The sequence below is a fragment of the Hymenobacter mellowenesis genome, assembly GCF_030581005.1.
GTDB lineage: Bacteria > Bacteroidota > Bacteroidia > Cytophagales > Hymenobacteraceae > Hymenobacter > Hymenobacter mellowenesis.
This window is the reverse complement of record NZ_JAUQSX010000010.1, coordinates 1-115343: the sequence shown is the minus strand read 5'-3', so window position 1 is coordinate 115343 and position 115343 is coordinate 1. Positions and strand designations below refer to the sequence as shown.

Below are 115343 nucleotides of genomic sequence, written 5' to 3'. Positions count from 1 at the left end.
GAAAACGTGTTTAAAAAGGGCCAGCAGATTGTGGTTCAGATTATTAAGGAGCCCATCTCGACGAAGGGCCCGCGCGTGAGCACCGACATTTCGATGGCCGGGCGCTACCTCGTGCTGATGCCGTTTTCGAACACCATCAGCGTGAGCAAAAAGATAGTGAGCAAAGCGGAGCGCGACCGGCTCAAGCGGCTCATTGCCAGCATTAAGCCCGAAAACTTCGGCGTCATCATCCGCACCGTGGCCGAAGGCCGCGAGGTGGCTGAGCTGGACAAGGACATGCAGGACATGGTGGCGAAGTGGGAGCAGCTCTACAGCACGCTGCGCACCGCCAAGCCCGACGACAAGGTGCTGGGCGAACTCGGCCGCACTTCCTCCATGCTCCGCGACATGCTGAACGAGTCCTTCGACAGCATCATGGTCGACGCGCCGACGATGTACGAGGAGATGCGCGACTACATCCAGAAAATCGCGCCCGACAAGCTCGGTTTGCTGAAGCTGCACAACTCGAAAATCAAGATTTTCGAGCAAACCGGTATTGAGAAGCAGCTGAAAACGCTGTTTGGCAAGACGGTGACCGTTCCCGGCGGCGGCTACCTCGTCATTGAGCACACCGAAGCCCTGCACGTCATCGACGTGAACTCGGGCAGCAAGAGCAACCAGGAAAACGACCAGGAAGCGACGGCGCTCATGATTAACATGCTGGCGGCCAAAGAAGTGGCTCGGCAGCTGCGCCTGCGCGACATGGGCGGCATCATCGTGGTCGACTTTATTGACATGCGCTCGGCCGAAAGCCGCAAGAAGGTGGAAGACGCCGTGCGCGACGTGATGAAGCACGACAAGGCCAAGTTCACGGTGCTGCCCATTACCAAGTTTGGTCTGCTGCAGATTACGCGGCAGCGGGTGCGACCGGCCGAGAACATCGTGACCGGCGAGGTGTGCCCCACCTGCGGCGGCACCGGCAAGATTTCGGCCTCCATTCAGGTGACGGACGACATCGACAACAGCATCGACGACCTGCTGGTAAACCAGAACCAGTCGGGCATCACGCTGTCGGTGCACCCGTTCCTGTACGCTTATTACACTAAAGGGCTGATTTCGCGCCAGATGAAGTGGTACCTCAAGTACTACAAGTGGGTGAAGGTGGTGAACGACAGCAGCCTGGGCCTCACCGACTACCGCATCGAAGACGAGCGGGGCGAGGAAATCCAACTGCGTTCGTCGGCCGCCGCCATGAGCCGCTTGCAGGACCGTGAAGTGGAAATCGTGGATTAGCGTTTAGCTGATTTACAATAGCTTGACACAACAAAAAGCCCCAGCCTCGTGAGAAGCTGGGGCTTTTCGTTGCGTCAGGGAATTCTTAAAACTTGATGCCTAAATCGAGGCCGAACGAGCTGTTTTTGATGGTGACATCGGTGAAGTTGCGCTTGCTTTCGAAATAATGGTCGATATCAACCAGGCCGCGGTGGTAGCCGAGGCCGGCAAAAAGCTTGGTGCTGCTGCCCAGCGCGTATTCGGCGCCGGCTCCTAACAGGGCGTCGGCGTCGAAGAAGTAGACGTAGTCGCCGGCTTTGTTTTCGGTGCCGGTGGCGGGGTCGGTGTAGAACTTGCTGCTGTTGATGCGGGTGCCGATAGGCACGTTCAGCGAGCCGCCTACCTGAAAATACAGGCGCGTGGCCGGCGCGATTTCATTCGTGAATAGCTTGACGGAAAGCGGCAGCTGCAGGTACTGCGTGCTCATTTTATAAGACGTCTGGAACGCGTTGCCCACCCCGTTGCCATTGTTGTAAAAATCGGTGTAGCGCACGGTGCCACCTTTGCCGGCCAGTTCCAGGCCGGTGCTGAAGGCATAATTCTCACCGAAGAAGTAGTCGACCACCAAACCGCCGCTGAAACCGAGCTGGCTGCCGTCGCTGGCGAAGCCATTTTTGGACGTCGACTCGGCCCGCAGGCTGGTGATGGTGGGCGACACTTTGAGGCCGATTTCGACCTGGGCCGAAGCGGTGCCAACGGTGGCGGCGAGAGCGAAGGCGGCAAGGAATATCTTTTTCATATGCACAGATACGGCTACTGCTGATGGAAACTACCGACTGCCGGTAGGTTTTGGCTAATTTTACGCCAAAGTAACGCGCGTGAATACGAATAATTTTGCCTGGCGGCGTTGGCTGCCCCTGTTTTTAGTAGCAAGCCTCGGCTTGGCCGCCTGTAAGAAGGGGCCAGCGGAGGGCTGCCGTGCCGATGCCGCCGCCGACGCGCCGGCTGTGCCCGTGCGGCTAAAGCACCTGGAGCAGCCTTTCTTCACAATCAAGACGCCGGCCGATGCCCAGCAGTTTATGGATGCAAATCCGGCCTTTGCGCGGTACTACCTGCAACGCCAGCCGGCCACCGAAAAGGAGTTGGAAGCCAGCCTAGTGCAGCTGGCGACCAACGCCGCATTGCAACAGCTGGGGCGCGAAACGGCCGCCGCCTTCCCTGACAGCGCGGCGCTACGGCGCGATTTGGGCGAGGTGTTCCGGCGGGTGCATTATTACTTCCCTGATTTCCGGGTGCCGCCTGCCAATACCTACGTCAGCGGCTTTCTGGCCAAGGATATTTATGTGAACGACAGCTTATTGGTGCTGAGTCTGGATTGGTTTGTGGGCCCGAAAGCCAGCAAGCGGCCCGACCTGCCGCAGTACATGCTACGCCGCTACACCCCGGCCGGCCTGATGCCGCTGCTGGCACACAACGTGTCGAGCAAGTACAATCGCCACGAACTGACGGCCAATACGATGCTCGACGCCATGGTGCACGAGGGCAAGGCCCTCTACTTTGCCAGTCAGATGCTGCCCTGCGTGCCTGATTCGCTACTCATGGGCTACACCACGCGCGAAATGGTGGGCCTAGAAGCCAACGAGCCCCGCGTGTGGGGGCATTTTCTAGAGAAGAACCTGCTGTACTCCACTACTCCTTTCCTGCTGCAGAAGTATGTGGGCGAGCGACCCAACGTGCCCGAAATCGACAAAACCTGCCCTGGCCGCGTGGGTCAGTGGGTGGGCCTGCAAATCGTGCGCAAATACGTGGAACTGCACCCCGACGTGACGCTGGGTCGTCTGATGGCCGAGAAAAACGCCCAGCGCATCCTGAACGAGTCGCACTACCGGCCCATGCACGATTCAAAATGAGGTGGTTGTCATCCTGAGCGGAGCGAAGGACCTTATCACCGATGAGCGGCTAGCAGTAATTCAATTGTGCGAGCGTGATAAGGTCCTTCGCTGCGCTCAGGATGACAGTTTCTCACAACCTCATGCACATCGCCGTTTTTAGCCAGTATCACACCAGCCCCGATTGCCCGGCCACCAGCCGGCACTATACGCTACTGGCGCACATCGCGAAAACGCACCGTGTGACGCTGCTGACTACTCCCGCCTGGAAGCCCCAGCAGCTGACGCATGAGTTTCCGTGGGTGCCGCCCGGCATGGAAATCCGCGAAGCGCAGGTGCCTTACGAGAACAAGATGGGGCCGGCCCGCCGGGCGTTGGCCTTTGCGCAGTACGCGGCCTGGGCGGTGCGGGAGGGGCTGCGAATTGATAAGCCGGACGTGATTTGGGGCATCAGCACGCCGCTCACAGCCGCTTGGGCGGCGGCGCAGGTGGCGCGCTGGCGTCGGGTGCCGTGGGTGTTTGAGGTGCAGGATTTGTGGCCTTCGTTTCCAATCGCCATGGGCGCGGTGCCCACAGCTCTGGCGCGGCAGCAGCTTTTCCGGCTCGAAAAACGCTTGTACCAGAGTGCCCGGCACGTGCTGCCGCTCTCGCCCGACATGACGCGTTACGTAACGGATTTGGGCATTGATGCTGGAAAAGTGACCACCGTGCTCAACGGCACAGACCTGGAACTGGCTGCCCGCGCTACGCTCGAAACCGTGGCCCAACTGCGGCAGGAGCAGGGGCTGGCTGGCAAACGGGTCATTCTCTACGCGGGCACCTTTGGCCGGGCCAACGATATTCCGACGCTGGTAGCGGCGGCCGAAGCCGTGGCGGCCACCGAAACGGATGTGGTGTGGCTGTTTCTGGGCCACGGTTTTTATGAACCACTGATTGCGGCGGCGGCGGCGCGCTGGCCGGGGCGCATCCGGCTGGTGGGCGGGCAGGCGCGGCACCAGGTTTTTGGCTGGTTTGCGCTGGCGGCGGTGTCGGTGGTGTCGTTTCTGGATTTGCCGGTGCTGGATTCTAACTCGCCGGCCAAGCTCTATGATTCGCTGGCGGTGGGCACGCCGGTCATCGTCACCAACCAAGGCTGGACCAAAGCGCTGGTGGAGCAGCACGGCTGCGGCTGGTACGTGCCGGCCGGCAACGCTGACGCGCTGGCCGCACAGCTACACCAACTGCTCACGCAGCCTGATGTGCTGCTGGAAGCGGGAAATAGGGGCCGCCGGCTAGCAGCCCAGGAATTTGACCGCTGGCAGTTGGCCGTCCGGGTACAGCATATTTTGGAGAATGCCGCTTACTAATCGTTGTACTCACGGCACGGTCTTTTGTGCCGCCATGTACTGCCGATTGAACTTTGTGTACTAAAAAGGCTGCCTGTAGTGAGTGAAAGAGCCATCTCAGGCATCTTCTGGCAACGGCACATAGGCTGCGGCTTTGCCAAAATGCTTCTCAAAATAAGCGCAGCTGGGTGCCAGTGGGCAGGAACTGCACTTCGGCGAGCGGGCCACGCAGATGTACCGCCCGTGCAAAATCAGCCAATGGTGGGCTTTGGGAATCAGCTCTTCAGGGATGTGCTTCACCAAGGCTTTCTCTACGGCCAGCGGCGTGGTAGCCGTTTTCGGTACGAGCCCGAGGCGGTGCGACACCCGAAACACGTGCGTATCCACGGCCATGGTGGGCTGGTTGTAGATAACGGAAGCCACCACGTTGGCGGTTTTGCGGCCCACGCCGGGCAGGCGTTGCAGCTCATCGAGCTGGCTGGGCACTTCGCCGCCGAACTCTTCGGTGAGCATTCGGCCCAAACCTGCCAGGTGCTTGGCCTTGTTGTTGGGGTAGGAAACGCTGCGGATGAAGGGAAAAATGTCGTCGGCCGTGGCGGCGCCGAGATGCGCGGCGGTGGGAAACTGCTCCAATAGCGCGGGCATCACTAGGTTCACGCGCTTGTCTGTGCACTGCGCGCTGAGCACCACGGCCACTATCAGCTCATACGGGTTGCCGTAGGCCAGCTCTGTTTTGGGCTCCGGGAAATTGGTGGTGAAGTAATCGAGGAAGTACTTGAATCGGTCGGCGCGGCGCATGAGGCGAAAGTAGGTGCCCCACAAAAGTAAACGGTCATGCTGAGCGCAGCCGAAGCATCTCTACCGCAATACTATTCCTTTTGACTGGAGTTTAGTACTGCGGTAGAGATGCTTCGGCTGCGCTCAGCATGACCGTTTCTCTCGGTTTTAGAATTTGAGAATCCTTTAGCTCTTATTCTTCCGGCTTCGGCGCAGGGGCTGAAGCGGTTGCCAGAGGAAATTAAACGGACTCAGGATTTGGCTAAAAAAGTACGCGAGTAGCGCAAAATGGCCTCGGAGGTGTGGGCCCGCGGCTCGCGGCGAACGCCGTCGAGGGCCCGCTGGGCCAAAAGGAGGTCGGCGCACGTGGCTGCCAGTTCCGGGTCGTGCTGCAACGCCTCCTCTACCTCGCGCTGCCTTTCAGGAGGCAATTCGTTGTACACATACTGGAGCAGTGTCGAATGGGGTAAGGTTTGAATCATAATGATGCAGGGAATTTGCGGTCATTTTCTTCCGCAGGTTAATCAGCGCATAGCGCATCCGGCCGAGGGCCGTGTTGATGCTGACGCCGGTTGCGTCGGCAATCTCCTGGAAGCTCATGTCGCCGTAGTGGCGCATCAGCAGCACCTCCTTCTGGGCGGCGGGCAGTTCCTGGATTAACGCCCGAAGGCGGGTATGGGTTTCCTCGCGGGCCAGGATGTCGTCCGGGCCGTCGTCGGCGAGGGTGAGGGTGTTAGCCAACCGGTCGTTGTCGGAGAGGCTGACGTGGGGCGTCCGCTTGCCGCGCCGGAACGAATCGATGGCCAGGTTGTGGGCGATGCGGCAAATCCAGGGAGCAAACTTGCCCTCTTCGTTGTAGCGCCCGCCTTTGAGGGTGTGAATGGCCTTGATGAACGTGTCCTGCAACAGGTCCTCGGCCACGTCCTCGTCGCGCACGATGAGGAGGATGGTCGTGAACACACGACTGCGATGCCGCTCCAGCAGGATAGCGAAGGCGGATTCCTGGCCGGCCAGGTAGAGCGAGATGAGCGCGGAGTCGCTCGGTTGCAAGAGGTCCATAAAGGGCTACGGAATAAGGGAACGTAGAGCTTTAGGCCATAGTATGCAGTTACCGAGAAAAAATTTGGGGAGCGACCGGTAGTCGGGTTTTTGCCCGCTAGAATCGTTCCAAATGTAGAGCGACGAAATGCACATCCGCAATACCCCTCAACTAAAAAATGACAAAATTCTGTAGGTAAAACGGAGCAACCTTCCGCAAAACTTCATCTACGCGCTGCTAACGCATAATTGAGGAATAAAAAATCTGAAAAAAGTTTCAAAAATATTTTTTTATTTTCTCAACGGCCCTCTTTCAGCTTCCTAACCACTGATAGGCAGCGGCTTCTTCGGTGAACAAAGCGGTGTGGTAGCCGTGCTCGGGCTGGGTGGCGGCGCTGATAACGGCTACGGAACTGGCCGACTGTTGCTGCTGGGCGCGCAGGGGCGAAATCAGAAAGGCAATGCGCACCGGCGCCAGGTAGCGGCCGGGTAGCTGCGGGAAAAATTCGGTATTGACCCAGTGCGTGAGCTCGGGCGACACCAACTCGTCGCGGCGGCGCAGGTCGAGCAGCCAGCGCCAGCAGCCGAGGGCATCGGCGGCGGCGAGAATGGCCAGGTAGCCGGCCTGCAGCTCGGGGGCGGTGATTTCGCGCTGCCAGCGGGCCACGATGGCCGGCAGGTCGGGGCGGGGCGTGATGTCGAGGCCAAAGTTGGGCATGAGCCGGGCGGCGCGGGCGGTGAGGATGAGGCTCACAAGGTAGGCGAAACGGACGGCCGGACCTAGGGGGCGGGGCGGGCGGGGGCTACCTTTGCCAGTCCACGCCGCACTGGCGCCTTTTGAAGTTATTATAATGCTGCCTTCCGCTGATTCGGCCCCGGCCCACGACCCGTACGCGGCCCTGCGGGTGCCCGATTTTCGCCGCCTGGTTTCGACCCGCACCTTGCTCACAGTGGCCACGCGCATTCAGGGGCTGGTGGTGAGCTGGCAGATTTACCACCTCACCGGTGACCCGCTGGCGCTGGGGCTCATCGGGCTGTCGGAGGCTATTCCGAGCATTGTGGTGTCGCTCTATGCCGGCTACGTGGCCGATACCGTGCGGCGCAAGCGCATTGTGGTGGCGGCGCTGGCGGTGCTGGTGCTGTGCGCGGCGGCCCTGGCGGCGCTGGCCAGCCCCTACGGCATTGGGCTGCTTGCCAAGGGGGCGCTGTATACGCTGCCGCTGTACGCGGTGATTTTTGTGAGTGGGCTGGCGCGGGGCTTTATGGGGCCGGCGCTGTTTTCGTTTATGCCGCAGCTGCTGCCCGACCGGGCGCTGCTGCCCAACGCCATTACCTGGAACAGCACCACGTACCAGGCCTCGGCGGTGCTGGGGCCGGCCGTGGGCGGGTTTCTGATTGAGCCGTTGGGCGTGGCCTGGTCCTACGCGGTGGGGCTGGGGCTGCTGCTGCTGGGCTTGGTGCAGTTTGCGCGCATTGCCGACCGGCCGCTGCCGCCCACCGAGGGCGAGCGCCTCAACCTGAAAGACAGCGTGCTGAGCGGCCTGCGTTTCATATTTGGCAACCAGCTGGTGCTGGCGGCGCTGTCGCTGGATATGTTCGCGGTGCTCTTTGGCGGGGCGGTGGCGCTGCTGCCGGTGTTTGCGTCGGATATTCTGAAAGTGGGCGCGCGCGGCTTCGGGCAGCTGGAGGCGGCGCCCGCCATTGGCTCAGTGCTGATGGCCGTTTTCCTGACGTACTACCCGCTGAAGCGCCGGGCCGGGTGGAAGCTGCTGGGCGCGGTGGCAGGATTCGGGCTGGCCACTATCTGCTTCGCGCTGTCGACCAACTTTTATCTGTCGCTGTTCCTGCTCTTCCTCACGGGCGTATTCGATTCGGTGTCGGTGATTGTGCGCTCCACGCTCATCCACGTCTACACGCCGGAGTACATGAAGGGCCGGGTGTCGGCCGTGAACAACATTTTTATTGGTTCCAGCAACGAGATTGGGGCCTTCGAGAGCGGCACGGCGGCGCGGCTGCTGGGCACGGTGCGCTCGGTGGTGTTTGGCGGGCTGATGACGCTGCTGGTGGTGGCCATCACCACCTGGAAAGCCGACAAGCTGCGCAAGTTGGAATCGGGCACGAAGTAGAACGCCGAAAGGCCGCTTACTCAATCGCAGAGCGTGGGTAAGTCTGGATTGGTGGCAAACTGAAACATGGTTTCCAGCTGTGCCAGCGTGGCCCGGTCGTTCGATAAGGGCAGGGCGGGCAGTTCGGCGCGATGTACCCAGCGCGCCTGCGCGGTTTCGGAGGTTTCGGCTTGCAGCGCGCCGCCGGTGGCCCGGCACAGCACGAAGGCCTTGTACACGTACCACGGCTGGGGCGGGTGGGCGTGGCGCTTCTTGTCGAGCAGGGCCAGCAGGCGCACGGCTTCGGTTTCGAGGCCGGTTTCTTCCAGCGTTTCCTTTACGGCCACCTCAAAAGGCGTGTAGCCGATGTCGGCCCAACCGCCGGGCAGGGTCCAGCGGTGGCCGTCCGATTTTTCCTGCACCAGCAGCATCTCGTCGGTCCCGCGAAAGAGGACGGCCCGCACGTCGACCTTGGGCGTGGGGTAGCTGGTTTCGTTGGCAAACAGCGCGTTGAGCTGAGCCACGGGCTCGCCGGTGAGCAGCGCCATCAGGCGCAAACTCAGGGCTTGTACTTCCTGGTAACGCTCGTGGTCGTAGGCGTGGGGCTCGTAGGCCAGGCCGGCCTGGGCAATGGCTTGCAGGCGTTGCGCAATGCTGAGAAAGTCAAAATCGGGATTCATTGATGGAAATATGACGCGGTAATCAGGCTGCGTCGCCGTCCAGTAACGCGGCGTATTGCGCGGGCGTGTCCACGTCAAGTAAGCCGGCCGGAAACGGCACCTGTTCCACCGTTTCACTATATGCGGCAATGAGACGACCCGCGCCGGCTTGGCCCTGCAACTTAAGCAACTCAGGAAACACTTTGTCGGCGAAGACGGCTGGGACGCCCAGCGTATCGCCATAGGCGGCGGCCACGATGGGCGCCCCGCTTTGCTGCTGCCGCTGCACCAGTGTTTGAAGTAACTCCGGCGTCAGGTGCGGCTGGTCGGAGAGCATGATGAGGACGGCGCACGGCTGCGCAGCCTGCACTGCCGCCAAGCCCGCACGAATGGAGGAAGCCATACCCGTTTCCCAATCTGGGTTATGCACGTCCTGAATTGGCAGGCCCGCTACTTCGGCGACTAAGGCTTCGTGCAACGCCCCAGTCACCAGCACGATGGGCGCGCAGCCGCTGGCTACGGCCGTTTTGGCGGCGTGGCGGAGTAGGGTGCGGCCGCGGTATGGCAGGAGCTGCTTGGGCTGGCCCATGCGGGTGGAGGCGCCGGCGGCCAGCAGGAGGAGGGCGACGGGGGTAGCGGTTTGCATTGGGTTCATCTTTGAACAAACCAGCACGTCATGCTGAGCTTGTCGAAGCATCTCTACTGGAATAGTAAATCCTCTCGATTGGATTACTCTCGCGGTAGAGATGCTTCGACTGCGCTCAGCATGACGTGCTGGTTTATTTGCGTCTAAATGGATTACTGCCCTACGCCGACTTCGTGCCCAGAATTTTATCCGGCGTAATCGGCAAATCGCGCACGCGTTTGCCGGTGGCGTGGAACACGGCGTTAGCCACGGCGGCTGAGACGCCCACCATGGAGATTTCGCCGATGCCCTTCACGCCCATGGCGTTGATGTAGGGGTCGTGCTCATCGATAAACTCCACGGTCATGTCCGGGATGTCGGCGTTCACGGGAATATGGTAGTCGCCGAGGTCGGCATTGGTGTAGCGGGCGTAGTGCGGGTCGCGGGCGGTGGCTTCCATCAGGGCCGCGCCGATGCCGAAAATGCTGCCGCCGATAATCTGGCTGCGGGCGGTTTTGGCGTTGAGGATGCGGCCCGCGCCGTGCACGCTCACCCAGCGCGTGACGCGCACGGTGCCCAAATCGGGGTCGACCTGCACCTCGCAGAAGTGCGCGCCGAAGGAGTGCATGGAGTGCTTGCCGGCCTCGTCCTTGTGGGCGTCGCTGGCGTTGGCGGCCGACTGCCCAGCCTCGTAGCCCGAACCGTACTTGCCCTGCCCGCTGCCTTCGATGTCATCAATGCCGGCGCGCTTCATCAGCGCCTTGAAGTCTTCGCCTTTCGAAGCGTCCTTCTTCAACTGCAGACGGCCGTTTTCCATCGCCACGTCTTCCGCTTTGGCCTTGAAAAGCGGGGATTTGGGGTCTTTGATGGCCATTTTGGTGAGGCGTTCCCACACATCCTGCGCGGCCATATAAACGGAAGACGACACCGTGCCCGCCGCCACCGAGCCGCCCGAGTTGGGAGCCGTGGGCAGCTTGGTATCGCCCAGCTCGAAGCGGATTTTGTCGGGCGCGAGGCCCAGCGAGTCGGCGGCTACCTGCGTCATCACGGTGTAGGTGCCGGTACCGAGGTCGGTGGCGCCCGCCTGCACCACGGCGTGGCCGTCGGCGTAGAGGCGCACGCGGGCGGTGCCCTGCGAGTTGTGCACCGGGTAGCTGGCCGTGGCCATGCCGTAACCCACCAGCAGGCGGCCGTTCTTGGTCACGCCGGCTTTGGGGTTGCGCTTGCTCCAGCCGAACAGCTCGGCGCCGCGGGCGTAGCATTGGCGCAGGCTTTTGCTGCTCCAGGGCTGGCCGGTGCTGGGGTCTTTCTCGGCGTAGTTGCGCAGGCGGATTTCGATGGGGTCGATGCCCAATTGGTAGGCCAAATCATCCATTGAAGACTCAATGGCGAACGAGCCCGGCGCTTCGCCGGGGGCGCGGGTGAAGGTGGACGTCATCACGTTGGCCCGGCCCAACTCGTAATGCGACTCGAACGTGGGGCATTCGTACAGCAGGTTGATGATTTTGCTGTTGGCCTCGGCATAGTTGTCCCAAGGCGAGGTGGTGGAGGTTTTCTCGTGGATGAGGGCCAGCAGCTTGCCTTCCTTGCTCGCGCCTAGCGTGAGGGTCTGGGTCTGGTCTTCGCGGTGGCCCATGCTCGTGAACTGCTGCGGACGCGTAAGCACCAGCTTCACCGGCCGACCCACCATCTTGGCCGCCTGCACCGTGAGCACGGTGTGCGGCCAGCACGAGCCCTTGCACCCAAAGCCCCCGCCCAAGAACTTGGTGATGACGCGCACCTGGTCCTGCGGCAGGCCCAAGTAGGCCGACAGCGCCTTCTGCGTGCGCGTCACGCCCTGGGTCGATTCGTACACTGTCACGCGGTCGGGCGCTTCCCAGATGGCGGTGGTGGCGCCCGGTTCCATGGGGTTGTGGTGGTTGATGGCGTGGGTGTACACGGCCGTCATCTTGATGGGCGCGCCGGCCAGGGCGGCGCGGGCGTCGCCGCGTCGGGTATAGCCGTCGGCTTTGCCATCCTGAATTTTCTCGGGGTTGAAAATCTGGGCGCGCTTGTCGGTGTAAGCGGCAATGGGCGCTTCGGCGGCGTAGTTCACGCGGATGAGCGCGGCGGCCTGGGTGGCGCGCTCGAAGGTATCAGCCACCACAAGGGCCACCGGCTGGCCGGCGTAGTAAATGACGTCCGAGGTCAGCGGCAGAAAGCCCATGGGCGCGCCGATGGCCTTTTTTCCCTCCGGGTCGTTGGGCGTTTTGGCCAGCTTGGGCAGGTTGAGGTGCGTGAGAATCTGCAGCACGCCGGGCTCTTTCATCGCCAGACTGGTGTCGATGCTCTGCACCCGGCCTTTGGCGATGGCGCTGGTTTTTAGCACGCCGTACACCAGGCCCGGCAGCGGGTATTCGGCCGAGTATTTGGCCTTGCCCATCACCTTGTCGCGCCCGTCCACGCGGTTCAGCGGCATGCCGACGACGCCGGGCTTGGGGGAGGTTTCGAAGAAAGCGGGTTCGTGGTCCATGAGAAATGAAAGCGGCAATTATGAACGATGTAGAGACGTGACATTTCGCGTCTCGGCGTTGGCTTCGTTGGTCTTAGTAGAACGTTTGGGCGTCGTCGTTCAATGAGGAGAAGCGAAGTGTCGCGTCTCTACACCATTTTGCGCCAACCTACGCCGCTGACAATTCCAGCAGGGCCCGCACCAGCGTATTCTGGGCCAGCTCTACTTTGAAGCGATTTTGCTCGCGGGGCTGGGCGTCGCGCACGGCGGCGGCGGCGGCGGCCCGGAAGGTGGCTTCCGTGGCCGGGGCGCCGGTCAGGATTTTCTCCGCCGCCAGGGAGCGCCAGGGCTTGGTGCCCACGCCGCCCAGCGCCACCCGCGCCGAGCGAATCTGCCCGCCCTGCACATCAAGCCCCACGGCGGCCGAGGCCAGCGCGAAGGCGTAGGAGGCGCGGTCGCGCACTTTCAGATACATCGACTTTTTGGCGTGGGCCGCCGCCGGAATGGTCACCGATACAATCAACTCGCCGGGTTCCAGCACGGTTTCGCGCTGGGGCGTGCTGCCGGGCACCACGTGGAAATCGACCAGCGGCACGCGGCGCTGCTTGCCCTTGGCGTTTTCCAAGAGCAGCACGGCATCCAGGGCAGCCAGGGCCACGCCAAGGTCGCCGGGATGGGTGGCGATGCAATCCTTGCTGCCGCCCAGAATGGCTAAGCCCCGGTTTTCGCCCTCCTGCGCGGGGCAGCCGGAGCCGGGCTGCCGCTTGTTGCACGGAAACGCCACGTCGCGGAAGTAGCCGCAGCGAGTGCGTTGGAGTAGGTTGCCGCCGATGCTGGCCATGTTGCGTAGCTGCGGGGAGGCCGCCTGCAGCAGCGCCTGCGAAATCATGGGGTAATTCTGCACCACCAGTGGGTGTTCGCCCACGTCGCTCATGCGCTCCAGCGCGCCAATGCGCAGACCCTCGGCGGTTTGCTCAATGCCTTTGAAGGGCACCATGTTGATGTCGACCAGCTCGGCGTGGTTTTCCACGTTGAGCTTCATCAAGTCGAGCACCGTGGTGCCGCCCGCAATGAAGGCCGCGCCCTTGGTGCCGGTCACGGCGGCGGTGGCATCTTTGGCCGTGGCGGTGGAGAGGTAGGAGAAGTTGTTCATTTTTTAGTCATTAGTCATGAGTATTAAGTAGTGAGTATTGGGAAGGAAACCTGGCCTCATCCGGCCATTCATCTCACTACTCAATACTTTCTACTCACTACTATTTTTACCCTTTAAACCCACTCTTCTCCACTTCGCGGATGGCGGCCACGATGTTGGGGTAGGCGCCGCAGCGGCAGAGGTTGCCGCTCATCCATTCGCGCACGTCGCCGTCGGTTTTGGCGTGGCCTTCTTTCAGGCAGGCCACGCCTGACATGAGCTGGCCCGGCGTGCAATAGCCGCACTGGAAGCCGTCGTGGTCGAGGAAGGCTTGCTGCAGCGGGTGCAGGTCTTCGCCTTTGGCCAGGCCCTCCACGGTGGTGATTTCCTTGCCCTGTGCCATCACGGCCAGGGTGAGGCAGCTGTTCACGCGGCGGCCGTCTACCAGCACGGTGCAGGCGCCGCACTGGCCGTGGTCGCAGCCCTTTTTCGAGCCGGTGAGGTCGAGCTTTTCGCGCAGCGCGTCAAGCAAGCTCACCCGCGGCTCGGCCTTGATGGTGCGCAGGGTGCCGTTCACTTTGAGGCGCATTTCGGTCACACCTTCCACTTTTTTGGCCATGGTGGTGAGGCGCTCGGCCTGGCCCACCAAGGGCGGCGCCAGGGCCAGCCCCAGCAGCCCCGAGGCTTGCTTGATGAAGGTGCGGCGGCCGTCGTTGGGCTCCAGGTCGTCGGGGCCGGTGGGGGAGGGGAGGAAATCGTCAGTCATAGCGCGAGGGGATTAGCCGGGCTAGTAATACTTGATTCATCCCGTAATTGTTGGCAGAACGCCCTGGCTTATTTGCCGGATAAAGAGCGGTTTGAATAGTGCACTATGGTAGGTTTTCGATATTCGAACGACTGTGGTGGCCTCGGTTTCGATGGCGGTATTCACACCGCTATTGCGCTACCGTCTCTATTCGCAGCGCACGTAGGGCCGCATTTTCTCCCAGTCGGCCGGTTTGAGGGTGGGCATCTGCTTCAAATCCTCGACCGACTTGAACGGGCCGTGCTGCTGGCGGTAGGCCACGATGAGTCGCGCCCGGGGCTTGCCGATGTAGGGCTGCAGATACAGCTCGTCGAAGCTGGCAGTATTCACGTTCACCGTTTTGGGGGCGAAGCCTGACGCCACAAAAGTGTATTTCTTGAGGCTGTCGCGCAGGTCGGGGGCATCGCGCAGCACAAACACCTCGTCCAGCTGGTCTTCGCGCACGTAGCCGCCCAGTTGGTTGCGGTACTTCACTACCCATTTCGCCCGACCCGCGCCGATGCCGCGAATCTGCATCAACTGCGTGGTATCGGCCGTGTTCAGGTCGAAGGGCTGGAGGTTGCGGGGCTTACGCGGGAATTTTGAGGGAGTGGCATCGCCGGAAGCGAAGGGCGGAAATTTGCCATCGGGCCCGGGCCGTTTGGCGGCGTAGTCGCGCTTTGGCGCCTCGTCGGGCAGCTGCATAAACGGGGCCAGGCGCTGGTACACCGAGTCTTCCAGCCCGTACATTTTCTTCATCTGCACCTTGGCCTTGAAGCCGCCCGCCGCCTGGCCGTACTTCACCATGCGCGCCGCTACGAAATGCGGAACCCCACGCGCTTCCCAGTCTTCTGCCGTCAGGGCATTGGGGTCGAAAGGGCTGAGGCGCACTTGCGGCACGGCTGGGTAGCGCGGGCTTCGGCGCTCATATTTTCGGTACTCTCGCTTCGGAAAGCGCAAGGCAAAGCCCTGTTCTACAGTACGGTGCTCTTTTAGTTGAGTGGCCAGCTCATCAACGCCCTTTTGGTCGGCGGCCGGCAGGTAGGTGGGCAGCTCCGGCCGCAGCAGAATGGGCGCCAAAATGGTGAGCAGCATGATGACCAGCAGCCCAGCCAGGCCCCGGGCCTCGCCGCGCGAGTAGCCGAAGGAGCGCCGTATCCAGCGCATCGGGGCCGAGTTTTCCCAGGACCACGGGGGCCGGGATGGGGGAGGAGGTGCCATAGGCGGGCGGGGCCGGCTAGCGGCCCAAGGGGGTAGAACCAGAGCAGACAGCCAACCCCTTAGGCCAGCTTATGCGCAATGATAGGAATAAATCTATCGGTTCTGCTATGGGACGTGTTGTTCCGTGCCTAGCTGCGTGTGCGCGTGATGCTGGGCGTGCGGCTGGCCTTGCGGGAGGGGCCGGGCCGCTTCACCGTGACGGGCAGCGGGCCTCCGGGCAACTTGGTTTCTTGAGCTATCCAGGTGTGCACGAGCTTCAGTGCCTCGGGCGAGAAAACGGCTTGCGGGGCCGCGTTCACCAACGGCCACTGGGCCGGCGGGGCCTGAAACAGGTGGTTGACGCCGGTGAGCTTGTAGGACGTAGCGGTGCGGTTGGCGTGGCGCAGCGCCTTATAGAGCGGCGTCATATTGCGCCGGGCCGATACCTGCAAGTCGGCCGTGCCATTGAGCAGCAGCACCGAGCACTGCACCTTGTCGAGCTTGGCCTGCGGGTCGAAATCAAAGAAATAACGAGCCCAGGGCGAGGTGAGCTGCACGGCGCGGGCCCGGGCCATGCCGCCGTCGAGGCCCAGGTTGGCCCCGGCCAGCAGCGCGGCCACCTTGGTGCGGGCCGCAGCGTTGTCGGGCGTCTGGCGGATGACGCTCACCGTGCGCTGGTACACGTCCTGCGCGGCCTTCACCTGGGCCGGGTCGGCCCCGATGAGGCGCATTATTTCGCCTTGCTGGCGCAGCAGCACGTCGTAGCCCGTTTGCCCGTAGCCGGCCAGCGACACCACAAACGCCGGCGCCCGGCCGGCCCCAGCCGCCGCCAGCAGGGCCACGTTGGCCCCTTCGCCGTGCCCCAGCAGCCCCACGCGGTGCGCCGACACCAGCGGGTTGGCGCGCAGGCAGGCCAGCGCGGCCTGGGCATCGGTCACCAGGTCGGCGGTGGTGGCGTTGGCGTAGGTGCCGCCCGATTTGCCCACGCCCCGGTCGTCGAAGCGTAGCACGGCCACGCCGTGGCGGGTGAGGTAATCGGCCAGCTGGCCAAACATGCGGTAGCCAGGCACTTCCACCTCCCGGCTCTGCGGGCCCGAGTCGGACAGCAGCACTACGCCCGCAAACGGGCCCTCGCCGGCGGGCACCGTGAGGGTGCCCGCCAGGCGCTGTTTGGTGGTGGGGTTGGTGAAGGTGACGTCGGTTTGGCGATAAGGCGGCGTGGCTTTGAACTTGGTGGCGGCCTGGGTCGAGGCGATGGCCCGTTTCAGCACCATCGGGGCGGTCACGCCGGGCTGCTTCCAGGTGCCGCTGAGGGTGGCCCCGTCGTCCTGAATTTTGCCCACGAAGCTGCTGCCCGCTTGCTCGATGCGCAGCGTCAGGTTGTCGTCTTTCACTTCCACTTCCACCGGCATGCGGCTGATGCGCTGCTGGGGCGCGTCGAGGGCGGCGTAGTATGTGCCGTTGGTGAGCGGCACAATGGTGATGACAATGGTGATTTCGCCCCCTAGCAGCTTCAGGGGCCCCCGCCACTGGCCATTGAGTGGGGCCGGATTCAGTGGGGCTGCCAAGGCACCTGAGAATTGGATAACAAGAGCAAGAAAAAATAATGCGGTCTGTATAAATCTTGTCATGGAATCAGACAATAAAACGAATGCCAAATGGCTTATTGAGGTAAAGTTATAGTGAAAAGTACAACATGGGTATTTGAAAGCGACAGAAAGTAAACCTTGAAATACCCAATTGAGCAATAAGAAAGGCCGCCCGGGTAGAGCGGCCTTAAGTAGTCATTGCCAACTGTAGTGCTTGGCTATTTCCGGGTTTGCTGCCCAATCCAGTCGCCGATAACCTGGAGCGCCGCGGGCGAAAAGGTTTCTTCAATGGTACCGTATTCGTCCGGCCCGCCGGTGGTGGCTGTCTGGAAAAGATGGTTGAGGCCGGGCATTTCCTTCACGGTCACGTCGCGGTTGTTGGCGGCTTTGAGGGCGGCGGCGGTAGCGGCCAGGTTTTGCGTGGCGGGCACCTGCCGGTCCTTGCTGCCGCCGAGGGCCAGCACCGGGCAATGCACTTTGCTCAGCGTTTGGGCGGGGCGGTCAGCCAGCAGGTGGCGGTAGTCGGGCGAGGTGAGCAGGGGCAGCTGCGGCTCCACCTGCGCGGCCAGCTGCGGGCTGATGGCGGTGTAATAAGCCAGCAGCTTGGTTTTGGCCTGCGCGTCGTCGGCGTTGTTCTGAATAATATCGGTCATGGCGCGCTGCATTTTTTCGGTGGTGGCCAGTTGCGCGGCGTCGGTGGTTTGCAGGCGGGCCAGGGCTAGCGACTGCTGCACAATCAACTCATCGCCCGGCAGCGCCGGTGAGGCCAGCAGCACCAGGAAATCGGGCCCCGCCGGCGCAATGGCCGCCCCAATGGCCGCCGTGCCGCCCTGGCTGTGGCCCAGCGCGCCCACCTGGTTTTTGCGGATACCGGGCTGGGCGCGCAGCCAGGCCAGCGCGGCCTGGGCATCGGTGGTGTAGTCGGCGCTGGTGCTGCCTTTGAGGGTGCCGCCGCTCTGGCCCACGCCCCGGTCGTCGAAGCGCAGCACGGCCACGCCGTGGCGGGTGAGGTAGTCGGCCAGCACGGCAAAGGGCTGGTGGCCCAGAACGGTTTCGTTGCGGTCTTCCGGCCCCGAACCGGTGAGCAGCACTACGGCCGGAAACGGGCCTTTGCCAGCGGGCACGGTGTAGGTGCCGGCCAGGGTGATGCCGGCTTTCTCGTTGCGAAAAGTCACGTCGGCCGATTGGTAGGGGAAGGGCGGCTGCGGCGTCTGGGGGCGCTTGGGGCCGGTGGTTTTGGCGGTGACGTTACCCGCGCGGCTGAGCGTGAGCGGAAACGAGCGCAGGCCCTGCTGCCACTCACCCACCAGCTGCTGCCCATCGGCCGAGCGGCGGCCGGCAAACTGCGCGGCCACGGGTTGGCGCAGGCGCAGATACACGCTGTCGGCCGGTGTGGTGAACTGCAGCACCAGCCCGTTGGCGTGCTGGGCCGGAATGTCCAGCGTAGCCGTGCGCGGCCCGCCGGCCGGGTCGGTGAGGTGAGCGGTGAATTCCAGCGGACCGAGTGTGCCGGTCCAGTCGCCGGTAAGGCTGGACCGGGCCGGTTGGGCGCAGGCGCTGGGGAAACTGAGCAGGGCGGCAGCGGCGGTGGCGAGGAGGAAACGGGTAAAGTTGGGCATGGAAGAGAGTTGGTTAGATGACGCTGCAATGGTACGAAGATAATTAGACAAATTTCTAATTATTAAAAAACAAGTTTCCGGTGTAGCCACTATTTCGTTTGGTACCGGGCTTTATATTCAATTCGTGAAAAGCCTTTTTCTCTTGATAACCGTTTTGCTGGCATTGATATCAAAAGCTGCCGGACAGACTGCCGTGCCAGCACCTGCCGACTTAGCCGACTTAATCGTAACGGCCGAGATAATTGGGTACGCCCCGAATGCCTCGCCCCATCTGAAAGAAGAGCACCCAAGAATTGTACTTTATGCACAGATGACCATCCGCAATACCACGAACCACGTCCGTGATATTTTCATGATGAGTTGCGACTGGCCGAGCTTTTGGATTGCCAAGGGACCGCGCGGCCTGTTTCATGCCGCTATGCAGCCAAGGTGTGATAAAAATGCACCAACCGTTGTGTCGATTCCAGTGGGCGAAGCGGCGATATTTAGATGCCCGTTGCTGCTCATAAGCGGGGATGCTGGTGAAGCTCAAAAGCAAGACAGCACGCATTTCTTCAAACTGGGCTTTCTGGATTTTGGCCCAAATTTTGAAGATTTCAGCTATGCCAGCGTAAGGTTAGGGTATGAGGATGACGGGCGGCGTTCGAAAAAATCGAAGAAAAGAAACACAACCAAAAAGGCAAGACCTCCCAAGGTTTACTGGAGCGATTTAGTGAGCAACAGAATCAATTTGTTGAAAGCCAAAGAAATAAATGGCGACAGTCGCTACTTCAGCTACTATGTGACGCGTTGCATTGCCGAAGCTTCCATCGCCCTCCGCCCCGGCCGTACCTTCGTACTCTCAGCAAATGCCCGCGGCCGAAACCTTCCGGCCCGGTTTGGCTGTTAGTTTGTTTATGCCCAAAAAAGACGCTTTGCAAGTTTCGGCCCCCGCCGACAACGCCATTGATAACCTCGACCCGCGCGAATTTATCCTCATCAAAAACGCCCGGGTTCACAACCTCAAAAACCTCAGCGTGGCCCTGCCGCGCAATCAGTTCATCGTTGTCACGGGCCTCTCGGGCTCGGGCAAATCCAGCCTCGCCTTCGATACGCTTTACGCTGAAGGCCAGCGCATGTACGTGGAAAGCCTGAGCAGCTACGCCCGCCAGTTTCTGGGCCGCATGGACAAGCCCGACGTGGACTACATCCGGGGCATTTCGCCGGCCATCGCCATCGAGCAGAAGGTCAGCATCAAGAACAACCGCTCGACGGTGGGCACCAGCACCGAGATTTACGACTACCTCAAACTGCTGTTTGCGCGGGTGGGCAAAACGTATTCGCCCGTCAGCGGCGAGCAGGTGCGCAAGGACAACGTGGCCGATGTGGTCGATTTCCTGGCCGCGCAGCCCGAGGGTACCCGCGCCATGATTCTGGCCCCGCTGCACCGCCCCGACCCGACGCGCGCCATGAGCAAGGAGCTGGATTTGCTGCTGCAAAAAGGCTACAGCCGCGTGGTGGTGAACGGCGAAACCGCCCAGATTGAGGACCTGATAGGGGAGGGCCGGCCCGAAGTGAAGGGCGACGTGTACATCATGATTGACCGCGCCGTGCTGCGCCCCGACGACGAGGACCTGCTTTTCCGCTTGTCGGACTCGGTGCAAACCGCGTTTTTCGAAGGCCACGGCACCTGCCTAGTGCAGATGTCCGGCGCCGACCGCGAGCCCGAAACTCGCACCTTCTCCGACAAATTTGAGCTTGACGGCATTACGTTTGAAGAGCCCAGCGTCAACTTCTTCTCCTTCAACAACCCCTACGGCGCCTGCCAGACCTGCGAGGGCTTCGGCTCGGTGCTGGGCATCGACGAGGATTTGGTGATTCCCGACAAGAGCCTGACGGTGTACGAAGGTGCGATTGCGCCCTGGCGCACCGAAAAGCAGGGCGAGTGGCTGAAGCCGCTGCTGAAAAACGGCATCCGCTTCGATTTCCCCATCCACCGCCCCTACAACGAGCTGAGCGAGGCCGAGCAGCGCTTGCTCTGGACCGGCAACAAGCACTTCCAGGGCCTCGATTCCTACTTCAAGTGGGTGAGCGAGCAGACCCACAAAATCCAGTACCGCGTGCTGCAAAGCCGCTACCGGGGCCGCACCACCTGCCCCGACTGCCGCGGCACCCGCCTGCGTAAAGATGCGCAGTACGTGAAGATTGACGGCCGCAGCATTGCCGACATCGTGCTGCTGCCCATTTCGGAAGCGCTGAAATTCTTCGAAAACATGCCCCTGAGCGAGCACGACGCCAAAGTGGCCGAACGCCTTGTGACGGAAATCACCAACCGCCTCGGCTACCTCAACCGCGTGGGCCTGGGCTACCTGACGCTGAACCGTCTGAGCAACACGCTGAGCGGCGGCGAAAGCCAGCGCATCTCGCTGGCCACCTCGCTGGGTTCAGCGCTGGTAGGCTCGATGTACGTGTTGGATGAACCATCGATTGGCCTGCACCCCAAGGATGCGGAGCAGCTCATCGGCGTGCTGCGCTCCTTGCAGCAGCTCGGCAATACAGTGGTGGTGGTGGAGCACGAGGAAAAGATGATGGAGGCCGCCGACCAGATTATCGACATCGGCCCCGAAGCCGGCAGCGGCGGCGGCAACCTCATGTTTCAGGGCACTATGGAAGCCTTGCTGCAGGACACCAGCACCTACACCGGCCAGTATCTGAGCGGCCGCATGGAAGTGCCCGTACCCAAGGTGCGCCGCCCCTGGCGCAACGCCCTGGAGCTGACCGGCGCCCGCGAAAACAACCTTAAAAACGTGAGCGTGAAGCTGCCGCTGGGCGTGATGACCGTCGTTACCGGCGTGTCGGGCTCGGGCAAAAGCACGCTCATCAAGCGCATTCTGGCCCCGGCTTTGATGAAGATGCTGGGCGGCGGCGCGGGCGAAAGTACCGGCAAGTTCGACCGCCTCACCGGCGTGAACGGGCAGGTGTCGCACGTCGAGTTCGTGGACCAGAACCCCATCGGCAAGTCGTCGCGCTCCAACCCCGTTACCTACGTGAAGGCCTACGATGCCATCCGGACGCTGTTTTCGGAGCAGCCGCTGGCCAAAGCGCGGGGGCTCAAGCCGTCGCACTTTAGCTTCAACGTGGACGGTGGGCGCTGCGAGGTGTGCCAGGGCGAGGGCCAGGTGAAAATCGAGATGCAGTTCATGGCCGATATTTACCTGACCTGCGAGGGCTGCGGCGGCCACAAATTCAAGCAGGACATTCTGGAGATTAAATACCAGGACAAGAGCATCGATGAGGTGCTGGAAATGACGGTGACGGACGCCGTGCAGTTCTTCCAGCTCCACCCCAAAGTGGCCGAGCGCCTCAAGCCCTTGGAGGACGTGGGCCTGGGCTACATCCGCCTCGGGCAGTCGGCCAATACGCTGAGCGGCGGCGAGGCCCAGCGCGTGAAGCTGGCCAGCTTCCTCACCAAAGGCGCTACGCTGCAGCAGGATAAGATTCTGTTCATCTTCGACGAGCCCAGCACCGGCCTGCACTTCCACGACATTGCCAAGCTGCTAGGCGCACTCACCGCGCTGATTGAGCAGGGTAACTCGGTGCTCATCATCGAGCACAATGTCGACATCATCAAGTGCGCCGACTGGATTATCGACCTCGGCCCCGAGGGTGGGCTAAATGGCGGCCACCTGCTCTTCGAAGGCACGCCGGAGGACATGGTGAAGCTGAAGGACACCAACCACACCGCCCGCTTCCTGGCCGATAAGGTGTAATTTTGAAGCTGGTTGAGGCGGCAACGGTCGGGCTAAAGCGGGAATCAATTCGTTTTTAGCCCGACCGTTGCGCATCAGGTTGTTTCAGTCAGGCATGTGTTTCAATTATTGAACAGTATCAATTCTCAATGAAGAAAAAGTTACTCTGGGTATTATTGGGCTGCTTGTTAGGCCAACATGTCAACGCACAAAACCTGAACAGCGGCCTGCTGGGCCGTTTTCCGTTCGATGGCATCACCACCTACGCCACCGGCAACATGAGCACCAACAGCGCCACCAACGCGGGTTACGGCCCCGACCGGCGCAACCAGCCCAATGCCGCCCTGCAGCTTGGTGGCACCGGCGAAGTATGGATTTTGCCCAACGGCCTGCTCAGCTTCGGCACCACCGGCGACTTTAGCTTCTCGGTGGCTTTCCGGACGTTGTCATCGGCCACGCAGGCATTTTTCAGCAACCAGGGCTACTACTCGGCCAGCGGCAACACGGGCACCGGCGCGCGCGGCTGGAGCCTGGGCTTCGACAATGCCCAGGTAGGCAAGGTGTACTTCAACTTGGTGGCCGCCAGCTCCTACAACGGCAACTTGGGCCTGGCCACCCAAAGCTCCTTCAACGACGGCCAGTGGCACACGGCCACTGCCACGGTGAACCGCGGCACCCGCCAAATCGTGCTGTACGTGGATGGCGTGGCCCAGCCGCTCACCTACGTGTCGTCGCGGCCCGACTACGGCACCATCAGCGGCACGGTGTTTCAGCTCACCACCACGTCCACCATGTTTGTCGACCTCAACCCCGGCTACAGCCCCAGCCGTACCGGAGTTCTAACTGATGCCAACCGCTTCGGCCTCAACTTCAACGGCAGCCTCGATGAAGCCCGCTTCTACAACCGGGCCGTGACGGCCGCCGAAGCCCAGGCCCTGCACACGCTAGCCCTGGCCGCCGTGACCGCCCGCCCGGCTGGTGCCCAGGTGCAGGTGTTCCCTAACCCGGCGCCGGGTGGCAGCCTCACGGTGCGTCTGTCACCCGCACTGAGTGGGGCGCCGCTGAGCGTATACACGGTCCTGGGCCAGCGGGTGCACCCCAACGTGCAACCCGGAGCCGGCTCCGACGTGCAACTGAGCGGCCTGGCCCCCGGCCTCTACCTGCTGGTGGTGCAAGGTGCCGCCACTACGCTCAGCCAGCGTTTTCAGGTTGGCGGATAGTGCTGGCTGTCAATAACCGGGCTGATTGTAAAAGCTCAGGTGTTAGTTTTTGATGAAGAAAGTGTAACGTTGTAGCCCCAAGCGCCGCGCCGCGAGCAACGGGCGGCAATTGTTTCCAGTATTGAATGGAAATAAGCCTGCATTTCGGCGCGCAGGTTGGGGCGCCGCGTGTTTAATCCAACTTGCTCACTGGCACGTAGGTAATACCACCCACCCTTCTGCACAATGCCCACCACCGTCACCGCCCCTGACCAATACGCTGCCCCAAGAGCCACCGCTGCCGGCTTTGCCTGGCGCTGGCTCACTGCTTTATCCATCTGGAGCACTGTTTTCGTAAATTATTACGCCAATACCCATCCCTTCAATGGCCAGACCATGGGGCAGGTGTCGGCCAAATACCCCACGCTGCTCACGCCGGCGGGGTACGCGTTCAGTATATGGGGGCTGATATTCCTAGGGTTGGTGGTGTATTCGGTGTGGCAACTGCTGCCGGCTCAGCAGAAGCTGTCGTTGCCCGACGCTGTGGCCAAACCGCTTACACTGGCTTGCTTGGGTACCAGCGCCTGGGTAGTGCTATTTGCCCACGAGATGATTTTGCCCAGCGTAGGCGTGATGCTGCTTATCCTTATCGGCGTGGCCGTGGCCTACGGCCGGGTGCGCCGCCGCATTTTTGCCGAGGCCGCCCCAGCCTGGGTGGGCGTGCCCTTCTCGCTGTTTCTGGGCTGGATTTCGGTGGCTTCCGTCATCAACCTCACTATTGGTATCCGGCAGCTGGGCTGGCAAACGGCCGAAGGCGTTTCGGTGGTGCTCACCTTGAGTCTGCTGTTTATCATTGTGATACTGGCCCTGATAATGAGCCGTGTATTTCGCGACCTAGTGTTTCCGCTGGTGGTGGCTTGGGCGCTGGCGTGGCTCTGGGTGGCCCGCCTGCACGAGGTGCCCGAGCTGGGCTGGGCCGCGCTGGCCGGCGCGGTGGTGTGCATTGTGCTGGGCTTCACGCTGTCGCGCGTGGGCGGCCGCAAAACGCCCTGGCAGCTGCGCGACGAGGCCGCCAAAGCCATTGAGGCCGAGATTGCCGCCCGCAACGCGGCCAGCCAAAAACGCTAAGGCGGCGGGGCGCCCGGCCGGCGGTTTGGCCCGTAGCTTTGCGACGAACTCCCACTTAATTCGCCCCGCTTAGTATGCGCCAAAACCTCGTTGCCGGCAACTGGAAAATGAATCTGACCTACCAGGAAGGCCTTGCCCTGGTAGAAGAAATTGTTCGATTGAACGCAGCCGGCACCGGGCCGGAAGTGGTGGTTTGCCCGCCGTTCCCGTTCCTGCAGGGCGTGGGCCAGGCCCTGCCGCAGGGCGGCAAGCTGCACCTCGGCGCCCAAAACTGCCACCAGAAAGAAAGCGGCGCCTTCACCGGCGAAGTCTCGGCCAAAATGCTGGCTTCGGTGGGCTGCGAATATGTCATTCTGGGCCACTCGGAGCGCCGCCAGTATTTTGGCGAGGACGATGAGCTGCTGAGCCAGAAGCTGAAAGCCGCCCTGGCCGCCAGTCTGAAACCCATTTTCTGCGTGGGCGAGTCGCTGGACACCCGCGAGGCCGACGAGACGTTCGACTTCATTGGCCAGCAGCTGGCTTCGGGCCTGTTCCACCTCAGCAACGAGGAGTTTGCGCATGTCACTGTGGCTTATGAGCCCATCTGGGCCATTGGCACGGGCCGCACCGCCACCAGCGCCCAGGCGCAGGAGGTGCACGCCTTCATCCGCGAGCAGATTGCCCGCGCCTACGACGCCGAAGCGGCCCTGAATACCACCATTCTCTACGGCGGCTCGGCCAACGCGCAAAACGCGCGCGAGCTGTTTTCGCAGCCCGATGTGGACGGCGGCCTGATTGGCGGCGCCTCGCTGAAAGCGGCTGACTTTACGACAATTATTCAGTCGTTTTAAAGAAGGGTTGAATTTTTAGGGTTGAGGGTCGAGTTGAAAAGCACAACGCGGCACTGCATTTTACATTCAACCTTCCACATTCAAAACTCAACACTTCCTCCCCCGATGCTCTCCGTCATCCTCACCTTCCTGCTGGCCTTGCTGCCCGCCAAAAGCCCAGCCGCCGGCCCGCTGGAGCCGTGCCGCATCTTCGGCTCGGTGTACCTCGAAACCGACCCTGGCCGGCGCAGCTACTGCTACGGCACGGTGTACGTGGAGCCCGAGGAGGCCTTTGCCGATGTGCTGGTTTTCAAGGAGAACAACAAGCTTTTTGCCGACAAGGCTGGCCTGTGGGCCGACGCCCCTGCCCGCAACTTCGCCGACTACGTGCTACTGGTAGTAACGGACCGCAGCCGCGCCGATTTCAGCATTCACTACACCAAAGTGCGGTCGTTTGCGGGCTGCAAATCGAACAACTAGACCAAGCCTCGTGTGACCAGAACGTCATGCTGAGCGCAGCCGAAGTATCTCTCCCGGGTAGGTAACTAATTACTATTGCGAGAGAGATGCTTCGGCTGCGCTCAGCATGACGTTCTACTTTTACGACGTTTTGATTTCTACCCAGTTCATGGAATTATCCCTACAAAACCTCACAAAATCCTTCGGCCCGAAAACCGTGCTGCGCGACGTGAGTCTGACCGCAACCACCGGCATGTGCGTGGGCGTGCTGGGCCGCAACGGCGCCGGCAAAAGCACGCTCTTCAACTTGCTCACAAATGTACTGCTGCCCGACAGCGGCCAGATGCTGCTCGACGCCCAGCCACTGGGCGAGACATTCCCCGTGGCCGTGAAGCGCCGCATGGGTGCGCTGGTGAACCAAGCCTATTTGGTGGAGCAGCTCACGCCGGAGGAATACCTGCGCTTCGTGGCGCGCATCTATGACCTGCCCGATGCCCAGACCCGCATCGAGAGCCTGCTGAGGCACTTGTTGGAAGACTACGACGCCGTGCGCACCAAGCGCATCAGCTCATTCTCGACGGGTATGAAGCAGAAAGTGGCTATTGCCTCCTGCCTGTTGCACCGGCCCGAACTGCTGATTCTGGACGAGCCCTTCAACGGCCTCGACGTGTTTTCGGCCGAGAGCGTGCTCTCGCTGCTGAACAGCTACCGGCCGCAGGCCCTCACTTTCGTGTCGTCGCACAACCTGGCGCACATTGAGAAAGTGGCTACCCACCTGCTCGTCATCGACGAGAGCGAGGTGAAGTACTGGGGTTCGATGCACGACTTCCTGAGCGGCGAGCAAGCCTTCCTCGGCGATGCCCTGCTCCAGCTCATTCACCCCGCCGCCAACACCGCTCAGGACCTGACATGGCTGACTACGCAACGCTAGGGCACTTTCTGCCCTACCTGCTGGGGCGCCGCCTGCAGGCCGTGCTCTGGCCCGACAGCGTGCCGGGCCGCATTTCGTCCCTGTTTGTGCTGGTGCTGATGATGGGCTATGGTGCCGGCTTCGGCGTGATGCTGAACCACAGCGACTCGGAGAAGGTGGCCGAAATGCTACCCCCGCTGCTGATTGGCGTGAATGCCAGCTTGCTGGTATCGGCGCTGCTGGTCGATTTTCTGCCCATGCTGCGGCCCGTGACGCGGCCTCTGCCGGAGCATTTCCCCGTCTCGGCCCGCCAGAACGTATTCACCGCCTTTTTGCTGGATTTGATTACGCTGCGGCGGCTTATCATCGTGGCGGCGCTGCTGGTGGCGCTGGCCGTAGCGCCGCGGCATGCGCTGGTGCCGGGCTTCACGCTGCTGCTGGTGCTGGGTGCGGCGGCGCTGAGCTTCAACGTGCGGCTGCTGTTTGCCCTGCGGCGCGGGTGGCACCCGCTGCTGGCCCTGCACGCCAGCAGCCTAGCTCTGATGCTGTGGTGGCTAGCGCACCCCACCGCCCCATACCACACGGCCTTGGGCGTGGGCATGGCGCTGCTGCCATGGGCACTGTGGGCGGCTCAGCTTTACTGGCTGGCCCCCTACTTTAGTGCCCGCTACCTGCCCGTTGAAACCGGCGCTACTTCCAGTGAAACGCTGGCCCGCCTGCCGCTGGAGTGGAAAGTATACGCCCGCAAAACGTGGATGCCGCTGCTCATCGGCCTGCTCTTCAAGGTGGGCATGGTGGGCGCCACGGGCCTGTTTCTTATCGATGAAAACGGGGATTTTGAGAGCCAGGGCTTTTTCTATTTCGCCTTTCTGCCCGTCATCGGCTTCACCTACGCCAACAACAACCTATTCGGCTACTTGGGCCCGTTTGTGGCCAATGAGCTGCAGCGATTGGGGCTCACTTCGCGCCTGCTGGTACTGTATGCGCGCATTGTGGGGCCGGTGGTGCTGATTGATTGCCTGCTGTCGGCCGCCTTGCTGTTGGGCTTGTATCCGGCCCGGCATTGGCCGCTGCTGGGGCTGCTGCCACTGAGCGCGGCGGCCTTCAGCAGCCTGGGCTTGTGGGGCAGTCTCTACCAGGCCAAGCCGGTGGCCGGGGCGGTTGATTTTGGCGCTTTGCGCAACAATGCGTCGCGGGTGATGAGCTTGTGTACCATCGGCTTGGCGGCGCTGCTCTACTTCATTCCGTGGTGGTGGCTGCGCATTCTGCTGGCGGGGCTGGTCACGGTGTCGGCCGCGTGGCCTGTGCGCGAGGTGCTGCGCAACAACGGCGAGCTGCGCCGCAGCCTCTGGCGCGGCATCGGGGCCTGAGTTTTTGGGGCGACCTTTGTGGTCTAGAATGGGAAAAGAACAGTAACAGAACGTCATGCTGAGCGCAGCCGAAGCATCTCTACCGCAATACTAAACCTGATTAGTTGCGCAGTAGAGATGCTTCGGCTGCGCTCAGCATGACGGCTTTTTACATCTTTGTTCTCCATTCCCCAATCTTCCTTCTCAATTCCTTACCTAACCCAAATGGATTTTATTGAACTGACCGTAGAAGCCCCGCGCGAGATGGCCGACATTCTCGTGGCTGAGCTGGCCGAAGTAGGCTTCGACACTTTTGAGGACACCGATGAAGGCTTTCGCGCCTATACCACCGAAGAGGTTTTCAACCCCGATGCCGTGGAGGAAATCATGGCGCGCTACTCGGGTATTGGCGATTTGAACCACTCACACCGTGTCATCACCCGCCAGAACTGGAACGCCGAGTGGGAGAAGAATTTCCAGCCCCTCATCATCGCCGAGCGAGTGTCGGTGAGGGCGCCGTTCCACCCCGAGCCGGCCGGCGTCGACTACGACATCGTGATTATGCCGCGCATGTCGTTCGGCACGGGCCACCACGAAACCACGGCGCTGATGATTGAAAACCAGCTGGATGTAAACCATAAAGGCCTGCGGGTGCTGGACATGGGCACCGGCACCGGCATTCTGGCCATCCTGGCCGAGATGCTGGGCGCCCGCCAGGTGTTGGCCGTCGATACCGAGCCTTGGACCGTGGAAAACGCCCGCGACAACGCCGCCGAAAACCAGTGCCACAACATCAAGTGCCGCCTGGGTGGCGTCGAGACACTCGCCAACGAGGAGCCTTTCGACTTGATTCTGGCCAACATCAACCGCAACGTGCTGCTCGAAGACATGCACGAGTATGCCCGCCTGCTGCCCAGCGGCCGGCCCATCCTGTTCAGCGGCTTCTACGAGGAAGACCTGCCGAAAATTCAGGCCGAGGCCAGCAAGCACGGCCTGCGCTACCAGCGCCACCGCACATTGCGCAGCTGGGTGTCGGCTCTTTTTGAGAAGGAGTAGCGTGAGGGTCGGATGAAGGGCAGATGATGGCATCGTTGCCGGGAACGATTGCGCGAATAAAAAGCCGCCGGGCAGCAGTTGCCGGGCCTTTAAAGCGTAATATTTATAGGGGAATTGCCGGGTTTTGCTGCCGTTTGGAGACGGTGGCGCCCGGCAGTTTTCCCTTCGACTCCCAACCTTCCCGCAATGATTTTTTTCTTCCCTCGCACTGTTTCTTCTCTCTCCCGGGCGCGCCTAGGGCTAAGCCTGCTGGCCACGGTGGGCGGCCTGGCGGCGGCCGCTCCGGCCCAAGCGCAGCAGCTGGCTTTCCCCGGCGTGGAAGGGGCCGGCCGCTTCGTGACCGGCGGCCGGGGCCGGACTTCGACGCCCACCACGGTGTTTGAAGTGACCAGCCTGGCCGATACCAACACCCAGGGCACGCTGCGCTACGCCATCAGCCAGTCGGCTACGGCGGCACCGTTTCGCACCATCGTGTTTCGGGTGTGCGGCACCATCCACCTCACTGCCCGGATGAACATTCCGGCTAATACCACCATTGCGGGCCAGACGGCCCCAGGCGACGGCATCTGCATTGCCGACCGCCAGGTGACGGTGAACGGCAACAACGTGATTATCCGCTTCGTGCGCTTCCGCACCGGCGATTCCTACCCGCAGCAAACCGGCATCGGCATGACCAACGGCAACGGCGACGAAGATGCCCTGAGCAGCACCGAGCGCAAGAACATTGTGATTGACCACTGCACCATGAGCTGGAGCATGGACGAAGCTTTCACCTTCTATGGCGCCACCAACGACTCGATGACCCTGCAGTGGAACCTGATTTCGGAGCCGCTGAACTACTCCTACCACTTCGAAACCGGTGACACCGACTACGAGCGCCACGGCTACGGCGGCATCTGGGGCGGCCGGCGGGCCACGTTTCACCACAACCTGTTTGCCCACTGCGTGAGCCGCACCCCGCGCTGGAACGGCACCCGCTACGGCGCCGCCATCGGCTCGGAAAACTGCGATTTCCGCAATAACGTCATCTACAACTGGGGCGCCGGCGCCAACGCCTACGGCGGCGAGGGCGGCAACTACAACATGGTGAACAATTACTACAAGTACGGCCCCACCACCGGCACCAGCACCACCAACCGCTCGCGGGTGTTTCAAGCGTACAAGCAGACCACGGCGCCGGTGCTGCCTTACCCGCAGCTGTACATCGCTGGTAACTACGTAGATGGCAGCCCCACGGTGACGGCTGCCAACTGGAAAGGGGTGTCGATGAACGGCGGCACTGCCGCCGATACGGTTCAATCGAAAGTAACCACGCCCTTCAACGTGGCCCCCCTGAACACCCAAACGGCCCAGGCCGCCTACGCCTCGGTGCTGCAGGGCGTGGGCTGCGTGCTGCCCGTGCGCGACCCGCTCGACCAGCGCATCATCAACGACGTGCAGAACCGCACCGGGGCCGTTATCGACGTGCAGGGCGGATTCCCGCACGGCACGCCCATCAGCACCTCGCAGGTGGCCTGGCCGGTGCTCACCTGCGGCGCCGCGCCCGTCGATTCCGACCACGACGGCATGCCCGATGCGTACGAATTGAACAACGGCCTCGCGCCCTTGAACCCCGCCGACCGCCAATTCATCGCCGCTAACGGCTACACCAACCTCGAAAACTATCTCAACGGCCTCGTCACCGTCGTGACGGCCAGCAAGCCTACCGGCGCCAACGTGACGCCGCTGCAGCTTTATCCCAACCCTGCCAGCGAGCAGCTGACGGTGATGCACCCGCGGGCCACGGCCGCCGCCCGCCTCACGGTGTACAACTTCGTGGGCCAGCGCGTGGCCACGCTCACGCCTACTGCGGGCGGCGTTGCTACGCCGGTCAATCTGGGGTCTTTAGCTAAAGGCAACTACCTGGTGGTGTACACCGATGCCGACGTGAGCCTAACGGCGAAGTGCACGCGGGAGTAGAGCAGTAATGGAATAAACAGAACGTCATGCTGAGCGCAGCCGAAGCATCTCTACCGCGCAACTAATTTGATTTAGTGCAGCAGTAGAGATGCTTCGGCTGCGCTCAGCATGACGTTCTGTTTTAAAACCGTTTCTCCGTTAACTCACCACCTTCGCCAGCGGGCGCGACGACTCGCGCACGACCAGCGTGGTGGGCAGCTTCATGGTGCTGGGGCCGGTGCTTTTGTGTTTGCGCTCGATAAGCTCGATGAGGCGCTCGGCGGCGAGCTGGCCGATTTCCTGAGCCGGTTGCGTCACGGTACTCAAGGGCGGGTTGAGCAGGTGGGCCGACTGCGAGTTGGTGAAGCTGAGCAGCGCCACCTGACCGGGCACGTCGATGCCGCGCTGGCGCAGGGCGCCCAGGCAGCCCAGGGCGAGGCGGTCGGAGGCCGTGAAAAACGCATCCGGGGGCGGGGAGAGGGCCAGCAGCTCGTCGACGAGGGGCCCGGCCTCGTCGGGGCCGAAAGTGCCGTAGCGCACCAGATTTTCGTCGTAGGGCACGCCGTACTGCTCCAGGGCGGCGCGGTAGCCGGCCAGGCGCTCCTGCGCAATGCTGAGATAGGGCGGAATGGTGAGGTGGGCAATACGCCGCCGGCCGGTTTGGAGCAGGTGCGACGTAGCGGCGTAGGCCCCGCCAAAGTTGTCGGCCACCACCTGCGTCACGGGCAGCTCGGCGGCCACGCGGTCAAAAAGCACCAGCGGCATGCCCTGGTCGATGAGGGCTTGCAGGTGCTTCACGTCGGAGGTTTCGCTGGAGAGCGAGAGTAGCAGGCCATCGACGCGGCGCGACACGGCTTGCTGCACATTGGCCACCTCGCGCTCGTAGCTTTCGTGCGTCTGGAAAATGATGACGTGGTAGCCGCGGTTGTAGGCAATGGCCTCGATGCCGTTGATGGCCTGCGAAAAGAAGTTGTTCGCAATCTGGGGCACGATGACGGCCAGGGCCTTGCTGCTGCTGCCCTTCAGGCTGAGGGCAATGGGGTTGGGGCGGTAGTTGAGCCGTTCGGCATACTCCATCACCAGCCGCTTCGTTTCGGGGCTGATTTCGTAGCTGTCGCGCAGGGCCCTGGACACCGTCGAAGTCGACAGGTTGAGGGCATGCGCAATATCCTTGATGGTGACGGGGTCCAAGCGCGTTGAGAAAGGAAGTAAGAAAAACGGCGGTGGTCGAAACGGCCGGCCCACATGAAGCTAGCAGATTGGCATCCCGAATAGTTTCATCCGGCAAAAAGCCTGCTAGCCACCGCCCGACGTGCCGTTGCCGGGCGCCCCACCAAGGGGCCGGGGCCGCCGCTCACTCCTTCAAAAAGTCTTCATCGGGCCAATCCGGATACAAGAGTAACGAAAATCTGGCTAAGTCGCGCGAGAAGAGGCGCAGAACTCGACCAAACCCTGCATTTCGCCGACCTCGCCGCGCCGGTCGGCTTCATGGCGTCGCCATCTTTGTGGCCTAATCTCGCGGGTAGTTCCGGCTGGCTGGCCTACCTTTTCTGTTCCGAACATTTCCCCGATGCCCATGCGCTTGCCCAAAGCACTTCTTATCACCTTGCTGGCCGGTGGCGTGGCCCTCACCGCGTTTCGGCCCCGGCCCACCGATGAAACACTGCTGCAGCGCATTGCGCGCCAAGTGGGCGAGTACTACCTCACGGCCCGCCAGGAAAAAGCCTACCTGCACCTCGACCGCCCGGTGTATGCCACCGGCGAAACCATCTGGTTCAGCGCCTACGTGGTAGATGCCTCGCGCCACCAACTGGACTCGCTCAGTCAGGTGCTGCACGTCGATTTGCTTTCGCCCCAGCGCAAGGTGGTGGCCCGCCGCACCATTCGCCTGCAGGGTGGCCGCGCCAGCGGCGACATCGACATTGCCGACTCGCTCACGGCCGGTACCTATGTGCTGCGCGCCTACACCAACTGGATGCGCAACGCCGGCGAAGATTTTATTTATAGCCGCCGCCTCAGCGTGTGGCCCGCCTCGCCCCTGAGCCCGCCCGATGTGCCCACCAGCACCCCCGGCGGCGCGGGCAGCAACGTGCGCCGCGTGGCCCGCCCCGGCCAGCCCGACATTCAGTTCTTTCCCGAGGGCGGCTACCTCGTGGAAGGCCTGCCCGCCGTGGTGGCCGTGAAAGCCACCGACGTCACCGGCCGCAGCCTGGCCGTGAAAGGCCAGATTATGAACGCGCAGAATGCGGTGGTGGTACCGGCCTTCAGCAGCCGCCACGCCGGCATGGGGCGCTTCGCCTTCGTGCCCGGCGCGGGGCAGCGCTACCACGCCCGCATCGTGCTGCCCGACGGCACGGCCACCGACTACCCGCTGCCGGCGTCGCAGCCCAGCGGCTACACGCTGCACGTGGTGGAAAGCGCCGACGACTTCATCGTGGAGGCCCGTTATCGGGGCGCCGCGCCCGGCCCCGTGCAGCTCATGACCGAAGTGCGCGGCGTAGTGGCCTACCCCGGCCCGCGCACCCTCACCGCCGACGCGCCCGTGAGCTGGCGCATGCCCAAGAAAAACTACCCCAGCGGCATCGTGCATTTCACGCTGTTCGATGGGCAGGGCGCGCCGCAGTGCGAGCGGCTGGCCTTCGTGCTGAACGGCCCCAGCGCGCTGCGCATCGCCATTACTTCCGACCAGACTAACTACGGGCCGCACGCCCCGGTGCAGCTCAACGTGCGCGTGACCGACGCCGCCGGCAAGCCCGTGGCCACCAACTTCTCGCTGGGCGTGAGCGATGCCGGCCTGACGGCCATTGACCCGCAGGCCGAAACCATTGCCTCCAATCTGCTGCTGACTTCCGACTTGGTGGGCTACGTCGAAAACCCCGGCTACTATTTCCGCGAACCCTCGGCCGCCACCGCCCAGGCGCTCGATGACCTGCTGCTCACCCAGGGCTGGCGCCGTTTTGTGTGGAAGGAAGTGCTGGCCGGGCAGGCGCCGCCCATGCACTTCACCCCGGAACACGACATCAGCCTAGTAGGCCAGGTGGTGAGTGCCAACGGCAACCGCCCCATTCCGAACAGCCAGCTGACCTTCTTGCAGATGCGCCCCGGCAAAGTGGTGGCCACTGGCACTACCGACGCAAACGGCCGCTTCAGTTTCGCCGGCATTCCCGTCACCGACACGGCCCTCATCACGCTGCAGGCCCGGCGTGCGCAGGGCGGCTCCAACGTCCTCATCAAGCCCGATTTTGGCCCCGACCCCACGGGTGGGCCGCTGCCGCTGCTGCCGCAGCTTTCGGCCGCGCCGGCGGGCGTGGCCTCGTTCATCAAACGCAGCCGCCAGGCCCAAGCCGCCGACCTGGACCTGCACCCCGAGAAAGCCATCCGCAACATCAACCTCGGCAACGTGTCCGTCACGGCCAAGCGCGAAACCGTGCCGCGCGACGACCCGCGCCGCCTCTACGGCGCCACCGGCGGCACGGTGATTGATTTTGCCAACGACCCCACTGCCAAATCCGGCATGAATATTCTGCAGATGCTGCAGGGCCGGGTGGCCGGCCTCACCATCAGCGGCAGCCCGCCCAACATGACGGCCCAGATTCGGAACAGCGGCAGCCCGCTCTTCATCCTCGATGGCATGAAGGTGGACATTGACGCCATCAGCACCATCAATTCGGCGGATGTGGAGTCGGTGGAGGTTTTCAAGGGCAACGAAGCGGCGATTTTTGGCGGCAGTGGCGGGGCAATTGCCATTTACACCAAGCGCGCCAACCCCAACTACAAGGGTCCGCTGGGTGCCTCGCCCGGCATTGCCACCGTGAAACTGCCCGGTTTCTACCCCGCCCGCGAGTTCTACCAGCCGCGCTACAACGCCCTGCTCACCAATCCGCCCGCCGACCTGCGCACCAGCACCCTCTACTGGAACCCCTTGGTGCGCACCAACGCCAACGGCCAAGCCGAGCTGCATTTCTTCACCGCCGACGGCGGGGGCACCTTCCAAGCCATCGCCGAAGGCCTGAGCCTAGACGGCCAGCCCGCGCAAGGCACCTCCAGCAACTTCGCGGTGAATGGGAAGTAGGGTAGTTACCGCGAATAAAACAGCACGTCATGCTGAGCGCAGCCGAAGCATCTCTACCGCATTACTAAATCTGATTACTTGCGTGGCAGAGATGCTTCGACTGCGCTCAACATGACGTTCTAGTATTACTTCCAACCAACAAAAAAGCCCCGCCGGCGATGCCAGCGGGGCTTTTTGTTGAAAAAATATCAGGCGTTACTCGCGCACCAGTTGCTGCGAGAGCGTGCCGTCGGCCGTGCTTACGCGCACCAGGTACACGCCGGGGGCCAGTTTGGTGGTGTTCAGCTGCGCCGCGCCGGCTGCCACGGCTTGGGTGTGTACTACCTGCCCGAGGGCATTGAGCACGGTGAGCGTGGCCGGCTTCGACGAGCCGAGCAGCTCAATCGTGGTTTGCCCAGCCGAAGGGTTCGGGTACACCGACAGGGCCATGCCGTGGAGGGCGACGCGGGTGGCCGTCACGGTGGTGGCCTGGCCTTTGAGCACCACGTCTTTCAGCAGCGCGTAGCGGCCCGAGCTGGAGCTGGCGCAGGCGAAGTACAGGCGCACAGTCAGCGTCTGGCCGGCCGTGAGGGTCGTGCCAAGGGCGTTGTTCAGCGCGAAGCGGTAGGTCTGGTTGGTGCCGGTGTTCTGGTTGGCCAGCGCGATGGGCGTGGCGAAGGCGCCGTTGGCCGTAGCGGGCAGCACGCCGGCCGGGCCGCGGCCCCCGGTTACGTCCGTGGAGTCGGTAGTGAAGTTGCTCTTCGAGTACACCACGGCCAGCTTGCCAGTGGTATTGTAGAACGCCGACCACAGCAGCACCGAGTCAATCCGAACCGAGCGGTTGGCTCCGGCCGTGATGGTAAACTGCTCATAAAAACGACGGTCGACGTTGCTGCCGGGGCCGTTGGTGGGGGCGGATGCGCTCCACAAGCCATCGGCGGTGGCGGCGAACGCCTGGCCGTAGCGCGTGGAGCGGGCCGGATAGGCCGTCACCGTGGTGCCGTTCGAGAGCACGAAGCGGCGCAGGATGGGCGTGCTGGCCGTGGTGGCGGCCGAGCGGATGGCCGCGCTGTCCTGGTCGCTCACTTTCAGCGACCACCATTTCAGCGGGTCCGACACCGGGGCGGCGGTGTTCACTTTCGAGCCGGTCACGGCCACGTTCTGCGTGGTAGCGGCCGTGCTGGTGTGCACGATGTTGCCGGCGTAGGTGCCGGCCGCCGTGGCGTTCAGGCGCACGCTGATGGTGGTGGCGGCCACGGTGTTGGCCGTGGGCGTGAGCACCAGTGGCGTGGTATTGGTGTACCAGTTGGTGCCGCCGTTGGCCGATACTTCGTAGCCCGCCGGGGGCGTCACCGTCAGGTTAGCCGTCAGGTTGGTGGCCGAGAGCGAGTACGTCTGCGTGGCCGAAGCGCCGGTCTGGTACTGCGCAAACGTGCCCAGGGCCGTGGTATTGGCCACAATGGTAGCGATGCTCGATACCGTGGCCGTGAGCGTGGTGTGCGTGGCTAGGCCGGCTTTCGAGGCCTGCACTTTGTAGTAATACACGTTGCCGGCGGCGGGCAGCGCGTCGGTCATTTGGAAGTTGTAGGTCGAGTCGTTGGCCGCCGTTACGGTGTTAATCTGGCTGAAGTTGACGTTGTCCGTCGAACGCAGCAGGTCGTAGCGGATGCCGGCCATAGCCCAGCTGATGTTCCAGTCCAGCGTGGTTTGGGTGGCGCCTTTGGTGGCGCGGAAGTTCGACACGGCAATAGCTGGCGTGAACGCCGTGCATACGCTGGGAGCCACGGCGCAGGGGTTCCATGTGCCGAATACGGTGCTGGTCTGGTACTGGGCGGTGTCGGCCACGGCCAGCTGGCGCGACCAGGTCACGCGCTGGCTCACATTCACGTTGCGGCCGCTGAAGTAGCGGGGCCGGAATTCAGCGTAGGTAATGATGTTCGTGTCGGTACCGGCATCCCAGGTAGTCCAGCCGGCGGGCTGAATCTGGTTGAAGCCCAGCGTGGGCTTGATGAGCACCACCTTGTTCTGCGTCAGGGGCACGCTGCCGGTCGAATTCTGCCAGGGCCGGCCCAGGTAGTAAAGCGTAGCGCCGGTGTTCGACGGGATTTTGGCATCGTGGAAAATGAAGCCGAACGCCTGGCCGGGCGGCGTGTTGGCCGCCGTGATGTAGGAGGCGCCGTTGGTGGAGCGCGACTTGGCGTAAATCACGCAGCGGTCGAAAATGTCAATCGAGCTGCCGAAGATAAAGTCCACGTTGCCATCAATGTAGCAGTCGCGGAAGTAGTGCATCGGCGCGCCCGAGCCCTTCACGTACAGCGTGTCCTGGTTGCCCAGAAAGCGGCAGTTCTTGAACACCGCGCGGTCGGCGTTCACCAGCACCGCCACGGCCTGTGAGCCGTCGCCAAACGAATTCTCAAACGTCAGGTTCAGGGCCGAAAAGTCGTTGGCATTCACGCTGAAGCTGGCCGAGTTCTGGGTGCCCAGGGCCACGCCGCCCACAATGGTGCTGGCGCCGTCGGTGTAGGTCAGAATGGTGTTGGCCACGCTTTCGCCCTCCAGCTGAATGAACGGCTTGGTGGCCGGAATGCTGATTTTCTCGCGATAAACGCCGTTTTTGATGAAGATGCTGTACACCGTGGTGCGGCCGGTGGGTGCGGCGGCAATGGCGGCCGCCACGGTGGTGTAGTTGCCGGTGCCGTCCTGGGCCACGGTCACGTCGTAGGCGAAGGCGCGGCTGGCGGCCAGCGCCATAAAGCTCAGCAGCACCCAGAAACGGGCGGCCGGGCGTCGCCAGGCAAAGTGCGTCGAGAAAAAGTTTAACATAGAGAAGTGAGTAGGGTGTTGGGTGAGAATTCCCTTCAATATTACCCCGCTACCCGCCCAAACGACACTTAATGCCAGTTGCTTATTTGCGCAATCGTTGCCGGGAACGTTGCCAGCGTCGCCCAAAGAAGCCGCGTTGGCAGCCCGCCGATGCTAACGCCAGCCAAATGCTTTATCAATAGACTCTAGCCCCGCGCCAAAAAGCAGAAAGCGCCCCCAACTTAGCTGGAGGCGCTTTCAAAAAACGAGCTGGCAAAAAAGCTATTCCTTCACAATGCGGGCGCTGCTGCGCTGCACGCCGTCGGCGTATTCTATCAGGTACAGGCCTTTGGGCAGGGCACCCAGGTCCACAGCCGTCTCGGTGCTGCCGGCCTGCACCGCGAAGGCGGCCACTTTAGCGCCGGTGGTGCCGAATAAGGTCACGTGGGCGTCGCGGCTGGCGGCGGTGTGGGGCACGTTAAGCTGGTTCTGCGTCGGGTTGGGATACACGGCCAGGTTGGTTTGCAGGGCCGGGCGGACGGCCAGCGGTGCCTGCAGGCTTTTCAGCGCTACGTTGCGCAGCAGGGCGTGGCGGCCCTGGCTGCCACTGCTGCAACTCACGTACATCCGCAGGGTGAGGGTTTGGCCGGGGGCAATGGTCACGCCGTTGGCCCCGTTCAGCGCCACGCTGTATCGGAAATTGTTCGGCGGGTTGGAACCCGTGGCAGAAATGGCTGACAGCGAGTTGGTAATAGGGTACGTATTGAAAAAAGTGCTGCCGTTGGCCACCGGCACGAGTGCGCCGTTGGGACCTTTGCCGCCTCCGCTCGACTCGGTCGAGTCGGCGGGCGTGCCAAAGTTGTTCTTGGAATACACAATGGCGATGTTGGTGCCACTGGTCGTGTTCAGAAATGTCAGGTTCATCACGAGCGAGTCGGCCCGCAGCGTGACGCCGGCCGGAGCCGTGGCGGTGAACTGAACGCCGAAAGTGCGGCGCAAAACGCTGCCCGGACCAGGGGGCGTCGCGTTGGAGCTCCAGCCGCCGCCATCGGCCGCCGGCGCGAAGGCCATGCCGTACTGCGAGCTGAACGGGGGAGGGGTGATGATGGTGACCGGTGGCGTAGCCGTGGTTACAACGGGCAAGCCGCTGGAAAGCACGAGCTTGCGCAGTATGGCATTACTGGCTGGCATGGTGCTCGGCGAACGCAGGGCGGCGCTGTCCGTGGCGTTTACTTTCAGCGACCAGAATTTGTAGATGGGGGTCGTCTGGGCCGAGGCCTGGCCAGCGAGGGCCAGGCTGCCGGCCAGCAAGCCAGTGATGAGTAGCGAATTTTTCATAATGCTGGTGGGATAAGGTGGGAGGGCGTGTGAGGAAAAGTGCAAAAAAAGTGCTTATTAGCAATGCTGATAAGCTATTGCTCATGCAATTTCCCTATTTATACGGGCATTGCCAAGCAGTCGGTTGCCTTTAGTTGCGCAATCGTTCCCGGTAACGATGTCAGTTGCGTCTGCAGCCAGGGTAGCTCAATTTTCTGACCAGTTGCGGCCTCATGCGAGAACGTTCCCGGCAACGATTGCGCAAAAAAAGGCGCCTGGCCCGCCAGAATGAGGGGCCGATGACCTCCGAACGGGCCTAATATTGTTAGGGCAATCCTGCCTTTGCTTCTATTCGCACGGGCCGAACCCGCAGGTTTGGCTCCTTTTTCGATTCCCATGAAATCAACTTTGATGGTGCTGCTGGCTGGCCTGACGACTTCCCTGTCGGTGGCATTCCACCCGGCGGACGTGCCCAAAACGCAGGTGTTCCTCGTCGGCGATTCCACCATGGCCGACAAGCCCGACCTGACCAAGCCCGAGCGCGGCTGGGGCATGGAGTTTGGCCAGTATTTCGACAACAACGTCGTCATTCGCAACACGGCCGTGAACGGGCGCAGCACCAAAAGCTTCTACCGCGAAGGCCGCTGGGCCAAGGTGCTCGAAGGCCTGAAGCCCGGCGACTGGGTGTTCATCCAGTTCGGCCACAACGACTCGAAGGCCGACGACAGCGTGCGCGCGGCCCCGGCCCAGACGACGTACCGGCAGTTCCTCACCCGGTTCGTGCAGGAAGCCAAAGCCAAGGGCGCCAATCCGGTGCTACTTACACCAGTAGGACGCCGCTACTTTGACGACAAAGGCCAGCGCAAGGACGACCACGGCCAGTACCCCAGCGTGGTGCGCGAGGTGGCCAAAACCCAGAAAGTGCCGCTGATTGACCTGTACGAGCAAAGCTGGAAGATGTACTCCCAATTGGGCGAGGCGGGCACCCGGCCGCTGTTCTGGAGCTACCAGAATGGCTACTACCAGCCCAACCCCGTGGCCCCCGCCAAAAACGACAACACCCACTTCTCGGAGTACGGCGCCACCCGCGTGGCCCAACTCGTGGCCGAAGACGTGCAGGCCCAGCATCTCGGGCTGGCCAGCCACCTCAGCCGCGCGCCCTTCGACGGCAAGCTCGTGGCTGACCTGCCGGTGGTGCTCCAGCCTTCCTTTAAGAAGGACACCTTCAACCTGGCCAAGTACGGCGCCGTGGCCGACGGCCAGACGCTGAACACCGAGGCCTTCCGCAAGGCCATCGACGCCTGCGCCGTGGGCGGCGGCACCGTGCTGGTGCCCCGCGGCCTGTGGCTGACGGGCCCCATCACCCTGAAAAGCAACGTGAACCTGCACCTAGCCACCGGCGCGCTCGTGCAGTTCACGGCCGACCGCAGCCAGTACCCGCTCATCAAAACCACTTGGGAAGGGGAGGATGCCATCCGCAGCCAGGCTCCCATTTCGGGCGTGGACCTCACCAATATTGCCATCACCGGCAACGGCACCTTTGATGGCGCCGGCGATGCCTGGCGGCCCGTGAAGAAAAGCAAGCTCAACGAGACGCAGTGGCAAAACCTGGTGGCTTCGGGTGGCGTGCTGAGCGCGAAAAAGGACATGTGGTACCCCTCGGCCAGCTCGATGAAAGGTAACACGATGAAGGCCGAAGACGCGCCCCGTAAGAGCCTCAACGTGAATGATTTTGATGATATCCGCGACTTTCTGCGGCCCAACATGCTCAGCCTCACGCGCTGCAAGCAAATTCTGCTCGAAGGATTCGTAATTCAGAACTCGCCGGCTTGGACCATTCACCCCTTGCTCTGCGAAAACATCACCCTGCGCAACGTGACGGCCCGCAACCCCTGGTACGGCCAGAACACCGACGCGCTGGACCTGGAATCGTGCCGCAACGGCATCGTGGAAGGCTGCACGTTCGACGTGGGCGATGACGGCATCTGCATCAAATCGGGCCGCGACGAGCAGGGCCGCAAGCGCGGCGTGCCCACCGAAAACTTCATCATCCGCGACACGAAGGTGTACCACGCCCACGGCGGCTTCGTGATTGGCTCCGAGATGTCGGGCGGCGCGCGCAACCTGTATGTGAGCAACTGCACCTTCATCGGCACCGATGTGGGGCTGCGCTTCAAGACGGCCCGGGGCCGCGGCGGCGTGGTTGAGAACATCTTCGTGGATGGCGTCGACATGACCAACATTGCCGGCGAGGCCATCCTGTTCGACATGTACTACGCCGCCAAAGACCCCGTGCCGCTGGCCGGTGAAAGCACCGCGCCGCCCGTCATCGCCGCCATGCCGCTGAACGAAGGCACGCCGCAGTTTAAAGGCTTCCGCATCAAAAATGTGTATTGCAAGGGCGCCACCACCGGCATCCTGGTGCGCGGCCTACCCGAGATGAGCATCAAGGACATCAGCATCGAAAACGCAGTGATTGAATGCAAAAAAGGCCTCGTGTGCCAGGAAGCCGAGAATATTCGCCTGAAAAACGTGACCCTGCTCTCGTCCGATACCGCCCCGGTGATGGAGGTGCAGAACAGCCGCAACCTGGCGTTCGACGGCATCCGCTACACCAACGGCGCCGAGCTGCTGCTGCGCGTGACCGGCGACCGCAGCAAGGACATCCGCCTGACCAACACTGACACGAAGAAGGCCAAAAAAGACGTGCAGCTGGGCGACAAGCTGGCCAAGAAAACGGTGAGCGTGGCCCAGCGCTAAAGTTTTTTACTTTAACTGAACATCAGAAGAACGTCATCAGCCGCCCGTCATGCAGAGCGCAGCGAAGCATCTCGCGTGCCGAAGTAATTAAAATCGTTGAACGATTGAGTTACTTCGGCACGCGAGATGCTTCGCTGCGCTCTGCATGACGGTCCATTAATATTCGATATGAAACAACCCACCCCTTTCCTGCTGCCGCTGCTGTCACTCGCGCTGCTCAGCGAAACCGCCGCTGCCCAAACGGCCGCCAAGCCCTACTCGCAGCGCATGGCCGACGCCTTCATCTCCTGGAACCCCGATTCCATTGTGGTGGGCGAGGCGAAGGCCAGCCGTTGGAACTACGAGCAGGGCCTGATGTACACAGCCCTGGAGCGCGTCTGGGAGCGCACCGGCGACCCGCGCTACGCCAATTACATTCAGAAGGACCTCAACCGCTTCGTGCAGAAGGACGGCAGCATCCGCACTTACCGGGCCGACGAGTTTCAACTCGACCACATCACGCCCGGCCGCGGGCTGCTGCTGCTGAGCCAGCTGGGCTCGGTGCCTGACCAGGACAAGTATATCAAGGCCGCGCAACTGCTGCGCAAGCAGCTCGACACCCAGCCACGCACCAAGGAAGGCGGCTTCTGGCATAAGAAAATCTACCCCAATCAGATGTGGCTCGACGGCTTGTACATGGCCGAGCCGTTCTATGCCGAGTACAGCCGCGTGTTCAATCAACCCGCTGGCTTCGATGACATCGCCAAGCAGTTTGCACTGATTGAGAAGAATCTGGTCGACCCCAAAACCGGCTTGCTCTACCACGGCTGGGACGAAAGCCGGGAGCAGCCCTGGGCCAACAAAGCCACCGGCCAGAGCCCCACTTTCTGGGACCGCGCCATTGGCTGGTACGGCATGGCGTTGGTCGACGTGCTCGACTACTTCCCCGCCAACCACCCGCAGCGCCCCGCCCTCATCAAAGCCCTGCAGCGGCTGGCGCCCGTGCTGGCCAAGTACCAGGACCCCAAAACCGGCACCTGGAGCCTCGTGATGGGCCAGGAAGGCCGCAAGGGCAACTACGCCGAAGCCTCGGGCAGCAGTATGTTTGTGTACGCGCTGGCCAAGGGCGTGCGCCTGGGCTACCTCGATAAAAAGTACGCGGCCGTGGCCAAAAAAGGCTACGACGGCATTCTGAAAGCCTTCGTGGCTGATGAAAACGGCGCGCTGGCCTACAACGGCACCGTGAGCGTGGGCGGCCTGGGCGGCAAGCCCTACCGCGACGGCACCTTCGACTACTACCTCACCGAGAAGCTGCGCAAAAACGACTACAAGGGCGTTGGGCCCTTCATTCTGGCCAGCACCGAGATGGAAATTGCCGCCGAAGATGGCCTCGGCCAGGGCAAAACCGTGGGCCTCGACTACTTTTTCAACCACGAGATGCGTAAAAGCCCGCTCAGCGGCGAGCAGGAGCAGTGGCACTACACCTGGGAAGAGCGCCAGCACGGTGGCTTCTGGCTGTGGGGCAACCAGTTCCGCGAGCTGGGCGCCAAAACCGTAGCTGTGCCAGCCGCCCCCACGGCCGCCAGCCTTAAGCCCCTGAGCGTCTACATCATCGTCGACCCGGACTCGCGCAAGGAGTCGCCCAAGCCCAACTACATCCAGCCCGCCGACAGCAAGGTCATCACCGAGTGGGTGAAGGGCGGCGGCACCCTCGTGCTGCTAGCCAACGACACGGCCAACTGCGAAACCAAACACTTCAACGAGCTGGCCAAAAACTTCGGCGTGCAGTTCACCAACCAGAGCGTCAACATGGTGCAGGGCTCGCAGTTCGAGCAGGGCAAAGTGGATTTGACCTCCGGCAAAGCTGTGTTCAAGAATGCCAACACGGCCTACGTGAAGGAACTGTCAGTGCTGTCGGTGGCCGCGCCAGCCCAGCCGCTGGTGACGAACAACGGCAAAGTCATCATGGCCACGGCCCGCCTGGGCAAGGGTAAGGTCTTCATTCTTGGCGACCCGTGGCTGTACAACGAGTACACCGACGGCCGCAAGATTCCGGCCTCATTTCAGAATTTCCAGGCCGGCAAAGATTTGGCCACCTGGCTGCTGGGCAAGTAGAGGAAGTAGAAACGCAAACGGAAGAACGGTCATGCTGAGCGAAGCTGAAGTATCTCTACCGCGCAACGTAATCATTTACTCTCGCGGTAGAGATGCTTCGGCTGCGCTCAGCATGACGTGCTTTTGATGTCTTTTACAAACGACTTCGCTGCAATAAAAAGGCCGGGCACTCGCCCGGCCTTTTTCATTTCCACTATCCAGCGCCTACTGACGAATTTGAGGTGGATGTATGACGAATCTAGGGCCCGACCTCCGCAATCGTTTGTTTGAACTTGCGGTCGGTAAGTGAGGACTTCAAAAGAAAGTCCTTTCAGAAACGGTTTTTTTGCCGGAACATTACCTTTTGAATGCCCTAATCTGGTCTCAATCTTCGCTCTGTCAACCTCCTCCCATTAGCACCTTCAATGAACCAGCACACCCTTAGTACGATTGACTACATCGTATTCTTCGTTTACTTCATCATCGTATCCGGCTACGGCATCTGGGTATACCGGCGCAAAACCGGCCACGACGGTACCCTGGAGGGCAATTCCAAGGACTACTTCCTCGCTGAAGGCTCTCTGACGTGGTGGGCCATTGGGTCCTCACTCATCGCCTCCAACATCTCGGCCGAGCAGTTCGTGGGCATGTCGGGCTCGGGCTTTGCCATGGGCCTGGCCATTGCCACCTATGAGTGGATGGCGGCCATCACGCTGGTCATCGTGGCCGTGTTCTTCATTCCGGTGTATTTGAAGAACAACATTGCCACCATGCCGCAGTTCCTCAGCCAGCGGTACAACTCGACGGTGGCCATGATTATGGCGCTGTTCTGGCTGGCGTTGTACGTGGTGGTGAACCTGACCTCGATTCTCTACCTCGGCGCCATCGCCATCAGCAGCATCGCGGGCCTGAACCTCAACTTCTGCATGTACATGCTGGCCGGTTTCGCCGTCATCATCACGCTGGGCGGCATGAAGGTGATTGGCTTCACCGACGTCATTCAGGTGTTCTTCCTGATTCTCGGCGGCCTAGCCACTACTTACCTGGCCCTCAACCTGGTGGCTACGCACTACGGTTCCTCGGGCGCCATCAGCGGCTTCAACCTGATGACCGAGCACGCCTCCGACCACTTCCAGATGATTTTCAAGCGCGACAACGAGCATTACCTCGATTTGCCAGGGCTTACGGTGCTGCTCGGCGGCATGTGGATTGTGAACCTCAACTACTGGGGTTGCAACCAGTACATCACCCAGCGCGCCCTGGGCGCCGACCTGCCCACGGCCCGCTCCGGCATTTTGTTTGCCGCCTTCCTCAAGCTGCTCATGCCCGTAATTGTGGTGCTGCCCGGCATCGCCGCCTACGTGCTTTACAAGCAGGACGTCTTCGGTGCCGCCGAGTTCGGCGCGGGTGCCGACCTGAACCCCGACCGTGCTTACCCCGTGCTGCTCAACATCCTGCCGGTGGGCCTCAAGGGCCTCTCCTTCGCCGCCCTCACGGCCGCCGTGGTGGCTTCGCTGGCTGGCAAAGCCAACTCGATTGCCACCATCTTCACGCTCGACGTGTACCACAAAGTCTTCAAAACCGATGCCACCGAGAAGCAGTTGGTGGCCACCGGCAAAATCGCGGTGGTCGTGGCTATGATTCTGGGCGTGCTCATCGCGCCGCACCTCGGCATCGACAAAAAGGGTGGTTTCCAGTACATTCAGGAATACACGGGCTTCGTGTCGCCGGGTATTTTTGCCATGTTCATCCTGGGCTTCTTCTGGAAGAAAACGACCTCCACCGCGGCCCTGTTTGCCACCATCGGCGGCTTCCTGCTCTCGGTGATGTTCAAGTTCCTGCCTACCTACACGGACCTGTCGTTCCTGGCCCCGTTCGGCTTCGCGGTGAAGCCCGCCGGCTCCAGCGTGTATGAGATTCCGTTCCTCGACCGCATGGGCTTCGTGTTCGTCATATGCATCATTATGATGGTCATCATCAGCTTGTTCGAAAACGCCCGCGGGGTGAAAACCAAGGGCCTGGAAATCGACAGCAGCATGTTCAAGCCACAGCCCAGCTTTGTGATTGGCGCGGCGTCCATTATTGTGATTCTCACTGCACTCTACACCATTTACTGGTAGGCGGCTAGTCTTCTTTTTGGCGCATGGTATCCGTGTGGCCCGTTGGCGAAAGCCGGCGGGCCATTCGTGCTTTTGGGCAGGTGGCAGAACGTGGCTGGCAATAGCTGGTTGAGCAAGTACCTTTAAGACAAAAAAATAGACTTATTTGGTAGTCGAACTGTCAAAAAAGCCAGTTGAGGCAATATTGATTAGGACTAGTCGGGAATAACTTCTTAAATTCGCCCAACCCGATTTCACCCTCCGGGGCTTATTCCCTTCCTTCATCCCGCCCGTTAATTATGTCCAAGTTTATACTGTTAGCCCTGCTGCTTGTCAGCTTCACCGGTTTCGCCCAAACCAAAAACGTGGTGGTGGCCCAGGACGGCTCCGGCAACTTCCGCACCGTGCAGGCCGCCCTCGACGCCGTGCCCCTCAACAACCGCACGCCCACGGTCATCTTCATCCGCAAAGGCATCTATAAGGAGAAGCTGAACCTGGCCAAAAAGAAGAACTTCGTGCGCCTCAAGGGCGAGGACGTAAACACCACCATCCTCACCTTCGACGACTACAACGGCCGCACCCCCGCCAACGGCGAGCCCCTGGGCACCTCCGAAGCCTCCACCTTCCGCGTGTTCGGCGCCGACTTTTCGGCCGAAAACATCACCTTCGAAAACACCGCCGGCACGGTAGGGCAGGGCCCCGCCATGTGGGTGTATGGCGACCGCGCCCGCTTCGTGGGCTGCCGTTTCCTGGGCTTCCGCGATACGCTCTACGTGTACGGCTACGGCAGCCGGCAGTACTATAAAGACTGCTACATCGAAGGCACCACCGACTATATTCTGGGTTCGGCCACGGCGTGGTTTGAAGACTGCACGCTGTTTTGCAAAACGGGCGGCACCGTCATCATCGCCGCTTCCACGCCCGACAGCGTCCGCTACGGCATCGTGATGCAGCGTTGCAAGATTGGCGGCGAGGCCCCGCCCGAATCTTACTTCCTGGCCCGTCCCTGGAAGCCCACCGGCAAAACCGTACTGCTGAACTGCGAACTCTCGAACATCATCAAGCCCAAAGGCTGGGACCACTGGGGCAAGGAGAGCAACAAGCAGGACGCCTTTTTTGCCGAGTACAAGTCCACCGGGCCCGGCGCGGCGCCCAAGGCGCGCATCCTGTGGTCGCGCCAGCTCACGCCGCAGCAGGCCGCCTTCTACACCCGCGAAAGTGTGCTCAATAACTGGGACCCCACTGTGAGCGTGGACTAGCCCGGGATTTTATGGTATTTCAAATGGCGGCAGCCAGGACCAATTGGTCCTGGCTGCCGTCGTCTTTTAAGGGGCATACCAACGGTTACAGCGGAACTGGCTCTGTTGAGCAAGCCATTTTGTCGACGTAATCAACCGTTTGCTAAATTTTGGTTTTATTGGAAAAATTCAATTTATTGGGCGCGGTGTCGTTTGGCGAAAGGAAGAGTGGATTTGTGGTTTTTTAGGCTTGTAGAGGCGTTTTCAGAACTGGGAGGTACAGGAATTAGGCGTATGGCATCGTTCCCGGCAACGATTGCACAAAAATAGATTGTCCAACTCTTGCTTTTGGCTGAAGCGAATGAAATCTTTATGAAGCAAAGCCGTCCCCAATCCGAGGGTTTTGTCCATTTCAATAGTTCTCCTCCCTTCGCATTGTCCCTTTAGTATGACTGCTTTCTCCTCCGCATTTAGTTTGGCTGGTAAGCGCGCCCTCGTGACGGGTTGCGACCGGGGTATCGGGCAAGCCATTGCCCTCGGCCTGGCCGAGGTCGGCGCCGACATCATCGGCGTATCCATGCACATGCCGGCGGGCGGCGAAACCGAGTTGGCCGTGCAGGCCCTGGGCCGCGAATACAAAGGCTACCAAGCCGATTTCGGGAAGCTGGAAGAACTGCAGGGTTTCATCAAACAGGTGCAGGCTGACTTTCCGGTCATCGACATTCTGTTCAACAACGCCGGCATCATCCGCCGCGCGCCGGCTGCCGAGCACTCCGACGAGGACTGGGACGCCGTGCTTAGCATCAACCTCGACGCGCCCTTCCGCCTGGCCCGCGCCATTGGCGGCCAGATGCTGCAGAACGGCTCCGGCAAAATTGTCTTCACGGCCTCGCTGCTCACCTTCCAGGGCGGCATCAACGTGCCCAGCTACGCGGCCAGTAAGGGCGGTGTGGGCAGCCTGGTGAAGGCCCTCGCCAACGAATGGGCCGGCCGCGGCGTGAACGTGAACGCCATTGCCCCCGGCTACGTGGCCACCGACAACACCGCCGCCCTGCGCCAGGACGAGGAGCGCAGCGCCGCCATCCTCTCGCGCATTCCGGCCGGCCGCTGGGCCCTGCCCTCCGACTACGCCGGCCCCGCCGTGTTCCTGGCCTCGGCCGCTTCGGACTACGTGCACGGCACCATCCTCACCGTCGACGGCGGCTGGATGGGGCGGTAGATTAATTGTGAATTATGAGTTATGAATTATGAGTTTTGCGCTCTGATTCGGTTTTAAATCGGCCCCAACTCATAATTCATAACTCATAATTCATAATTCAACCATGACCCAGCGCTTTGCCATCGGCCCCCGCGAAACTGCCACGCTCAACACGAGCGGAATTCGGGAGCATTTCCTGATTGAAAACATCTTCACGCCCGGCGAAATCGAGCTAACCTACACGCACTACGACCGCATGATTGTGGGCGGGGCCCAGCCCACCGGCACGGCGCTGACTTTGCCCTGCCCCGAGTCGCTGAAAGCCAACTTCTTTCTGGAGCGCCGCGAATTGGGCACCTTGAACGTAGGCGGCGCGGGCACCATCACCGTAGACGGCACGGTGTACGAACTGGGCAACCAGGACTGCCTCTACGTGGGCATGGGCTCGAAAGAAGTGGTTTTTGCCAGCGTGGACGCGGCCCAGCCAGCCAAGTTCTACCTGCTGTCTTCGCCGGCGCACGCGGTGCACCCCACCGCGCGCCGCACCCAGGCCGAAGCAACGCCCGTGGAAATGGGCGCCATGGAAACGGCCAACGAGCGCACCATCTACAAATACATCTACCAGGAAGGCATCCAAAGCTGCCAGCTGGTGATGGGCCTCACGCAGCTCAAGCCTGGCAACGTGTGGAACACTATGCCGAGCCACACCCACGACCGCCGCATGGAGGCCTACCTCTACTTCAACCTGCCCCAGGGCCAGCGCGTGCTGCACCTGCTGGGCGAGCCCACCGAAACCCGCCCGCTGTGGGTGAGCAACGAGCAGGCCATTCTCTCGCCGCCGTGGTCCATCCACACGGGCTGTGGCTCCAGCAACTATGCCTTCATCTGGGGCATGGCCGGCGAAAACCGCGAATACACCGACATGGACGCCGTACCGCTCGACGCGCTACGCTAACCCGACTTTTAAAAACTCCCACCCAACTTTTTCACTCATGAAAAAACATTTTCTCTTGGTCTGGCTCCTGTTCTTCGGGAGCATCGGGCTGGCCGTGGCGCAAAACCGCCAGGTGCAAGGCGTCGTCAAATCGGCGGAGGGCGAAACCCTGCCGGGCGTGACGGTGCTGGTAGAAGGCACCACCAACGGCGCCTCGACCGGTGCCGACGGTAGCTACAGCCTTTCGATTCCGGCCACTACCGCAGCCGGTGCCAAGCTGCGTTTCAGCTTCGTGGGTTTTGTGTCGAAAGAAGAAACCATTGGCGACCGCACGACCATCAACGTCTCCCTCGCTTCCGACAGCAAGCAGCTGGAAGACGTGGTGGTAATCGGCTACCAGGAAGTGCAGCGCCGCGACGTAACCGGCTCGGTTTCGTCGGTGAGCGCGCAGCAGATTAAGGACATTCCGGTGAACTCGGCCGCTGAGGCGCTCACCGGCCGTCTGGCCGGCGTGCAGCTGACCAGCGCCGAGGGCACCCCCGGCAACCTGAACGTGCAGGTGCGCGTGCGCGGTGGCGGCTCGGTAACGCAGGACAACTCGCCGCTGTACGTGGTGGACGGCATCCAGATTGAAAACGCGCTGAGCGTGATTGCCCCGCAGGACATTGCCTCGGTGGATGTGCTGAAGGATGCGTCGGCCACGGCCATCTACGGTGCCCGTGGCGCCAACGGCGTTATCATCATCACCACTAAGAAGGGCTCGGAAGGCCGCACGGTGGTGAGCTACAACGGCTTTGCCGGCTTCCGCAAAATCACGAAGACGCTGGGCGTGTTGAACCCCAACGATTACCTGAACTACCAGTTTGAGCGGGCCCGCGTCATCGGCAACACGTCGGGCGGCCTGCCCACGTTCAAGAGCCTGTTTGGCAGCACCAACTTCAACAGCGACACGCTGCAGCGCGCCCGCAATGCCCCTTTCATCGACTGGCAGGACGAAGTCTTCGGCCGCGAGGCATTCCAGCAGACGCACAACGTATCGGTAGCCGGCGGCTCGAAAGCCACGACCTATTCGCTGAGTTTGACGCACAACGACGAGCAGGGCATTCAGCGCGGCTCCGACTACACCCGCAACCTGATAAACTTCCGCTTCGACACCAAAGCCACCGACAAACTGCGCGTGGGTTTGAATGCTCGTTTCAACGACCAGGGCACGATGGGCGCCGGCACTTCCACGTCGGGCTCGAACACGACCTCGCGCCTGCGCAACGCCGTGCAGTACCAGCCGCTGCAGGTGCCCAAGGCCAACGGCCAGGTGGTGGACATTTCGGCGTTTGACCCGGAATTCTTCGACCAGTCGTCGCTGGCCAATCCCATCGTGACCATCGATAACGAGTACCGCAAGGACAAGCGCCGCACCATCAACATCGGCGCCAACGCGTCGCTGGAACTGGCCAAGGGCCTGACCTTCCGCACTACGGCCGGTTTCGACATCACCGACATCAACCTGGGTACCTTCAACGGCCAGTTTTCGCCGGTGCTGCGCTCGGCGTCGGGCGGCTACGCCAACCTGCCGTTTGCCACCATCACCCAAAGCACCCAGACCACGCTCAACAACTCGAACGTGCTGGACTACTCGAAGAAGATTGGCAAGCACGCTTTCGGCCTGCTCGTGGGCGAGGAAGTATACCAGCAGCAAACCAAGCAGCTCTACATCCAGACCAACTTCCTGCCGGTTGACATCACCGCCGAGCGGGCCCTGGCCAACATCAACCAAGGCGTACTGCCCGCTGGCCAGACTGCCCAGCCGGTGCTGCCCCAGACCAGCATTCCGGCCGATTACCGCCTGCTCTCGGGCTTCGGCCGCCTGACTTACTCGTACGACGACAAGTACCTGTTTACGGGTACGTTGCGCGCCGACGGCTCGTCGAAATTCCCCGAAGGCAACCGCGTGGGCTACTTCCCCGGCGCCTCGGTGGCCTGGCGTATTTCGCGTGAGGAGTTCTTCAAGGGCATCCCCACCATTTCGGACCTGAAACTGCGCCTGAGCTACGGCCAGGCCGGCAACAACCGCATCAACGACTTCCTCTACGCTCAACTGTTCACGGCCGGCAACGCGCCGTACGCCCTGAACCACAGCATCGTGCTCGGCTCGTCGGCCACCAGCCTGGCCAACCCCAACCTGAAGTGGGAAACCACTACGTCGCGCAACATCGGCATCGACCTCTCGCTGCTTGACAACCGCTTCCAGTTCACGGCCGACGCTTATTACAACACCACCAACGACCTGCTGCTCAACAAACCGATTCCGGCCTTCCTGGGCTACACCTCGCAGCTGCAGAACATCGGCTCGACCTCGAACAAGGGCCTGGAAATGCAACTGACCGCCACGGTGCTGCGCAACGAAAACTTCAGCTGGACGGCCACGGCCAACGCCTCGTTCAACCGCGGCCGCATCGAAAGCCTGGGCGGCAACCAGACCGAAATCCCGGCCATCTCGTCGGGCTGGGCCGGCTCCACGGCGTCGCTGATTCCGGACTACGTGGCCCGCGTGGGCCAGCCGGTGGGCCAGATGTACGGCTACGTGACCGACGGCTACCTCACCGCCGATGACTTCACGGGCTACGTGCCCGGCGCCAACGGCGCCCTGGGCACCTGGACGCCCCGCACCGACCGCACTTTCGTGAACAACCTGGGTTTGATTGGCGAATCGTCTTACCGCCCGGGCCTGCTCAAACTGAAGGATTTGAACGGCGACAACAAGATTGACGCCAACGACCAGACGGTGATTGGCAACGCCAACCCCAAAGCCGTGGGCGGCCTGAACCAACAGTTCTCCTACAAGGGTTTTGATGCCAGCTTGTTCCTCAACTTCGTGCTGGGCAATGACATCTACAACGCCAACAAGATTGAATTCACCTCGAACACGGCCAACACGCAGTTCAGCAACGTGCTCGACATCATGAGCAACCGCTACCGCGTCATCGAAGCCGATGGCAGCCCCATCACCACCCTGACCCGCCTGCAGGAGGTGAACCAGTCGGCCAACATCTGGACGCCCACCCGCAACTTCGTGTTCCACTCCTGGGCTGTGGAAGACGGCTCGTTCCTGCGCGTGAACAACATCACCGTGGGCTACACCTTGCCCAAAACGCTGACCCAGCGTGCCAAGGTGAACTCGCTGCGCTTCTATGCCACGCTCAACAACGTGTACACCTTCACCAAGTACACCGGCTACGACCCGGAAGTGAACACCCGCCGCGCCACGCCCCTGACGCCGGGCGTCGACTACGCCGCTTACCCCCGCAGCCGCGCCATCCTCTTCGGCGTCAACCTGTCGCTTTAATTCCCACCCGACTTTTTGCTCTGATTATATGAAATCGTTTCAATCCTTCCGCCGGGTGGCGCTGGCTGCCGTGGCCCTTGCCGGCACCGCCGGGCTGGTTTCTTCCTGCAAAGACTACCTCGAAGTGGACCCCGTGGCCCTCAACACCACGGAGTACACCTTTAGCACCGTGAGTGGGGCCACTGCCGCCGTGATTGGCGCCTACGACCCGCTCTCGGGCGACAACGGCTACGGCACCCGCATCAGCCTGTACTACCCGCTCGATTCGGATGAGCTGATTGGCTCGGCCGGCGCCGCCGACGGGGGCCGCCGCAGCATTGCCCGCTACACCGCCCTGCCCACCAACACGGAGATTAACAACCCCTGGAACCAGCTGTACCAGGGCGTGGAGCGCTCCAACATCTGCATTCAGCAGATTCCGCAGATGCCGCTTTACACCGGCGGCAGCGCTTCGGATGTGGCCGCCCTCAAACGCCTGTACGGCGAAGCCCTCACGCTGCGGGCCCAGTACATTTTTGAGCTGGTGCGCAACTGGGGCGATGTGCCGGTGCAGTTCACCCCGGCCGTGTCGGGCCAGGATTTCAACCTGCCCAACTCGGACCGCAACGCCACCCTCACGCGCCTGATTGCCGACCTGCAAATGGCCATCGACCTGCTGCCGTGGCGCAGCCAGGCCGGTGCCGCCAGTGAGCGCATCACCAAAGGCGCCGCCAAGGCCCTGCGGGCCCGCCTCTGCCTGTACCGCGGCGGCTACTCGCTGCAGAACAACACCATGCAGCGCGCCTCCGACTACGCCGACTACTACCGCATTGCCCGCCAGGAGTGCGCCGACCTGATGACCACCAGCGCCCGCGCCGAGCACACCCTGAACCCCAGCTACCTGGAAGTATTCAAGAGCATGAACGAACTGCGCTCGGAAACGGCCAACGAAATCATGTTCCAAGTGGGCATGGCCACGGCCACGGGCGCTTCAGGCAGCAAAGTGGGCTACTACAACGGCCCGCGCCTGCAGAATGCCTCGGGCACCTACGGCTCGACGCAGGGTGCCGTGACCATTGCGCCGCCCTACTTCTACGCCTTCGACTCGACCGACACGCGCCGCGACGTGACCATCACCACCTACGGCATTGCCAGCACCGCCAACGTGCAGACGGGCGTGGCCCTGACCTCGGCCACCGACGGCAAGTGGCGCCGCGACTGGCACATCCCGCCCGTGACCGGCACCGTGAACTACCTCGACTACAACTGGCCCATCATCCGCTTCTCGGATGTGCTGCTGATGTTTGCCGAAACCGAAAACGAGCTGAACGGCCCCACCCAGGCCGCCCAGGATGCCCTGATGGAAGTGCGTGCCCGCGGCTTCGGCGGCAACCGCGCCCTGGCCCTCTCGACGCTGACGCAGGCTGGCTTTAGCTTCAGTAGCAAGGCCAACATGTTCAACACCATTGTGAACGAGCGTTACATCGAGTTCGGTGGCGAAGGCATTCGTAAGTATGACCTGCTGCGCTGGAACCTCTTCGAAACGAAGCTGGCCGAAGTGAAGTCCAACATCGAAAAAATGGCCCTTGGCCTGCCGCCGTATCAGAACGTGCCGCTGTACCAGTACTACCGCACGCCCACGGCCGCCTCGCTGGCCGTGCAGCCCGTGCAGTGGACCCGCTCGTTCTACAAGCCTTCGCCTGCCGTTAACACGGCGCCCACCGGCACCGTGCGCGTGAACTGGCGCCAGGGCATTGATGCCGCCTACGTGGCCAACACCAAGCCCGCCGGCACCGTGTACACCCTGAACGCGGCCACGCCGGTGACGGCTACCAGCATTGGCTCGGGCCTGGCGGCGGAATACGTGCCCGGCCGTGGCAAAGAGCTGCTGCCCATCCCGTCGGCCACGCTGAGCGCCGACCCGGCCCTGAAGCAAAACTTCGGCTACTAATCGGGCGGCTCGCCCACGCAACCTGCTTTACTGCCTGGAAATGGCGCGCCTCGCGGCCGTCATTTTCCGGGCAGCCTGGCACCCCTCATCTTTTTCGCAAAAGACGTTGACAGAGGTTTCGTCCTCTCCACACCCTGCCCCATGACGATGCTGCATTTACTCTGCCTGATGGGAGGATTGGCGCTCAGCACGGCCTGTGCCCAGAAAGAGTTGGCCACTGAAACCGTGGGCAAGGCGCCCGCCAGCGCCGCCACGGCCAGCCCGACCGCTGCCCAGGTGCCGCTGCAGGACAGCACCGCGGATAAGATGCTGGTGTTTCAGCGCGCTATTGGCGGCTGGCCCAAGGCCGTGGGCAACGAGAAGGTGGACTACAAGCACCGCCTGAGCGCCGCCGACCGCACTCGCACGCTGGCCGACAAGGGCCGCAACGACGCCACCATCGACAACAACGCGACGTCGCGCGAAATCATCTACCTGGCCCAAGCCTACCAGAAAACCAACAACGTCGCCTACCGCGAAGGCGCCGAAAACGGCATCCGCTTCCTGCTAAAAATGCAGTACGCCAACGGCGGCTTCCCGCAGTATTACCCCGATTTCAGCAACTATCGCCACCAGATTACCTACAACGACAACGCCATGGTGCGCGTGCTGGAACTGCTGCGCAACGTGGCCCGGCAAAAGGCCCCCTTTGTGGGCCTCGATGCCGCGCTGCCCGCCCAGGCCCAAACGGCCGTGGACAAAGGCGCCGACTGCATTCTCAAAACGCAGTATGTGCGCAAGGGCGTGCCCACCGCCTGGTGCGCGCAGTACGATGAAAAAACCCTGCAGCCGGCCAAGGCCCGCGCCTTCGAGCTGGCCTCGCTGAGCGGGGATGAGTCGGTGGAAATCGTGCGGTTTCTGATGGGAATTGACAATCCGTCGCCGGCCGTGAAGAAGTCGATTGACAGCGCCGTGGCGTGGTTTGAGAAGGTGAAAATCAATGGCTTCACGGTGAAGGAAATTGCCGCGCCGCAGGAGAAGTCGGGCCGCGACCGGGTGATGATGCCCGAAGCCGGTGCCACCATCTGGGCCCGTTTCTACGAGCTGGATACCGACCGGCCGATTTACGTGGGCCGCGACAGCCAGGTGCACTACCAGCTCAGCGAAATCGAGAACGAGCGCCGCGCCGGCTACCTGTACCTGGGCACCTGGCCCGAAAAACTTATCAACAAAGAATACCCGGCCTGGCAAAAGCGGGTGAGTACGGGAGGGAAGGGCTAAGGCCCCATTATAGCTTCGTTCAGCAATCCTACTATTTCGTCGTAATGGACACTTTGAATCAAGAATTGGCTTTGTCCGCCCCCCGCAGCACCGCCGCGGTGGCGTGGCCCACCCCGGCGCTGTTTGCCCTGCCCGAGAAAGTGCTGCAATTCGGTACCGGCGTGCTGCTGCGCGGCCTGCCCGATTTCATGATTGACGAGGCTAACCGCCAAGGCGTGTTCAACGGCCGCGTGGTGGTGGTGAAAAGCACCGACGGCGGCGACGCCACCGCCTTCGAGCGCCAGAACGGCCTCTACACGGTGTGCGTGCGCGGCGTCGACGACGGCCAGCCGGTAGAGGAAAACGTGGTGTGCAGCAGCATCAGCCGCGTGCTCTCGGCCAAAAGCCAGTGGGCCGAGGTGCTGAAATTCGCTGCCAGCCCCGACCTGCAGGTGGTGATTTCGAATACCACCGAAGTGGGTATTCAGCTGGTGAACGAGGACATTCACCTCACGCCGCCTTCGTCGTTTCCAGGCAAGCTGCTGGCCGTGCTCCACGCGCGTTTCGAAGCCTTTAGAGGCGACGCCAGCCGCGGGCTGGTAATCGTGCCCACCGAGCTGATTCCCGACAACGGCCGCAAGCTCGAAGCCATCGTGCTGGAGCTGGCCCACCGCAACGACCTCGGCAGCGCTTTTATCGACTGGCTCGAAGCGGCCAACCACTTCTGCAATACGCTGGTCGACCGCATCGTGCCCGGCCGCCCCGAGCCCGCGCTCTACGCGCAGCTGCAGGAAGAGCTCGGCTACCAGGACGAACTGTTGACCATGAGCGAGGCCTATGCCCTGTGGGCCATCGAAGGCGATGAAAAGGTGCGCGAGGTGCTCTCGTTCCACTCCGTGGCCAAGGGCGTGGTTATCCGCCCCGACATCACGCTCTTCCGCGAGCTGAAGCTGCGCTTGCTGAACGGCACGCACACGCTGAGCTACGCCCTGGCCCACCTCTCGGGCTGCACCACGGTGCGCGAGTCGCTCGAAAACGAAAACCTGGCCCGCTTCATCCACAACCTGATGCTGGCCGATTTGCTGCCCGGCATCCCCTACCAGGTGGACGAGAAAGTGGGTCAGCGCTTCGGCATGCAGGTGCTCGACCGTTTCCGCAACCCGTATCTGGAGCACCGCTGGCTGGCCATTGCCATGCAGGGCACTGCTAAGATGCAGATGCGCAACGTGCCCACGCTGCTGCACTACTACCAGACGCACAACGCCGTGCCGCACTACATGGCCCTGGGCTTTGCGGCTTACCTGCTCTTCATGCGCAACACCGCCACCGGCGCCAGCACCGGCCAGGGTGAAGTCAACGGCGAACCCTACACCATTCAGGACGACCGCGCCGGCTACTTCGCCGACCTCTGGGCCAAGTTTTCGCCCGAGGAACTGGCCAGCGCCGCCCTGCGCAACACCGCCCTCTGGGGCCATGACCTCACCCGCCTGCCCGGCTTTGCCGACAAGGTGACGCACTACCTCAACCAACTGCTGGAAGAAGGTGCTTCGGCCACGCTGGCTGCTTTTTTCACCAAAAAAACAGCATTGGCTGGTTAACTAGACCAATTCGAACGTCATGCAGAGCGCAGCGAAGCATCTTTACCTCAGCAGTAATTAATGCCATTGCAACGAAGCGGTAAAGATGCTTCGCTGCGCTCTGCATGACGTTCATCCTTTTCAATACCGACCCTGTGAAACACCAAGTTGCCCGCATTCACCCCGCCGATAACGTGCTGGTCGCCCTCGTCGACCTGCCCATTGGCACCGAAGTGCCCTGGGAAAACGGCTACGTCACCACCACCGAGGCCATTCCGGCCAAGCACAAGCTCTCGCCCCTGGGCTTGAGCGTGGGCCAGCCCGTGACGATGTACGGCGTGCTGGTGGGCAAGGCCAAGGCCGACATCCGTCCCGGCGGCCGCCTCACCACGGCCAACATGCAGCACGCCACCAACAGCTACGATGAGCACGGCCACCAGCGCGCCGCCTGGCAGGCCCCCGATGTGACCGCCTGGCAAGACCGCACCTTCCAGGGCTACCACCGCGCCGATGGTCGCGTGGGCACCGCCAACTACTGGCTGGTGATTCCGCTGGTGTTCTGCGAAAACCGTAACATCCAGGTGCTGCAGGATGCCCTCATCACCGACCTTGGCTACGCCCGCCGCAAAAACTACCAGCCGGAAACCCGCAAGCTGGTGGAATTGATGCAAGCCGGCCGCTCAGTGGAGGAAATCCTGAGCGCCGACCTCGAAGCCGGCGAAGACACCGCTCGCAGCTCGCGTCCCTTCCCGAACGTGGACGGCATCCGCTTCCTCAGCCACGAAGGCGGCTGCGGCGGCATCCGCCAGGATGCCCAGACGCTGTGCGGCCTGCTGGCCGGCTACATCACGCACCCCAACGTGGCCGGCGCCACCGTGCTCAGCCTCGGCTGCCAGAATGCACAGGCCAGCATGCTGCAGGACGAAATAGCTAAGCGCGACCCCCACTTCAGCAAGCCCCTCTTCATCCTCGACCAGCAAAAGCTGGGCACCGAGGAGGCCCTCATCAGCGATGCCCTGCGCCAGACCTTCGCCGGCCTGATGCTGGCCAACCGCGCCCGCCGCGAGCCGGCTCCCCTGAAAGCATTGAACATCGGCTTGGAGTGCGGCGGCTCCGACGGCTTCTCCGGCATCTCGGCCAACCCGGCCCTGGGCCACGTTTCCGACATGCTGGTAGCCCTCGGCGGCTCGGTCATCCTGGCCGAATTCCCGGAGCTGTGCGGCGTGGAGCAGGAACTGGTGGACCGTAGCGTAGACCAACCCACCGCCGAACGTTTCAGCAGCCTCATGAAGGCTTACGGCGACAGCGCCGTGGCCGTCGGCTCGGGCTTTGACATGAACCCTTCGCCCGGCAACATCCGCGACGGCTTGATTACGGACGCCATGAAATCGGCTGGCGCGGCCCGCAAGGGCGGTTCCTCGCCGGTAGTGGCCGTGCTGGACTACCCGGAGCTGGTGACCAAGCCCGGCCTGAACCTGCTCTGCACGCCCGGCAACGACGTGGAATCCACGACGGCCGAGGTAGGGTCGGGGGCCAATATTGTGCTCTTCACCACCGGCCTGGGCACGCCCACCGGCAACCCCATCGCCCCGGTTATCAAAGTGGCCAGCAACACGGCCCTTGCCAACCGCATGCCCGACATCATCGACGTGAACACCGGAACGGTGATTGACGGCGAAGAAACCATCGAGCAGGCTGCCGAGCGCATTCTCGACTACGTCATCAAGGTAGCCAGCGGCGAGGAGGAAATTGCCGCCGTCCGCCACGACCAGACCGATTTCATTCCGTGGAAACGCGGGGTGAGCTTGTAGGGTAAATCAGAACAAAAAAGAACGGTCATGCAGAGCGCAGCGAAGCATCTTTACCTCGATAGTAAATAATGACATTGCAGCGAAGCATCTTTACCTCGATAGTAAATAATGACATTGCAACGAAGCAGTAAAGATGCTTCGCTGCGCTCTGCATGACGTTCTCCGGTTCGCGCTTTTCCAAAAGTTACGCAACCGTTTTCGCTAATAAATACCGCTGGGTGAAGGAAACGGCTCCGGCGGCGGCCTACCTTCGGTTCCCGAAGCAGCCGCATTACCCTCCCAATCTTAGTTGCTTATGAAGCCCTTTCTCAACGACGATTTTCTGCTGCAGACGGCTACGGCCAGCACGCTCTACCACGAGTATGCCAAGCAGATGCCCATCATCGACTATCATAACCACCTGCTGCCCGACCAGATTGCCGAGGACAAGCAGTTTGAAAACATCACCCAAATCTGGCTCTACGGCGACCATTACAAGTGGCGCGCCATGCGGGCCAACGGCGTGCCCGAGCGCTACATTACCGGCGATGCGTCGGACTGGGAAAAGTTTGAGAAATGGGCCGAAACCGTGCCCTATACCCTGCGCAACCCGCTCTACCACTGGACGCACCTAGAGCTGCGCCGCTACTTCGGCATCACCGAGCTGCTGAACAAGGACAGCGCCCGCCGCATCTACGACGAGTGCAGCGCCAAGCTGCAAACCGCCGAATATTCGGTGCAAAACCTGCTGAAAATGATGCAGGTAGAAACCCTCTGCACCACCGATGACCCCGCCGACTCGCTGGAGCACCACCAGGCGCTGGCCGCCTCCGGCTTCGCCGTGAACGTGCTGCCCACCTTCCGCGCCGATAAGGCGATGGCGCCGGAATCGGCCGCGGCCTACAATCAGTACCTCGACAAACTGGGCGCGGCGGCTGAAGTGGAAATCCGCACCTTCGCCGACCTCGAAAAGGCCCTGCGTCGGCGCCACGATTTCTTCGCCAGCCTGGGCTGCCGCCTGTCTGACCACGGCTTGGAGCAGATTTACGCTGCTGACTACACGGAAGCGGAAATCGCCGCCATCTTTTCGAAGGTGCGCGGCGGCGCTGAGCTGGCGGCCGATGAAGTGCTGAAATTCAAATCGGCCATGCTGGTGCTGCTGGCCGTGATGGACTGGGAAAAGGGCTGGACGCAGCAGTACCACATCGGCGCGCTGCGCAACAACAACTCGCGCATGCTGCGTGAGCTGGGCCCCGACACGGGCTGGGACAGCATTGGCGACTTCTCGCAGGGCCGCGCCCTGAGCACCTTCCTCGACCGCCTCGACGGGCAGGACAAGCTGGCGAAAACCATCATCTACAACCTGAACCCAGCCGACAACGAGCTAATTGCCACGATGATTGGCAACTTCAACGACGGGTCGGTGGCCGGCAAGATTCAGTTTGGCTCCGGCTGGTGGTTCCTCGACCAAAAGGACGGCATGGAAAAGCAAATCAACGCCCTGAGCAACATGGGTTTGCTCTCGCGCTTCGTGGGCATGCTCACCGATTCGCGCAGCTTCCTGTCGTACCCGCGCCACGAGTATTTCCGCCGCGTGCTTTGCAACCTGCTCGGCAACGACGTGGAAAACGGCGAGTTACCGGCCGACATGGACCTGCTGGGTGGCATGGTGCAGAACATCTGCTACGGTAATGCCAAGCAGTATTTCGGTTTCGGCAAAGTGGTCGAAACGGCGGCTGTCACGGCGTAACTGAACGATAAAAGCACGTCATGCTGAGCGCAGTCGAAGCATCTCGCGTGTGGTAGTAAATCAATCGTTGAACGATGCGAGCGAGATGCTTCGGCTGCGCTCAGCATGACGTTCTTCTAAGTCCCCAAGTCCCCAAGTCCCCAATTAAGAATGAAGCAAGTTGTCACGTTCGGCGAAATCATGATGCGGCTGTCGCCGCCGCTGAACTACCGGTTCGCGCAAACCCAGCACCTCGAAATCGTGTACGGCGGCGGCGACGCCAACGTGGGCGCCTCGCTGGCCGGTTTGGGCGTGCCCGCCGCGCACGTCACCTGCTTCCCCAACAACGACCTGGGCCGCGCCGCCGCCCAAAGCTTCCGCGCCCTGGGCGTGAACATGGACGCCACTGTGTACCAGGGCGACCGCCTCGGGCTGTATTTCCTGGAAGTGGGGGCGGGGATGCGCCCCAGCAAAGTGGTATACGACCGCGCCAACTCCGCCTTTGCGAACCTTGACCCGGCCGCCTTCAACTGGGATGAAATCCTAAAAGATGCCGGCTGGCTGCACTGGACGGGCATCACGCCCGCCATCTCGGCCAGCACGGCCGAGGCCACGCGCCAGGCCATTGCCGCCGCGCGCCGCCTGGGCATCACCGTGTCGGCCGACGTAAACTACCGCCGCAACCTGTGGCAGTACGGGCAGACGGCCCAATCGGTGATGAGCGAACTGGTGGAGGGCTGCGACGTGGTGGTGTGCTCCGAGAACGATGCGGAGGACCTATTCGGCATCGTGCCCGAGCCCGGGACCGACAATAAGTTCGTGTCGGTGGCCCGGCAGGTGATGGCGCGGTTTCCGCAAATCAAGCAGGTTGTTACCACGCGCCGCAAGACGCACAGCGCCTCGCACAACGGCCTGAAAGGCATTTATTACGACGGTAAACAGTTTCTTGAAACCGTCACCTACGATATCAACCCCATTGTGGACCGCATTGGCGGCGGCGACGCCTTCATGGCCGGCTTCATCTACGGCTCGCTGAAATACGACAACCCCCAGCAGGCGCTCACCTTCGGTGTGGCCGCCTCGGCCCTTAAGCATACCGTGCACGGTGACATCAACCTCGTGACGGTGGCCGAAGTGGAAGAAATTATGAAAGGCAACACCAGTGGCCGCCTGCTACGTTAGTAATCAGCTTTAAATGAACGTCATGCAGAGCGTAGCGAAGCATCTCGCCCGCAGCAAGTAATTAGTTACCCCGAGCGAGATGCTTCGCTGCGCTCTGCATGACGTTCTAAAATATTCCCTATGCCCCGACATTCCGCCGAAGAAACCCTTGCTACGCTGCTCCGATACCCCGTGGTGCCCGTGTTCTATCATGCCGATTTAGCTTACACTCAGCGCATCCTGCAAGCCTGTTACACCGGCGGCATTCGCGTGTTTGAGTTTGTGAACCGGGGCGAGAAGGCGCTGGAGGTGTTCACGCAGCTACAGTCGTTCGTGGCCGAGCAGTGCCCGGATATGATTCTGGGCATCGGCACCATTTACAAGGCCGACGACGCCGAGCGGTTCATTGCGGCCGGTGCCGAGTTTGTGGTGCAGCCCTGCGCCACCGCCGAGGTAGCCGACGTGTGCCGTAGCCGCAACATTCCGTGGCTTCCCGGCGCCATGACCCCCACCGAGATTTACAGCGCCAGCGAGCTAGGCGCCGCCGTGGTGAAGATTTTCCCTGGTAATCTGGTCGGTCCCGATTATGTGAAAGCCCTGCGCGGCCCCATGCCTCACATCAAGCTCATGGTGACGGGCGGCGTGGAGCCCACCCGCGAAAGCCTCAGCGCCTGGTTTGGCGCCGGCGTGAATGCGGTGGGCATGGGCTCGCAGCTGTTCAAGAATGCCGACGATACCGCCGCCCTCAGCGCCAGCATCACCGAACTGATGCAAACGGTGGCGACGCTAAAAAAGAATTAGTAAGTAATAAGGAACGTCATGCTGAGCGCAGTCGAAGCATCTCTACCGAGCAAGTAATCAATGACGACTGCAACGAAGCGGTAGAGATGCTTCGACTGCGCTCAGCATGACGTTCTCCCTGAATCTGTGCTGCCCGAGTAACCCGTTTCAAATTCCCGAACTCGATATATGGCTTATTCCGCTCCGGCGCCGCCGGCTTCCCCGCTGGCCACCGCCAATGCCACCATCGGCAAATTCCGCTGGACCATCTGCGCCTTGGTGTTTTTTGCCACCACCATCAACTACCTCGACCGGGCGGTTATCTCGCTGCTGAAGCCCTACCTGGAAACGGAGTTTCACTGGAACTCAGGCGACTACGCCAACATCGAAATTGCCTTCAAGCTGGCCTACGCCGTGGGCATGGTGGGTGCCGGCCGCATCATCGACAAGCTGGGTACGAAGCTGGGCTACGCGCTTTCAACCGCACTGTGGAGCGTGGCGGCTATGGGGCACGCGCTGGTAGCCAGTACGTTTGGCTTTGGCATTGCGCGGGCCTTCCTGGGCATCACGGAGGCCGGCAACTTTCCGGCCGCCATCAAAACCACGGCCGAGTGGTTTCCGCAGCGGGAGCGGGCGCTGGCCACGGGCATCTTCAACTCGGGCTCGAACGTGGGCGCCATCGTGGCGCCGCTGTCGGTGCCGTTCATCGCGGAGCACTACGGCTGGAAATGGGCTTTCCTGATTACGGGCGCGCTGGGCTTTATCTGGCTGGTGCTCTGGATGATGTTTTACGAAACCCCCGCCAAGCACGCCCGCTTGTCGAAGGCTGAGTTTGACTACATCAATGCCGATATTCCAGTGGGCCTGCCCTCGGAAGGTGTGACCGAAGAGAAGCCCAAGGCCTCGTGGGCCACGCTGCTGGGCTTCAAGCAAACCTGGGCCTTCGTCATTGGCAAGTTCCTGACGGACCCCATCTGGTGGTTCTACCTGTTCTGGTTGCCCGATTTCCTGGGCAAGCAATACGGCCTGAAAGGGACGGACATTGCCCTGCCGGTAGCGGCGGTATACGTGCTGTCGAGCATAGGCAGCGTGGGCGGCGGCTACCTGCCGCTGGGCTTCATCAAGCGCGGCATGCCCGCGTTCCAGGCCCGTAAGACTGCCATGCTGGTTATTGCTTTCTGCGTGTTCCCCATCGTGTTTGCGCAGTGGCTGGGCGGCATGAATATGTGGCTGGCGGTGCTGGTGATTGGCATCGCGGCGGCGGCCCACCAAGCCTGGAGCGCCAACATCTTCACCACCGTGTCGGACATGTTCCCGAAGCGCGCGGTGGGCTCCGTCACGGGCATTGGCGGCATGGCGGGCGGCCTGGGCGGCATCGCCCTCACGGCGCTGGTGCAGAAGCGCATGTTCGTGCACTTCGAAAGCATTGGCCAGATTGACAAGGCGTACTACATCATGTTCTTCATCTGCGGCGCGGCCTATTTGCTGGCCTGGGTGCTGATGTTCACGCTGGTACCCCGCATGGAGCCCATCAAGCTCGACGACGAATAATGAATGTTGAAACGGCGCGGCGCCTCACGGGAGCCGCGCCGTTTTGTTCTCTTCAAAACGAATACTTGAATATGAAAATGCGGCCACTGCTGCTGGCTTTGTTGCTGGCCTTGCCTCTTTTTGCCTTTGCTCAGGCACCCAACCCCAAAAACATGGCAGTTGTCAAGGAAATAGAAGCGTTGGAGCGTCAGCGCTTCGAGGCGCAGGTGAAAAAGGATTACGCCTTTCTCGAAAAAGCTTTTGGCGATGACCTGGTGTACACCCACGGCAGCGGCGTGCAGAACAGCAAGGTCGAATACATCCAAAGCATCAAAGACGGCAAAAGCCAGTATGGCAAAATCGAAGTTGAAGCGATGAATGTGCGCGTGTATAACGAGGATAAAACGGCCGTGGTGAACGGCACCATCCGCATTACCTCGCCGCCCCAGGCCGATGGCAGCACCAGCGTGGCCCACATCAAGTACGTGGTTGTCCAAATCAAAGACAAGAAAAAGGGCTGGCAGGTAGTGCTGTGGCAGGCCCAGAAACAAGCCAGCTAAAAATGTAGCGTGGACTCTGCAAGTCCGCGCCTGCCCGAACGAACTATCTAAAATTGCCCATGCGCGGACTCGCAGAGTCCACGCTACAAGTCCCACCCATGTCCCAAGCCCAGACCACCGAAAATTCCCTGGCCACCCCCGTTGGCACCACGCTGGAACGCTACATCAAGCGCAAGGAAGCCGAATTTGCCTATGCCACCGGCGAGCTGAGCCAGCTGCTGCGCGACATTGCGCTAGCCGGCAAAATCGTGAACCGCGAGGTGAACCGGGCAGGCCTGTCGCGCATCACCGGGGCCATGGGCGAGAAAAACGTGCAGGGCGAAAACCAGCAGAAGCTCGACGTGGAAGCCAACATCCGTTTCATCCGGGCCCTCACGAACGGGGGCGAGGCCTGCGCCATTCTCTCCGAGGAAGACGAGCACATCATCGAAACCGGCAACACCAACGGCAAGTACGTGGTGGCCATCGACCCGCTCGACGGCTCGTCGAACATTGATGTGAACATCAGCATTGGCACCATTTTCAGCATCTACCGGCGGGTGTCGCGCATTGGCGGGCCGGCCCGCAAGGAAGACTTTTTGCAGGGCGGCCGGTCGCAGGTAGCGGCGGGCTACATTCTGTATGGCTCCAGCACCATGCTGGTGTACACCACCGGGCACGGCGTGGCGGGCTTCACGTACGAGAATTCGCTGGGTGAATTCTTCCTCTCGCACCCCGACATCAAGATTCCGCGCCAGGGGCCGGTGTTCAGCTGCAACGAGGGCAACTGGTTCGATTACCCGGAATTCGTCCGCACCTTCCTGATGACTTGCAAGGAGCGCCGCCTCACGGCGCGCTACGTGGGCTCGCTGGTGGCCGACTACCACCGCAACCTCTTTACGGGCGGCATCTACCTCTACCCGCCTACCGTGCAGAAGCCCGAGGGCAAGCTGCGCCTGCTCTACGAGGGCTACCCGCTGGCTTTCCTCATCGAGCAGGCTGGCGGCATGGCCGTGACCGGCGCCGACGTGGTGCTCGACGTGCATCCCACCGCCGACCTGCATCAGCGCGCCCCTCTGTTCGTAGGCTCGGCCGATTTGGTGGAGGAATTGCAGGCCGTCGCGGCCCAGTAAGCGCATGATGGGGCGTGGTAAAGTACTGCTGGGCATGTTGATGGTGCTGGGTGCAATGCTCAGCGCCCGCGCCCAACAGCCCACCACCAACGTGCTGGACTGGAAAGCCCCGACCACCCTCAGCACCTACTTGCTTCAACGACTGCACGAACAGTACGCGCCCCGCGCGGCCCAACTGGATTACGCCGCGCAGTCGGCCGCTAACGCTATGGCCTACCGCGACAGCGTGCGGGCCCGTTTCCGGCGGGTGCTTGGGCCGCTGCCGACGACGCGCACGCCGCTGCGGGCGCAGGTGACGGGCCAGCTGGCCCGCGCGGGCTTCCGCATCGAGAAAGTCATCTACGAAAGCACGCCCAACCACCACGTCACGGCCAATCTGTACGTGCCGGCTGGGGCGGGCAGATGGCCGGCGGTGCTGTTTCCGTGCGGCCACGAAGCGGAGGGCAAAGCCACAGTGAGCTACCAGCAAACGGCTATGCTGTTTGCCCTGAACGGTTTTGCCGTGCTCGTGCCCGACCCCGTTTCGCAGGGCGAGCGCATGCAGCTGACCGATGCTGCGGGCAAACCCCTCACGCGCGGTGGCACCACCGAGCACACCCTGCTGAATGCCCAGGCCGCCCTGGTGGGCCGCACGCTGCCCGCCGCCGAGCTTTGGGACAACGTGCGCAGCCTCGACTACCTGGCCAGCCGGCCCGAAGTGGACACGGCGCGCCTGGGCTGCCTGGGCAACTCGGGCGGCGCCACCCAAACGGCTTACTTGATGGCCTTCGACCCGCGCCTGAAAGCCGCCGCCTTGTGCAGCTACGTGGCCGCCGGCGAGCGCAACCTGGAGCTGACCGGGCCGGCCGATGGCTGCGTGATGCTGCCCGGCGCCGGCCGCGCCCGGCTCGACCTGGCCGACTGGCCCATCATGTTTGCGCCCAAACCGCTGCGCATTCTAGCCGGCCGCTATGATTTTGTGGACTACACGCAGATTCAAGCGGTACAAGCCGAAGCCTTGCGGGTGTACATGGCCCTGGGTAAGTTTGAGCGAATCAGCATGTTCACGTACGACGACGGCCACGGCATCTCCAAGCCGAAGCGGGCAGATGCCGTGGTGTGGTTTCGGCGGTGGCTGGGCGAAGCGGCGGGAGAGCCGGTGGTGGAGGGCAACCTGCCTGTTTCCACCGCGAAGGAGTTGCAGTGCACGGCCACCGGACAGGTGAACACCAGCTTCGCCAAGGAGGAAAACCTGTCGGCCTTTTACCAGGCCGAAGCCAAACGGCTGGCGAAGTCCCGGCCCGCTTTCGAGTCCACGGAAACCCATTCTGCGCTGACCTGGCCGCTGGGCTGGGATGTGGTGACGCGGTACCATCCCTTGATTTACCCCAAGCGCCCGAGCACGTTTGTGCGGGCTGAGGCCCGCGACACGCTGCGCCGCACCGGCCTGGCGCTTCAAAAACTCATTCTGCGAGGCGACACGCACCTGCCGCTGCCCGCCCTGCTGCTCACCTCTGACCAGCTGCCCGATGCAGAGCGCCGCACCCTTATCTGCTTCTCGGACCGAGGCAAAGCCGCGCTGGCCGACAGCACCGCCTGGCTGCGCTCCTTGCAAAGCCAGTACACCACCGTGCTGCTGGTGGACCTGCGCGGCCACGGCGAAACCGCCGACCCTGCCGCCGCCCTCGACCCCAAATACTACAACCGCGAGTACCGGCCGGCCCTCATCGGCCTGCACTTGGGCCAGTCGCTGCTCGCCCAGCGCGTGGAGGATGTATACATGCTCCTGCAATACTGCACCGTCACCCGGCGGGCCAGCGGCCCTGTTGATTTGTACGCCGACGGCCGCACCTCGGCGCTGGTGGCGCTGCACGCGGCCGTGCTGGCGCCGGGGCCGGGACCGGGCATTCAGCAGGTGAAACTGCGGGCCCTGCCGGCGTCGTACCAAAGCCAGCTGGCCACGCCCACAGCCCGCGACACTTACTCCGACGCGCTGCCCGGGGTGTTGCGCTACTACGACGTGCCCGACCTGGTGCGGGCCCTGGGCCAGCGGTTGGTGCTGGCCCGGCCCTAGCTACTGCGCGGCCGGAGCCTCCAGCAGCTCGTTCTGCCACAGCAACTGCTCGGCCTGGATAGGGTAGGGGACCCCCTGCCGGATAGCCTGGAACACGGCCTCGAACAAGCCCAGGTAGTTGCCGGGCGCGGCCGGGTCGGAGGTGGTGGCGAGGGTGCCGTCGGGGCCGGCCAGGGTGAGGCGGCCTTCTTCGCCGGGCTTTTCGCGGCCGTATTCGGGCGCCTCGGGCGACATGCCGCTCAGTAGCTGAGGTTCCTGCGGGTCGGTGCGGCCTTTTTGGTAGCTGCCCTGGGTGCCGTGCAACACGTAGGCCGGGCCGGGGGCGGCAATGAGCAGGCCGGCGGTGAGCCACACATTCAGGCCCTGCGGGTAGCGCAGCTGGAGCGAAAAGTAGTCGTCGACCAGCGTATTGGCGCGGTAGTGGCCCACGGTTTTATGGACGCTCAGTGGGCGGCCAAACAGGCTGATGGCCTGGTCCACGAGGTGCGGGCCGAGGTCGTAGAGCAGGCCGCTGCCGGGCAGGGCTTCTTCCTTGAATTTCTTGGGATTGAGGGTGGGCTTGTAGCGGTCGAAGCGGAAATGGGCTTCGATGAGCTGGCCCAACTGGCCGCTTTCCACCACGCGGCGCACGGCGCCGAAATCGGTGTCCCAGCGGCGGTTGTGGTAGGCCAGCACGTGGCGGTCCATCTTGGCGGCCAGGGCCAGCAGCTCCTGTAGCTGGGCTACGGAGGTGGCGACGGGCTTCTCGAGCAGCACGTGCTTGCCGGCGCGCAGGGCCTGGCTGGCCAGCTCGAAGTGAGTGCCGCTGGGCGTGTTCACCACCACCAGCTCGATGCTGGGGTCGGCCAGCAGCTCGGCCACGCTCTGGAAGCTGATGATGCCGGGGTAGTCGTGGTGCATGCGCTGTTCGGTGCGTTCGGCCACGGCATAGAGCTCGAAGCCGGGATGCGCGGCCAGAAAGGGCGCCTGAAAAAGCTTGCCCGACATGCCGTAGGCGAGCAGAGCGGTGCGAATGGGTGCGGTGGTCATGCCTCAAAAGTAACGCAGGAGCCGGGCAACCCGGGCGGCGCCGGGTAGTGGCTATTGCAGTAGGCGAGTGTTCCGTCAATCCGACACTCCACGCATTAAGTGGAGAGGGAATCTGGGTAAAACCGATAAGGCGCATTCTTCAAATCCCTCTCTCGACTTCATGCGTGGAATGTTGGAATGACAGCTCCGATTTAAATGTCCTCGTTGAAGCGAAGCATCGGGCGAACTTTCAAAAAATGAATATTCGCAGGAATCCTGAACTGGATGCTGTTTAGAAAATTATTGATAATCAATAGGTATGCGCCGCAAATGCGCAGAGTGGCTGGATTGCTTTTTTGATTGTGCCTAACTTGTACCGGGTTTTTAGCGCAATGTCGGGCACTATCCTTCGGGCCAGGCGTTTGCGTTTGAAAAAGCAGCCCCCCGGTTGGGGGCCGCGTCGTTGGGCGGCGCGGGGCTGTGCGGGCTGCTACATTGAAAATCCGGGGTTGCGCTGGGCTTGGTTAGCAAGCCGCACTACTACTGAAAACTGACTTTATGAATCGATACCTCATTATTACGACGGCTTGGTTGGGCTTGCTGCTGGGCAGCTATTCGGCGGCCCAAGCCCAGACGAAAGCGGCGCCGCCCGGCACCGCGCCTGCCGCCGCGGCGCCGCGCTACAAAGTGGGCACTCTGGCCACCGACCCGGCCCAGTACATTGCCGACGTGCAAAGCATGATGGCCAGCACCCGCAACGCCGCCGCCATGGCCACCGCCGCCCGCCTGAAAGAGCTGTGGGGCTCGAACCGCCTCACCTCCTCGCAGCAGGCGCGCATCGTGGCCCTGTCGCAGGTGATGCTGGCCCAGCATTTCCGGCCGCGTCCGCACTTCGAAACCTTGTTTGGTGCCATCATCGGCGGGGCCACCAAGGCCAAGCTCAGCGACGCCCAGATGGACCAGTACCTCGATGTGCTGGGCCAGACCCTGCAAAAGGAGGCGCCGCAGGAAACCGAGAAGTTCATGGTGACCACCAACCGCTTCCTGAACGGTGGCTACCTCTACCGCACCGGCTTCAACTCGCTGCGGGCTGTGGGCGGCACCGTGTCGTTTGCGTATTCGCCCATTGCCGCGCCGGTTTCCAACCTCGATTTCAACGCCGCGCCTGCGCCCAAGGAGGAGCCCCTGCCCGCCGCGCCCAAGCCCGTGGCCAAGAAGCCGGTAGCCAAGGCCGCTCCCAAACCCGCAGCCAAGCCCGCGCCCAAGAAGAAGGCCAGCAGCAGCGGCTGGGACACGGCCGACATCTGGTCGTCGCCCTCGGGCGGCGGCTGGGGCGATGCCGACGACGGCTGGGGTGCCCCCGTGAAGAAAAAAGCTCCGGCCAAAAAACCGGTGGCTAAAGCCGCCCCCGCCAAAGCCAGCCCGGCCGCCACGAAAACGCCTTCCGCAGCGGAAATAGCGGCTAAAGCGGCCGAGTTCGAGACGCCCACGGCCAGCTTCACGCCCTCGGCCGCGCCTTATGAGGAATACCAGGCGCCGCCCGCCCGTGGCGCCGTGCTGGTCATTAAAGACGCCGATTTGTTCATGGCTTCGGCCGGCGACTCGGTGTTTATCAAGAAGGTGAGCGGTACGGCCGTGCCCAATTCCAACCGCTTCATTGGCAGCGGCGGGCAGTTTGTGTGGTCCATCAAGAGCAATCTGGTGACGGCCGATTTGGCAGGCTTCGACTTCGACATGAGCAAGCCCGAGTTCACGGCCCAGCCCGTGACGCTGACTTATCCGGCCGTGCTGGAAGCGCCCGTGAAAGGCGCCCTCAGCTACAAGGCCGTGCGCCGCAAGCCCGGCGCCCCCGACAACGGCTACCCGCGCTTCATCTCGCTCACCAACGACGCCCGCATCAAGAGCCTGGGCGACAACATTCAGTACCGCGGCGGTCTGTCGATGGCCGGCGGCCGGGTGCTGAGCGCGGCCCTCGACGGCTCGCTCTCCAACCTCACGGTGAGCCTCGACGGCAAGCCCAAGTTCAAGGCCGCCTCACGGGCGTACGTGCTCGGCGACTCCCTGATTACGGCCACCCGTGCCGCCGTCACCATCTACGAAGGCACCAAGGACTCCGTGACGCACCCCGGCGCGCAGCTCAAATACTCCAAAGCCAAGCAACAGCTCAAGCTTTCGCGCGAGGAGGGTATCTACAAAAACACGCCCTACAGCGACTCCTACCACCAGATGGAAATCCGGACGCAGGCCCTGACCTGGAACCTGCGCCAGCCCACGGTGAACTTCGAGGTGCTGTCGTCGAAAAACCAGCAGTCGGCCGATTTTGAGAGCAAGGAATTCTTCACCAACAACCGCTACCAGCAGCTCAAAAGCATCAACCGCCTGCACCCGCTGCAGATGTTGGTGGGCTACAGCCAGACGCACGGCGACATAAAAGTCATCAGCGTGAGCGACCTGGCCCGCGACCTGCAAACCTCGGAAGACAACATGCGCAGCGCCGCCTCGGGCCTGACGCGCGACGGCTACGTGAGTTGGAACCCGCAAACCGGCGAGGTCACCATTCTGCCCAAGGGCTTCCACTACGTGGCTTCGGCCCGCGATAAGAAGGACTACGACCACTTGGCCATCAAGTCGTTATCGGGTTCGGGTCGCAACGCCACGCTCAACCTGAACACCAACGAGCTGCTGGTGCGCGGCGTGGAGCGCTTCAACTTTTCCGACGATTCGGCCACGGTATTCGTGAAGCCGGACAGCTCCATCATCCGCATCGGCAAGAACCGGAACATTGATTTCAGCGGCACGGTGGTGGCGTCGGCCATGCGCTTCAAGGGCCGCGAGTTCAAGTTCGACTACGACGGTTTTTACGTCGACATGGCCAAGATTGACTCCATCGTCATTCGCAGCGAAGCCAAGGACGCCAAGGGCAAGCCCAACGGCAAAAAAGCCGATTTTGCCCTCACCAACAAAGGCAAAACCTCCAGCGGCCGCCTGTTTCTGAATGACCCCAAGAATAAGTCGGGCCGCAAGAAGAAGCCACAGTACCCGTCGTTCGATTCCAAAACTGGCTCCAACGTCTTCTTCGGCAAGCAGGACGTGCTGGGCGGCGCCTACGACTCGACGATGGTGTTCGACATTCCGCCCTTCAAGCTCGACTCGCTCAACGGCATCAGCAAATCGGCGTCGGGCTTCGATGGTACCTTCCGAAGTGGCGGCATTCTGCCCGACCTCAAAACCAAGCTCACGGTGCAGGAAGACGGCTCGCTGGGCTTCACCTACGACGTGCCGAAGGACGGCTTCCCGCTCTATAAGGGCCGGGGCCGGGTGTACAACAAGGTAAAGATGGACGGCAAAGGCCTGCAGGCCGACGGCACCATTACCTACCAGTCGGGCACGTTCACGTCGAACAGCTTCGTGTTCTACCGCGACTCGGTGGTGACCGTGGGCAAAACCGGCGCCATCGCGGCCAAGAAAACGGCCACGGCCGACATTCCGAAGATGACCCTGCCCACCGGCTACCTCATGAACTGGAACGTGCGCCAGGACTCCATGTACCTCACCACCCCGCGCAGCGGCGAGGCCATCAAGCTCTATTCGGGCCCCGTGGACCCCAAAACCAAGCTGGCATCGGGCTACAACTTCAAGGGCACAGCCCTGCTGACACCCCACAACGCGGGCGGCAGCGGCCGCCTCGACGGGCCGCAGTCATTCATCAAGTCGCCGGCATTTACCTTCAAAACCGACAGCTACTCCGGGCGCAATGCCGCGCTCAGCGTGAAATCGGCCGAAACCAACAAGCCGGCCCTCACGGCCAACGACGTGGCGTTTGAGTATAACATGCAGAAGGGCTACGCTGATTTCAAACGTGAAGAAGGCAGCAAGGCCAGCATCGATTTGCCGTACTCGAAGTTCAAAACCACGCTGAGCGATGGGCACTGGGACTTCAAGAAAAAGCAGGTGAAGCTGCGCGTGGCGGCCAATTCCGACTCCACCAAGTCGTACTTCTACTCCACCAACCCCGACCAGCTGGGCCTGAAATTTAAAGCCGCCACGGCCACCTACGACCTGGCCAAGTACCGCATGCAGGTGGGCGGCGTGCCCTACATCGCCTCGGCCGACGCTTGGGTGTACCCCGATTCGGGCAAGGTGAGCATCGGGGCCAATGGCAAGCTGCAGCGCTTCAAAAACGCCGGCGTGGTGCTCGACTCCCTGGCTAAGTTCCACCGCCTGAGCAAGGGCAGCATCGAGGTGTTGTCGAAAGCCTCCTTCACCGGCACGGCCGAGTACACCTTCAAAACCGCGCGCGACTCGGTGGCTTTGCGCTTCTCCAACTTCCAGGCCGATTCCGGCGCGGTGGCCGGCACCCGCAAGGGCGGCAAAGGCCTGCTGAGCCGCAAACCCAAGCCCACCGAAGACGGCGAAACCACCGTGGGGCCGCCCACCGTGGCCACGGCCGTGGTAAACTCCAACAGCAAGTTCCAGCTTACGCCGCGCATCGGCTACCGGGGCAACGTGCAGCTGAACTCACAGCGACGCGGCTTCGCCTTCGATGGCCAGGTGCAGCTGCAGTTCGGCAAAAACCGCGCGTCGGCCGAGTGGATTGCGGTGAAGGACTCTATTGACCCGAAGAACTTTAGCCTGGGCTTGCAGGACATCAAGGCCGAGGACGGGACACCGCTTGTGACGGGCCTGTTCATGTCGGACCAGAGCAACAAGGTGTACCCGCTCTATGCCGCCACGGTGCCCAACCCCACCGATATTCCGATTTTCAAGGTGGATGGCAAGCTGCGCTACGACGACAAAAAGGGCATCTACAGCATCTCGCGGCGCGACATGGACGACGTGAACGCCTACGAAGGCGCCGCCATGACCTACACCGACGAAACCAACTCGCTCAGCTTCCGCGGGCCGATGTCGTTTATCGGCACCAGCAAGGACTACAAGATGGTGGCCAGCGGCGTGGGCACCGCCAACCCCGACAGCGCCCGCTACTCGGTGGATGCCCTGCTGGGCCTCGACATCAACATGCCGCCCAAGGCCATCGAGGCCATGGGCGCCGAACTGGCCCGCGTCACCAAGGGCTCGATGGAAGCGCAGGACGGCTCCACCAACGAGCTCTACAAGCTGGCCCAGTTCATCGGCGACAAGGGCACGGAAGGTTACGCCAGCCACCGCGGCGCCGCCGACCCGCTCATTCGCCTCTCGCCCAAGCTGGCCCACACTCTGGTGCTGAGCAAGGTGAACCTGCGCTGGAGCGAGAAGAAGCGCGCCTGGTATTCGGTGGGCCCCATCGGCCTGTCGGGCGTGGGCAAAACGGCCCTTAACGCCATGGTGGAAGGCCACGTGGAAATCCGCCGCGACAACTCGACCGACGTGGTGGAGGTGTACCTGGAGCCCGAGCCCCAGACCTGGTTCTACCTGAAATACGCCAACAACCTGCTGCTGGCCAAGGCCTCCAGCGAAGCCTTCGACGGCGAAATCGGCGGCAAGCAGAAGGGTGACTACCAGACGGCCACCACCTACGGCGTGTTCCTGGGCGAGTTCTCCGACGTCGACAACTTCCGTTCGCACTTCCAGAAGGACTACCTGGGCAAAACCGGCAAGCTGGCCGCCCGCCCCGCCGCCGCCGCGCCCACCGGCAACTTCGACAACTTCGAGGATAAGAAGAAAAAGAAGAAGGGCAAAAACGACGACGCCTTCGGCAGCGACGACGCCAACGCCAACCCCGGCAGCGTGCCCGCTGAGGAGGCCCCGGCCACGACCAAAAAAAAGAAGAAGAAGGACAACGACCCCTTCGGCGACAGCGCCGCCGACGAGCCCGCCCCGGCCCCGGCCAAAACCAAGGAAAAGGACAAAGCCGCCGCGCCCGCTGCTGCCGATGCTCCGGCCGCCGAGCCCAAAAAGGAAAAGGCCAAGGACAAAGCGGCTGATGTCACGCCCGCCGCCGATGCCCCCGCCGCCGAGCCCGACCCCGCCCAGGCCAAAAAAGAAGCCGAGCGCCAGGCCAAGGAAGCCGAAAAGCTGAAAAAGGAGGAGGAGAAAAAGAAGAAGGAAGAAGAGAAGCAGAAGAAGAAAAAAGCCGACGACCCGTTCGGAGATAGTTAGGCCAAACTGATCGGACCTGAACGAAACCCGCCCGTCATGCTGAGCGCAGTTGAAGCATCTTTACCGCAGTAGTAAATCCTGCCGAATGGATTACTCTCGCGGTAGAGATGCTTCGACTTCGCTCAGCATGACGTTCTTTTATAGCCCCGATTCCTCGAATTACCCCTGCATGCATTACCTCTACATCGCCCTCGCCCTCCTCGTTGCCTACCTGCTTGGTTCCATTCCTACGGCGCTGTGGGTGGGCCGCCGCTTCTTCAACCTGGCCGACATCCGGGAGCATGGGTCCGGCAATGCCGGTGCCACCAACACCTTCCGGGTGCTGGGCCCCAAAGCGGGCACGGCCGTGCTGCTTATCGACGCGTTGAAGGGTTTTGTGGCGGCTTATTTCCTGCCGCAGTGGCTGGTGGGCGAGGGCGCCATCGCGCCCGAGCACGAGCTTTACTACCGGCTGGCCTGCGGGGCACTGGCCGTGGTGGGGCACATCTACCCGGTGTTTGCGCAGTTTCGGGGCGGCAAGGGCGTGGCCACCATCCTGGGCATGATGCTGGGCGTGGCCCCGGCCACGGTAGGCGTGTGCATGCTCGTCTTCATCGTGATGCTGCTGCTTTTCCGCTACGTTTCGCTGGCCAGTATGACGGCCGGCGTGTGCTTTGCGCTGCTGCAACTGCTGCCGCAGTTTCGGCCGCAGCAGCCGTTTCTGGTGTGGGTGGGGTTCGGGCTGGCCGCGCTGCTGATTTACACTCATCGGGCCAATATCGGGCGGCTGCGCAGCGGCACGGAAAGCCGCGTGCCGCTTCCGTGGGCGAAGAAGTAGGGGAGGCAATATCCAACGTGCTTGCTTGGCGCCGTTTTGGAGTCGGTGTATAGGCTGAGCGAGGTAGGGGCGGGGCTTGACCCCGCCCGCTGTTGAACGAAATACTTGTTTCGGCGCGGGCGTCCGGGCGGAGGCAAGCCCCGCTCCTACTTCCAATTAGCCCCGCAATGGCTCTAATGAAGCGCAGCCAGCCATTCCATGATTTTTCTTTTCTCCTCAGCGCCTAATAGGTGGCAGTGTGTGTAGGCGGCTTTGCTTTCGTCAAGGTCGTCGCTGTCGAAAACGGGCCTCATAGCAAAGGAATTTCGGCGCAACTTTTTGATTTCAAAAGTCAGGGTATCGCCCTCGTTGAAGTAGTACGGAGGTCCCAGTTTAACTACAAAGCCTCGGCTGGCTGCTGAAGGCAGCGGAATATCAATCGGCGTATATCCCACACTCCACACAGTGACCAAATCGTCTGCCGGCGGGGCAGAAGAATAGGAAAAGGTCGCTGTACCTGCCGCAGTAGTTACGGCGCCATTCTTTGTTTTTCGGCTGATAATGCTGACCCCAGGTAGTGGTACCCGGCTAGTTCTGTCAACTACCAAAAAGCAATAGGTAGGCATGGCATCCGCACGGCAAGGAAGCGAATGCGCGATTCGGCTGGTGTCGGCCGGGGTTTTTTCAAAATACAGTTGGAGGTGATGGGCCTTCACAACGAAGGTGCCCTGGCCCGAAGTCGAACCCGTGCAGCCAGAGCTACGGTAGTAAAAGCGGTTTCCATCGAAATGGAACAGGTCGCTTTGGAAGCCTCGCTCTTTCTCAATGGTCTGAAACCAGCCTTTTAGTGCCTGCGCAGGACTTTCGTATGCCGTCATTAAAATGAGCAGGGTAAATAGCGTCTTAGTCATGGGCGCTAAAGCAAGGGAGGGGAGAAGATAAGAAGTTGATTGGATGATGACGGAACCCTTTCTTTTGCACATGCCCGCTGGCGTGCGCCGGCAAACTGAGACGCCATCTGTAGCGCCCCCAACCCCCGCCCTGCCCGCTCAAAACCCCGGAATTAGCGCGGGGAAATTCTTCGGTCGGGCGGGGAAGTGCTTCGGAGAGGGTGACGGAAGCTTCGGGTGGGGCGGGCGGGGCTTAGGCCGGGCGGGGCACTGCGTGGGGCGGGTGGGGCTTCGAGGGAGCGAAAACTATTTCGTACGGCGCGGCGCGGTAATGCCCAAGCGGTGCTTTACCTTGAGACTGTTTAGTAAGTCGGTTTGAGGGTGTAGAGACGCACAATTACGTCTCGTCGTTGAACAGTAACGATGGTTTTCCCCGGCCGCCCGCAGCGGCCGGGGTTTTGTTTTGAAGGAACCGGGGGGCCGCCACCCCGGCCGGCCCGCACCGTATAAGGGAAGGTATCTATTCCCGCAAGCTATGCTTCGTCCCACCATCCTCGCCCTTTGCGGCCTGCTGCTGATGCGCCCGGCCGCTGCCCAAACCTCGCCCCCGCCCACCGCCAGCCGCTCCGTGGCGGCACCTGTGGGTTATAACTGGCAGCTGCTGCCCGAAGTGAACGCAGCCGTGCTCAAGCCCTTTACCTGGAACTACAAAGCCGAAGCCAGCCGCGACGCGCAAGCCTATTTTGTGACCCGCGAGCGAATTGTGGGCAGCGGGCAGTTCCAAACCGGCTTGTCGCTGAACGTGGTGCGGCGCATCAGTGCCCGGTCTAAGCAGCCGGCCGACGCCTACGCCCGGGCCTTCAGCGCCCGCAGCGGGCGCGGGGCGGGTATGCAGGTGCTGGGCCAGGAAACCAAGACGCAGGGGCCGCTGCGCCTCTACGGCGTGCGCTACCGCATAGCCAACGCTGGGACCAATGCCAAAATCATCCAGCAGTGGGCCATTGCCAACACCACCACCGATACCTTCTATCTGCTTCTTTTCGAAAGCCCCGAAAAAGACTGGCCCCTGGCCTGGAAATTCGGCGAGGAGATGATAAAGCAGCTGCGGCTCGATGCGAAAGTCTAGCGGGCGCTAGCTTCGCCGTTATGTTTCGTTTCCTTCTCGTTGCGGTGGTAGCTGTGCTGCTGGCGCTGCCCGCCGCCGCTCAGCGCTACGACACCAGGCTGGCCACGCCGCCCGCCGGCTTCGCCTGGCAACCGCTACCCGAAAGCAAGGCTGCCGCGCTACTGCCCGCGGGCTGGTACTACAAGGCTGAGGTGCATAAAGGCGGCGCCACCTATTACCTGACCAGCGAAGAAGTGGGTGAGAGCGGTGAGTTTGAAACCGGGCTCACGCTGAAAGTGGTGCGCAAACTGGCTTCCCAAACGAAGCTGAGTGCCCAAAGCTTCAGCGAAATGCTGATGATGCGCACCGGCTACGGCCCCGGCCAGCAACAGCTGGAAAAGACGGCGGTGACCGACGGCCCCTTCGTCAGGCGCACCGTGCGCTACCGCGATGCCCCGCCCGACGCGGAGCCCCGCGTGGTGTACCAGCTAGCCCTGGCCAACACCAAAACCGACGCCCTCTACCTGCTCACTTTCGAAAGCCCCGAAAAAGACTGGGCCGCAGCCTGGAAGCTGGGCGAGGCCATGGTGCGCGAGCTGGTACTGGATTCGCGCCTGTAACTACTCTTTCCTTACCATGAGCTTTCAGCATAAGCTGCGCCGCTGGGCGGCCCTCACGGCCGGGCTGGGCGGCCTGCCCCGGGCCGCTTCCGCTTTCAGCATGGACGCCATTTTGGATAGTCTGGCGAGATTAGCGGCCTGGGCGGCGTTGGGCGTGGCCCTGCTGGTGGGCATCGGGTGGGCATTGGCCCGGCTGGGGCATAGCGAGCAGCAGGCCACCTTACGGGCTGAAGCCCGGCCCTTCGGCCCCGAAAGTGCGGCATGGCGCGTGGCCGTGGCGGCGCTGCTGGTGCTGCCCCTCAACGCCATCTGGTTTCACCTGGTGGTGAGCGGGGAAGCATTCGGCTACCTGCTCTATGCCCTGCCCACGGCCGCGTGGGCGCTGCACCTGGGCCGCACCCGGCGGCGAGGCACCGCGTGGGGCCTGGGTGTGGGGGCGGCCATCGTGCTGGTTGTGCTAACGGTATCGTCGGCCGCGGTGCGGCGCGAACGCCACGAAGCCGAAGTGGCCGCGCTGGTGGTGCCCACCGGCCCCGACGCCACGCAGGTGTACGACAGCGCCGACGTAGACCAACAGCCCCGGTTTCCCGGCGGCGCCGATTCGCTGCGGGCCGCCATCCGGCGCAGCCTGCACTACCCCCTGCTGCTGGCCTCCGACCGCAAAAGCGGCACCGTGCGCGTGGGCTACGTGGTGGGCGTGGATGGCCGCCTGCTCGGGGTGATGGTGCTGCAAGGCCTGGGCCCGGCCTACGACGACGAGGCCGTGCGGGTGCTCGAAGGGCTGCCGGCCTTCGAGCCGGGCCGGCGGCGTCAGGAGGTGGTGGCCGTGCGCGGCGCCGTGGACGTGGTTTTTCGCAAGCCGCCGGTGGCGAAATGGTAGGGCTCCGTCAGCGTACTAACCGCGCGGCTGGCATTGGGGTAGCATCGCCCGCGCTGCCAGTTGCGGGCGTTCTTCCTCTTACTTGTAGGTAAATGTCTATGAATTCTCTTCGCTGGCTCACGGCCAGTTTCCTGTACTGCGCGTCGACGGCCCTGCTGCTGGCCCAGCCCACTACCGCCCGCGCCGCTTTTGCCTCCGATGTGGCCGCCGCCCGGCACAAGGCGGCCTTCGCGGCGGCCGTGCGCAAGGCCGGCTTCAAACGCCCCGCCGATGGCTACTACTACCAATCCCGCATCGACGTGACCAAGGAGGCGGCCCTGCGGCGCGCCGGCATCGATTTGCGGGCCATGGAGCGTTCTATTCGCATCGATGGCGCGGCCCCCTATGAGGAGTCGTCCTTATTCGCCGACCAGGTGGTGCGCGGCACGGTGCTCCGCTTGGTCACCGATTCGAGTCGTGGCGTGTCCTACCACTCCCGCTACACCATCCGGGTAGCCGAAACCTGGCAGGGCCGGCCCGCCGATACCGTCGTGGTGCGCCTGATAACCGGGCCGATAGGCGACGGCCTCGGCATCACGTATGCCGGGGCGCCGCGCATCCAGGTTGGCGAAGACGTCATTCTGCACCTGCGCTACGTCGATTTTAGCGTGGACGAGGAAGCAAAAAAGCTGGGGTCCCCCCTCAGTGCCAACAATGCCGCTCCCGGCGACTTTCTGCTGATGTTGGCCTCGCCCGTGCAGGGCGAGAAGGTGTTGAGTGGCTACGACCAGCGCACTTTGACCCCGCTGGCCGACCTGCGCCGCAACCTCCAGCGTATTGCCGCCATTCTCGACAAGGAGCACTTCTACCAAAAGGAGTTTTGAGGCCCGGGCTGCTACTTTTACCCCCGCATTCCCAACCCCCTTTAAACCTCTGCTCCGCATGGCCAATTACCTCGCCGATAACCAAACCCGCTTCCTCGATGAGCTGATGGACTGGCTCCGCATCCCGTCCGTATCGGCCGACCCCAAGTTCCACGGCGACGTGCTGAAGGCCGCCGATTTCCTCAAAACCCGCCTCGAAGAAGCCGGCGTGCAAAACGTCGAAATCTGCCCCACGGCCGGCAACCCCATTGTGTACGGCGACTACCTCGTGAGCCCCGAGGCCAAGACCGTGCTGGTGTACGGCCACTACGACGTGCAGCCCGCCGACCCCTACGAGCTGTGGACCTCGCCGCCCTTCGAGCCGGTGATTAAGGACGAAAAAATCTACGCCCGCGGCGCCTGCGACGACAAAGGCCAGGTCTACATGCACGTCAAGGCCTTCGAGATGATGATGCGCGACGGCCAGGGCGGCGTGCCCTGCAACATCAAGTTCATGTTCGAGGGCGAGGAGGAAATTGGCTCCAACAACCTCGAAATCTTCGTGAAAGCCAACAAGGAGAAGCTGAAAGCCGACGTCATCCTGATTTCCGACACCGGTATTCTGGCCAACGACGTGCCCAGCATCGAGGTGGGCCTGCGTGGCCTAAGCTACCACGAAGTGACCGTGACCGGCCCCAACCGCGACCTGCACTCCGGCCTCTACGGCGGTGCCGTGCAAAACCCCATCAACGCCCTGTGCGAGATGATTGCCAGCCTGCACGACGCCAACGGCCACATCACCATCCCCGGCTTCTACGACAACGTGGATGAGTTGAGCGCCGACGAACGCGCCGAAATGGCAAAAGCCCCGTTCTCGGAAGAAGAGTTCAAGCAAAGCATCGGCCTCCCCGATAGCTACGGCGAGAAAGGCTACAGCAGCATGGAGCGCACCAGCATCCGCCCCACGCTCGACGTGAACGGCATCTGGGGCGGCTACACCGGCGAGGGCGCCAAAACCGTCATTGCCTCGCAGGCCCACGCCAAAATCTCGATGCGTCTAGTGCCCCATCAGACTTCGGCCGAAATCACCGAGAAATTCCAGAAGCACTTCGAAAGCATCGCGCCCCAAGGCGTCACCGTCGAAGTGCGCCCCCACCACGGCGGTGAGCCCGTGGTGACGCCCACCAACTCGGTGGCCTACAAAGCCGCCGCCGATGCCATGGAAACCACCTTTGGCAAGCGCCCAGTGCCCACGCGCGGCGGCGGCTCCATCCCCATCGTGGCCATGTTCAAGTCGGAGCTGGGCCTCGACACGGTGCTACTCGGCTTCGGGCTCGACTCGGACGCCATCCACTCGCCCAACGAGCATTTTGGCGTCTTCAATTTCCTGAAGGGCATCGAAACCATCCCGCACTTCTACCGCAACTACGCGGCGGCTAAGTAGGGCCAGAGCGTTTTCGATAACCCAAAAAGGCCCGGCTTCTGCACAGAAGCCGGGCCTTTTTGCGCATTATACCGCTAGCTGCCTCCAAAAAGGTAGCCTGCCTGAAACTGAAAAACCGAGTTGCGGCGCTGCGTGGTGTTGTAAGTGGATGTGCCCAGGATGCCGACGTTATAGCGCGCGCTCAGCTCCCAGCGCTCGCGCAGCTGGTAGCCCACGCCCACCACAAAGCCCACATCGAACCGGCGCAACCCTTCGGTGGTGTCGTAAGTGTTGCTGACAGGAGTGGGAAGGGTGCTGGAGCTTCGTGTTTCGGTGCCTTTGGCGCTGAGCAGGTAGCCCACTTGCGGGCCGGCCTCCACGAAGAAGCTGTTCAGCTTCAGGCGTAGCAGCACGGGCAAATCAAGATAATTGCTGCGGAACTGGTAGCTGTAGGAGTAGCCGCCCGGCCCGCTCCCCTCAAAGCGTTGCCCCTTTTGCGAAAACAGCAGCTCTGGGTGCAGCGAGAACTTTTCGCTCAGCGCCGCATCGGCCATCAGCCCGGCCGTGGCGCCCACCTTGTTGCGTGCGCCGGTAATATCCAAGTCGGTCTGGCGGGCCAGGCTCACGCCGGCTTTCAATCCGTAGCGAATGTTCTGGGCCTGGGCCGAGCCGGCCAGGCTGAGGAAGGCACCGAGGGAAAGGAAAAGTTTAAGCATGTAGAATTAGGAAACGAGGTGGAAGACGGGCCTGAAACTGCCAAAGGACGGTAAATATTGTCGTTGGTGCGTTGCATACAAAAGCCCGGCTTCCGCAACGGAGGCCGGGCTTTTGCAGGGCAAACGACCACGGGCGGCTAACCGCCGAACGAGTAGGTGAGGTACAGCTGGAAGACGCTGTTGCGCGTACGGTTCTGAACCGTGGTGCCGCCTACGGTTACCTCTTTGGCCAGGTTCGTAATCCCGCCGTTGTAGCGCAAGCCAATGCCGGGGCCGGTTTTGCGCTGGTAGCCCAACCCAAACAGGTAGCCAAAATCAACGGAATTGGTAGCGTCTTTTGTATCGACGGACACGTTGCCAAAGTTGTATTTAGACGACAGCAAGAAGCCCACCTGAGGCCCCGCCTCGAAGAAGAGCCCGTCGGCATTGATGTGAAACGCCAGCGGCACGTCGAGGTAGTTGACCCGGGAGTTGACATCCGTCACATCCTTGGATTTGCTGCCTTTTTGCGAAAAGAGTATTTCGGGCTGAATGGCGACCATTCTGGAAAGGCCAATGTTGGCGAAGGCGCCCGCGTGAAAGCCGAAAAGGCCTTCCTGGTTGCCAGCGTCTTTGCCTACAAACGAGGCATAGTTGGCCCCGGCTTTCAAACCCAGCGAAATATCCTGCGCCTGGGCCGCGCCCGTCAGGCCGGCCACCAAGGCGAGAGTAGAAACGATTTTCTTCATCGAAAATAACTGAATGGATAGGACTGCAAAACTACAACAACCCGTTTCACACAGACGCCAATGGCCGGCAGTGAAACGCCAAAAGCCCGGTTCCATTGCGGAAACCGGGCTTTTACTAAAACTTGAACGATGCCAATTGGCCGCTTAGCCGCCGAACGAATACGCCAGCACCGCCCACACGGCACTCGACTTGAACTTGCCCGCGCCCAGCACCGTGGCAGTGTTGCTCTTGAAAATATTGGAGGCGCCGCCGTCGTAGCGCACGCCCAGCGACGGGCCTTTGCCGAAGCGGTAGCCCACGCCGGCCATGTAGTTGAGCACAACGCTGTTCAGCTCGCTTTTGGTGTCGGCTGCGTCCTCGTTCACGGCCTTGATGGGGAAGCCCACTTCCGGGCCAGCCTCAAAGTAGAGGCCACTGAGGTGGTAGCGCACCAGCAGCGGCACGTCGATGGACGTGATGTCGCGGTTCAGGTTCGCGTCGTTCGACGTGTCGAAGTAGCGCTTGCTGTACAGCACTTCGGGGTGGAAAGACACTTTTTCCGACACGTTAAAATCGGCCGTCAGGCCCGCCTGATACGCCGAGTGGCTCACCGACGTGTACTGGTTGTTATTCAGAATCCGGTCGCGGCCGTAGCCCACGGTGATGCCAAACGTGGCGGCGCTCTGGGCCTGGGCCGCGCCCACAGCGCCCACCAGCAAAGCCAGGGTAATGATGGTTTTTTGCATGACAGAATGAAAAGATGAAGATTGGATGAAGTTGATTATGTGAGTGTTATGATTGTAAAAGCTTATACTGACCCTCGCCGGCAATAGTTGTGGAAAACGGCGGACTGGTGCGCTGCCCCCCCCACCGGACACAAAAAAGCCCGGCACTGCAAGCAGCGCCGGGCTTTGTCCGGAAGCGTTGTGCTACCCCTTATTTGCCGCCAAACGCGTAGCCCGCCTGCAACTGGAAGACCGAACTGTGCAGGTTGGGATTGGTGAACTTGGCCCCGAAGGTCTGGTACGGCTTGAAGGCATCGGCCGTGCCTGTGCCGTCTTTGTACACCTGCGAAAGGTCGCCGCTGTAGCGCACGTTCAGGCTCAGGCCACTGGTGAGCTGGTAGCCCAGGCCCACGGCGTAGCCAATCACCACTTTGTTGAAGTCGTCGGTGCTGTTGCCCACGGCCATCGCTGGCAACGTGGGGTTGGCGACGCTGTTCGGGGTGTCGCGCTGGTCGCCCACCAGCAACACGGTGGCTTTGTCGCCGCTGTCGATGAAGCCGCGCTGGGCAACGAGAAAGCTTGCCTGCGGGCCGAACTCAAAAAAGAACCCGGAACCGTCGCTGCCGCCCGTGTTCACCCGCACCAGCAGCGGCACATCGATATAGCTCAGCGTTTGGCCGAAAGTGCCCGAAACCGACCCCGGCTTGAAGACCGAAGCGTCGCTGTTGTTGTTGCCCGCGTAGTCGACCTTACTGCCCTTCTGCGAAAACAGCAGCTCGGGCTGGATGGAAATGAGGTCCGAAAGCCGGAAATTGAACGTGGCACCGGCACTGAACCCGTACTTCGATTTGGTGCCCTGCTTGTCGGTGCCCGTGAAGCTGGCCAGGTTGGCGCCGCCTTTGAGGCCGATGCGTACGCCGCTTTGGGCGTGCGCAGTAGTAGTCAGGCCCGCCAGCACCGCCAGGGAAAGGATGGTTTTCTTCATGATAAGGTTTGAAAAAACTAGGTAGCCCCGAAGCTACGGCGCGGCAGCTGGCCCGGGCCAGTGCCGCCGCCGCCCGCAGGCCACAAAAAAGCCCGGCACTGCACGCAGCGCCGGGCTTTTTCAGCAAGGGTTTAATGGCTTATTTGCCGCCGAACATGTAGCCCACGTACAGCTGGAAGGCGTTGTTGCGAATCTTGGCCGCCGTGGTGCCGGATTCTTCTTTGTCGATGCTCGTGATGCCACCGTTGTAGCGCAGGCCAATCATCGCGCCCGATGACACCTTGTAGCCCAGGCCCACGGCATAGCCAAAGTCGATGGTGTTGAGGCTGCTCTTGATGTCAACATCCGTGGTGCCGTCGGTCGACTTGGCGCTGGCCAGGATGCCCAGCTGCGGGCCGGCCTCGAAGAACAAGCCGTCGGCGTTGTACTGCAGCATCACCGGCACGTCGATGTAGTTAAGGTTGATTTTGTACTTGGAATTGGCCGAAGAAGCCGCGCCCTTCATCGAGTACAGTACTTCCGGCTGCAGCGACAAGGCATCGCCGAAAGGCAGGTTGGCAACCAACCCGCCGTGGAAACCAAATTTGTTGGAAACGTCCGAAGCGTCAGCACCGCCGAGGGTGGTGAGCGAAGCGCCGGCTTTCAAGCCAATGGTAGCCTGGGCCGAAGCCGAAGCCGAAATGCCGGCGGCCAGCGCGAGCGATAGAATTACTTTTTTCATGGGATGCTTGAAAAAAAGGTGAAAGATTGAAATGTGGCGCAAAGCTAAGGGGAAATGCGGCAGCGTTAGAAAGGGTTATATGTGGAGTTGAATTTTATAATGCATAAATAAAAAAAGGCCCAACCTCTTGCGAAGCTGGGCCTTTTTTTTCGAAGCAATATCTTATTTACCGCCGAACAGGTAGTGCACCTGGAACTGGAATACCGAGTTGTGGACGTTGGGGTTAGAAACGGTAACCCCACCAATGGTGGTGCTTTGGTCTTTAGCTACTTGCGAAAAATCGCCGGTGTAGCGCACGCCGATGCCCACGCCGCTGGTAATTTGGTAACCAAGGCCGGCCACGTACCCAATAACTACTTTATTCAGCTGGTCGGTGGAAGTTTCGGAAGAACCGATTTGTTTCCCGCCGCTGTCTTCCGTGAAGGAGCGTTGGTGCATAACAAAACTGCCTTGCGGACCTGCTTCAAAAAACAGGCCTTTGCCATCTTCGCCGGTGTTCACTTTCAGCAGAATCGGAACGTCGATGTAGCCGAGAGTAGTTTTGTCGGTGTACGTTTTGCCAGCGCCGTTATCGTAATCGCGCGAACCGCCTTTCTGCGAGTACAACAACTCACCTTGTACAGAGAACATATCGGTAAAACCGTAATTAAGCAAGCCCCCGGCAGCGAAACCCGCTTTGTACTCGGAGCCTTTCGAGTCCTTGCCGGAGAAGGTAGCGCCGTTGAAACCACCTTTGAGGCCGAGTTTCAGACCCGTTTGTGCGTTGGCAACACCAGCCACGCCAACCAGCAGGCCCAGTGATAGAATTACTTTTTTCATGATTAGAAAAATGAGATAATTAATTCTGAAGACAATTTGTAGAACGTCTTTCAGTAGGGCTTATACCGGCTGGCGGGGGGCTAGGGTTTCATGGCGTTGAGAACTATTTTTTTGCTCATAATTCCTTCATAATCCAGCAATCAAGCTGCGAGGGCGTATTTTTGATACTTGTCCTATGAATGTGTATGAAGGCAGTTTTTGCGCGTAGTATGTTTGCGTTGTTGGTGCTTAGGGTTGTTAATGCTCAGCAAGCCAACGCGCAATCGCCCGATTCGGCGGCCACGGCGGCGCCCGCGCCTTTTGTGGTGGGGGCCTATGCGCAGGGCAGCATCATCATGGCGCACACCTATGCTATCCGGCACCTGGTGGCGTCGCACCCCACGGGCTTCGAAATCAACCTGCAGCGCCAGACTACCGGCGCGGCGCCCTGGCACGGCTGGTATAAGTACCCCAAAATTGGCCTGGCGCTCACGTATTACGACTTCCACAACCCCGTGCTGGGCTATGCCTTTGCGGCCAGTCCATACATCAGCAAGACGTTTTCGCGGGGCGAAAAGCACGATTTCAGCTTCCGCCTCGGCGCTGGCCTGGCCTACCTCACGAACCCCTACAACCAGGAAACCAACCACAAAAACACCATCGCCAGCTCGGCCCTGAATGCCACGCTGCAGTTTCGGTTCGAGTACGACTACGCCCTCACGCCGCACCTGGGCCTGCTGGTGGGCGCCGGCCTGAACCACTACTCCAACGGCGCCACCACCAAGCCCAATTTTGGTGTGAACCTGCCCTCGGTGGTGCTGGGGCTGAATTACCACGAGCAGCGCCACCCGGCCCAAACGAACCCCAACGCCCCGCTGCCGGCCGACGTGGGCCAGCTGTTCTACAACGTGAGCACCAGCCTGGGTTACAAGCAGCGCACCGAAGGCGACAAGCAGAAATACCTCGTGAGCTCGGTGACGCTGGCCGTGGGCCGCCGCATGAACCGCAAGTCCAACTTGCTGCTGGGCCTTGAAGGCTTCAACGACCGCAGCCTGAAAGCGACGCTGAACGACACCACCCGCGCCGGCCTGAAGCAGCCCGACGTGAAAAAAGCAGGGGTTTTCATTGGCCACGAGCTGCTATTTGGCCGGCTGGCGTTCGATTCGCACCTGGGTTTCTACGTGTACGCGCCCTACAAATCGAGCACGCCTTATTACGAGCGGCTGGGCCTGAAATACCACTTCACCAACCTGCTCTTCGGCGACGTCGACCTGAAAATTCATCGCGGCGCGGCCGATGTCATCGAGTTCAAAGTAGGGGCGAAACTGTAGCGGCGGGCAGCGCTATATCAGGGGCTCGTGCTGTTTCAGGCATATTGGCCGACGTTTCGGACGCCGGGGTTTGGTGCGGCCCGCGCGGCTTTCGGCTGCGGTTGCATTACAAGCTGCGCCTACTGCTATGGAAACGTTTTTCGCCATCAACCGCTACATCCACATTCTGGCTGGTTTCACGGGGTTCTTTGTGGCGCCGGTGGCGCTGGCGGTGCGCAAGGGCGGCCCGACGCACCGGCGCTGGGGCCGGGTGTTTTTCTGGGCCATGGCAGTGGCCGGGACCACGGCGCTGGTGGGCGCGCAGCACATTCACAGCTTGTTTTTGCTGCTCACGGCGGTCTTCAGCCTCTACATGGCCGGCTTCGGCTACCGCTCCCTGTTCCTGAAGCACCTGGCCTGGGACGCCAAAGTGGCCACTTTCGACTGGGTAGTGGCGGGCATTGGCTTAGTCGTTTTTCTGGGCACGGTGGGCTACGCCGTGGTGGCGCGCAACATCCCGGTGGGCGTGTTTGGCACGCTCGGGGCCATGACGGCCGCCCGCCAGCTGCGCGGCTACGCCAACGCCGGCCGCTGGTCCAAAAACCAGTGGCTGCTCAACCACATTTCCGGCTTCATGGCGTCGTACATCGCGGCTGTATCGGCGTTTTCGGTCACCAGCCTCAAGTTCATTCCCTTTCCCTGGAATTTTCTGTGGCCCACCCTGCTCGGCGTGCCCGTCATTGCGTGGTGGCAGCGCCGGGTGCGCGGCCAGCGCGTTACACTGGCACCCAGCACTGATTTATCAGACTCTCCAGCGCCGGCCCTTCGTAAATAAAACCAGGTTTGAGCCGAATAAGCGCGGCGCCGGCCACTGGTTTTCTTCGGTTACCCCGCCCAGCCTTCGCGGTCGAGGCTGCGGTACTGAATGGCTTCGGCCAAGTGGTTTATCTCGATGGCCTCGGTGCCGGCCAGGTCGGCAATGGTGCGGGCCACTTTCAGAATCCGGTCATAGGCCCGGGCCGAGAGGCCGAGGCGCTCCATGGCCGTTTTCAGCAGGGTGCGGCCCTCGTCGCTGATGGCGCAAATGTCCTTCACCATCTGCGGCGGCATCATGGCGTTGGAATGGATGTCGGCGTAGTCGACGAAGCGGGCGGCCTGCACCTGCCGGGCTTTGTCGACCCGGGCCTGAATGTCGGTGCTGGTTTCCGATTTGCGTGTTTCCGTCATCTGGTCGAAGGTCACGGGCGTCACCTCCACGTGCAGGTCGATGCGGTCGAGCAGCGGGCCCGACACTTTGTTCAGGTATTTCTGCACCACGCCCGGCCCGCAAACGCACTCTTTCTCCGGATGATTGTAGTATCCGCACGGGCACGGGTTCATGCTGGCAATCAGCATGAAGGATGCTGGAAACTCAATGCTGACCTTGGCCCGCGCAATGGTGACGCGGCGCTCCTCCAGCGGCTGGCGCATCACCTCCAGCACCGTGCGCTTGAACTCGGGCAATTCGTCCAGAAACAGCACGCCGTTGTGCGCCAGCGAGATTTCGCCCGGCTGCGGGTTGCCGCCGCCGCCCACCAGCGCCACGTCCGAAATGGTGTGGTGCGGCGCCCGGAAGGGCCGCGAGCTCAGCAGGCCGCCGCCCGCCAGCTTGCCGGCCACTGAGTGGATTTTGGTGGTTTCCAGCGCCTCCTGCATGCTCAAGGGCGGCAAAATGCTGGGCAGGCGCTTGGCCAGCATGGTTTTGCCCGCGCCGGGCGGGCCTATCATAATCACGTTGTGGCCGCCGGCCGCCGCAATTTCCAGCGCCCGCTTGATGTTTTCCTGGCCCTGCACGTCGGCGAAATCGGCCGTGTATTTGTTCACCGCGTGCTGGAACAGCTCGCGAGTATCCACTGTAGTCGGCGTTATTTCCAGCCGGCCCTCGAAGAAATCGATGGCTTCCTGCACGCTTTCCACAGCAATCACGTCGAGGTTGTTGACAATGGCCGCTTCCTCGGCGTTGGCCTTGGGCAGAATGATGCCCTTAAATCCTTCTTTGCGGGCTTGAATGGCAATGGGCAGCACCCCTCGAATGGGCCGCAGCTCTCCATCGAGCGCCATTTCGCCCATGATGATGTACTCCGGCAGGCGCTCCGTGTTCAGCTGCTGCGAGGCGTGCAGAATGCCTAGCGCAATGGGCAGGTCATAGGCCGCACCTTCCTTGCGGATGTCGGCTGGGGCCATGTTCACCACGGTTTTCGTGCGCGGCATGCGGTAGCCGCGGAACTTCAAGGCCGCCTCAATGCGCTGCTGGCTTTCCTTGATGGCATTATCCGGCAAGCCCACCACGTTGAACCCCGTTCCGGCCGACACCACCACTTCGATGATGATGGTGTAGGCGTTGACGCCCTGCACGGCCGAGCCGAAGGTTTTGGTAAGCATGGTAGAGTGAAGAGGTGATGAGCAGTGAAATAATGAGTAGGTTTTTCGCAGATAATCCTACAAACCTACTATACAACCTGCTGACTTAATCCCCATTCCACTTATTTCACCACCTCACCAATCACCAACTTCTCAATCAGCAGAATCAGGATGTGTATCACCTTGATGTGAATCTCCTGAATCCTATCCGCATACCCAAAGTGCGGCACCCGGATTTCCACGTCGCTGAGGCCGGCCAGCTGCCCGCCATCCTTGCCAGTTAGCGACACGACTTTCATCCCGAGTTCCTTGGCCGCTTCGGCGGCGCGCAGGATGTTGGGCGAGTTGCCGCTGGTGCTGATGGCCAGCAGCACATCGCCGGGCCGGCCCAAGGATTCCACGAAGCGGCTGAAGACGAACTCGAAGCCGAAGTCGTTGGCCACGCAGGTCATGTGCGAGGCTTCGGTGAGGGCGATGGCGGCCAGGGCGCGGCGATTTTGGCGGTAGCGGCCGCTGAGCTCTTCGGCGAAGTGCTGGGCGTCGCAAAGGCTACCGCCGTTGCCGCAGGTAAGGGCTTTGCCGCCAGCGCGCAGGCTGGTGGCAAATGCCTCGGCCGCCGCCTGGATGCTGGCAATGTGGGTTGGGTCGGCCAGAAAGTGGTCGAGCACGGTGCGGGCTTCGCTGAGCTCGGCGTGAATGAGGTCGGAAAGGCTGGCGTCGGGCACTGCGAAAAATTGGTGTTTAGATGGTCAAAATCGTCTGTCGTCCTGCGCATAAAGCAAAATGCGCAGGACGACAGACGATTTTGATAACTGTAACTACGCCAGTGGCGGGCGCTCGGCGGGCGACGTGTTGGGCAGGCTGGGGTCGCTCTGCGGGAAAGTGGGGTTGGGCAAGTGGTCGGGCGTCTGGTGCTGGGAGGGGCTGCCCGCCGGCACATCGCCGATGGTGCGGCCATCCACGGTGCGGGCCGAGGGCACGCCCACGGGGGCAGTACCGCGCTGCTGGTGGTCGTAGAGCTTGGCTTTGAGCTCGTTGATTTTGTTTTCCTGCTGGCTCACCGAGCGGCGCAGCAGCACGCTGTCGAGATTTTCGGTGATGAGGTGCAGGGCCAGAACAACCGCGCCGATGATGAACATGACGTAGTAAAACTGCCGGGCTTTCTCAATGTGCGACAGGCCGTCGTTGGTTTCCATCACCGTGTCGCGCACAGCAGGGGCGAGGACGAACAACAGCGCCAGCAGCAGGTAAACCATGACGGCGACGGTAACAATGCGTTTGAGAGCGAGCATGACGGGGAAAATGAGTGATGAGGACAACCGATGCTACCAGAAACGGTCGCGCCGGAAAATCGGTCGCAAAATAGGGCCTATTTAAACGAGCTATTGGGGTGCGGCGGTTGTCGGAGCGGCTGCAGCCGAGTCGGCCGGGGCCGTTTTGGCTGGCACGGCCCCGGTGGCCGGCGCCATTCTTCGGTTGACCAATCCATAGCCCAGATTGTAGCACAGCTTCAGCAGCACAATGGCAACGACGAAGTAGAGAAACGTGCGAAAGATGTTTTTACCAAACATAAATTCAAATCAAATGCCGCTGGCAATACCCCGGCCTCACACCAGCGCGGCGTTGGTCTGCATCGAGCTCAAGCGCTGGTACACGCCGCCTTCGCGGCGCAGCAGCTCATCATGGGTGCCGCGCTCCACGATGCGGCCGTGCTGGAGCACCACAATTTCATCGGCGTGCTGCACCGTGCTCAGGCGGTGGGCAATGACGAGCGAAGTACGGTTCTGCATGAGGCGCTGCAGGGCTTCCTGCACCAGCTTCTCGCTTTCAGTGTCGAGGGCCGAAGTGGCTTCGTCCAGAATAAGGATGGGCGGGTTGCGCAGGATGGCCCGCGCGATGCTCAGCCGCTGCCGCTGCCCGCCCGACAGCCGGCTGCCGCGGTCGCCAATGAACGTTTGGTAGCCTTCGGGGCTGGCCGCGATGAACTCGTGGGCGTTGGCAATGCGGGCGGCTTCCATCACTTCGGCCTCGGTGGCCTGGGTATTGAAGCGGATGTTGTTGAAAATCGTGTCGTTGAACAGGATGCTTTCCTGCGTCACGATGCCCATCTGGTCGCGCACCGAGTGCAGGGTGCAGGCGCGCACGTCGTGGCCGTCGATGAGAATCTGACCGGCGCTGGGGTCGTAGAAGCGTGGGAGGAGGTCGGCCAGGGTGCTTTTGCCGCCGCCGCTGCTGCCCACCAGTGCCACGGTCTGGCCTTTTTTGATGGTGAGGTTGATGTCGTAGAGCACCGGCTTCTCGCCGTAGCTGAAGCTGAGGTTCTGGAACTCGATTTCGCGTTCGAAGGGCGGCAACACCGCCGCATCGGGCCGGTCGCGGATAGCGGGCTCGGTGTCGATGATGCTCAGCACCCGTTCGCCGGCCACCAAGCCACGCTGGATGTTGCCGAACGAACTCGACAGCGCTTTGGCCGGCGTGAGCACCTGCGAAAACAGCACGATGTAGGTGATAAACGACGCACCTTCCAGGTCCGATTGCCCGCCCAGAATCAGCGAGCCGCCGAAGTAGAGCAGCCCGGCCACCACCGCTACGCCGGCAAATTCGGAGAAGGGTGAAGCCAGGTCCCGCGTGTTGTCGATGCGGCGCGAGGTGCGGGCGTACTGGTCGTTTTGCGCCTCAAACTTGTCCTTGATGTACTCCTGTGCATTGAAGGCCTTGATGACCCGAATGCCGCCCAGCGTCTCGTCAATCACCGACAGCATGGTGCCCAGCGTGCTTTGGCTTTGCTTGGCCTGGCGCCGCAGCCGCTTGGCCAGACTGGCAATGATGCCACCCGAAATGGGCAGCAGCACCAAGGTGAACAAGGTCAGCTTTAGCGACATGTAAAACAGCACCGCGAAGTAGCCCACAATGGTAAGCGGCTCGCGAATGACGGCCGTGAGCGTGTTCACCACCGATACTTCCACTTCCTGTACATCGTTGGTGAAGCGCGACATCAGGTCGCCCTTGCGCTCGTTGGCGAAGTAGCCCAGCGGCAGGCCGATGATGCGGTGGTACAAGTCGCGCCGCATGTTGCGAATGACGCGCGCCCGAATCCGGGCCACCAGCCGCAGGCTCAGGTAGCGAAACACGTTGCTGAAAAACACCGACGCCACCAGCACAATGCACACAAACAGCAGCGCCCCCAGCTTGCCATGCTCGGCAATTATCTGGGCGAAGTAGTAATTGAAGGTCTTCGTCACGTAGTCGAGCGACACCGCGAAGCTGGGCAGCTGCGTGGGCGCCTGCACCTGCACCTTGCCCGTTTTGTCGAACAGCACATTCAGCAGCGGAATGATGAGCGCAAAGTTGCCGATGCTGAAAAAGATGCCCAGCACCGTGTACAGCAAGTACAGCGGCAGAAAATCGACGTAGGGCCGGGCGTAATTGAGTATCCTGAGATAAGTCTTCATAGCATAGGATTTGGCACCATTAAGGACGCCGAAACTCAGCGGTTACTTCAATTAAGCCCTGAATATGCTGGTTAAATTCGGCCAATTGTTCGGCCGGCACCCATAGCTCGTTGTGTTGGGCGTCGCCCACGTTTTGCACCGGAAACTGCGCTAAATAGGCCGTGTCAACTGCAAACCGCACCACGTAGCCCACGCCGTAGTAAGGCACGTTCCAGTCGCGGCTGATTTGGTTAGCGTAATCCTCGTTCGTGACCGGGTAAAAAATGGGTTGTTCCGGCAGGCGCGGCGGAAAGGCCCGCCAGCCGCTGGCCGCAATCAGGTCCAGTTCCTGTTGGTTGACCGGACGAAACAAATCGGTGGTGTTGGCCATGATTTAAAATTCGTGCAAGCGCTGGGCGATGTTCCAGCGCAGGGCCAGCGAGGCGTAGGTTTCGTTGCCGTCGAGGTTGGGCGTGAGCGAATAGGTCTGGTGGCGGGCAATTAGCTTGGCGTCGAGAAACAGGTTGAGGCGTGGCTGGTAGGTGGCCGTAAAATCGGCGTGCAGCAGGCGGCTTTTGTTGCCCTGGCCCACGCGGTTGCCGTATTCCATGGGGTGCTGGTCGTACGAAATCAGCGCGTTGCCGCCGTAGTTCACCGCAAAGCCATTGGCCTGCACATCAAGGCCCTGCTCCGAGTAGAAGGCCTTGCCCACCAGCATCAGGCGGGGGAGGGGCTGGTAGCTGAGCACGCCCAGAATCTCGGCCAGGTTGGCGCCCATAGGGTGGGCCAGGGGTTGCTGGTAGTTGGTGTAGGAAGTGTAGGCGTCCTTGTGCTGGTAGGTGTAGGGGCGGATGTAGTTAAATTCCACCTGCAAGTCGAGGTTGCGCAGGCCAGCCACGTCCACGTACTTGGCGCCCAACTGCACGGCCTGCTTGTTGCTCCACCAGCCGTTGCCGGCCCGGATTTCGCTCAGCTTAAATTCGTCCAGCACCAATTGCCCGTAGAGTTGCGCCGTGTGCAGAATGTTCCACTTGAAGTCGAGGCCCAGCACGGCGTTGTCGGCCGAGCCCACCTGCTGCTCCACGGCCCGGTAGAAGATGACCGGGTTAAGGTATTGCAGCTCGAAGCCCGTGCGCTGGCGCACAATTTTGCCGTTCACGATGGTGCTGTCGATGCCCCGGCCGCCCAGCACGGTGCTCTCAAACACGCCGATGTTGAAATTCGGCGTCACGTCGAAGCTCAGGTGGTGCAGCGCCAGGTATTTTTTGGGGTACACCGCATCGATGAGGCCGCCGTTGGCGTCGTAGGCACGCTGGGCCGTGAGCTCGGCAAACAGGTTCTGGTAGTTGAATTTCCAGACGCGGGTGTTCACTTTCAGAAAGAAATACGGCGTGCTGTAGTCCGACAAAATCAGCGAGCGGTAGCCGTTGCCGATGAAGTTGCGGTCGTGGGCCAGTTGCAGGTTCACGTGCTTGCCGGCCGCGTAGGTAATGCCGCCCCGGGCCGTGAAAAAGTCGTACTGGCTGCCGCCCACTGTCTTGAAGTACTTCCAGTAGCCCTCGTGCGGCACAATCTGGTCGCGCTGAATGCGCGCCTGCACGTAGCCCGGCACGGCCTGCTGGTTGTCGGCCAGGAAGGTGTAGAAGCCCAGCTTCTGGTCGATGGTGCCTTCCAACTGCACGCCGCGCGTGTTCACGTAGCGCAGGCCGCTCAGGTCGCTGTCTTTGCCGCCTTGCAGCAGCAGCACGGGGTTCACGCGCAAGGTGAAATCCTTTGTTTCGACGTGGTAAAGGTCGGTTTGGTCGCGGTAGAAGTACGTGAGCACCGGCTTGGCGCTTTCGTTGAGCGCGGCCCCGCGCCGGCTGTTGGCCCAGTTGTCTTTTAGCAAATACTGCGCGTTGAAGCGGTCGGCCCGCGAAAGGCTGCCGCCCGAACGGGTGAGGCTGTCCGGCGAGAGCATGCGTTCGCCCAGCCGGGCCGCGGCGGCGCGGGTGTAGGGCCGCACGCTGGTGTGCGGGTCGTGCAGCGAGTCGGGCCCAAACTTGATGGCGTACCGGTCTATCAGGCGGTAGGTGTCGGGGTCGTAGGGCACGTAGTTGGCACCCTGCGTGGTTTTCGAGGGCTTCACCTCCACCACCGGCTTGTCGGGCAGGGGTTGGTCGAATACCATCCACGGCGATTTATCGGCCGATGCGGGCGAGGTCGTTGGTGCGGGCGCGGGTTCCGTTTGGGCCAGCGCGGGGCCTGCCAGCAGCGCCAGTCCGGCACCCAAAAGCAAAAGTTTATGCATAAATAGAGATAATGCTCCTGATAAAGTAACCCGGCACCTTCGGCTCGCAGGCTCTGGCGGCAATTTCTTAACAAACCTACGCAGGCCGCCGTTGGCAGGGAGGTGGAGCGCGGACATTGCAGTCCGCGTGCCCGCGCCATTTGGCCGTTGTTTGAGCGTCTGCCGGGGGCGCGGGCTACAATGTCCGCGCTACGGCGCAACGGCCCCAAGGCCGGGTCAATCAGACGATTTCGCCGCCCGTTTCTTGCCTGCCGCCGGTTTTTGTGCCAACTTCGGGCCCGGCCGGGTTCCGTTTCCCGGCGTCACCTCCCTTTCTCCTTTTCGCATGGCCACCGCTCCGCTCCCCACTGCTGCCGCCGCGGCCCCTTCCGAAGCGCCCGAGGCCCTGGCCAACATCCACGTGGTGTGCGCCGAGCCCAGCATCGCCAACCATTTCCTGGCCGAGCTGCGCGACAAAGACGTGCAAAAAGACAGCCTGCGCTTCCGCCGCAACCTGCAGCGCCTGGGCGAAATCATCGCCTATCGCATCAGCGCCCACCTCAGCTACACCGACCAAACCATTCAGACGCCGCTGGCCGAAACCACCGGCAAGCTCCTGCACGACTTCCCCATTCTGGCCACCGTGCTGCGCGCCGGCCTGCCGTTTCACCAGGGCTTTCTGAATTATTTCGACCAGTCGCCCAGCGCCTTCGTGGCGGCGTATCGCGTCGAGGGCACGGCCCAGGTACAGGTGCAGGTCGATTACCTCTCGGCCCCCAGCCTGGATGAGCGGGTGCTCATCCTCGCCGACCCCATGCTGGCCAGCGGCAAAAGCCTCGTGCAAACCTACCGGGCCATGCTGCGCTTCGGCATGCCGCGCCAGGTGCACATTGCGGCCGTCATCGCCTCGCCTGAGGGCCTGGCATACGTGGCCCGCGAAATCCCGGAAGCCAACCTCTGGGTGGCGGCCATCGACGAAAAGCTCAACGCGCAGGCCTACATCGTGCCCGGCCTCGGCGACGCCGGCGACCTGAGCTACGGCAGCAAGCTGTAGCGCGCCGGGGCCATGTCGCCGCATATACTCCTCTTTGCCAGCCTGCTGGTGGTTTTGGCCGGGCTGATATGGCGGCAAAACCGACGAGCCTTGGCATCGCCCACCCCGCCCAGGCGCCGCGCCAATCTCGGCCCCATTTCAACCGGTATCGATACGGTTTCAACGGTGGACGCGCCTGCCTACCTGAGCTTTAGCGCCGAGCAGTGGCGTTCGTCGGTTCAGATTTGCTTGCGCTGCGAAGGAGAGTTGCTGGCGCTCAGAATGAGCAAGCTGTTTGAAAAGGAACGTCCCGGCGACTTTGATGCCGGGGACCGGGCGTTTCAGGCGGCATTGCGCGAGAACGTGGACAAGCTGCAGTTAAGCATCGACAAATACACTGCGCTGCTGGCCCGGCCCAACCCCGATTTATCGGCCTACAACAACCGGGGCTACGCGCTGCTGGTGCTTGGTAAATACAAGGAGGCCATTCCGGATTTCAACCAGGCCATTGCCCTGCGTGCCGTCGAAGCGTACGCGTACAACAACCGCGGCTTCGCCTACCTGCGCTCCGGCCGCGCCAGCAAGGCCCTGGCCGACATTCAGCACAGCCTGCAGCTCGACCCGGTCAACTCCTATGCCCATCGCAACCTGGGCATTTATTTCTACGAGCAAGGCCAGTACGAACCCGCGCTGGCCGCACTGGAGAGGGCACAAGCCTTGAATGCCCAAACGCCTCACTTGCAACGGTATCTGCAGCTGGCCAAACACTCGCTTGACCAATCATCGCAATGACGATTAGTGCTTCAAAGCATCAACTGAGAAGGGCTGGGCTGCCCAGCGGTGCCGAAAGCATCGGCAGGCCGTGAACCAAACGGCAGTGTCTTAACTTTGCCCTGCGCCCACCCCGCGTTTGCTGCCCCCTTCCACCGCCCGCCTTTCCGTCAGTTCGTGCTTCATCCCGCTCTTAAATGTGCGTCTGTGTTCCTGTTGAGCACGGTCAAATTTTTGGGTGGCCCCCTGGCCGGGGCTTCCATGGGGCTGCATTTCTGGCAAACGCTGGCCCTCACCGTGGCCGGCATGATGACCAGCGTGTTCGTTTTCTCCGGCGTGGGCGGCACCTGGATGCGGCACCGGCAAAAGCAGCGCCGCCTGCGCCGCGAGCCCATCTTCACGAAACGTTCGCGCAACATCATCAAGGTGTTTCGCAAGTTTGGGATGGGCGGCATTGCCTTCCTCACGCCCATTTTGCTGTCGCCCATCGGCGGCACCGTCATTGCCACGCTGCTGGGCGTGCCGCGGCAGCGCATCCTGCTGCACATGTTTCTGAGCGCGCTGTTCTGGGGCACGGCCCTCACCTTTGCCAGCATCCACTTCGGGCACCTGCTGCACCACAAGTAGCTTGGCGGCTTGGCTTCTTTTCAGTGGTTGCTGGCCGTAGGTGCCGCTTGCTGTTCTCCTCGGGTTTACTTTGCTCCCCGACTGAGATATGCGCACTTTTATGAAAAGACTGATAATGGCGTTGTGCTGCACCTCGGGCAGCCTAAGCGCCTGGGCACAAGCTCACCAGCAAATTTTGGACGAGGGCAAGATGCTCTACCGTTCGGAAGCGGCGTCTTGGTACGGCACGGATATTTTTCTGGAAAAGCTGAAAAGCAAAAGCCCCGTTTCGGGCGGCTACTTTTCCTATACTGATAACGGTAAATCCAGATGCGTTTTCTTCTCCAAGGAAGCCGCCCCCAAAACCGTGGCGGTTATCTCCTTCGACAGCATCTACAATGTGAAAACGGCCGAAATTGATACCTCGGCCCGGGCATTCACGCCCTACGAAGCCGACCTGTACACCATCCGGCAGAAAGCACTCGCTGTCATCAATTCCGATACGCTGTTCAAAACGTATCGAAACACCAATCTGAACATCATCCCCCTGATTGACAAAGGTAAAAAGCAGCGAAAAGTGTACGTGCTGACTGGGCCGAGTGTGCCCAATGTGGTGGTTTTTGGCAATGATTACCGGATAGATTTCGATGCCCGCAACAACGTTGTCGCAAAGACCCGGCTGCACAAAAACATCATTCCTATTGAATACGGCAAAGGAGAGGCGCAAGTGGCCGGTATGCACAGCCACTTGCCCTCCACCGGCGAATACATCACCGCCACCGACATCTGCACCCTCATGCTGTATGAGAAATACCCTGGTTGGAAGCAGTATTACGTGATTTCGCCAACCTATATTTCCATCTGGAGCTGCGAAAAAGACGAACTAGTGGTTCTGACCAAAAAGGTTTGGGATAAAATCAACGAAGACCAAAAGAAGCGGCATCCGGAGCAAGCCAAACCTTAGGCCCGCCTACCGCCCGCGCCGCTTCAATGCCTTCACGCCGGGGTTCGAGCCGCCTTTTTTGCCTACGAAGGCCTTGGCGCCCTTGGTGCTTTTCTTCTGGCCTTCCTTGAAGGGCTTGCCGGTGCGCTTGTCGATGGTCACGCCGGGCTTAATCCACTCCTTGCGGTCGTGGAAAGCGCCTTTGAACTCAGGGTCGAGCTTTTTGCGGCGGTCGTCGAGCTCGCGGCCCATCTTCTGCTTTTCCTCGAAGGGCGTTTCTTCCACCACCACTTCTTCGGGCAGCGGCAGCAGCTCAATTTTCTGGTTGATGAGCTGCTCAATCTCGCCGATGTGCACCATTTCGGCCTCGTTGGCGAAGGTGATGGCGGCCCCGATGTGCTGCGCCCGGCCCGTGCGCCCGATGCGGTGTACGTAGTCGTCGTGCACAATCGGGACGTCGAAGTTGATAACGTGCGTCACCTGCGGCACGTCGATGCCACGCGCGGCCACGTCCGTGGCCACCATGTAGCGCACCTCGCCCGCCTTGAAGGACTCCATGCTGTTCATGCGCGCGTTCTGGCCCTTGTTGCCGTGAATCACGCGCACCTCGCCGGCCGGGGCCTTGCGCTCCAGGAAGTGGGCCACCTGGTCGGCGTGCTGCTTGGTGCGGCAGAAAAGCAGCACCCGCGTCATGGTATCGATGTCGCGGTAGAGCAGGAAGTGCAGCAGGTTGATTTTAGTGAGCAGGTTGGGCGCCTCGTACAGCACCTGGCTCACCGTGGAGGCCGTTTTGGCCGGCGGGCTCACCTCCACCCGCACCGGAAATTCCAGAAACTCCTCGCTCAGCGTCGTCACCCGGTCAGGCATCGTAGCCGAGAACAGGGCGTTTTGCCGCTTGCGCGGGATGATTTCCAGGATGCGCCGAATCTGGGGCATGAAGCCCATGTCCATCATCTTGTCGGCCTCGTCCATCACCAGCGTTTTCAGGTCGGTGAGACGCACGGCGCCTTTCAGGTAAATTTCGAGCAGCCGGCCCGGCGTGGCCACCAGAATATCCAGCCCTTCGGCAATGGTTTCTATCTGGGTTTTCGGTCCCAGGCCGCCGTAAATGGCGAAAATGCGCAGGTCGGTATTCACAGCCAGCGCCTTCAAATGGGTTTCAATCTGCATAGCCAGCTCGCGGGTGGGCGCCAACACCAGGGCCCGCGGGTTGGTGCCCTGGGCGTATTTCACCTTCATCAAAAGCGGCAGGCCGAAGGCGGCCGTTTTGCCGGTGCCGGTTTGGGCAATGCCCAGCACGTCGTGCCCGGCCAGCAGCAGCGGAATGGTCTGCACCTGCACCGGCGTAGGCTCGGTGAAGCCTGCTTCGGCCACAGCGGAAAGGAGTTGCTTATTGAGTTTGAAATCGTTGAACGATGGGGTGGTATTGGGTTCCATCCGGCAAAGGTCGGGATTTTTTGGGCGGAGGACTATTGAACGATGGAAAAGCCCGTCATGCAGAGCGCAGCGAAGCATCTTGCCCGCCACCACTAATTCAATCGTTGCAACGTCAGGTTTAGTGACTGCGGGCAAGATGCTTCGCTGCGCTCTGCATGACGTTCAAGTATCCGCGGCTGCCACACGGCAGAACTTTTTTTGCTCAATCCCGCTTCTTTTTCTATCTTTGCACCACCAAAACAAACCTGGTAGATATAGCTCAGCTGGTTAGAGCGTCGGATTGTGATTCCGAAGGTCGTGGGTTCGAGCCCCATTATTTACCCTCCCGAAAGAAAGTCCCCGGAATTATCCGGGGACTTTTTTGTTGCTTGCAATGAATCCGTTTTAATGCGGCTTTAATTCGACCGTTTTATTCACCACATTTTACCTGCATGAGTCTGCTCGTCATCGGCAGCGTCGCATTCGACGCCCTGGAAACGCCCTTCGGCAAAACCGATAAAATCATCGGCGGCGCCGCCACCTACATCAGCCTTTCGGCGTCCTACTCGCTGAAACCCGTGAAACTGGTGGCCGTGGTCGGCGACGACTTCCCGCAGTCCGACATCCTGCTGCTCGAAGAACACGGCGTGGACGTGGAAGGCCTGCAAATCAAGGAAGGCGAGAAGTCGTTCTTCTGGTCGGGCAAGTATTCAAAGGACCTCAACTCGCGCGAAACCATCACCACCGAGCTGAACGTGCTGGGCAGCTTCGACCCCATCATCCCTGACAGCTACCAAGACTGCAAATACCTCATGCTGGGCAACCTGGCCCCGCAGGTGCAGCGCCTCGTCATTCAGCGCCTCGTGAACCGGCCTAAGTTGATTGTGATGGACACCATGAACTTCTGGATGGACATTGCCCTCGAAGAACTCATCGCCACCATCGAAATGGTAGACGTGCTGAGCATCAACGACGAAGAAGCCCGCCAACTCTCCGGCGAGTACTCGCTGGTGAAGGCCGCCAGGAAAATCATGGCCATGGGCCCGAAATTCCTCATCATCAAAAAAGGCGAGCACGGCGCGCTGCTCTTCCACAAAAACAAGGTGTTCTACGCCCCGGCGCTGCCCCTGGAAGAAGTATTCGACCCGACCGGCGCCGGCGACACGTTCGCGGGCGGCTTCATCGGCCACTTGGCCGCCACCGACGACATCAGCTTCGAGAACATGAAGCGCGCCGTCATTCACGGCTCGGCCATGGCCTCGTTCTGCGTGGAGAAATTCGGCACCGAGCGCCTGCTCAACCTCACGGATGAGGAAGTAGAAGCCCGCGAAGCCCAGTTTGCCGAGCTGGTGAAAGTGGTGCCGGCTTCGGCTGTGGCCAACGTGCCGGCGTAGGCATTGCCAGGAATACCCAAGGCTGGTGCTGGGATGAATTCCGCATCGGGTTATTCCTGATAAAAATTGATTTTTAGTCAAGTGGCGTCACTTATTCCCAAGGGAAAAGGTGACGCCACTTTTCGTTTGCTCGGGTTTGAATGGTTTTATTAAATATGAGATAAATAAGATATATTTGAAATAATTCACCTGGTTTTCACTTCAACTTCTCGCTATGCGCTACTTCTCAATGGTGTTGTTAGGGATGGCAGTGGGCACGATGGCCTGCGGCAATGCTGCTTCTGAGGCTGGAGAAGCCGGAGCCCGAACCAGTCCGCAAATGGCCACCTCAACAAGTGCCTCTGAGAATGCCGAAGAGGCCGCCACTGCCGCCGGGCAGCCCGCCCAAGGCAAGCCCCAGCCGCCCAAAACCGGCCAATACCGCCTGCTGGGCGTGGTCGACCCGGATTTTGGCAACATGGTGGCCTTTGCTTTGAAAGTGCCGCGCGGCTGGCAGGTGAATCAGTCGTTTAAGCGGGTGTGGGATGGGGCCGTGCCCAACGCGCAGATTTATATCAGCTTCCGTTCGCCCGATGCGGCGCAACGCATCGACTACCTGCCCACGAACGGCTACGTCTACAGCGACGGCCCCGCCGCCCAAAACCTGCGCCAGCAAAAGCAGCAAATGGGCATGCAGGATACGCGCATGGCGCCCAACGAGCTGGCCCCGATGCCGGCCCTCACCTATGTAAAGCGCGTGCTGCTGGCCCAGTTGGCGCAAAACGGCGTGCAGCTGCGCAACATTGGCAACGAGCGCAGCACGCCGCCGCACCTTGCCAAGGAAAACCGAATGGAATCGAGCGCCTCGGTGGATGGCGTACTGGCCAACGGCCGCAAGGTGCGGGTGGAGGCCCGCATGGGCGTCAGCCAGATGCAGAGCAACGGCGATACTTTCTACAGCTGGTCGGTGGTGCCTTCCATCACCCAAACCACCGGGGATTTGGCCGCTACTTATGCCCACACCAAAACGGCTCAGGAATCCATCGTCAGCAACCCGGAATGGGTGAAAAAGAACACTGAGCTGATGACCAAAGGCTACCAGGCCAATTCGGAAGCCAGCCGTCGGCAGCACGAGGAAACCATGGCCGGCATCGCCGCCAACACGGCCGCCAGTACCGCCGCCCACAACCAGCGCATGCAGGACATTGCCGCCGCCGGGGCCGCCAATACGGCTCGTTTCAATGACCGCATGAATACCATGGATAAAAACATGGCCAACTACCAGGCCAACGAGGCCCGCCGAGACGGCCAGCACGAAGCTTACGTCGACAACGTCATCCGCAACGAAACCAAGTTCGCCAACCCCAGCACCGGCGAGCGGGTGAAGCTCGACAACCGCTACGAGCACGCCTACACCGATGGCAAAGGCACCTATTACCAAAGCAACACGCCGCTCCGGGCCAGCGACGTGAACTGGCAGGAGCTGGGCAAGGTATCGTTGAATGACTACTAAGCCCGAATGCTTTGAGTGGGGGCCGCAACTTTTTGGCGGCGGAAGGGTACAACCTTCTATCCTCCACTCAACTACTTTCCGCCATGGGACACGCCAAGAAAGACACCGACCTTCAGAACGAAAAAACGTCCGTGAACCCGGCCGCTAATACCAAAAAGAAAAGCACCCAAGTGCAGAGCCCGAACACGATGGATGTTTCCGCGCACGGCAATACCACCGACGGCAACAGCGCCGGCCACGGCGTCGACAACATCCGCAACAACCCGCAGGGCAACCGCCCGATGTCGGTGAGCGGCGGCAAAGGCCCCGGCAAACAGGGCAACTAGCCTTTGCGAAATCAACAAAAAAGGCCCCGCCGGATTCGTCCGGCGGGGCCTTTTTTAGTATCTGAATCAGCCTAAAACTCCCAGCCCAGCCACTGCTGATACCCGCGCTGCTGCGCCGCATCGGCCGTTTCCAGCTTATCAATCGCATACCGCTGCCCGAAGCTGACGCCCGGCGTGGCGGCCAGCGTCACCGTCAGCAGCCGGTTCTGGCGGAATACGCTTACCTCATAAGATGCTTCGCCGCTGCTGAGCAGGCTTTGCAGGTTCATATCGACTCGGCGGCCATTTACGGCTACGATTTCGTCGTCCACGGTCAGGGCGGCAGCAGCGGGCGAGTTGGGCCAGATGCCAGTGACCTCCGTCCGCTCGTTCTTCACCACCGTGCGGAAACCGAAGTGACCTTCTGAGGCCGAAGCGTTTTCGCCCACCAGCAGCTGGCAGCCTACGGTGTGCAGTACCCGGTCGAGCGGCTCCTGCAGTGGTGCGGTGCCGTAGATGAACTTGTCGAAATAGGCGTGCATGTCGCGCCCGGCCACTTCGTTCACAAGGCGCACATAGTCCTCCTCCGTGTAGCCGATGCCGGTTTTGCCGAATTCCTCATACAGCCGCCGCATCACGTCGTCGAGGCTGCGGGCGTGGCCGGAAAGCTGCCGAATGGTCAAATCTAGGAGCAGGGCAACCAACGCGCCTTTGTGGTACACCGACACCTTGCGGTCGGGCACGCCAGGCTTGTAGCCATCCAGCCACAGGTCCATGCTGGCATCGGCCAGCGAGAGGTTGTCGCCGCCGGCATCGTCGTAGTGCTTGCGGAGGACGATGTTCAGCTCCTCAAAATACTGCGCGGGCGTGCGCACGTGGCTGCGGGCCAGCAGGTACTCGCCGTAGTACGTCGTGATACCCTCCGCGATAAAGCAGGTGCGGAAGTAATTCTCGCGGCTGTAGTCGTAGGGCTGCATCTCGGCGGGCCGGATGCTCTTGATGTTCCAGGTATGGAACAGTTCGTGGCAGCTCACACCCAGCAATTCCTTGTACAAGCCCTCGCTCATAATCAGCTCGGCCGGCCCCAGCGTAATCACCGTGGAATTGTTGTGCTCCACGCCGTGATAGTGCTTGTAAGGCAGAAACTGGTTCAGGAAGTGGTAGTCCGCCACCGGAAAGCCACCGAACATGGTGAGTTGTTCCTCCGAAAACGCTTTGAAATCGGCCAGCAGCTTCGGCCAGTTCACCAGCGCCTCGCCCTGCACCCAGACGTGGAAGGGCAGCCCGCCGGCCTCGTATTGCTGGTGCGTGAGCGTGGGGCTGGCAATCAGCGGCGAGTCGGCCAGTTGGTCAAAATTCTGCGCCGAAAGCACATTGGGCGCGGTTTGGGGCAAGCCGCACGCCACCTGCCAATCCTTGGGAATGGCCAGCGTCAACTCGCATTCCTCGTCCTGCCGGCCCTCGGCATACATCAGCGCCTGCACGGGGTTCAGGTACAGCTGCGACTCGTCGAGCCAAGAGCCGCCGGCGTCCATCTGGTGGGCGTAGAAATTGTAGCGCACCCGGATGGTGCGGCCGGCCGCGCTGGGCAATTCCCACCGGTCTTTGGTGAGCTTGCGGTAGGAGAGGGGCTGGCCGCTGGAGGCATCTTCCACCACCACGCGCTGAATTTTCTGGGCGAAGTTTTGCAGCTCGTAGCGGCCCGGGCGCCAGGCCGGGAGCTGGAGCTCCAGCGGGGCCTGGGCATCGGCGGCTACGTCCAGCACTAGCTCGATTTGCAGGTAGAACGTGAGGGGATTCTCGTAGGAAACGCGGTAGTGAATCATCGCCAAAACGGTATAAATGGCCTTAAAACTACTGCCTACGTGCCCGCCATCGTAAAAGTGGCTGAAGCCCTTGCCTTTTCCAGCCAAAGCCCGTACCTTTGCCGGCCCAACTCGAAACTCGTCTTTTTAAGATTCCTTGATATGAAACGTACCTATCAGCCCTCGAAGCGCAAGCGTGTGAACAAGCACGGCTTCCGTCTGCGCATGGAAACTGCTAACGGCCGCAACGTGCTGGCCCGTCGTCGTGCCAAAGGCCGCAAGCGCCTCACCGTATCCGACGAAGGCAAGCACAAGCGCTAGTCTTTTTAGCCGTTAGCCGAAAGCTTCTGGCTGGTAGCTAACAGATTGCCGCATTGCTGAGACAGCGTCACGCTGTCGTGGCAATGCGGCTTCGCTATTTTTGGCCACGCCAGAGTGGTTTTTGCCGCCACAGCAGCGGCCGATAGACAAGCACCGTGACCGAGCCAACAGTTAACGACGCTCCGCTAACCGCTAAGCGGAAATATACTTTCCCGAAAGAGGAGCACCTGTGCCGCAAGAAGCTCATCGAAGAGCTGTTCAGCAAGCAGAGTTCCTCTTTTGGCGTTTACCCGTTGCGCTTTGTCTGGATAAAAGCGGCGGCCCCCACCGCAGCCCCGCCGCAGGTACTCATCAGCGTGAGCAAGCGCACGTTCAAGCGGGCCGTCGACCGCAACCGGCTCAAGCGGTTGATTCGGGAGGCGTACCGGCTCAATAAATATCGGCTCACGGAGCAACCTAACGGGCACGAAATCGCTCTGCTGGGTATTATCTTCACGGGGAAGGAAAAAAGTCCACTGGCCCTGGTGGAAAAAAAATTAATTTCCGGTATTCTTCGTTTGATAGGCACGACTGTTGAAGCATCTGCTTTACCGCCGGCTTCGTAGATTCCGCCCAGCCGCTATCCGTTCTGTATGACTATCCGCAAAAAGCTACTTGCTGCCCTGGCCTTGAGCACGCTGGGTTTGGTATCGTTCCGCGCCGCTTCCGACAACGAGCGGTACTTCGAAATCGCGAAGAACCTGGACATTTTCGCCACGCTTTTCAAGGAAGTCAATACCTATTACGTCGACGAGATAACGCCCGCCAAGCTGGTGAAAACCGGCATCGACGCCATGCTGCGCTCGCTCGACCCTTACACCAATTATATCCCGGAAGACGACATCGAGGACTTCCGCACCATGACCACCGGGCAGTACGGCGGCATCGGGGCGTCGGTGGCCAAGCGCAATGGCAAGGCCGTGGTGATGAGTACTTTCGAAGGCTACCCCGCCCAGAAAGCCGGCTTGCTTCCCGGCGATGAAATTCTCGATATCAACGGTATCGTGGTGGACAAGAAGACGAATTCCGACATTGGTAAGCTGCTTAAGGGCCAGGCCAATTCGACGGTGAAGCTGCTCGTGACGCGCTACGGCCAGGACAAGCCCGTGCAAATCGATATCACCCTCGATAAAATTCACCTCGATAACGTGCCGTACACCGGTATGATTTCCGGCGATGTGGGCTACTTCCAACTCGGTGGTTTCACGGTGGATGCCGGCAAGGAAGTGCGTACTGCCGTGACCAAGCTCAAGGAGCAGGGCGCGAAGAAAATCGTGTTTGACATTCGCGACAACCCCGGCGGCCTGCTGAACGAGGCCGTGAACATCTCCAATCTCTTCATCGACAAAGGCCTCGACGTGGTGAGCACCAAGGGCAAGGTGACGGAGTGGAACAAAACCTATAAGGCGCTCGACGTACCGCTCGATACCCAGATTCCGATTGCCATCATCACGAGCAACCGCTCAGCGTCGGCCTCGGAAATCGTGTCGGGCGTGCTGCAGGACTACGACCGCGCCGTGCTTGTAGGCGAGCGCACCTTCGGCAAGGGCCTCGTGCAGGCCACGCGCCCGCTCAGCTACAACTCGCAGCTGAAGGTGACAACCGCCAAGTATTACATCCCGAGCGGCCGCTGCATCCAGGAAATCGACTACGCGCACCGCGCTGAAGACGGCACGCTGGGCAAATTCCCCGATTCGCTGCGCACGGCCTTCAAAACCACCGCCGGCCGCACCGTGTACGACGGCGGCGGCGTGGCCCCCGACATTGAGGTGCAGGACCGCGAAATTGCGGACATCACCCGCATTCTGCTCCAGAAAAGCTACCTCTTCGACTACGCCACCCGCTACCGCGCCGAGCACCCCACCATCGTGTCCGCCCGCCAGTTCAAGCTCTCGGACGCCGACTACCAGAAGTTCGTGGCCTACCTGCAAGGCAAGAACATCAGCTACAGCACCGACGCCGAAAAGGCCCTCACCGACCTCAGCAAGAAGGTGAAAGAAGAAAAGCACTACGACGACGTGAAGCTGGAGCTCGAAGCCGTTCGCAAGAAAATCACCGTTAACAAAGCCAACGACCTGCAGCGCTTCAAGCCCGAAATCAAGGAGCTGCTGGAGCAGGAAATCGTGTCGCGCTACTATTTCGAGAAGGGCCGCACCGAAGCCGGCTTTGACGACGACCCCAACATCATCGCCGCCGTCGCCGTGCTGAATGACCCGAACCGTTACGCCGCGCTATTGAAGCCCACGGGCCAGGCCGCCAGCGCCCGCAAGTCGGCGGGGACGAAGTAATTTTGAAGGGCGTTATTGGACTGCGATAATTAAATAGAAAAGCAGGTGCTGAGAAGTGTCTGCTTTTTTCATGCATAAGAAGCTCGTTGTGGATTCAGGTAATCCAGCCCACAATCTTCAAATCGTTGCTCCAACGCATCCCATCCGTTCTCAATCTTGTAATCTCTTTCACTTTCTGTAATTGGCATCAGCCAGAGATTATGCAGGTGCCCATTCTCGAAATTGAAAATCTCTAAAGCCTCGCCATCCATATAAGGAAGCGAAATGAAGCCGAAGCTGCACGTAGAATCATCTTGCCAAGGCTGTCCGAAATTGACAGTATGATGTAAGCCAAGAGTAGTGTCGTTTCGGTGGAAGGAAGCCGTAATAGTAAGTAACTCAATCAGTGTCGAATCTTGCTTGTGAGAAAAGACATGCAACTCAATCAAGTTGGCTGGATTATCGGTTGACATTCCAAGCGTAGCGTAAATCCAGAAGTCATGTTTTTTCGATGGAGGAAATTCCAATACAGAAAAGTCCTCCGACATTTTCTTGAGCGGGTCTGGAGTCTATTCTTTCTTATCGATACTCTTGCCCCAATTTGTTTCTAAGTGCTGCTTGAGTAGCTCCAGATTATACATCGTCAATAATTTTGCGCTGGAAATTTCAAATTTACATTGAGCAAATCCCTCCTCCTCTCCCTCGAAACCTCTTCGCCTGTTTGCTCGGTAGCCCTGCACCGCGTGGCCGACGGCTCCCTGGTCGGCCAGTCCGAGTTGCGGCTCGATAAGTCGCATTCCACCCACCTCACTATCCTCATCGAGCAGTTACTCGCAAACACCGGCCACCAGTTGGCCGACCTCGCCGCCGTGGCCGTGAGTGACGGGCCCGGTTCCTACACTGGTCTGCGCATTGGAGGCGCTGCCGCTAAGGGTTTGTGCTTCGCGCTGGATATTCCGCTGATAGCGGTGAGCACCCTGCAAGCCCTTACGGCGCAGGTGGCCGCTGGCACGGCCCGGCCCGAAAGCTGGCTGTATTGCCCCATGCTGGATGCTCGGCGCACGGAAGTATACGCCGCACTTTACATGCCTGACGGGCAGGAGGTGCTGGCGCCCACGCCGCTGCTGCTCGATGCCGATACGCTGGCCGAACAATTGGCCCACCATTCCGTGTTATTCTTCGGTCACGGCGCGGCGAAGTTTCAGGCCTTGCTGGGGGAACAGCCTAATGCTGGTTTCTTGGCGGGCATTGAGCCGTCGGCTATTTCGGTGGGGCAGTTGGGCGTAGCTGCCTTTCACCGGCAGCAATTCCAAGACGTAGCGTATTACGAGCCATTTTACCTGAAAGAAGTGTACACGACCACGCCGAAAGTAAAGTAGCGCGAATGTAGCGTGGACTCTGCGAGTCCGCGCCCTCGCGCCGGTCAGCTATTCATCAATCAATACGCGGACTCGCAGAGTCCATGCTACAGCATATGGAACCTCTTTTCGTCAACCGCGTCGCCAATTCTGGCCTCGTTACCCTCAACCTAGAAGAAATGCTGCACCCCGGTGAGCGGGTGGTGTACGACATCAAGGACAACCTCTTCCACGGCCTCATGCTGCGCGAAAAGGACTTCCGCGAGTTCGTAAAAACCCACGACTGGACGCAGTACGACAATAAAAATGTCGCCATCGTCTGCTCGGCCGATGCCATTGTGCCCACCTGGGCCTACATGCTGCTCGCCACCAAGCTGCAGGGCCACGCCCACCGCTACGTCTTCGGCAACCTCGATGCCCTGGAGCAGTCGCTCTTCGAAGAAGCCATTGCCGCCATTGATACCGAAGAATACCGCGATGCCAAAGTGGTGGTGAAAGGCTGCGGCGACAAGCCCGTGCCCACCTTCGCCTACGTGGCCATCATGCAAAAGCTGCTCCCCGTTACCAGCAGCATCATGTACGGCGAGCCGTGCAGCACCGTGCCACTTTATAAAAAGCCCAAGACTGCCAGTGTGGTGGAATAAATAGGCTGAACAGAACGTCATGCCGAGCGTAGCCGAGGCATCTCGCGTGCTGAAGTAATCAATACGATTGCAACGGTGCGAGCGAGGTGCCTCGGCTGCGCTCGGCATGACGTTCTATTTACCACAATTCTGTCGGATAACTCGTTTGCATCTTTGCACCATGCCCGAGCTTACCCGCACTCCCTATAAAATAACTTTCCTCACTGGCGCGGCCATCGTCATTGCCAATATGGTGGGCACGGGTGTTTTCACCAGCCTTGGGTTTCAGGTAATGGGCATCCAAAGCGGCTTTGCGCTGCTGATGCTGTGGCTGGTGGGTGGGCTCATCGCCCTTTGTGGGGCCGTGAGCTACGCCGAGTTGGCGGCCGCCATGCCCCGCTCGGGGGGCGAATACCATTATCTAAGTAAGATTTACCACCCCGCGCTGGGGTTCCTTTCGGGGTGGGTTTCGGCCACAGTGGGCTTCGCAGCTCCTATCGCCCTGGCCGCCCTGGCCTTGGGCCAATACGCCAAAAGCGTGTGGCCGGGCCTGCATCCGCAATGGCTTTCGGTGGCCGTGGTGCTGGCCCTCACTGTGGTTCATGGCAGCAGTACCCGTGTCGGCAGCCGTCTCCAAATCATCATCACCGCTCTTAAAGTGGGCGTGCTGATTGTGTTTATCGGCGTGGGCATGGTAGTAGGAGAGGGACAGGCCATTAGCTTTCTGCCCGACAATGCCGGCTGGAGCGCCCTTCTCAGCCCGGCCTTTGCCGTGAGCCTCGTGTATGTAAGCTACGCCTACTCCGGCTGGAACGCCGCCGTGTACGTCACCGGCGAAATCGAAAACCCCAGGCGCAACCTCTCGCGCATTCTGCTGGCCGGCACCGCCATCGTCCTCCTATTATATGTAGGCCTGAACTACGTCTTCCTCCGTTCCACCTCCATAGCGGGTTTGAAGGACCAGGTCGAAGTCGGATTCGTGGCCGCTACCTCCCTTTTCGGCTCGCTCGGTGGCCGGCTGATGGGAGGCGTCATCGCGGCCCTCCTCGTTTCCACCATCAGCTCGATGGTTTTTGCCGGCCCCCGCATCGTCCAGGCGATGGGGGAGGACATCCCCGCCCTGCGCTTCCTCGCTCCCAAAAGCCGCGCCGGCATCCCTGTGCGGGCCCTGCTGTTGCAAACGGCTATCACGCTGGTCTTTGTTTTGAAGCCCAGTTTCCAAGGCGTGCTGGTATACGCCGGCTTTGTGCTCAACCTGTTCACTTTCCTCACGGTGTTGGGCTTGTTCGTGCTTCGCTTCCGGCAGCCCGATTTGCCGCGTCCATACCGCGCTTGGGGCTACCCCATCACCCCACTTATTTTCCTTGCGCTTAGCGGCTGGACCTTATTCTTCATTCTGCGCGACAAGCCGTGGGAGTCGCTCTACGGCTTGGCTACGTTGGCCATCGGCGCGCTGGTTTACTTCTTCACCACACGCTTGGTGGTTTCTCCCGCCGCTCCCCAAGGCTAACTCACTTCCGTAACTTGCAGCTTCATTGGGCGCTTCTGCCGCTCACCGTTTCTCATCATACTATTTATAATGTCCCTCCGCACCGCCGCGCTTCGGCTCCTGCCCGCCGCCTTGCTCTTGCTTTCCGCTTGCTCCGAGTCGAACAAAAAAACTGAAACTGCGACTTCCGTCAAGGAAGAAACTATGGCCACCACGGCCGACACCATCGATTCCACCAAGTCGCCCGTCGCTATAGCGTCGGATACATCTGCTGCCTCAGTCGCTCCGGGAACCGCCGCTACCACCAAAACCACCGCCGCCCCCGATACCGCCTACGCCCAGAACGTCGCCCTATTCCTCGGCGGCCTCCAGCCCAGCCAGCACAGCGACCTCACCGCCCTAGCCGCCACACCCGCCTGGCAGGCCTTCGCCAAAGACCAGGACAAAAGCTGGGATAAATACCGCGCCACCCACACCACGCGCATGACGCAGTGGGCCAACACCGAGCTCGATTCGGTCCACGCCAGTAGCCCCACTATCTTCTACCCCTTCAGCGGCCCCGATTTCCTGAACGTCGTCACGATGTTCCCCACCAGCCAAACTTACGTGCTCATGGGACTCGAACCCGTCGGCAGCATCCCCGCCCGCACCTCGCTCGAAAATCCCAAGCTGCTGCCCGCCGTCAAAACCTCGCTCTGGTCGGTACTCAACTTCAGCTTCTTCCGCACCAATGACATGGCCGTGGACCTGAAATCAGTAGAACTCGACGGCGCTTTGCCCTTGATGATGCTCTTCGCCGCCCGCACTGGCAACCAAATCACCGCCATCCGCCCCGTGCAGCTCGATGCCGCCGGCCTGCTCCAGGACGCCCCCACCGACACCACCCAAACCCCCGACCCAAAATCCATCCCCGGCGTCGAAATGAAGCTCCGCGCCCCCGACGGCCAACCCAAAACCGTCTACTACTTCTCCGCCGACCTCAGCGACTGGAAGCTCACCACCAAAAGCGCCCCGCTGGAATTCGTGCGCCACCTCGGCCCCCTCACCACCTACGTGAAGTCGGCCACCTACCTCATGCACAAGTCGTACTTCAACAAAGTGCGCCGCACCGTCCTCCGCCGCAGCCGCTACATCCTGCAAGACGATTCCGGCATTGCCATGAAGTACTTCCAGAAAGGCGCCTGGCAGTTCAACTACTACGGCACCTACCGCCGCCCCATCAACCTCTTCGCCAAGCAATACCAGCCCGAACTCACCGCCGCCTACCGCGACACCCTCCGCAAACCCAAACCGCTCCCCTTCGGCACTGGCTACAACTGGCGTCAAACCGACTCCAACCTCCTCCTCGCCAAACGTCTGGTCCCCTTGGCTGATTAAATAACTCGAAAACTGCCCCACAGGGCCGTGGTGGCAACATCACGGCCCTTTTTATTTCGCTATCTTATGAAAACGCTCCATCAATCTCGCCCTACTCTATACTATATAATAGGAATTGCCTTTCTGTTATCAATAACAACCCTGATAACCCTGGCCGCTAAAAGCCGTCGTCAGGCTCCCCCTCTCCACGGGAGAGGGGGCCGGGAGGGGAGTTTAGCGCCAGGAGACTCCCCACTACTAGACTCCCTATTAAAAGCCAATCCCCAACTAGCCCGCGTCGCCCTCAACCCCCAATACGAGCTCCAAATCATCTACACCCAAATCAATCGCGACGCCCAGAACCGCCCCACCTTCACCCCCCACACCTACCACCTCAACCCCCAGCAATACTTTAATCCAGCAAGCTTGGTCAAACTCCCCGTAGTAGCTCTCTCCCTTGAAAAGCTTAACGACATCCACAAACCGGGAGTAACCCGCCGCACCATCATGGCCACCGGCACCTCCTACCGCTGCCAAACCCCCGTGCCCTTCGCCGCTCCCGCCGACTCCGACCGCACCGCCACCGTCGGCGACTACATCAAGCGGATGCTCCTCGTCAGCGACAACATCGCCTACAACCGCCTCTACGAATTCCTCGGCCAGCGCCCCCTCAACCAACGCCTCCAAGAACTAGGCTATTCCACCACCCGCATCACCCGCCGCTTCGCCCCCTGCGACACCGCCGCCAACCGCCATACCAACCCCATCAGCTTCCACACCCCCCAAGGCGATACCCTCTATAAACAACCCGCACAAACCAATCCCACCTCCTACACCAGCCCTCTCGGCCGCGTACTCAAAGGCCGCGCCCACCAGGCCGGCCGCCGCGTCATCCCCGAACCCTACGATTTCACCACCGCCAACCATCTTCCGCTCCCCGACATCACCGCCCTTCTCCAGAGCATCCTCTTCCCCGAATCCGTCCCTGCCACCCAGCGCCTCCGCCTCACGCCCACCGATTACGCCTTCCTCCGCCGCTACCTCCACGCCACCCCCCACGAGTCCGGCTACCACCCCTACGCCCCCGCCCGCTACTTCGACGCCTACAAAAAATACCTCTACTACGGCCGCAATCCCGAAATCCCCCACCAATCCACCCTCCGCATCTACAACATCGTTGGCATGTCGCACGGCTACCTCGCCGACGTTGCCTACTTCGCCGACTCCCTCCACCAGTCCGAATTCCTCCTCAGCGCCGTTCTCTACGTCAACCAAGACGGCATCATCAACGACGGCGCCTACGAATACGACACCATCGGCCAGCCCTTCCTCGCCCAATTAGGCCGCCAAATCCACCAATACGAAACCCAACGCCCCCGCCCATACCGCCCCAACCTCACCGAATTCTTCGCCCCCGAGCCAATCCGCTAAGATTTTCTAAAAAAAACCTCCGCTCCCTAAGTCCCTGACTCCAAACACACCGCCTCCCTAAAAGCGCCACCTTTACGTCCGCTCCCCACAAAAGTTGCCCGTCACCCCTTGCCACCCCAGAAATTCCCCCTACTTTTGCACTCCCAATCGCCAACCGGGCCTCGGGTTCTGCCGCAGCAACTGCTCCGCAGAGAAATTGAAAGGACAGGAACTTCACGGCCACGATACGTGTATTGCCCGTCGTGCCGCTTCGCAAAGCCCTCGAAAATTAAATTTCGAAAGCCCTTGTGAAAGTCGAAAAAAGCGCCTTACCTTTGCACCCCGCTTCAACAGGAGGCCGGAAAGACTTGAAAAGCGAAACGAAGAAAGAATAAAATTTTCGCCTCTCGCTTGCCAGTTCAAAACTTCTTCTTACCTTTGCACTCCCAATCGCCAGAAAGGGAAGCGAAAGCAAGAAACACCGGCTGCTAACAGCCACACGGTCACCTCAAATGGAAGTGATACACGTTCTTTGAATGTTTGGAAAAGATAAATAGTAAGGGCTTTCAACAGCAATGTTGGAAGTAGAAATTACAAGCGTAACACGAATACATAGAACTCGTCAATACGAGTCGGATTCGCACTCGACATCA

At 61.3% G+C, this 115343-nt stretch carries 90 protein-coding genes and 1 tRNA gene (1 of these 91 running past the window's edge); 58 read left to right on the top strand and 33 right to left on the bottom strand.

Going from position 1 to position 115343, the window contains the following annotated elements; all coding sequences use genetic code 11:
• Positions 1-1272: the 3' portion of an Rne/Rng family ribonuclease gene (locus tag Q5H92_RS18380; RefSeq protein ID WP_305013020.1), read on the top strand. It extends 336 nt beyond the left edge of the window; 1272 of the gene's 1608 nt are visible here — the last part of the coding sequence; the start codon falls outside the window, past its left edge; the stop codon is at positions 1270-1272.
• Positions 1273-1357: 85 nt separating this feature from the next.
• Here the strand turns inward: Q5H92_RS18380 and Q5H92_RS18375 are convergent, their stop codons facing one another.
• Positions 1358-2050, bottom strand: coding sequence for a porin family protein (locus Q5H92_RS18375; RefSeq protein WP_305013019.1), 693 nt, complete (start codon positions 2048-2050; stop codon positions 1358-1360).
• A gap of 79 nt (positions 2051-2129) precedes the next feature.
• On the opposite strand from Q5H92_RS18375, the gene Q5H92_RS18370 reads away from it, so the two are divergent.
• On the top strand, positions 2130-3161 hold the full coding sequence (locus Q5H92_RS18370) for a gliding motility protein GldB-related protein (RefSeq protein ID WP_305013018.1): 1032 nt from the start codon (positions 2130-2132) through the stop codon (positions 3159-3161).
• A gap of 122 nt (positions 3162-3283) precedes the next feature.
• Positions 3284-4486: a glycosyltransferase family 4 protein gene (locus Q5H92_RS18365; RefSeq protein ID WP_305013017.1), complete on the top strand. Its 1203-nt coding sequence runs from the start codon at positions 3284-3286 to the stop codon at positions 4484-4486.
• Positions 4487-4582: 96 nt separating this feature from the next.
• Here the strand turns inward: Q5H92_RS18365 and nth are convergent, their stop codons facing one another.
• The 3 genes from nth to Q5H92_RS18350 form a co-directional block, all read right to left on the bottom strand.
• Positions 4583-5263, bottom strand: coding sequence for an endonuclease III (gene nth, locus Q5H92_RS18360; RefSeq protein WP_305013016.1), 681 nt, complete (start codon positions 5261-5263; stop codon positions 4583-4585).
• A gap of 399 nt (positions 5264-5662) precedes the next feature.
• On the bottom strand, positions 5663-6301 hold the full coding sequence (locus Q5H92_RS18355; protein ID WP_245113854.1) for an RNA polymerase sigma factor: 639 nt from the start codon (positions 6299-6301) through the stop codon (positions 5663-5665).
• A 292-nt stretch (positions 6302-6593) separates the two neighbouring features.
• Positions 6594-7034, bottom strand: a complete 441-nt coding sequence (locus Q5H92_RS18350; protein WP_305013015.1) for a hypothetical protein — start codon at positions 7032-7034, stop codon at positions 6594-6596.
• 97 nt (positions 7035-7131) lie between these two features.
• On the opposite strand from Q5H92_RS18350, the gene Q5H92_RS18345 reads away from it, so the two are divergent.
• A complete protein-coding gene (locus tag Q5H92_RS18345) occupies positions 7132-8406 on the top strand; it encodes an MFS transporter (RefSeq protein WP_305013014.1) in 1275 nt (424 codons plus the stop codon).
• Positions 8407-8426: 20 nt separating this feature from the next.
• Here the strand turns inward: Q5H92_RS18345 and Q5H92_RS18340 are convergent, their stop codons facing one another.
• From Q5H92_RS18340 to Q5H92_RS18305, 8 genes are all read right to left on the bottom strand, one after another.
• Positions 8427-9065 (bottom strand): NUDIX hydrolase, encoded by a 639-nt coding sequence (locus Q5H92_RS18340; protein ID WP_305013013.1) that lies wholly within the window; start codon positions 9063-9065, stop codon positions 8427-8429.
• A gap of 22 nt (positions 9066-9087) precedes the next feature.
• A complete protein-coding gene (locus Q5H92_RS18335) occupies positions 9088-9690 on the bottom strand; it encodes a nucleotidyltransferase family protein (protein WP_305013012.1) in 603 nt (200 codons plus the stop codon).
• A 160-nt stretch (positions 9691-9850) separates the two neighbouring features.
• Entirely contained in the window at positions 9851-12181 is a 2331-nt protein-coding gene (locus Q5H92_RS18330) for a xanthine dehydrogenase family protein molybdopterin-binding subunit (protein WP_305013011.1), read from the bottom strand.
• 148 nt (positions 12182-12329) lie between these two features.
• The gene (locus Q5H92_RS18325; RefSeq protein WP_305013010.1) at positions 12330-13313 is read right to left on the bottom strand and encodes an FAD binding domain-containing protein; all 984 of its coding nucleotides are present in this window, start codon (positions 13311-13313) and stop codon (positions 12330-12332) included.
• A 106-nt stretch (positions 13314-13419) separates the two neighbouring features.
• Positions 13420-14058, bottom strand: coding sequence for a (2Fe-2S)-binding protein (locus Q5H92_RS18320; protein WP_305013009.1), 639 nt, complete (start codon positions 14056-14058; stop codon positions 13420-13422).
• A 186-nt stretch (positions 14059-14244) separates the two neighbouring features.
• Positions 14245-15243, bottom strand: a complete 999-nt coding sequence (locus Q5H92_RS18315; RefSeq protein ID WP_305013008.1) for a ComEA family DNA-binding protein — start codon at positions 15241-15243, stop codon at positions 14245-14247.
• Positions 15244-15425: 182 nt separating this feature from the next.
• Positions 15426-16844, bottom strand: coding sequence for an alpha/beta hydrolase family protein (locus Q5H92_RS18310; protein WP_305013007.1), 1419 nt, complete (start codon positions 16842-16844; stop codon positions 15426-15428).
• Between the two features lie 239 nt (positions 16845-17083).
• Positions 17084-18484, bottom strand: a complete 1401-nt coding sequence (locus tag Q5H92_RS18305; protein WP_305013006.1) for an alpha/beta hydrolase — start codon at positions 18482-18484, stop codon at positions 17084-17086.
• Positions 18485-18608: 124 nt separating this feature from the next.
• Between Q5H92_RS18305 and Q5H92_RS18300 the strand changes: the two genes are divergently transcribed.
• The 10 genes from Q5H92_RS18300 (at position 18609) to Q5H92_RS18255 (ending at position 31081) form a co-directional block, all read left to right on the top strand.
• Entirely contained in the window at positions 18609-19373 is a 765-nt protein-coding gene (locus tag Q5H92_RS18300; protein WP_305013005.1) for a hypothetical protein, read from the top strand.
• Positions 19374-19380: 7 nt separating this feature from the next.
• The gene (gene uvrA / locus Q5H92_RS18295; protein WP_305013004.1) at positions 19381-22233 is read left to right on the top strand and encodes an excinuclease ABC subunit UvrA; all 2853 of its coding nucleotides are present in this window, start codon (positions 19381-19383) and stop codon (positions 22231-22233) included.
• Positions 22234-22397: 164 nt separating this feature from the next.
• Positions 22398-23432: a LamG-like jellyroll fold domain-containing protein gene (locus tag Q5H92_RS18290; protein WP_305013003.1), complete on the top strand. Its 1035-nt coding sequence runs from the start codon at positions 22398-22400 to the stop codon at positions 23430-23432.
• 225 nt (positions 23433-23657) lie between these two features.
• Positions 23658-24539: a TspO-related membrane protein gene (locus tag Q5H92_RS18285; RefSeq protein WP_305013002.1), complete on the top strand. Its 882-nt coding sequence runs from the start codon at positions 23658-23660 to the stop codon at positions 24537-24539.
• A 74-nt stretch (positions 24540-24613) separates the two neighbouring features.
• Entirely contained in the window at positions 24614-25369 is a 756-nt protein-coding gene (gene tpiA / locus Q5H92_RS18280; protein WP_305013001.1) for a triose-phosphate isomerase, read from the top strand.
• Positions 25370-25474: 105 nt separating this feature from the next.
• Complete coding sequence (locus tag Q5H92_RS18275) at positions 25475-25828, top strand: 7(1) septoil knot domain-containing protein (RefSeq protein WP_305013000.1); 354 nt, start codon at positions 25475-25477, stop codon at positions 25826-25828.
• Between the two features lie 148 nt (positions 25829-25976).
• Positions 25977-26738 (top strand): ABC transporter ATP-binding protein, encoded by a 762-nt coding sequence (locus Q5H92_RS18270; protein ID WP_305012999.1) that lies wholly within the window; start codon positions 25977-25979, stop codon positions 26736-26738.
• Positions 26717-28087 carry a hypothetical protein gene (locus tag Q5H92_RS18265; protein WP_305012998.1) on the top strand — a complete coding sequence of 457 codons (1371 nt, stop codon included), beginning with the start codon at positions 26717-26719 and terminating at the stop codon, positions 28085-28087. Before Q5H92_RS18270 ends, Q5H92_RS18265 begins: the two co-directional genes overlap by 22 nt.
• A 204-nt stretch (positions 28088-28291) precedes the next feature.
• The gene (gene prmA / locus Q5H92_RS18260; protein WP_305012997.1) at positions 28292-29122 is read left to right on the top strand and encodes a 50S ribosomal protein L11 methyltransferase; all 831 of its coding nucleotides are present in this window, start codon (positions 28292-28294) and stop codon (positions 29120-29122) included.
• A gap of 186 nt (positions 29123-29308) precedes the next feature.
• On the top strand, positions 29309-31081 hold the full coding sequence (locus tag Q5H92_RS18255) for a T9SS type A sorting domain-containing protein (protein ID WP_305012996.1): 1773 nt from the start codon (positions 29309-29311) through the stop codon (positions 31079-31081).
• Positions 31082-31219: 138 nt separating this feature from the next.
• Here Q5H92_RS18255 and Q5H92_RS18250 read toward each other — a convergent pair whose 3' ends face one another.
• Entirely contained in the window at positions 31220-32251 is a 1032-nt protein-coding gene (locus Q5H92_RS18250; protein ID WP_305012995.1) for a LacI family DNA-binding transcriptional regulator, read from the bottom strand.
• A gap of 385 nt (positions 32252-32636) precedes the next feature.
• Between Q5H92_RS18250 and Q5H92_RS18245 the strand changes: the two genes are divergently transcribed.
• A complete protein-coding gene (locus Q5H92_RS18245; RefSeq protein ID WP_305012994.1) occupies positions 32637-35132 on the top strand; it encodes an MG2 domain-containing protein in 2496 nt (831 codons plus the stop codon).
• A 195-nt stretch (positions 35133-35327) separates the two neighbouring features.
• On the opposite strand, the gene Q5H92_RS18240 is transcribed toward Q5H92_RS18245, so the two are convergent.
• Positions 35328-37934, bottom strand: a complete 2607-nt coding sequence (locus Q5H92_RS18240) for a pectinesterase family protein (RefSeq protein ID WP_305012993.1) — start codon at positions 37932-37934, stop codon at positions 35328-35330.
• A 261-nt stretch (positions 37935-38195) separates the two neighbouring features.
• On the bottom strand, positions 38196-39251 hold the full coding sequence (locus Q5H92_RS18235) for a T9SS type A sorting domain-containing protein (RefSeq protein ID WP_305012992.1): 1056 nt from the start codon (positions 39249-39251) through the stop codon (positions 38196-38198).
• Positions 39252-39626: 375 nt separating this feature from the next.
• Between Q5H92_RS18235 and Q5H92_RS18230 the strand changes: the two genes are divergently transcribed.
• The 18 genes from Q5H92_RS18230 to Q5H92_RS18145 all read left to right on the top strand — a co-directional run bounded on the left by Q5H92_RS18230 (position 39627) and on the right by Q5H92_RS18145 (position 68336).
• Entirely contained in the window at positions 39627-41990 is a 2364-nt protein-coding gene (locus tag Q5H92_RS18230) for a glycosyl hydrolase family 28 protein (protein ID WP_305012991.1), read from the top strand.
• Between the two features lie 168 nt (positions 41991-42158).
• A complete protein-coding gene (locus Q5H92_RS18225) occupies positions 42159-44084 on the top strand; it encodes a glycoside hydrolase family 88/105 protein (protein ID WP_305012990.1) in 1926 nt (641 codons plus the stop codon).
• Positions 44085-44488: 404 nt separating this feature from the next.
• Entirely contained in the window at positions 44489-46183 is a 1695-nt protein-coding gene (locus Q5H92_RS18220; RefSeq protein ID WP_305012989.1) for a sodium/sugar symporter, read from the top strand.
• Between the two features lie 278 nt (positions 46184-46461).
• Positions 46462-47421: a pectinesterase family protein gene (locus tag Q5H92_RS18215; RefSeq protein WP_305012988.1), complete on the top strand. Its 960-nt coding sequence runs from the start codon at positions 46462-46464 to the stop codon at positions 47419-47421.
• 427 nt (positions 47422-47848) lie between these two features.
• The gene (locus Q5H92_RS18210) at positions 47849-48619 is read left to right on the top strand and encodes an SDR family oxidoreductase (RefSeq protein ID WP_305012987.1); all 771 of its coding nucleotides are present in this window, start codon (positions 47849-47851) and stop codon (positions 48617-48619) included.
• A 103-nt stretch (positions 48620-48722) separates the two neighbouring features.
• Entirely contained in the window at positions 48723-49553 is an 831-nt protein-coding gene (gene kduI, locus Q5H92_RS18205) for a 5-dehydro-4-deoxy-D-glucuronate isomerase (protein ID WP_305012986.1), read from the top strand.
• A gap of 37 nt (positions 49554-49590) precedes the next feature.
• A complete protein-coding gene (locus Q5H92_RS18200; protein ID WP_305012985.1) occupies positions 49591-52875 on the top strand; it encodes a SusC/RagA family TonB-linked outer membrane protein in 3285 nt (1094 codons plus the stop codon).
• A 28-nt stretch (positions 52876-52903) separates the two neighbouring features.
• A complete protein-coding gene (locus Q5H92_RS18195; RefSeq protein ID WP_305012984.1) occupies positions 52904-54805 on the top strand; it encodes a RagB/SusD family nutrient uptake outer membrane protein in 1902 nt (633 codons plus the stop codon).
• 147 nt (positions 54806-54952) lie between these two features.
• The gene (gene pelA, locus Q5H92_RS18190) at positions 54953-56065 is read left to right on the top strand and encodes a pectate lyase (RefSeq protein ID WP_305012983.1); all 1113 of its coding nucleotides are present in this window, start codon (positions 54953-54955) and stop codon (positions 56063-56065) included.
• 44 nt (positions 56066-56109) lie between these two features.
• On the top strand, positions 56110-57642 hold the full coding sequence (locus Q5H92_RS18185; RefSeq protein WP_305012982.1) for a tagaturonate reductase: 1533 nt from the start codon (positions 56110-56112) through the stop codon (positions 57640-57642).
• A gap of 134 nt (positions 57643-57776) precedes the next feature.
• Complete coding sequence (locus tag Q5H92_RS18180; RefSeq protein WP_305012981.1) at positions 57777-59432, top strand: UxaA family hydrolase; 1656 nt, start codon at positions 57777-57779, stop codon at positions 59430-59432.
• Between the two features lie 295 nt (positions 59433-59727).
• Positions 59728-61161, top strand: coding sequence for a glucuronate isomerase (gene uxaC, locus Q5H92_RS18175; RefSeq protein WP_305012980.1), 1434 nt, complete (start codon positions 59728-59730; stop codon positions 61159-61161).
• Positions 61162-61311: 150 nt separating this feature from the next.
• On the top strand, positions 61312-62322 hold the full coding sequence (locus Q5H92_RS18170; RefSeq protein ID WP_305012979.1) for a sugar kinase: 1011 nt from the start codon (positions 61312-61314) through the stop codon (positions 62320-62322).
• Positions 62323-62442: 120 nt separating this feature from the next.
• Entirely contained in the window at positions 62443-63102 is a 660-nt protein-coding gene (locus Q5H92_RS18165; protein WP_305012978.1) for a beta/alpha barrel domain-containing protein, read from the top strand.
• Positions 63103-63270: 168 nt separating this feature from the next.
• Positions 63271-64632 carry an MFS transporter gene (locus Q5H92_RS18160; RefSeq protein WP_305012977.1) on the top strand — a complete coding sequence of 454 codons (1362 nt, stop codon included), beginning with the start codon at positions 63271-63273 and terminating at the stop codon, positions 64630-64632.
• A gap of 77 nt (positions 64633-64709) precedes the next feature.
• Positions 64710-65171, top strand: a complete 462-nt coding sequence (locus Q5H92_RS18155; protein WP_305012976.1) for a nuclear transport factor 2 family protein — start codon at positions 64710-64712, stop codon at positions 65169-65171.
• 98 nt (positions 65172-65269) lie between these two features.
• Complete coding sequence (fbp, locus tag Q5H92_RS18150) at positions 65270-66283, top strand: class 1 fructose-bisphosphatase (protein ID WP_305012975.1); 1014 nt, start codon at positions 65270-65272, stop codon at positions 66281-66283.
• Positions 66284-66287: 4 nt separating this feature from the next.
• Positions 66288-68336, top strand: coding sequence for an alpha/beta hydrolase family protein (locus Q5H92_RS18145; protein WP_305012974.1), 2049 nt, complete (start codon positions 66288-66290; stop codon positions 68334-68336).
• Here Q5H92_RS18145 and Q5H92_RS18140 read toward each other — a convergent pair whose 3' ends face one another.
• On the bottom strand, positions 68337-69365 hold the full coding sequence (locus Q5H92_RS18140; RefSeq protein WP_305012973.1) for a Gfo/Idh/MocA family oxidoreductase: 1029 nt from the start codon (positions 69363-69365) through the stop codon (positions 68337-68339).
• A gap of 537 nt (positions 69366-69902) precedes the next feature.
• Here Q5H92_RS18140 and Q5H92_RS18135 point away from each other — a divergent pair.
• Together Q5H92_RS18135 and plsY are read left to right on the top strand one after the other, a co-directional pair.
• Positions 69903-75443 carry a hypothetical protein gene (locus tag Q5H92_RS18135; protein ID WP_305012972.1) on the top strand — a complete coding sequence of 1847 codons (5541 nt, stop codon included), beginning with the start codon at positions 69903-69905 and terminating at the stop codon, positions 75441-75443.
• Positions 75444-75528: 85 nt separating this feature from the next.
• A complete protein-coding gene (gene plsY / locus Q5H92_RS18130; protein WP_369811163.1) occupies positions 75529-76260 on the top strand; it encodes a glycerol-3-phosphate 1-O-acyltransferase PlsY in 732 nt (243 codons plus the stop codon).
• Between the two features lie 173 nt (positions 76261-76433).
• Here plsY and Q5H92_RS18125 read toward each other — a convergent pair whose 3' ends face one another.
• On the bottom strand, positions 76434-77150 hold the full coding sequence (locus Q5H92_RS18125; RefSeq protein ID WP_305012971.1) for a hypothetical protein: 717 nt from the start codon (positions 77148-77150) through the stop codon (positions 76434-76436).
• A 514-nt stretch (positions 77151-77664) separates the two neighbouring features.
• Here Q5H92_RS18125 and Q5H92_RS18120 point away from each other — a divergent pair.
• From Q5H92_RS18120 to Q5H92_RS18100, 5 genes are all read left to right on the top strand, one after another.
• On the top strand, positions 77665-78255 hold the full coding sequence (locus Q5H92_RS18120) for a hypothetical protein (protein WP_305012970.1): 591 nt from the start codon (positions 77665-77667) through the stop codon (positions 78253-78255).
• A gap of 20 nt (positions 78256-78275) precedes the next feature.
• Positions 78276-78854, top strand: a complete 579-nt coding sequence (locus tag Q5H92_RS18115; protein WP_305012969.1) for a hypothetical protein — start codon at positions 78276-78278, stop codon at positions 78852-78854.
• Positions 78855-78870: 16 nt separating this feature from the next.
• Positions 78871-79734, top strand: coding sequence for an energy transducer TonB (locus Q5H92_RS18110; RefSeq protein WP_305012968.1), 864 nt, complete (start codon positions 78871-78873; stop codon positions 79732-79734).
• A 98-nt stretch (positions 79735-79832) separates the two neighbouring features.
• Positions 79833-80597, top strand: a complete 765-nt coding sequence (locus Q5H92_RS18105; RefSeq protein WP_305012967.1) for a hypothetical protein — start codon at positions 79833-79835, stop codon at positions 80595-80597.
• A 58-nt stretch (positions 80598-80655) separates the two neighbouring features.
• Entirely contained in the window at positions 80656-82020 is a 1365-nt protein-coding gene (locus tag Q5H92_RS18100) for a dipeptidase (protein ID WP_305012966.1), read from the top strand.
• A 74-nt stretch (positions 82021-82094) separates the two neighbouring features.
• Here the strand turns inward: Q5H92_RS18100 and Q5H92_RS18095 are convergent, their stop codons facing one another.
• The 6 genes from Q5H92_RS18095 to Q5H92_RS18070 form a co-directional block, all read right to left on the bottom strand.
• On the bottom strand, positions 82095-82715 hold the full coding sequence (locus Q5H92_RS18095; RefSeq protein WP_305012965.1) for a porin family protein: 621 nt from the start codon (positions 82713-82715) through the stop codon (positions 82095-82097).
• 137 nt (positions 82716-82852) lie between these two features.
• Complete coding sequence (locus tag Q5H92_RS18090) at positions 82853-83443, bottom strand: porin family protein (protein WP_305012964.1); 591 nt, start codon at positions 83441-83443, stop codon at positions 82853-82855.
• 144 nt (positions 83444-83587) lie between these two features.
• Complete coding sequence (locus tag Q5H92_RS18085) at positions 83588-84169, bottom strand: porin family protein (protein ID WP_305012963.1); 582 nt, start codon at positions 84167-84169, stop codon at positions 83588-83590.
• A 190-nt stretch (positions 84170-84359) separates the two neighbouring features.
• Positions 84360-85133 (bottom strand): porin family protein, encoded by a 774-nt coding sequence (locus tag Q5H92_RS18080; protein ID WP_305012962.1) that lies wholly within the window; start codon positions 85131-85133, stop codon positions 84360-84362.
• Between the two features lie 139 nt (positions 85134-85272).
• Positions 85273-85854, bottom strand: a complete 582-nt coding sequence (locus tag Q5H92_RS18075; protein ID WP_305012961.1) for a porin family protein — start codon at positions 85852-85854, stop codon at positions 85273-85275.
• 162 nt (positions 85855-86016) lie between these two features.
• Positions 86017-86673, bottom strand: coding sequence for a porin family protein (locus Q5H92_RS18070; RefSeq protein WP_305012960.1), 657 nt, complete (start codon positions 86671-86673; stop codon positions 86017-86019).
• Between the two features lie 209 nt (positions 86674-86882).
• Between Q5H92_RS18070 and Q5H92_RS18065 the strand changes: the two genes are divergently transcribed.
• Together Q5H92_RS18065 and Q5H92_RS18060 are read left to right on the top strand one after the other, a co-directional pair.
• Positions 86883-87983 carry an acyloxyacyl hydrolase gene (locus tag Q5H92_RS18065; protein WP_305012959.1) on the top strand — a complete coding sequence of 367 codons (1101 nt, stop codon included), beginning with the start codon at positions 86883-86885 and terminating at the stop codon, positions 87981-87983.
• A 127-nt stretch (positions 87984-88110) separates the two neighbouring features.
• Positions 88111-88797, top strand: coding sequence for a DUF2306 domain-containing protein (locus tag Q5H92_RS18060; RefSeq protein WP_305012958.1), 687 nt, complete (start codon positions 88111-88113; stop codon positions 88795-88797).
• A gap of 50 nt (positions 88798-88847) precedes the next feature.
• On the opposite strand, the gene Q5H92_RS18055 is transcribed toward Q5H92_RS18060, so the two are convergent.
• From Q5H92_RS18055 to Q5H92_RS18025, 7 genes are all read right to left on the bottom strand, one after another.
• Complete coding sequence (locus Q5H92_RS18055; RefSeq protein WP_305012957.1) at positions 88848-90383, bottom strand: YifB family Mg chelatase-like AAA ATPase; 1536 nt, start codon at positions 90381-90383, stop codon at positions 88848-88850.
• Positions 90384-90484: 101 nt separating this feature from the next.
• Positions 90485-91087 (bottom strand): D-sedoheptulose 7-phosphate isomerase, encoded by a 603-nt coding sequence (gene lpcA / locus Q5H92_RS18050; protein ID WP_305012956.1) that lies wholly within the window; start codon positions 91085-91087, stop codon positions 90485-90487.
• A 93-nt stretch (positions 91088-91180) separates the two neighbouring features.
• Complete coding sequence (locus tag Q5H92_RS18045) at positions 91181-91654, bottom strand: hypothetical protein (RefSeq protein WP_305012955.1); 474 nt, start codon at positions 91652-91654, stop codon at positions 91181-91183.
• Positions 91655-91744: 90 nt separating this feature from the next.
• The gene (locus tag Q5H92_RS18040; protein ID WP_305012954.1) at positions 91745-91933 is read right to left on the bottom strand and encodes a hypothetical protein; all 189 of its coding nucleotides are present in this window, start codon (positions 91931-91933) and stop codon (positions 91745-91747) included.
• A gap of 36 nt (positions 91934-91969) precedes the next feature.
• Positions 91970-93814: an ABC transporter ATP-binding protein gene (locus Q5H92_RS18035; protein ID WP_305012953.1), complete on the bottom strand. Its 1845-nt coding sequence runs from the start codon at positions 93812-93814 to the stop codon at positions 91970-91972.
• Between the two features lie 19 nt (positions 93815-93833).
• On the bottom strand, positions 93834-94184 hold the full coding sequence (locus tag Q5H92_RS18030) for a hypothetical protein (protein ID WP_305012952.1): 351 nt from the start codon (positions 94182-94184) through the stop codon (positions 93834-93836).
• Positions 94185-94187: 3 nt separating this feature from the next.
• On the bottom strand, positions 94188-96083 hold the full coding sequence (locus Q5H92_RS18025; RefSeq protein ID WP_305012951.1) for a capsule assembly Wzi family protein: 1896 nt from the start codon (positions 96081-96083) through the stop codon (positions 94188-94190).
• 325 nt (positions 96084-96408) lie between these two features.
• On the opposite strand from Q5H92_RS18025, the gene upp reads away from it, so the two are divergent.
• The 4 genes from upp to Q5H92_RS18005 all read left to right on the top strand — a co-directional run bounded on the left by upp (position 96409) and on the right by Q5H92_RS18005 (position 99436).
• The gene (gene upp, locus Q5H92_RS18020) at positions 96409-97116 is read left to right on the top strand and encodes a uracil phosphoribosyltransferase (protein ID WP_305012950.1); all 708 of its coding nucleotides are present in this window, start codon (positions 96409-96411) and stop codon (positions 97114-97116) included.
• Between the two features lie 90 nt (positions 97117-97206).
• Positions 97207-97887 carry a tetratricopeptide repeat protein gene (locus tag Q5H92_RS18015; RefSeq protein ID WP_305012949.1) on the top strand — a complete coding sequence of 227 codons (681 nt, stop codon included), beginning with the start codon at positions 97207-97209 and terminating at the stop codon, positions 97885-97887.
• A gap of 213 nt (positions 97888-98100) precedes the next feature.
• Positions 98101-98493 carry a small multi-drug export protein gene (locus tag Q5H92_RS18010; RefSeq protein ID WP_305012948.1) on the top strand — a complete coding sequence of 131 codons (393 nt, stop codon included), beginning with the start codon at positions 98101-98103 and terminating at the stop codon, positions 98491-98493.
• 100 nt (positions 98494-98593) lie between these two features.
• Positions 98594-99436: a hypothetical protein gene (locus Q5H92_RS18005; protein WP_305012947.1), complete on the top strand. Its 843-nt coding sequence runs from the start codon at positions 98594-98596 to the stop codon at positions 99434-99436.
• Positions 99437-99442: 6 nt separating this feature from the next.
• On the opposite strand, the gene Q5H92_RS18000 is transcribed toward Q5H92_RS18005, so the two are convergent.
• Positions 99443-100852 carry a DEAD/DEAH box helicase gene (locus Q5H92_RS18000; RefSeq protein WP_305012946.1) on the bottom strand — a complete coding sequence of 470 codons (1410 nt, stop codon included), beginning with the start codon at positions 100850-100852 and terminating at the stop codon, positions 99443-99445.
• A 248-nt stretch (positions 100853-101100) separates the two neighbouring features.
• On the opposite strand from Q5H92_RS18000, the gene Q5H92_RS17995 reads away from it, so the two are divergent.
• From Q5H92_RS17995 to Q5H92_RS17980, 4 genes are all read left to right on the top strand, one after another.
• A tRNA-His gene (locus Q5H92_RS17995) sits at positions 101101-101174 on the top strand.
• Between the two features lie 109 nt (positions 101175-101283).
• Positions 101284-102225, top strand: coding sequence for a PfkB family carbohydrate kinase (locus tag Q5H92_RS17990; RefSeq protein ID WP_305012945.1), 942 nt, complete (start codon positions 101284-101286; stop codon positions 102223-102225).
• Between the two features lie 319 nt (positions 102226-102544).
• Positions 102545-103717: a hypothetical protein gene (locus Q5H92_RS17985; protein WP_305012944.1), complete on the top strand. Its 1173-nt coding sequence runs from the start codon at positions 102545-102547 to the stop codon at positions 103715-103717.
• A gap of 83 nt (positions 103718-103800) precedes the next feature.
• Positions 103801-104043 carry a hypothetical protein gene (locus Q5H92_RS17980; protein ID WP_305012943.1) on the top strand — a complete coding sequence of 81 codons (243 nt, stop codon included), beginning with the start codon at positions 103801-103803 and terminating at the stop codon, positions 104041-104043.
• Between the two features lie 71 nt (positions 104044-104114).
• On the opposite strand, the gene Q5H92_RS17975 is transcribed toward Q5H92_RS17980, so the two are convergent.
• A complete protein-coding gene (locus tag Q5H92_RS17975; RefSeq protein WP_305012942.1) occupies positions 104115-105848 on the bottom strand; it encodes a M61 family metallopeptidase in 1734 nt (577 codons plus the stop codon).
• A 141-nt stretch (positions 105849-105989) separates the two neighbouring features.
• Between Q5H92_RS17975 and rpmH the strand changes: the two genes are divergently transcribed.
• From rpmH to Q5H92_RS17960, 3 genes are all read left to right on the top strand, one after another.
• Positions 105990-106148 (top strand): 50S ribosomal protein L34, encoded by a 159-nt coding sequence (rpmH, locus tag Q5H92_RS17970; protein ID WP_046246180.1) that lies wholly within the window; start codon positions 105990-105992, stop codon positions 106146-106148.
• A 155-nt stretch (positions 106149-106303) separates the two neighbouring features.
• The gene (locus Q5H92_RS17965; protein WP_305012941.1) at positions 106304-106753 is read left to right on the top strand and encodes a ribonuclease P protein component; all 450 of its coding nucleotides are present in this window, start codon (positions 106304-106306) and stop codon (positions 106751-106753) included.
• Between the two features lie 27 nt (positions 106754-106780).
• Entirely contained in the window at positions 106781-108475 is a 1695-nt protein-coding gene (locus tag Q5H92_RS17960; protein WP_305012940.1) for a S41 family peptidase, read from the top strand.
• A gap of 68 nt (positions 108476-108543) precedes the next feature.
• Here Q5H92_RS17960 and Q5H92_RS17955 read toward each other — a convergent pair whose 3' ends face one another.
• Entirely contained in the window at positions 108544-108981 is a 438-nt protein-coding gene (locus tag Q5H92_RS17955; protein WP_305012939.1) for a suppressor of fused domain protein, read from the bottom strand.
• A gap of 150 nt (positions 108982-109131) precedes the next feature.
• On the opposite strand from Q5H92_RS17955, the gene tsaB reads away from it, so the two are divergent.
• The 5 genes from tsaB (at position 109132) to Q5H92_RS17930 (ending at position 114711) form a co-directional block, all read left to right on the top strand.
• On the top strand, positions 109132-109833 hold the full coding sequence (gene tsaB, locus Q5H92_RS17950) for a tRNA (adenosine(37)-N6)-threonylcarbamoyltransferase complex dimerization subunit type 1 TsaB (protein WP_305012938.1): 702 nt from the start codon (positions 109132-109134) through the stop codon (positions 109831-109833).
• Between the two features lie 95 nt (positions 109834-109928).
• Entirely contained in the window at positions 109929-110456 is a 528-nt protein-coding gene (locus Q5H92_RS17945) for a DUF2480 family protein (protein ID WP_305012937.1), read from the top strand.
• A 160-nt stretch (positions 110457-110616) separates the two neighbouring features.
• Positions 110617-111945 (top strand): APC family permease, encoded by a 1329-nt coding sequence (locus Q5H92_RS17940; RefSeq protein ID WP_305012936.1) that lies wholly within the window; start codon positions 110617-110619, stop codon positions 111943-111945.
• A 69-nt stretch (positions 111946-112014) separates the two neighbouring features.
• Positions 112015-113301 carry a hypothetical protein gene (locus Q5H92_RS17935; protein WP_305012935.1) on the top strand — a complete coding sequence of 429 codons (1287 nt, stop codon included), beginning with the start codon at positions 112015-112017 and terminating at the stop codon, positions 113299-113301.
• 66 nt (positions 113302-113367) lie between these two features.
• Positions 113368-114711, top strand: coding sequence for a serine hydrolase (locus tag Q5H92_RS17930; protein WP_305012934.1), 1344 nt, complete (start codon positions 113368-113370; stop codon positions 114709-114711).
• Positions 114712-115343: the final 632 nt, after the last annotated feature.

What these genes read in the sequence shown, in the direction of transcription:
- Q5H92_RS18140 (WP_305012973.1), bottom strand. Translation starts at nt 69,365, where the DNA reads ATGACCACCGCACCCATTCGCACCGCTCTGCTCGCCTACGGCATGTCG.
- Q5H92_RS18080 (WP_305012962.1), bottom strand. Translation starts at nt 85,133, where the DNA reads ATGAAGAAAACCATCCTTTCCCTGGCGGTGCTGGCGGGCCTGACTACT.
- upp (WP_305012950.1), top strand. Translation starts at nt 96,409, where the DNA reads ATGGCCACCGCTCCGCTCCCCACTGCTGCCGCCGCGGCCCCTTCCGAA.
- Q5H92_RS17945 (WP_305012937.1), top strand. Translation starts at nt 109,929, where the DNA reads ATGGAACCTCTTTTCGTCAACCGCGTCGCCAATTCTGGCCTCGTTACC.
- Q5H92_RS18025 (WP_305012951.1), bottom strand. Translation starts at nt 96,083, where the DNA reads ATGCATAAACTTTTGCTTTTGGGTGCCGGACTGGCGCTGCTGGCAGGC.
- Q5H92_RS18115 (WP_305012969.1), top strand. Translation starts at nt 78,276, where the DNA reads ATGTTTCGTTTCCTTCTCGTTGCGGTGGTAGCTGTGCTGCTGGCGCTG.
- Q5H92_RS18305 (WP_305013006.1), bottom strand. Translation starts at nt 18,484, where the DNA reads ATGCCCAACTTTACCCGTTTCCTCCTCGCCACCGCCGCTGCCGCCCTG.
- Q5H92_RS18255 (WP_305012996.1), top strand. Translation starts at nt 29,309, where the DNA reads ATGATTTTTTTCTTCCCTCGCACTGTTTCTTCTCTCTCCCGGGCGCGC.
- Q5H92_RS18060 (WP_305012958.1), top strand. Translation starts at nt 88,111, where the DNA reads ATGGAAACGTTTTTCGCCATCAACCGCTACATCCACATTCTGGCTGGT.
- Q5H92_RS18145 (WP_305012974.1), top strand. Translation starts at nt 66,288, where the DNA reads ATGATGGGGCGTGGTAAAGTACTGCTGGGCATGTTGATGGTGCTGGGT.
- Q5H92_RS18345 (WP_305013014.1), top strand. Translation starts at nt 7,132, where the DNA reads ATGCTGCCTTCCGCTGATTCGGCCCCGGCCCACGACCCGTACGCGGCC.
- Q5H92_RS18320 (WP_305013009.1), bottom strand. Translation starts at nt 14,058, where the DNA reads ATGACTGACGATTTCCTCCCCTCCCCCACCGGCCCCGACGACCTGGAG.
- Q5H92_RS18085 (WP_305012963.1), bottom strand. Translation starts at nt 84,169, where the DNA reads ATGCAAAAAACCATCATTACCCTGGCTTTGCTGGTGGGCGCTGTGGGC.
- Q5H92_RS18095 (WP_305012965.1), bottom strand. Translation starts at nt 82,715, where the DNA reads ATGCTTAAACTTTTCCTTTCCCTCGGTGCCTTCCTCAGCCTGGCCGGC.
- Q5H92_RS18090 (WP_305012964.1), bottom strand. Translation starts at nt 83,443, where the DNA reads ATGAAGAAAATCGTTTCTACTCTCGCCTTGGTGGCCGGCCTGACGGGC.
- Q5H92_RS17930 (WP_305012934.1), top strand. Translation starts at nt 113,368, where the DNA reads ATGAAAACGCTCCATCAATCTCGCCCTACTCTATACTATATAATAGGA.
- Q5H92_RS18185 (WP_305012982.1), top strand. Translation starts at nt 56,110, where the DNA reads ATGGACACTTTGAATCAAGAATTGGCTTTGTCCGCCCCCCGCAGCACC.
- Q5H92_RS17985 (WP_305012944.1), top strand. Translation starts at nt 102,545, where the DNA reads ATGGCCACCTCAACAAGTGCCTCTGAGAATGCCGAAGAGGCCGCCACT.
- Q5H92_RS17935 (WP_305012935.1), top strand. Translation starts at nt 112,015, where the DNA reads ATGTCCCTCCGCACCGCCGCGCTTCGGCTCCTGCCCGCCGCCTTGCTC.
- Q5H92_RS18155 (WP_305012976.1), top strand. Translation starts at nt 64,710, where the DNA reads ATGCGGCCACTGCTGCTGGCTTTGTTGCTGGCCTTGCCTCTTTTTGCC.
- Q5H92_RS18200 (WP_305012985.1), top strand. Translation starts at nt 49,591, where the DNA reads ATGAAAAAACATTTTCTCTTGGTCTGGCTCCTGTTCTTCGGGAGCATC.
- Q5H92_RS18355 (WP_245113854.1), bottom strand. Translation starts at nt 6,301, where the DNA reads ATGGACCTCTTGCAACCGAGCGACTCCGCGCTCATCTCGCTCTACCTG.
- Q5H92_RS18170 (WP_305012979.1), top strand. Translation starts at nt 61,312, where the DNA reads ATGAAGCAAGTTGTCACGTTCGGCGAAATCATGATGCGGCTGTCGCCG.
- Q5H92_RS18315 (WP_305013008.1), bottom strand. Translation starts at nt 15,243, where the DNA reads ATGCGCTGGATACGGCGCTCCTTCGGCTACTCGCGCGGCGAGGCCCGG.
- Q5H92_RS18265 (WP_305012998.1), top strand. Translation starts at nt 26,717, where the DNA reads ATGGCTGACTACGCAACGCTAGGGCACTTTCTGCCCTACCTGCTGGGG.
- Q5H92_RS18055 (WP_305012957.1), bottom strand. Translation starts at nt 90,383, where the DNA reads ATGCTTACCAAAACCTTCGGCTCGGCCGTGCAGGGCGTCAACGCCTAC.
- Q5H92_RS18215 (WP_305012988.1), top strand. Translation starts at nt 46,462, where the DNA reads ATGTCCAAGTTTATACTGTTAGCCCTGCTGCTTGTCAGCTTCACCGGT.
- uvrA (WP_305013004.1), top strand. Translation starts at nt 19,381, where the DNA reads ATGCCCAAAAAAGACGCTTTGCAAGTTTCGGCCCCCGCCGACAACGCC.
- Q5H92_RS18125 (WP_305012971.1), bottom strand. Translation starts at nt 77,150, where the DNA reads ATGACTAAGACGCTATTTACCCTGCTCATTTTAATGACGGCATACGAA.
- Q5H92_RS17960 (WP_305012940.1), top strand. Translation starts at nt 106,781, where the DNA reads ATGACTATCCGCAAAAAGCTACTTGCTGCCCTGGCCTTGAGCACGCTG.
- kduI (WP_305012986.1), top strand. Translation starts at nt 48,723, where the DNA reads ATGACCCAGCGCTTTGCCATCGGCCCCCGCGAAACTGCCACGCTCAAC.
- Q5H92_RS18335 (WP_305013012.1), bottom strand. Translation starts at nt 9,690, where the DNA reads ATGCAAACCGCTACCCCCGTCGCCCTCCTCCTGCTGGCCGCCGGCGCC.
- Q5H92_RS18240 (WP_305012993.1), bottom strand. Translation starts at nt 37,934, where the DNA reads ATGTTAAACTTTTTCTCGACGCACTTTGCCTGGCGACGCCCGGCCGCC.
- pelA (WP_305012983.1), top strand. Translation starts at nt 54,953, where the DNA reads ATGCTGCATTTACTCTGCCTGATGGGAGGATTGGCGCTCAGCACGGCC.
- Q5H92_RS18340 (WP_305013013.1), bottom strand. Translation starts at nt 9,065, where the DNA reads ATGAATCCCGATTTTGACTTTCTCAGCATTGCGCAACGCCTGCAAGCC.
- Q5H92_RS18165 (WP_305012978.1), top strand. Translation starts at nt 62,443, where the DNA reads ATGCCCCGACATTCCGCCGAAGAAACCCTTGCTACGCTGCTCCGATAC.
- nth (WP_305013016.1), bottom strand. Translation starts at nt 5,263, where the DNA reads ATGCGCCGCGCCGACCGATTCAAGTACTTCCTCGATTACTTCACCACC.
- Q5H92_RS17980 (WP_305012943.1), top strand. Translation starts at nt 103,801, where the DNA reads ATGGGACACGCCAAGAAAGACACCGACCTTCAGAACGAAAAAACGTCC.
- Q5H92_RS18120 (WP_305012970.1), top strand. Translation starts at nt 77,665, where the DNA reads ATGCTTCGTCCCACCATCCTCGCCCTTTGCGGCCTGCTGCTGATGCGC.
- Q5H92_RS18275 (WP_305013000.1), top strand. Translation starts at nt 25,475, where the DNA reads ATGCTCTCCGTCATCCTCACCTTCCTGCTGGCCTTGCTGCCCGCCAAA.
- Q5H92_RS18270 (WP_305012999.1), top strand. Translation starts at nt 25,977, where the DNA reads ATGGAATTATCCCTACAAAACCTCACAAAATCCTTCGGCCCGAAAACC.
- plsY (WP_369811163.1), top strand. Translation starts at nt 75,529, where the DNA reads ATGGATTACTCTCGCGGTAGAGATGCTTCGACTTCGCTCAGCATGACG.
- Q5H92_RS18160 (WP_305012977.1), top strand. Translation starts at nt 63,271, where the DNA reads ATGGCTTATTCCGCTCCGGCGCCGCCGGCTTCCCCGCTGGCCACCGCC.
- Q5H92_RS18235 (WP_305012992.1), bottom strand. Translation starts at nt 39,251, where the DNA reads ATGAAAAATTCGCTACTCATCACTGGCTTGCTGGCCGGCAGCCTGGCC.
- Q5H92_RS18210 (WP_305012987.1), top strand. Translation starts at nt 47,849, where the DNA reads ATGACTGCTTTCTCCTCCGCATTTAGTTTGGCTGGTAAGCGCGCCCTC.
- Q5H92_RS18195 (WP_305012984.1), top strand. Translation starts at nt 52,904, where the DNA reads ATGAAATCGTTTCAATCCTTCCGCCGGGTGGCGCTGGCTGCCGTGGCC.
- Q5H92_RS18035 (WP_305012953.1), bottom strand. Translation starts at nt 93,814, where the DNA reads ATGAAGACTTATCTCAGGATACTCAATTACGCCCGGCCCTACGTCGAT.
- Q5H92_RS18040 (WP_305012954.1), bottom strand. Translation starts at nt 91,933, where the DNA reads ATGTTTGGTAAAAACATCTTTCGCACGTTTCTCTACTTCGTCGTTGCC.
- prmA (WP_305012997.1), top strand. Translation starts at nt 28,292, where the DNA reads ATGGATTTTATTGAACTGACCGTAGAAGCCCCGCGCGAGATGGCCGAC.
- Q5H92_RS18230 (WP_305012991.1), top strand. Translation starts at nt 39,627, where the DNA reads ATGAAATCAACTTTGATGGTGCTGCTGGCTGGCCTGACGACTTCCCTG.
- Q5H92_RS18100 (WP_305012966.1), top strand. Translation starts at nt 80,656, where the DNA reads ATGGCCAATTACCTCGCCGATAACCAAACCCGCTTCCTCGATGAGCTG.
- Q5H92_RS18045 (WP_305012955.1), bottom strand. Translation starts at nt 91,654, where the DNA reads ATGCTCGCTCTCAAACGCATTGTTACCGTCGCCGTCATGGTTTACCTG.
- Q5H92_RS18285 (WP_305013002.1), top strand. Translation starts at nt 23,658, where the DNA reads ATGCCCACCACCGTCACCGCCCCTGACCAATACGCTGCCCCAAGAGCC.
- Q5H92_RS18135 (WP_305012972.1), top strand. Translation starts at nt 69,903, where the DNA reads ATGAATCGATACCTCATTATTACGACGGCTTGGTTGGGCTTGCTGCTG.
- Q5H92_RS18375 (WP_305013019.1), bottom strand. Translation starts at nt 2,050, where the DNA reads ATGAAAAAGATATTCCTTGCCGCCTTCGCTCTCGCCGCCACCGTTGGC.
- Q5H92_RS18065 (WP_305012959.1), top strand. Translation starts at nt 86,883, where the DNA reads ATGTTTGCGTTGTTGGTGCTTAGGGTTGTTAATGCTCAGCAAGCCAAC.
- Q5H92_RS18330 (WP_305013011.1), bottom strand. Translation starts at nt 12,181, where the DNA reads ATGGACCACGAACCCGCTTTCTTCGAAACCTCCCCCAAGCCCGGCGTC.
- Q5H92_RS18325 (WP_305013010.1), bottom strand. Translation starts at nt 13,313, where the DNA reads ATGAACAACTTCTCCTACCTCTCCACCGCCACGGCCAAAGATGCCACC.
- Q5H92_RS18365 (WP_305013017.1), top strand. Translation starts at nt 3,284, where the DNA reads ATGCACATCGCCGTTTTTAGCCAGTATCACACCAGCCCCGATTGCCCG.
- Q5H92_RS18075 (WP_305012961.1), bottom strand. Translation starts at nt 85,854, where the DNA reads ATGAAAAAAGTAATTCTATCGCTCGCGCTGGCCGCCGGCATTTCGGCT.
- Q5H92_RS18220 (WP_305012989.1), top strand. Translation starts at nt 44,489, where the DNA reads ATGAACCAGCACACCCTTAGTACGATTGACTACATCGTATTCTTCGTT.
- Q5H92_RS18105 (WP_305012967.1), top strand. Translation starts at nt 79,833, where the DNA reads ATGAATTCTCTTCGCTGGCTCACGGCCAGTTTCCTGTACTGCGCGTCG.
- uxaC (WP_305012980.1), top strand. Translation starts at nt 59,728, where the DNA reads ATGAAGCCCTTTCTCAACGACGATTTTCTGCTGCAGACGGCTACGGCC.
- Q5H92_RS18225 (WP_305012990.1), top strand. Translation starts at nt 42,159, where the DNA reads ATGAAACAACCCACCCCTTTCCTGCTGCCGCTGCTGTCACTCGCGCTG.
- Q5H92_RS18005 (WP_305012947.1), top strand. Translation starts at nt 98,594, where the DNA reads ATGAAAAGACTGATAATGGCGTTGTGCTGCACCTCGGGCAGCCTAAGC.
- Q5H92_RS18110 (WP_305012968.1), top strand. Translation starts at nt 78,871, where the DNA reads ATGAGCTTTCAGCATAAGCTGCGCCGCTGGGCGGCCCTCACGGCCGGG.
- Q5H92_RS18030 (WP_305012952.1), bottom strand. Translation starts at nt 94,184, where the DNA reads ATGGCCAACACCACCGATTTGTTTCGTCCGGTCAACCAACAGGAACTG.
- Q5H92_RS18070 (WP_305012960.1), bottom strand. Translation starts at nt 86,673, where the DNA reads ATGAAAAAAGTAATTCTATCACTGGGCCTGCTGGTTGGCGTGGCTGGT.
- tpiA (WP_305013001.1), top strand. Translation starts at nt 24,614, where the DNA reads ATGCGCCAAAACCTCGTTGCCGGCAACTGGAAAATGAATCTGACCTAC.
- Q5H92_RS18000 (WP_305012946.1), bottom strand. Translation starts at nt 100,852, where the DNA reads ATGGAACCCAATACCACCCCATCGTTCAACGATTTCAAACTCAATAAG.
- Q5H92_RS17975 (WP_305012942.1), bottom strand. Translation starts at nt 105,848, where the DNA reads ATGATTCACTACCGCGTTTCCTACGAGAATCCCCTCACGTTCTACCTG.
- Q5H92_RS17990 (WP_305012945.1), top strand. Translation starts at nt 101,284, where the DNA reads ATGAGTCTGCTCGTCATCGGCAGCGTCGCATTCGACGCCCTGGAAACG.
- Q5H92_RS18245 (WP_305012994.1), top strand. Translation starts at nt 32,637, where the DNA reads ATGCGCTTGCCCAAAGCACTTCTTATCACCTTGCTGGCCGGTGGCGTG.
- Q5H92_RS17940 (WP_305012936.1), top strand. Translation starts at nt 110,617, where the DNA reads ATGCCCGAGCTTACCCGCACTCCCTATAAAATAACTTTCCTCACTGGC.
- rpmH (WP_046246180.1), top strand. Translation starts at nt 105,990, where the DNA reads ATGAAACGTACCTATCAGCCCTCGAAGCGCAAGCGTGTGAACAAGCAC.
- fbp (WP_305012975.1), top strand. Translation starts at nt 65,270, where the DNA reads ATGTCCCAAGCCCAGACCACCGAAAATTCCCTGGCCACCCCCGTTGGC.